At 37.2% G+C, this 115,343-nt stretch carries 114 protein-coding genes, 1 other RNA gene and 1 other annotated feature (2 of these 116 cut by a window edge); of the genes, 93 read left to right on the top strand and 22 right to left on the bottom strand.

The window, feature by feature from the left end; all coding sequences use genetic code 11:
* The 5 genes from IGJ03_RS04260 to pheT form a co-directional block, all read left to right on the top strand.
* A protein-coding gene (locus tag IGJ03_RS04260) for a PD-(D/E)XK nuclease family protein (RefSeq protein WP_010777530.1) crosses the window boundary here: on the top strand, positions 1–1,885 show its 3' portion. The gene continues 1,706 nt to the left of window position 1, outside the view; the window shows 1,885 of its 3,591 coding nt (coding positions 1,707–3,591); its start codon lies off the left edge, out of view; its stop codon occupies positions 1,883–1,885.
* On the top strand, positions 1,878–5,672 hold the full coding sequence (gene addA, locus IGJ03_RS04265; protein WP_375804675.1) for a helicase-exonuclease AddAB subunit AddA: 3,795 nt from the start codon (positions 1,878–1,880) through the stop codon (positions 5,670–5,672). The genes IGJ03_RS04260 and addA overlap by 8 nt, the downstream gene beginning before the upstream one ends.
* Positions 5,673–5,741: 69 nt before the next feature.
* Complete coding sequence (locus IGJ03_RS04270; RefSeq protein WP_002358035.1) at positions 5,742–6,086, top strand: winged helix-turn-helix transcriptional regulator; 345 nt, start codon at positions 5,742–5,744, stop codon at positions 6,084–6,086.
* Positions 6,087–6,129: 43 nt separating this feature from the next.
* Positions 6,130–6,348 (top strand) — a binding site (T-box leader).
* Positions 6,349–6,404: 56 nt separating this feature from the next.
* On the top strand, positions 6,405–7,451 hold the full coding sequence (gene pheS, locus IGJ03_RS04275; RefSeq protein WP_002358034.1) for a phenylalanine--tRNA ligase subunit alpha: 1,047 nt from the start codon (positions 6,405–6,407) through the stop codon (positions 7,449–7,451).
* A gap of 7 nt (positions 7,452–7,458) precedes the next feature.
* Positions 7,459–9,882 (top strand): phenylalanine--tRNA ligase subunit beta, encoded by a 2,424-nt coding sequence (pheT, locus tag IGJ03_RS04280; RefSeq protein WP_375804676.1) that lies wholly within the window; start codon positions 7,459–7,461, stop codon positions 9,880–9,882.
* 197 nt (positions 9,883–10,079) lie between these two features.
* On the opposite strand, the gene IGJ03_RS04285 is transcribed toward pheT, so the two are convergent.
* From IGJ03_RS04285 to IGJ03_RS04300, 4 genes are read right to left on the bottom strand one after another with little or no spacing between them, the layout of a single operon-like run.
* Entirely contained in the window at positions 10,080–10,745 is a 666-nt protein-coding gene (locus IGJ03_RS04285) for an amino acid ABC transporter permease (protein ID WP_002382114.1), read from the bottom strand.
* An 11-nt stretch (positions 10,746–10,756) separates the two neighbouring features.
* Positions 10,757–11,470 carry an amino acid ABC transporter permease gene (locus IGJ03_RS04290; protein WP_002363695.1) on the bottom strand — a complete coding sequence of 238 codons (714 nt, stop codon included), beginning with the start codon at positions 11,468–11,470 and terminating at the stop codon, positions 10,757–10,759.
* 45 nt (positions 11,471–11,515) lie between these two features.
* The gene (locus IGJ03_RS04295) at positions 11,516–12,343 is read right to left on the bottom strand and encodes a transporter substrate-binding domain-containing protein (RefSeq protein WP_002360586.1); all 828 of its coding nucleotides are present in this window, start codon (positions 12,341–12,343) and stop codon (positions 11,516–11,518) included.
* A gap of 34 nt (positions 12,344–12,377) precedes the next feature.
* On the bottom strand, positions 12,378–13,109 hold the full coding sequence (locus tag IGJ03_RS04300) for an amino acid ABC transporter ATP-binding protein (RefSeq protein ID WP_002360585.1): 732 nt from the start codon (positions 13,107–13,109) through the stop codon (positions 12,378–12,380).
* Positions 13,110–13,373: 264 nt separating this feature from the next.
* Here IGJ03_RS04300 and racE point away from each other — a divergent pair, with 264 nt between their 5' ends.
* Genes racE through IGJ03_RS04315 form a run of 3 tightly spaced genes read left to right on the top strand, consistent with a single transcriptional unit; the run spans position 13,374 to position 16,074 of the window.
* Positions 13,374–14,201, top strand: coding sequence for a glutamate racemase (racE, locus tag IGJ03_RS04305; RefSeq protein ID WP_002358027.1), 828 nt, complete (start codon positions 13,374–13,376; stop codon positions 14,199–14,201).
* The gene (gene rph, locus IGJ03_RS04310; RefSeq protein WP_375804677.1) at positions 14,194–15,549 is read left to right on the top strand and encodes a ribonuclease PH; all 1,356 of its coding nucleotides are present in this window, start codon (positions 14,194–14,196) and stop codon (positions 15,547–15,549) included. Before racE ends, rph begins: the two co-directional genes overlap by 8 nt.
* Positions 15,550–15,561: 12 nt before the next feature.
* Positions 15,562–16,074, top strand: coding sequence for a metallophosphoesterase (locus IGJ03_RS04315; RefSeq protein WP_010819914.1), 513 nt, complete (start codon positions 15,562–15,564; stop codon positions 16,072–16,074).
* Positions 16,075–16,167: 93 nt separating this feature from the next.
* Here IGJ03_RS04315 and IGJ03_RS04320 read toward each other — a convergent pair whose 3' ends face one another.
* Positions 16,168–16,932: a DeoR/GlpR family DNA-binding transcription regulator gene (locus IGJ03_RS04320; RefSeq protein WP_438711080.1), complete on the bottom strand. Its 765-nt coding sequence runs from the start codon at positions 16,930–16,932 to the stop codon at positions 16,168–16,170.
* 193 nt (positions 16,933–17,125) lie between these two features.
* Here IGJ03_RS04320 and ulaG point away from each other — a divergent pair, with 193 nt between their 5' ends.
* The 10 genes from ulaG (at position 17,126) to IGJ03_RS04370 (ending at position 25,434) form a co-directional block, all read left to right on the top strand.
* Positions 17,126–18,193, top strand: a complete 1,068-nt coding sequence (gene ulaG / locus IGJ03_RS04325; RefSeq protein WP_002360582.1) for an L-ascorbate 6-phosphate lactonase — start codon at positions 17,126–17,128, stop codon at positions 18,191–18,193.
* Between the two features lie 17 nt (positions 18,194–18,210).
* Complete coding sequence (locus IGJ03_RS04330) at positions 18,211–18,669, top strand: PTS sugar transporter subunit IIA (RefSeq protein ID WP_375804678.1); 459 nt, start codon at positions 18,211–18,213, stop codon at positions 18,667–18,669.
* 12 nt (positions 18,670–18,681) lie between these two features.
* Positions 18,682–20,169 (top strand): PTS ascorbate transporter subunit IIC, encoded by a 1,488-nt coding sequence (locus tag IGJ03_RS04335; protein ID WP_002366460.1) that lies wholly within the window; start codon positions 18,682–18,684, stop codon positions 20,167–20,169.
* Between the two features lie 14 nt (positions 20,170–20,183).
* Positions 20,184–20,483: a PTS sugar transporter subunit IIB gene (locus IGJ03_RS04340; protein WP_002358018.1), complete on the top strand. Its 300-nt coding sequence runs from the start codon at positions 20,184–20,186 to the stop codon at positions 20,481–20,483.
* A 13-nt stretch (positions 20,484–20,496) separates the two neighbouring features.
* Positions 20,497–21,135, top strand: a complete 639-nt coding sequence (locus IGJ03_RS04345; RefSeq protein ID WP_202242421.1) for a 3-keto-L-gulonate-6-phosphate decarboxylase UlaD — start codon at positions 20,497–20,499, stop codon at positions 21,133–21,135.
* 4 nt (positions 21,136–21,139) lie between these two features.
* Positions 21,140–22,000 carry an L-ribulose-5-phosphate 3-epimerase gene (locus IGJ03_RS04350; RefSeq protein ID WP_375804679.1) on the top strand — a complete coding sequence of 287 codons (861 nt, stop codon included), beginning with the start codon at positions 21,140–21,142 and terminating at the stop codon, positions 21,998–22,000.
* Positions 21,990–22,700, top strand: coding sequence for an L-ribulose-5-phosphate 4-epimerase (locus IGJ03_RS04355; RefSeq protein WP_202522445.1), 711 nt, complete (start codon positions 21,990–21,992; stop codon positions 22,698–22,700). Before IGJ03_RS04350 ends, IGJ03_RS04355 begins: the two co-directional genes overlap by 11 nt.
* 257 nt (positions 22,701–22,957) lie before the next feature.
* A complete protein-coding gene (gene cbpB / locus IGJ03_RS04360; RefSeq protein ID WP_002382126.1) occupies positions 22,958–23,446 on the top strand; it encodes a cyclic-di-AMP-binding protein CbpB in 489 nt (162 codons plus the stop codon).
* 80 nt (positions 23,447–23,526) lie between these two features.
* The gene (dapD, locus tag IGJ03_RS04365; protein ID WP_002358012.1) at positions 23,527–24,228 is read left to right on the top strand and encodes a 2,3,4,5-tetrahydropyridine-2,6-dicarboxylate N-acetyltransferase; all 702 of its coding nucleotides are present in this window, start codon (positions 23,527–23,529) and stop codon (positions 24,226–24,228) included.
* Between the two features lie 36 nt (positions 24,229–24,264).
* Positions 24,265–25,434, top strand: a complete 1,170-nt coding sequence (locus IGJ03_RS04370) for an N-acetyldiaminopimelate deacetylase (protein ID WP_002393436.1) — start codon at positions 24,265–24,267, stop codon at positions 25,432–25,434.
* Between the two features lie 44 nt (positions 25,435–25,478).
* Here IGJ03_RS04370 and IGJ03_RS04375 read toward each other — a convergent pair whose 3' ends face one another.
* Complete coding sequence (locus IGJ03_RS04375) at positions 25,479–26,399, bottom strand: mechanosensitive ion channel family protein (RefSeq protein WP_002382128.1); 921 nt, start codon at positions 26,397–26,399, stop codon at positions 25,479–25,481.
* Between the two features lie 169 nt (positions 26,400–26,568).
* On the opposite strand from IGJ03_RS04375, the gene IGJ03_RS04380 reads away from it, so the two are divergent.
* Positions 26,569–26,931: a hypothetical protein gene (locus IGJ03_RS04380; protein WP_002358008.1), complete on the top strand. Its 363-nt coding sequence runs from the start codon at positions 26,569–26,571 to the stop codon at positions 26,929–26,931.
* 28 nt (positions 26,932–26,959) lie between these two features.
* Entirely contained in the window at positions 26,960–27,832 is an 873-nt protein-coding gene (locus IGJ03_RS04385) for an aldo/keto reductase (RefSeq protein WP_375804680.1), read from the top strand.
* Between the two features lie 50 nt (positions 27,833–27,882).
* Here the strand turns inward: IGJ03_RS04385 and IGJ03_RS04390 are convergent, their stop codons facing one another.
* Positions 27,883–28,605, bottom strand: a complete 723-nt coding sequence (locus tag IGJ03_RS04390; protein ID WP_002358005.1) for a gamma-glutamyl-gamma-aminobutyrate hydrolase family protein — start codon at positions 28,603–28,605, stop codon at positions 27,883–27,885.
* Positions 28,606–28,747: 142 nt separating this feature from the next.
* Positions 28,748–29,122, bottom strand: coding sequence for a lactoylglutathione lyase (gloA, locus tag IGJ03_RS04395; protein ID WP_002358003.1), 375 nt, complete (start codon positions 29,120–29,122; stop codon positions 28,748–28,750).
* A 148-nt stretch (positions 29,123–29,270) separates the two neighbouring features.
* On the opposite strand from gloA, the gene IGJ03_RS04400 reads away from it, so the two are divergent.
* Positions 29,271–29,717 (top strand): NUDIX hydrolase, encoded by a 447-nt coding sequence (locus IGJ03_RS04400; protein ID WP_002397797.1) that lies wholly within the window; start codon positions 29,271–29,273, stop codon positions 29,715–29,717.
* A 63-nt stretch (positions 29,718–29,780) separates the two neighbouring features.
* On the opposite strand, the gene yidA is transcribed toward IGJ03_RS04400, so the two are convergent.
* Genes yidA through IGJ03_RS04415 form a run of 3 tightly spaced genes read right to left on the bottom strand, consistent with a single transcriptional unit; the run spans position 29,781 to position 32,794 of the window.
* A complete protein-coding gene (gene yidA, locus IGJ03_RS04405) occupies positions 29,781–30,593 on the bottom strand; it encodes a sugar-phosphatase (RefSeq protein ID WP_002358000.1) in 813 nt (270 codons plus the stop codon).
* An 18-nt stretch (positions 30,594–30,611) separates the two neighbouring features.
* The gene (locus tag IGJ03_RS04410; protein WP_002357999.1) at positions 30,612–31,982 is read right to left on the bottom strand and encodes a dNTPase; all 1,371 of its coding nucleotides are present in this window, start codon (positions 31,980–31,982) and stop codon (positions 30,612–30,614) included.
* Positions 31,979–32,794 carry a lipoate--protein ligase family protein gene (locus IGJ03_RS04415; RefSeq protein ID WP_375804723.1) on the bottom strand — a complete coding sequence of 272 codons (816 nt, stop codon included), beginning with the start codon at positions 32,792–32,794 and terminating at the stop codon, positions 31,979–31,981. The genes IGJ03_RS04410 and IGJ03_RS04415 overlap by 4 nt, the downstream gene beginning before the upstream one ends.
* A gap of 331 nt (positions 32,795–33,125) precedes the next feature.
* Here IGJ03_RS04415 and IGJ03_RS04420 point away from each other — a divergent pair, with 331 nt between their 5' ends.
* The 3 genes from IGJ03_RS04420 (at position 33,126) to IGJ03_RS04430 (ending at position 36,175) form a co-directional block, all read left to right on the top strand.
* A complete protein-coding gene (locus tag IGJ03_RS04420) occupies positions 33,126–33,563 on the top strand; it encodes a DUF1934 domain-containing protein (protein WP_002382132.1) in 438 nt (145 codons plus the stop codon).
* 76 nt (positions 33,564–33,639) lie between these two features.
* The gene (rpoE, locus tag IGJ03_RS04425; protein WP_002357996.1) at positions 33,640–34,257 is read left to right on the top strand and encodes a DNA-directed RNA polymerase subunit delta; all 618 of its coding nucleotides are present in this window, start codon (positions 33,640–33,642) and stop codon (positions 34,255–34,257) included.
* 307 nt (positions 34,258–34,564) lie between these two features.
* Positions 34,565–36,175 (top strand): CTP synthase, encoded by a 1,611-nt coding sequence (locus IGJ03_RS04430; protein ID WP_002357995.1) that lies wholly within the window; start codon positions 34,565–34,567, stop codon positions 36,173–36,175.
* Between the two features lie 84 nt (positions 36,176–36,259).
* Here the strand turns inward: IGJ03_RS04430 and IGJ03_RS04435 are convergent, their stop codons facing one another.
* Positions 36,260–38,596 carry a PBP1A family penicillin-binding protein gene (locus IGJ03_RS04435; RefSeq protein WP_010825146.1) on the bottom strand — a complete coding sequence of 779 codons (2,337 nt, stop codon included), beginning with the start codon at positions 38,594–38,596 and terminating at the stop codon, positions 36,260–36,262.
* A gap of 41 nt (positions 38,597–38,637) precedes the next feature.
* Positions 38,638–39,255: a Holliday junction resolvase RecU gene (recU, locus tag IGJ03_RS04440; protein ID WP_002388848.1), complete on the bottom strand. Its 618-nt coding sequence runs from the start codon at positions 39,253–39,255 to the stop codon at positions 38,638–38,640.
* Positions 39,256–39,317: 62 nt separating this feature from the next.
* On the opposite strand from recU, the gene IGJ03_RS04445 reads away from it, so the two are divergent.
* The 16 genes from IGJ03_RS04445 (at position 39,318) to IGJ03_RS04520 (ending at position 54,949) form a co-directional block, all read left to right on the top strand.
* Positions 39,318–39,860, top strand: a complete 543-nt coding sequence (locus tag IGJ03_RS04445) for a DUF1273 domain-containing protein (RefSeq protein ID WP_002369608.1) — start codon at positions 39,318–39,320, stop codon at positions 39,858–39,860.
* Between the two features lie 93 nt (positions 39,861–39,953).
* On the top strand, positions 39,954–40,364 hold the full coding sequence (gene gpsB, locus IGJ03_RS04450; protein ID WP_002363721.1) for a cell division regulator GpsB: 411 nt from the start codon (positions 39,954–39,956) through the stop codon (positions 40,362–40,364).
* A gap of 107 nt (positions 40,365–40,471) precedes the next feature.
* Positions 40,472–40,840, top strand: an RNA gene (rnpB, locus tag IGJ03_RS04455) — RNase P RNA component class B.
* Between the two features lie 237 nt (positions 40,841–41,077).
* Entirely contained in the window at positions 41,078–42,241 is a 1,164-nt protein-coding gene (locus IGJ03_RS04460) for a THUMP domain-containing class I SAM-dependent RNA methyltransferase (protein WP_002357989.1), read from the top strand.
* A gap of 18 nt (positions 42,242–42,259) precedes the next feature.
* Positions 42,260–43,756, top strand: coding sequence for a carboxypeptidase M32 (locus IGJ03_RS04465; protein WP_002360566.1), 1,497 nt, complete (start codon positions 42,260–42,262; stop codon positions 43,754–43,756).
* Positions 43,757–43,788: 32 nt separating this feature from the next.
* On the top strand, positions 43,789–44,505 hold the full coding sequence (locus IGJ03_RS04470; RefSeq protein WP_002357986.1) for a DnaD domain protein: 717 nt from the start codon (positions 43,789–43,791) through the stop codon (positions 44,503–44,505).
* Between the two features lie 14 nt (positions 44,506–44,519).
* Positions 44,520–45,167: an endonuclease III gene (nth, locus tag IGJ03_RS04475; protein WP_002357985.1), complete on the top strand. Its 648-nt coding sequence runs from the start codon at positions 44,520–44,522 to the stop codon at positions 45,165–45,167.
* A 174-nt stretch (positions 45,168–45,341) separates the two neighbouring features.
* Entirely contained in the window at positions 45,342–46,106 is a 765-nt protein-coding gene (locus tag IGJ03_RS04480; RefSeq protein ID WP_002361633.1) for a GntR family transcriptional regulator, LSA1692 subfamily, read from the top strand.
* Positions 46,103–47,401, top strand: coding sequence for a Sapep family Mn(2+)-dependent dipeptidase (locus tag IGJ03_RS04485; RefSeq protein ID WP_109537810.1), 1,299 nt, complete (start codon positions 46,103–46,105; stop codon positions 47,399–47,401). The genes IGJ03_RS04480 and IGJ03_RS04485 overlap by 4 nt, the downstream gene beginning before the upstream one ends.
* 169 nt (positions 47,402–47,570) lie before the next feature.
* Complete coding sequence (locus tag IGJ03_RS04490; RefSeq protein ID WP_375804682.1) at positions 47,571–48,524, top strand: N(4)-(beta-N-acetylglucosaminyl)-L-asparaginase; 954 nt, start codon at positions 47,571–47,573, stop codon at positions 48,522–48,524.
* Between the two features lie 19 nt (positions 48,525–48,543).
* Positions 48,544–48,873, top strand: a complete 330-nt coding sequence (locus IGJ03_RS04495; RefSeq protein WP_002357981.1) for a PTS sugar transporter subunit IIB — start codon at positions 48,544–48,546, stop codon at positions 48,871–48,873.
* A gap of 18 nt (positions 48,874–48,891) precedes the next feature.
* Positions 48,892–50,247 carry a PTS cellobiose transporter subunit IIC gene (gene celB / locus IGJ03_RS04500; RefSeq protein WP_002384702.1) on the top strand — a complete coding sequence of 452 codons (1,356 nt, stop codon included), beginning with the start codon at positions 48,892–48,894 and terminating at the stop codon, positions 50,245–50,247.
* A 17-nt stretch (positions 50,248–50,264) separates the two neighbouring features.
* Positions 50,265–50,783, top strand: coding sequence for a GrdB-related putative oxidoreductase (locus tag IGJ03_RS04505; protein ID WP_002360563.1), 519 nt, complete (start codon positions 50,265–50,267; stop codon positions 50,781–50,783).
* Between the two features lie 36 nt (positions 50,784–50,819).
* Positions 50,820–53,282: a helicase C-terminal domain-containing protein gene (locus IGJ03_RS04510; RefSeq protein WP_375804683.1), complete on the top strand. Its 2,463-nt coding sequence runs from the start codon at positions 50,820–50,822 to the stop codon at positions 53,280–53,282.
* A complete protein-coding gene (locus tag IGJ03_RS04515; RefSeq protein ID WP_002382144.1) occupies positions 53,279–54,244 on the top strand; it encodes an asparaginase in 966 nt (321 codons plus the stop codon). Before IGJ03_RS04510 ends, IGJ03_RS04515 begins: the two co-directional genes overlap by 4 nt.
* A gap of 21 nt (positions 54,245–54,265) precedes the next feature.
* Entirely contained in the window at positions 54,266–54,949 is a 684-nt protein-coding gene (locus IGJ03_RS04520) for an HD domain-containing protein (protein ID WP_375804684.1), read from the top strand.
* A gap of 16 nt (positions 54,950–54,965) precedes the next feature.
* Here IGJ03_RS04520 and IGJ03_RS04525 read toward each other — a convergent pair whose 3' ends face one another.
* Positions 54,966–55,460 carry a YajQ family cyclic di-GMP-binding protein gene (locus IGJ03_RS04525; RefSeq protein WP_002357974.1) on the bottom strand — a complete coding sequence of 165 codons (495 nt, stop codon included), beginning with the start codon at positions 55,458–55,460 and terminating at the stop codon, positions 54,966–54,968.
* Between the two features lie 232 nt (positions 55,461–55,692).
* Here IGJ03_RS04525 and IGJ03_RS04530 point away from each other — a divergent pair, with 232 nt between their 5' ends.
* From IGJ03_RS04530 to IGJ03_RS04590, 13 genes are all read left to right on the top strand, one after another.
* Positions 55,693–56,649, top strand: a complete 957-nt coding sequence (locus IGJ03_RS04530) for a YitT family protein (RefSeq protein ID WP_002381974.1) — start codon at positions 55,693–55,695, stop codon at positions 56,647–56,649.
* Positions 56,650–56,851: 202 nt separating this feature from the next.
* Positions 56,852–57,721, top strand: coding sequence for a class II fructose-bisphosphate aldolase (locus tag IGJ03_RS04535; RefSeq protein ID WP_002357972.1), 870 nt, complete (start codon positions 56,852–56,854; stop codon positions 57,719–57,721).
* A gap of 173 nt (positions 57,722–57,894) precedes the next feature.
* The gene (locus tag IGJ03_RS04540) at positions 57,895–59,187 is read left to right on the top strand and encodes a UDP-N-acetylglucosamine 1-carboxyvinyltransferase (RefSeq protein ID WP_002357969.1); all 1,293 of its coding nucleotides are present in this window, start codon (positions 57,895–57,897) and stop codon (positions 59,185–59,187) included.
* Positions 59,184–60,476, top strand: a complete 1,293-nt coding sequence (gene rho / locus IGJ03_RS04545) for a transcription termination factor Rho (protein WP_002357968.1) — start codon at positions 59,184–59,186, stop codon at positions 60,474–60,476. Before IGJ03_RS04540 ends, rho begins: the two co-directional genes overlap by 4 nt.
* A 100-nt stretch (positions 60,477–60,576) precedes the next feature.
* Positions 60,577–60,846, top strand: coding sequence for a type B 50S ribosomal protein L31 (locus IGJ03_RS04550; protein ID WP_002357967.1), 270 nt, complete (start codon positions 60,577–60,579; stop codon positions 60,844–60,846).
* 316 nt (positions 60,847–61,162) lie between these two features.
* Positions 61,163–62,275, top strand: coding sequence for a teichoic acid biosynthesis protein TagB (gene tagB, locus IGJ03_RS04555; RefSeq protein WP_425135820.1), 1,113 nt, complete (start codon positions 61,163–61,165; stop codon positions 62,273–62,275).
* Positions 62,265–63,011 carry a WecB/TagA/CpsF family glycosyltransferase gene (locus IGJ03_RS04560; RefSeq protein WP_375804685.1) on the top strand — a complete coding sequence of 249 codons (747 nt, stop codon included), beginning with the start codon at positions 62,265–62,267 and terminating at the stop codon, positions 63,009–63,011. Before tagB ends, IGJ03_RS04560 begins: the two co-directional genes overlap by 11 nt.
* A complete protein-coding gene (locus IGJ03_RS04565) occupies positions 63,012–63,605 on the top strand; it encodes a hypothetical protein (protein WP_002378200.1) in 594 nt (197 codons plus the stop codon). It abuts the gene before it with no gap.
* A 52-nt stretch (positions 63,606–63,657) separates the two neighbouring features.
* The gene (gene tagD, locus IGJ03_RS04570) at positions 63,658–64,068 is read left to right on the top strand and encodes a glycerol-3-phosphate cytidylyltransferase (protein ID WP_002384695.1); all 411 of its coding nucleotides are present in this window, start codon (positions 63,658–63,660) and stop codon (positions 64,066–64,068) included.
* Between the two features lie 138 nt (positions 64,069–64,206).
* On the top strand, positions 64,207–65,271 hold the full coding sequence (locus tag IGJ03_RS04575) for a DUF916 and DUF3324 domain-containing protein (protein WP_429861471.1): 1,065 nt from the start codon (positions 64,207–64,209) through the stop codon (positions 65,269–65,271).
* Positions 65,264–65,476 (top strand): hypothetical protein, encoded by a 213-nt coding sequence (locus IGJ03_RS04580; protein ID WP_002357965.1) that lies wholly within the window; start codon positions 65,264–65,266, stop codon positions 65,474–65,476. The genes IGJ03_RS04575 and IGJ03_RS04580 overlap by 8 nt, the downstream gene beginning before the upstream one ends.
* A 226-nt stretch (positions 65,477–65,702) precedes the next feature.
* Entirely contained in the window at positions 65,703–66,581 is an 879-nt protein-coding gene (gene scrK, locus IGJ03_RS04585; RefSeq protein ID WP_425135822.1) for a fructokinase ScrK, read from the top strand.
* A gap of 90 nt (positions 66,582–66,671) precedes the next feature.
* Positions 66,672–66,920 carry a YtxH domain-containing protein gene (locus IGJ03_RS04590; RefSeq protein ID WP_002357962.1) on the top strand — a complete coding sequence of 83 codons (249 nt, stop codon included), beginning with the start codon at positions 66,672–66,674 and terminating at the stop codon, positions 66,918–66,920.
* A gap of 57 nt (positions 66,921–66,977) precedes the next feature.
* Here IGJ03_RS04590 and nfsA read toward each other — a convergent pair whose 3' ends face one another.
* Together nfsA and IGJ03_RS04600 are read right to left on the bottom strand one after the other, a co-directional pair.
* Positions 66,978–67,712 carry an oxygen-insensitive NADPH nitroreductase gene (gene nfsA, locus IGJ03_RS04595; RefSeq protein ID WP_002360554.1) on the bottom strand — a complete coding sequence of 245 codons (735 nt, stop codon included), beginning with the start codon at positions 67,710–67,712 and terminating at the stop codon, positions 66,978–66,980.
* Positions 67,713–67,795: 83 nt separating this feature from the next.
* Positions 67,796–68,254, bottom strand: a complete 459-nt coding sequence (locus IGJ03_RS04600) for an S-ribosylhomocysteine lyase (protein ID WP_002357960.1) — start codon at positions 68,252–68,254, stop codon at positions 67,796–67,798.
* A gap of 206 nt (positions 68,255–68,460) precedes the next feature.
* Between IGJ03_RS04600 and IGJ03_RS04605 the strand changes: the two genes are divergently transcribed.
* The 17 genes from IGJ03_RS04605 (at position 68,461) to IGJ03_RS04685 (ending at position 85,856) form a co-directional block, all read left to right on the top strand.
* The gene (locus IGJ03_RS04605) at positions 68,461–69,528 is read left to right on the top strand and encodes an aspartate-semialdehyde dehydrogenase (protein WP_002381968.1); all 1,068 of its coding nucleotides are present in this window, start codon (positions 68,461–68,463) and stop codon (positions 69,526–69,528) included.
* A gap of 33 nt (positions 69,529–69,561) precedes the next feature.
* Positions 69,562–70,434 carry a 4-hydroxy-tetrahydrodipicolinate synthase gene (dapA, locus tag IGJ03_RS04610; RefSeq protein WP_002361644.1) on the top strand — a complete coding sequence of 291 codons (873 nt, stop codon included), beginning with the start codon at positions 69,562–69,564 and terminating at the stop codon, positions 70,432–70,434.
* 30 nt (positions 70,435–70,464) lie between these two features.
* Positions 70,465–72,153 carry a ribonuclease J gene (locus tag IGJ03_RS04615; protein ID WP_002357956.1) on the top strand — a complete coding sequence of 563 codons (1,689 nt, stop codon included), beginning with the start codon at positions 70,465–70,467 and terminating at the stop codon, positions 72,151–72,153.
* Positions 72,154–72,277: 124 nt separating this feature from the next.
* Positions 72,278–73,660, top strand: a complete 1,383-nt coding sequence (locus tag IGJ03_RS04620; protein ID WP_325817143.1) for a bifunctional metallophosphatase/5'-nucleotidase — start codon at positions 72,278–72,280, stop codon at positions 73,658–73,660.
* A gap of 34 nt (positions 73,661–73,694) precedes the next feature.
* The gene (locus tag IGJ03_RS04625; protein WP_002357954.1) at positions 73,695–74,324 is read left to right on the top strand and encodes a YutD family protein; all 630 of its coding nucleotides are present in this window, start codon (positions 73,695–73,697) and stop codon (positions 74,322–74,324) included.
* A gap of 5 nt (positions 74,325–74,329) precedes the next feature.
* Positions 74,330–75,100, top strand: a complete 771-nt coding sequence (locus IGJ03_RS04630; protein WP_002357953.1) for a TIGR01457 family HAD-type hydrolase — start codon at positions 74,330–74,332, stop codon at positions 75,098–75,100.
* A complete protein-coding gene (locus IGJ03_RS04635; RefSeq protein WP_002382167.1) occupies positions 75,088–75,741 on the top strand; it encodes a TIGR01906 family membrane protein in 654 nt (217 codons plus the stop codon). Before IGJ03_RS04630 ends, IGJ03_RS04635 begins: the two co-directional genes overlap by 13 nt.
* A gap of 126 nt (positions 75,742–75,867) precedes the next feature.
* Entirely contained in the window at positions 75,868–76,437 is a 570-nt protein-coding gene (locus IGJ03_RS04640) for a DUF1836 domain-containing protein (protein ID WP_002361647.1), read from the top strand.
* A complete protein-coding gene (locus tag IGJ03_RS04645) occupies positions 76,430–77,290 on the top strand; it encodes a DegV family protein (protein ID WP_202564617.1) in 861 nt (286 codons plus the stop codon). The genes IGJ03_RS04640 and IGJ03_RS04645 overlap by 8 nt, the downstream gene beginning before the upstream one ends.
* Before the next feature lie 117 nt (positions 77,291–77,407).
* Positions 77,408–78,109 carry an MIP/aquaporin family protein gene (locus IGJ03_RS04650; protein WP_002408099.1) on the top strand — a complete coding sequence of 234 codons (702 nt, stop codon included), beginning with the start codon at positions 77,408–77,410 and terminating at the stop codon, positions 78,107–78,109.
* A gap of 173 nt (positions 78,110–78,282) precedes the next feature.
* Entirely contained in the window at positions 78,283–78,987 is a 705-nt protein-coding gene (yycF, locus tag IGJ03_RS04655) for a response regulator YycF (protein ID WP_002357947.1), read from the top strand.
* A 6-nt stretch (positions 78,988–78,993) separates the two neighbouring features.
* Positions 78,994–80,823 carry a cell wall metabolism sensor histidine kinase WalK gene (gene walK, locus IGJ03_RS04660; protein ID WP_002357946.1) on the top strand — a complete coding sequence of 610 codons (1,830 nt, stop codon included), beginning with the start codon at positions 78,994–78,996 and terminating at the stop codon, positions 80,821–80,823.
* On the top strand, positions 80,820–82,130 hold the full coding sequence (locus IGJ03_RS04665; RefSeq protein WP_104866608.1) for a YycH family regulatory protein: 1,311 nt from the start codon (positions 80,820–80,822) through the stop codon (positions 82,128–82,130). Before walK ends, IGJ03_RS04665 begins: the two co-directional genes overlap by 4 nt.
* The gene (locus IGJ03_RS04670; RefSeq protein ID WP_002365516.1) at positions 82,130–82,984 is read left to right on the top strand and encodes a two-component system regulatory protein YycI; all 855 of its coding nucleotides are present in this window, start codon (positions 82,130–82,132) and stop codon (positions 82,982–82,984) included. Before IGJ03_RS04665 ends, IGJ03_RS04670 begins: the two co-directional genes overlap by 1 nt.
* Positions 82,985–83,040: 56 nt before the next feature.
* Positions 83,041–83,847 carry an MBL fold metallo-hydrolase gene (locus IGJ03_RS04675; protein WP_002357943.1) on the top strand — a complete coding sequence of 269 codons (807 nt, stop codon included), beginning with the start codon at positions 83,041–83,043 and terminating at the stop codon, positions 83,845–83,847.
* Positions 83,848–84,056: 209 nt separating this feature from the next.
* Complete coding sequence (locus IGJ03_RS04680; protein WP_425135824.1) at positions 84,057–84,971, top strand: permease; 915 nt, start codon at positions 84,057–84,059, stop codon at positions 84,969–84,971.
* An 18-nt stretch (positions 84,972–84,989) separates the two neighbouring features.
* A complete protein-coding gene (locus IGJ03_RS04685) occupies positions 84,990–85,856 on the top strand; it encodes a TIGR03943 family putative permease subunit (RefSeq protein ID WP_002357940.1) in 867 nt (288 codons plus the stop codon).
* 51 nt (positions 85,857–85,907) lie between these two features.
* On the opposite strand, the gene IGJ03_RS04690 is transcribed toward IGJ03_RS04685, so the two are convergent.
* Positions 85,908–86,408, bottom strand: coding sequence for a threonine/serine exporter family protein (locus IGJ03_RS04690; RefSeq protein WP_002382172.1), 501 nt, complete (start codon positions 86,406–86,408; stop codon positions 85,908–85,910).
* A gap of 5 nt (positions 86,409–86,413) precedes the next feature.
* Entirely contained in the window at positions 86,414–87,166 is a 753-nt protein-coding gene (locus IGJ03_RS04695; protein WP_002357938.1) for a threonine/serine exporter family protein, read from the bottom strand.
* A 435-nt stretch (positions 87,167–87,601) separates the two neighbouring features.
* On the opposite strand from IGJ03_RS04695, the gene ireB reads away from it, so the two are divergent.
* The 4 genes from ireB to IGJ03_RS04715 all read left to right on the top strand — a co-directional run bounded on the left by ireB (position 87,602) and on the right by IGJ03_RS04715 (position 89,982).
* Positions 87,602–87,871, top strand: a complete 270-nt coding sequence (gene ireB / locus IGJ03_RS04700; RefSeq protein WP_002357937.1) for a regulatory phosphoprotein IreB — start codon at positions 87,602–87,604, stop codon at positions 87,869–87,871.
* Positions 87,868–88,290: a Holliday junction resolvase RuvX gene (ruvX, locus tag IGJ03_RS04705; protein ID WP_002357936.1), complete on the top strand. Its 423-nt coding sequence runs from the start codon at positions 87,868–87,870 to the stop codon at positions 88,288–88,290. Before ireB ends, ruvX begins: the two co-directional genes overlap by 4 nt.
* 37 nt (positions 88,291–88,327) lie before the next feature.
* On the top strand, positions 88,328–88,633 hold the full coding sequence (locus tag IGJ03_RS04710) for a DUF1292 domain-containing protein (RefSeq protein ID WP_002357933.1): 306 nt from the start codon (positions 88,328–88,330) through the stop codon (positions 88,631–88,633).
* Between the two features lie 500 nt (positions 88,634–89,133).
* Complete coding sequence (locus IGJ03_RS04715; RefSeq protein WP_002382173.1) at positions 89,134–89,982, top strand: helix-turn-helix domain-containing protein; 849 nt, start codon at positions 89,134–89,136, stop codon at positions 89,980–89,982.
* A 73-nt stretch (positions 89,983–90,055) separates the two neighbouring features.
* Here IGJ03_RS04715 and IGJ03_RS04720 read toward each other — a convergent pair whose 3' ends face one another.
* Together IGJ03_RS04720 and IGJ03_RS04725 are read right to left on the bottom strand one after the other, a co-directional pair.
* A complete protein-coding gene (locus IGJ03_RS04720) occupies positions 90,056–91,225 on the bottom strand; it encodes an NAD(P)-dependent malic enzyme (protein ID WP_375804686.1) in 1,170 nt (389 codons plus the stop codon).
* 31 nt (positions 91,226–91,256) lie between these two features.
* Positions 91,257–92,582, bottom strand: a complete 1,326-nt coding sequence (locus tag IGJ03_RS04725; RefSeq protein WP_375804687.1) for a 2-hydroxycarboxylate transporter family protein — start codon at positions 92,580–92,582, stop codon at positions 91,257–91,259.
* A gap of 147 nt (positions 92,583–92,729) precedes the next feature.
* On the opposite strand from IGJ03_RS04725, the gene IGJ03_RS04730 reads away from it, so the two are divergent.
* The 10 genes from IGJ03_RS04730 (at position 92,730) to IGJ03_RS04775 (ending at position 104,353) form a co-directional block, all read left to right on the top strand.
* Complete coding sequence (locus tag IGJ03_RS04730; protein WP_375804688.1) at positions 92,730–94,280, top strand: Spo0B domain-containing protein; 1,551 nt, start codon at positions 92,730–92,732, stop codon at positions 94,278–94,280.
* Complete coding sequence (locus IGJ03_RS04735) at positions 94,261–94,953, top strand: response regulator (protein ID WP_104866610.1); 693 nt, start codon at positions 94,261–94,263, stop codon at positions 94,951–94,953. Before IGJ03_RS04730 ends, IGJ03_RS04735 begins: the two co-directional genes overlap by 20 nt.
* 184 nt (positions 94,954–95,137) lie before the next feature.
* Complete coding sequence (locus IGJ03_RS04740; RefSeq protein ID WP_438711082.1) at positions 95,138–96,481, top strand: NADH peroxidase; 1,344 nt, start codon at positions 95,138–95,140, stop codon at positions 96,479–96,481.
* A gap of 185 nt (positions 96,482–96,666) precedes the next feature.
* Positions 96,667–97,332 carry a WxL domain-containing protein gene (locus tag IGJ03_RS04745; protein ID WP_002366498.1) on the top strand — a complete coding sequence of 222 codons (666 nt, stop codon included), beginning with the start codon at positions 96,667–96,669 and terminating at the stop codon, positions 97,330–97,332.
* Positions 97,319–98,347, top strand: a complete 1,029-nt coding sequence (locus IGJ03_RS04750) for a DUF916 and DUF3324 domain-containing protein (RefSeq protein WP_002390112.1) — start codon at positions 97,319–97,321, stop codon at positions 98,345–98,347. The genes IGJ03_RS04745 and IGJ03_RS04750 overlap by 14 nt, the downstream gene beginning before the upstream one ends.
* A gap of 16 nt (positions 98,348–98,363) precedes the next feature.
* Positions 98,364–98,708 (top strand): LPXTG cell wall anchor domain-containing protein, encoded by a 345-nt coding sequence (locus IGJ03_RS04755; RefSeq protein ID WP_002366500.1) that lies wholly within the window; start codon positions 98,364–98,366, stop codon positions 98,706–98,708.
* Positions 98,701–100,812 carry a MucBP domain-containing protein gene (locus IGJ03_RS04760; RefSeq protein WP_375804689.1) on the top strand — a complete coding sequence of 704 codons (2,112 nt, stop codon included), beginning with the start codon at positions 98,701–98,703 and terminating at the stop codon, positions 100,810–100,812. The genes IGJ03_RS04755 and IGJ03_RS04760 overlap by 8 nt, the downstream gene beginning before the upstream one ends.
* Positions 100,813–100,999: 187 nt before the next feature.
* On the top strand, positions 101,000–102,463 hold the full coding sequence (locus tag IGJ03_RS04765; RefSeq protein ID WP_173950640.1) for a helix-turn-helix domain-containing protein: 1,464 nt from the start codon (positions 101,000–101,002) through the stop codon (positions 102,461–102,463).
* Positions 102,464–102,814: 351 nt separating this feature from the next.
* Complete coding sequence (locus tag IGJ03_RS04770; protein WP_104866614.1) at positions 102,815–103,648, top strand: ABC transporter ATP-binding protein; 834 nt, start codon at positions 102,815–102,817, stop codon at positions 103,646–103,648.
* 3 nt (positions 103,649–103,651) lie between these two features.
* A complete protein-coding gene (locus IGJ03_RS04775) occupies positions 103,652–104,353 on the top strand; it encodes a hypothetical protein (protein WP_002377775.1) in 702 nt (233 codons plus the stop codon).
* 72 nt (positions 104,354–104,425) lie between these two features.
* On the opposite strand, the gene IGJ03_RS04780 is transcribed toward IGJ03_RS04775, so the two are convergent.
* On the bottom strand, positions 104,426–105,334 hold the full coding sequence (locus IGJ03_RS04780; RefSeq protein WP_002390119.1) for an LCP family glycopolymer transferase: 909 nt from the start codon (positions 105,332–105,334) through the stop codon (positions 104,426–104,428).
* Between the two features lie 277 nt (positions 105,335–105,611).
* Here IGJ03_RS04780 and alsS point away from each other — a divergent pair, with 277 nt between their 5' ends.
* The 3 genes from alsS to IGJ03_RS04795 all read left to right on the top strand — a co-directional run bounded on the left by alsS (position 105,612) and on the right by IGJ03_RS04795 (position 109,220).
* Positions 105,612–107,264, top strand: coding sequence for an acetolactate synthase AlsS (alsS, locus tag IGJ03_RS04785; protein ID WP_002357923.1), 1,653 nt, complete (start codon positions 105,612–105,614; stop codon positions 107,262–107,264).
* A gap of 11 nt (positions 107,265–107,275) precedes the next feature.
* The gene (gene budA, locus IGJ03_RS04790) at positions 107,276–107,980 is read left to right on the top strand and encodes an acetolactate decarboxylase (protein WP_002357922.1); all 705 of its coding nucleotides are present in this window, start codon (positions 107,276–107,278) and stop codon (positions 107,978–107,980) included.
* Between the two features lie 157 nt (positions 107,981–108,137).
* Positions 108,138–109,220, top strand: a complete 1,083-nt coding sequence (locus IGJ03_RS04795; protein ID WP_141435581.1) for a PA2928 family protein — start codon at positions 108,138–108,140, stop codon at positions 109,218–109,220.
* A 113-nt stretch (positions 109,221–109,333) separates the two neighbouring features.
* Here IGJ03_RS04795 and IGJ03_RS04800 read toward each other — a convergent pair whose 3' ends face one another.
* Positions 109,334–110,095 (bottom strand): WxL domain-containing protein, encoded by a 762-nt coding sequence (locus tag IGJ03_RS04800; protein ID WP_016615732.1) that lies wholly within the window; start codon positions 110,093–110,095, stop codon positions 109,334–109,336.
* A gap of 206 nt (positions 110,096–110,301) precedes the next feature.
* On the opposite strand from IGJ03_RS04800, the gene IGJ03_RS04805 reads away from it, so the two are divergent.
* From IGJ03_RS04805 to IGJ03_RS04830, 6 genes are all read left to right on the top strand, one after another.
* Positions 110,302–110,706 carry a hypothetical protein gene (locus tag IGJ03_RS04805; protein WP_104866615.1) on the top strand — a complete coding sequence of 135 codons (405 nt, stop codon included), beginning with the start codon at positions 110,302–110,304 and terminating at the stop codon, positions 110,704–110,706.
* Positions 110,707–110,913: 207 nt separating this feature from the next.
* Positions 110,914–111,750, top strand: coding sequence for an ABC transporter permease (locus tag IGJ03_RS04810; RefSeq protein WP_002382189.1), 837 nt, complete (start codon positions 110,914–110,916; stop codon positions 111,748–111,750).
* Positions 111,743–112,522 (top strand): ABC transporter permease, encoded by a 780-nt coding sequence (locus IGJ03_RS04815; RefSeq protein ID WP_002357916.1) that lies wholly within the window; start codon positions 111,743–111,745, stop codon positions 112,520–112,522. Before IGJ03_RS04810 ends, IGJ03_RS04815 begins: the two co-directional genes overlap by 8 nt.
* Before the next feature lie 38 nt (positions 112,523–112,560).
* On the top strand, positions 112,561–113,601 hold the full coding sequence (locus tag IGJ03_RS04820; protein WP_002419164.1) for an ABC transporter ATP-binding protein: 1,041 nt from the start codon (positions 112,561–112,563) through the stop codon (positions 113,599–113,601).
* A gap of 26 nt (positions 113,602–113,627) precedes the next feature.
* Positions 113,628–114,692, top strand: a complete 1,065-nt coding sequence (locus IGJ03_RS04825) for an ABC transporter substrate-binding protein (protein WP_002357914.1) — start codon at positions 113,628–113,630, stop codon at positions 114,690–114,692.
* On the top strand, positions 114,668–115,343 hold the start of the coding sequence (locus tag IGJ03_RS04830; protein ID WP_162783962.1) for an adenine deaminase. The gene runs 1,109 nt beyond the window's last position; the window shows 676 of its 1,785 coding nt (coding positions 1–676); its start codon is at positions 114,668–114,670; its stop codon lies off the right edge, out of view. The genes IGJ03_RS04825 and IGJ03_RS04830 overlap by 25 nt, the downstream gene beginning before the upstream one ends.

Below are 115,343 nucleotides of genomic sequence, written 5' to 3' on the forward strand. Positions count from 1 at the left end.
ATACGTCACTGTTTACGGAGAAAGTTCGTTTGATTTTACAACGTTTCAAGAAATATTTGTTAGTGGCTTGGAAGGTTTGCACTATAGTAAAGTGCCGACAGCGATTGACCAAGTACAAGTTCGCGCAATGGATTTAACTCGACCTGGCGCTGCCAAGGTTACTTTTGCTATTGGGATGACGGAAGAAATTTTTCCACAAAAGATTGAAAATAAAACACTATTGTCTGATGAAGAACGTCAGACAATCAATGATACTTTAACGGAAAACCAATATTTACGTGGGACAACTGGGCGCAAAATTGCGCAAGAACCGTTTGTTGCGTATCTCGTCTTTTCTTCAGCGCGAGAACGGTTATATTTAACCTATCCAAGTGTTAAAGACACCGCTCAAGAAGTCAAACCGTCTCCTTATTTTAAAAATATCCAAAAAGATTTAAACTTGCCCGTTTTTGAAAAAAATGAAACAACCATTTTCGATGATGAAACGACCAGTTTAGCCCATATTAGTACGTATCGGACGTTAATCGGTGAATTAACGCGTTTGAAAAGACAACGGAAAGAAACACAAGAAGGATTGTTGCCTTTCTGGTTAAATATGGAAAAAGCGCTAATGAACCAATCAATTGCGCCGCTAGCCAAGCAAGTTTTCGAAAGTTTAACGCATCAAAATATTCCTGAAAAGATTGATGAGGTGTTAGCAGAACCTTTATATGGTAAAGATATTTATACATCCGTTTCTCGGATGGAGAGTTTTTATCGCTGTCAATATCAATACTTTTCTCGCTATGGCTTACGTTTGAAAGAAAGAGATGTCTTTGGGCTTTCGCCAGCAGCTACAGGGGAATTTTTCCATGAAGCATTGGATCAGTTCTTTAAATTATTGATTATGAATCAACGGAACTTATCTGAATTAACCGATCAGGAAGTCAATTTATTGGCGGAGGAAGTACTAAATAGTATTTTAGGGGATGCACGTTTTTCTGTATTAACGACCTCTAGTCGCATGAACTATATTCGCTATCAATTGAGTCAAACAATTAAAAAAGTCAGTTGGGCGCTGAAACGCCAAAGCCAACGAAGTGGCATGACGACTGTTCAAACAGAAGTGTTATTTGGCCAAATTGCCGCTAAAAAAGGAATTTCTGGTTTGGAATTACCATTAAAAAATCAAGGGAAAATTCATGTTCGGGGGAAAATCGACCGGATTGATCAATTGGTTACCCCCGAATCAACCTATTTAGGTGTGATTGATTATAAATCGAGTCACCGTAAATTTAATATGACAGAAGCGTATTACGGCTTAGCCATGCAAATGCTGACGTACTTGGATGTGGCTTTAATGGATGCTGTGCAATTAGTTGGTCAAGAAGCTAAACCTGCTGGCTCACTTTATCTGCATGTACACAATCCTACGTTATCTTATGAAGGCAAAGACGACATTGAACAACAAATGCTTAAAAAATATCAGTTTGATGGTCTTTTGATGAAAGACCCAGATTTATTGGATCATTTAGATACGAGTCTGCAAGCTAAACAAAGTTCGTTGCTGTTTCCGATTGAAGAATCAGCCAAAGAACAAATTAAACCTGGTCGTCGCCAAGAAGATAAATTTGTGACAGAACCAGAACTAGGCGCGTTGCTTTCCCATAACCGAAATAAATTTATTGAAGCGGGGAATCAAATTATTGGCGGCGAAGTTCAACTTAATCCCGCTTATCAAGGCAAGGAACGGATTGCTTGTCGCTATTGTCCGTTTCGAAGTGTCTGTGATTTTGATGTGATGTTAAAAGAAAATAATTATCATCGTATTGAGAATTTATCCAAAGAGGAAATCATGGCGCGCTTGTTAAACAAAGATGAGGAAGGAGCAACCGAAGATGAGTAAAACAATTCCACTACGTCCAGCCAATGAGCAATTCACCGACAGTCAATGGCAAGCGGTGTTTGATGGCGATGAAAATATCTTAGTTTCTGCTTCGGCTGGCTCAGGAAAAACCACTGTTTTAGTCCGCCGTGTCATTGAAAAAGTCAAAAGCGGCGTCGATATCGATCGTCTCTTGATTGTGACGTACACTGAAGCCGCCGCCCGTGAGATGAAAGAACGTATCCAAGTGGCTTTACAAAAGGCAATGAATGAAGAACAAGATCCAGAAAGAAGACGGCATTTTTCTCGTCAAATTGCTCTTTTGCCAACAGCCAATATCAGCACGTTACATGCCTTTTGTTTAACTGTTATTCGTCGTTTTTATTATTTAATTGACATAGATCCAGTTTTTCGGATGTTAACAGATGAAACAGAAACATTGTTATTAAAAGAAGATGTTTGGGATGCATTACGTGAACAATTTTATGCGGAAAATCAAGAAGAATTTTACCAATTAACAGCGAATTTTTCCAATGATCGTAGTGATGACGGACTCACTAACTTAATTTTTTCTTTTTATGAATTTGCCAAAGCCAATCCTGATCCAGAGGCGTGGATTAATGGCTTAACACAAGCCTACGAAGTAGGGGATCAGCTAGGCGAATCAACGTTATTTCAGACGTATTTAAAACCGCTAGCCGTTGAGACGTTACAACGAACTCTTCAGCGTTACGAAGAAATGGTGACCTTAACAGAGGGCGAAGAGAAACTTCAAAAGATTTGGTATTTAGCTCAAAATGAAAAGGAACAAACAAAACAATTTTTACAATTTTTAGAGAGAAATGATTTAGAAAGCGCCTATAATTTGACTGAATTGTTAAGCTTTGACCGCTACCCAATAGTTCGTGCCGAAGAGTTGAAACCGACCGCGGAACAAGCCAAACAGTTGCGAGAACAAAATAAAAAAGCGTTAAATGATTTGAAAAAGCAACTGTTTACACTTTCTCCAGATGCCATGAAACAAGTCTTGAAAGAGGCCACGCCCATTGTTCAAGAAATGGCTCACGTGGGGAAACAATTTATGGAGGCCTATGGCGCAGAAAAACGGCTTAAAAATTTAGTGGATTTTAACGATTTAGAACATTATACGTTAGCTATTTTAGCGAAAAATCAGGCAGATGGCTGGCATGCATCAGAAGCCTCGGTTTACTATCGCGAAAAATTTGATGAAGTGTTAGTCGATGAATACCAAGATATCAATCAATTACAAGAATCTATTTTGTATTGGTTGCGCCGCCCGCTTAGCGCAGAAGGAAACCTTTTTATGGTAGGAGATGTGAAACAGTCTATTTATTCTTTCCGCTTGGCAGATCCTACATTGTTTATTGAAAAATACAATCAGTATGGGCAAGGCAAAGAGGGCAAACGAATTATTCTAGCTGAAAATTTTCGTTCCCGCAAAGACGTTTTAGACTTTACGAATTTAGTATTTAGTCAATTAATGGATGAGCGAGTGGGCCAAATTGCTTACGATGAGTCAGCTGCTTTGGTTCATGGTTTTGATCAATTTTCGGAGGCGGCTGATTATTCAACTGAATTGCTAATTTATGAAAAAAAAGCAACAGAATCAGTTGAATTTCCAGAATTACAATCCCCTGAGTTGTTGATTGAAGATAAGACAGAAGGGGAACTTTACGTTACTGCTTTGAAAATTCGTGAATTAATTGACCAAAATTTCTTAATTTATGATAAAAAGCTGAAAACGGATCGACCGATTACGTATCAAGATATTGTCTTATTAACGCCTACGAAGAAAAATAATTTAACTATTTTAGATGTTTTTAAATCATTAGAAATTCCAGTTCAAGTCAATGATGCTCAAAATTATTTCCAAGCAACGGAAATTCGTACAATGATTGCCTTGCTTCAATTGATTGATAATCCTTATCAAGACATTCCTTTGGCAGCTGTGTTACGTTCACCAATTGTTGGATTAAAAGAAAACGAATTAGTGCTTATTCGTTTGGCTAATAAGGAAACCAGTTACTACGAAGCATTTTTAACGTTTAATCAAAAGATGGAACCAACCATGGAGGAAGCAGTTGTTCAGGAAAAAACTATACGTTTTGCTGAATCATTAGAAAAATGGCGGGAACAGGCTCGACGCAACCAGCTTAGCAACTTGCTGTGGACAATTTATCGGGAAACGGCCTATCTTGATTATGTTGGCGGGTTGCCTGTTGGCAAACAACGCCAAGCCAATTTATATGCGTTGGTCGACCGGGCCGCGGCGTATGAAAAAACAACCTTCCGCGGATTATTTCAATTTGTTCGCTTCATCGAAAAAATGCAAGAAAAAGACAAAGATTTAGCAGAACCAGTCGTTTTAAGTGAAGAGAATGCCGTACGCGTCATGACGATTCACGCTAGTAAAGGGTTAGAATTTCCGGTGGTATTCGTTTTAGATATGACCAAAGAATTTAATGTCAGTGATTTGAATGAACGCTATATCTTTGAAGAAAATTTAGGGGTAGGCATTCGTTATTTACAACCTGAAGAACGAGTTATGTACGATACTTTACCATTTTTGGCGATTAAACAAGTACGATTGAGAAAATTACTATCTGAAGAAATGCGGAAGTTATATGTGGCGTTGACACGTGCAGAACAGAAACTTTTTCTGGTGGGCTCCTATAAAGACCAAGCGGCGATGTGGAAAGAGTGGCTGAAAGTTGGCGATGTAGAAACACTGGTGCTACCAGCTGAAAATCGCTTGCAAAGTAAAAGTAGTTTAATGAATTGGGTTGGGATGACATTGGTACGCCATCAAAAAGCCGATGAATATCAGCAAGAAGTAGTAGTAAGTAACGTTCCGCAAGTCAAAAAGCACCCAGCTAACTTTCATATTCAGTGGTTCAACGAAGAACAACTACGAGCAGCCATTCAGCAATTACAATTGCCAGAAAGACAAGCAGAGGATTTAGCCGAAAAAGCGCAATTATCTGCTGACAAAATCAATCGTGGTCTTGCGCGGTTAAGTTTCAATTATCCGTTTGAAGTGGCTACTCGGACCACCAGTTATCAGTCTGTTTCTGAAATCAAGCGAGTATTTGATGACCCCGATAACAAAGAAATTGGTAAAATTGAGGTTCGGGAAGACAATACTATTCAAGCGCAACCGTTGATTGTCAATCGAATGATTGAAGGAGATTTAAGTAAGCCTAAATTTTTAGATACGGTTCAAGCGCCTTCAGCAGCTGAAATTGGGACAGCAACCCATTATTTATTACAACTAATTAATTTAAGTAAGCAACCTTCTTACGAGGAAGTGCGAGCTGTTCAAGAACGCTTAGTGGAAAATAAATTGATTTTACCAGCAATTGCTGAAAAAATGAATCTGGAACAAATCGTGGCCTTCTTTGACACCGCCTTAGGAAAACAATTGATTCAACACCATCAAACCGTTAGAAGGGAACAACCTTTTTCTATGCTGATTGAAGCAGAAGAGCTCATTCAAAATTATCCAGAAACGACACAAGATGATTTATTAATTCATGGGATTATTGATGGCTATATCGAATTAGACAATCAATGCATTTTGTATGACTATAAAACCGATCATGTAAAAAGCACCTCTCCCCAAGCGATTTCTGAAATTGTCGAACGGTATCGCGGACAGATGAATCTTTATCGTAGAGCGCTACAAGAGGCAACGCATAAAGAAGTGTCGCACGTCTATTTAATTTTATTAAATGGAGGAGTAATTATTGACATGCAGACAGGAAATGTTGTAGATTTTATAAAGTAGAAAAAATTAGAAGCAGAAACACTTACATTTTGTAAGGAATGTGCTATACTCATTGAAGAGGTGAGGAAGATGGAAAAAGTAAAAACAGAATCGTTTGTACTTTGTCCCAAATTTGAAAAATCATTTTCAATACTTGGTAAAAAATGGAATGGTTTAATTATTGATGTTTTATTAGAACGAGGTCCTCAACGTTTTGGCGAATTAAAAGAAAAAATTCCAATGTTAAGTGATCGTGTCTTAGTAGAGCGATTGAAGGAACTAGAAGCTGAAGGAATTATCACCAAAGCTGTTCGTTGCGGTGAAGGAAATCGCTTAGAATATTTCCTGACCGAAAAAGGCGAAGACTTGCAATTAGCAATGGAACAAATTCAACATTGGGCAGAAAAATGGGTAAAAGACGAAGAATGCAGTTGACCGCAAGCAAAACTTCTTGTAAACTAAACGTAATTAAATAACTAAAAAAACAGTGATGGAAACAAGTAGTTTGAATTGACGTGTTTTAGGGAGAGTCAGCCAGAGACTGGAAGCTGATTTACACAGTCACCAAGCGAAATTCACTTCCTGAGTTTGTTTGTTTTCAAGAAGAAAGCAAACCGGTAATTGCCGTTAAATGAAATGAGTGCATGACAACAATTTGTTATGAATTAGGATGGTAACACGATAGCTCGTTCCTTTGAAAGGAATGGGTTATCGTTTTTTTTAGTTTAAATAAAAGATAGAGGGGAACGCATAATGACATTACAAGCGCAATTAGAAGCTCTTAGAGACAATACGCTCAAAGAAATCGCACAAGTTGCTACTTTAAAAGAATTAAACCAAATTCGCGTAGAAACATTAGGGAAAAAAGGGCCAATCACCGAAGTATTAAGAGGCATGAAAAACCTTTCACCAGAAGAACGACCAGTGGTGGGGGGCTTTGCAAATGAAATTCGTGATTTATTAACCGAAGCAATTGAAGCGCGCAAAGTTGTTTTAGAAAACGAAGCGTTAAATGCGGCACTAAAAGAAGAAAGTTTAGATGTAACTTTACCTGGGAAACAAATGCCTCAAGGCACACGTCATATTTTGACACAAGTTATGGAAGAGATTGAAGATATTTTCTTAGGCATGGGTTATCAAGTAGTGGAAGGATACGAAGTAGAATCCGATCATTATAATTTCGAACGCATGAATCTACCAAAAGATCATCCGGCACGCGACATGCAAGATACGTTTTATATTTCAGATGAGATGTTAATTCGTACGCATACTTCACCAGTTCAAGCTCGAACAATGGAAAAACACGATTTTTCAAAAGGTGCATTACGAATGATTTCTCCTGGGAAAGTATTCCGTCGTGATACAGATGATGCGACACATAGTCACCAATTCCATCAGATTGAAGGCCTTGTTGTCGATAAAAATGTCACAATGGGTGATTTAAAAGGGACGTTAGAAGTCATGATGAAAAAAATGTTTGGTGAAGATCGTAAAATTCGTTTACGTCCTAGCTATTTCCCTTTTACAGAACCTTCAGTCGAAGTAGATGTTAGCTGTTTTAAATGTGGCGGCGCAGGTTGTAACGTCTGCAAACATACAGGTTGGATTGAAATTTTAGGTGCGGGGATGGTTCATCCAGATGTGTTACAAATGTCAGGGATTGATCCAACAGAGTACTCAGGCTTTGCCTTTGGCTTAGGACCAGATCGCGTTGCTATGTTACGTTATGGTGTAAATGATATCCGTAATTTTTATCAAAATGATTTACGTTTCTTAAATCAATTCAAGGTAAAGGAGTAGTTGAAAAATGTTAGTTTCTTATAAATGGTTAAATGAATATGTTAATCTTTCAAACGTTACTCCGCAAGAATTAGCGGACAAAATGTCTGTGACAGGTATCGAAGTTGAGGGCGTTGCTGTACCTGAAGAAGGATTAAAGAAAATTGTTGTCGGTGAAGTAAAAGAATGTGTTCCTCATCCAAACTCTGACCACTTATCAATTTGCCAAGTAGACATCGGTGAAGAAGAGTTGTCACAAATTGTTTGTGGAGCACCAAATGTGAAAGCCGGAATTAAAGTCATCGTGGCGTTACCTGGTTCAAGAATTGCAGGAAATCAAAAAATTAAAAAAGGTAAAATGCGTGGCGAAGTCTCTAACGGAATGATTTGTTCGTTAGAAGAGCTAGGATATTCAGATAATGTCGTACCAAAAGCCTACGCTGAAGGGATTTATTATTTACCTCAAGAAGCAGTGAATGGGACACCTGTTTTCCCTTATTTAGACATGGATGATGCGATTATTGAATTATCAATTACACCAAACCGTGCAGATGCATTAAGTATGAGAGGGGTAGCCTATGAAGTTGGCGCAATTTATCGTCAAACGCCTCAGTTTAATGATCCCAAACTCAAAGAAGATGCTTCAGATAACGTGGAAAATTACGTAACAGTGACTGTTGAAGATTCACAAGATGCACCAGCGTATCAAATTCGTGTCATTAAAGATGTGACGATTGCAGAAAGTCCTCAGTGGTTGCAAAATCGATTGATGAATGAAGGAATCCGTCCGATTAACAATGTGGTGGACGTGACAAATTATATTTTATTATTATTTGGTCAACCATTGCATGCATTTGATTATCAAAAATTAGATAGCAAAGAAATCTTGGTTCGTCGAGCAACAGCAGCAGAAAAACTAATTACATTAGATGGTGAAACACGTCAATTAACAGAAGAAAATATCGTCATTACGAATGGAAAAACGCCTGTCGGCTTAGCCGGTGTAATGGGTGGGGCTAATTCTGAAATCAGTCAAGAAACAACAACTGTGGCTTTAGAAGCGGCATTGTTCAATCCATTGTCTATTCGCAAAACGTCTAAACAATTCAATTTACGGAGTGAATCTTCAAGTAGATTTGAAAAAGGCATCAACCAAGCGACAGTTGGGCTAGCTTGTGATGTGGCAGCCGCGATGATTGCAGAGTTAGCCAACGGAACAGTGGTCTCAGGCACTGCAGTTGGTTCTGAAGTGGCCGTTAAAGAAGCGCAGGTAGCTGTGACTTTAGAGCGAATCAACCAATATTTAGGCACTGCATTAGATGAAGCAACGGTGAATGAAATTTTTGAAGCACTCGGTTTTGCTTATGAAGTAAATCAAGGCGCATATGAAATTACGATTCCACCAAGACGTTGGGATATTGCGATTGAAGCAGATATTATTGAAGAAGTGGCGCGCATTTATGGATATGATCATTTACCTTCAACATTGCCAAGTGGAGAAACAGTTGCTGGAAGTCTAACCAAAGCACAACATGTTACGCGCCAATTAAAGAGCTTACTGGAAGGTCATGGTACGAGTGAAGCCATCAGCTATGCGTTGACAACAGAAGAAAAATCCCGTCAATTTATGATGAAAGAAAGTCAAACAACACGTTTGCAATGGCCAATGAGTGAAGAGCGTTCTGTGTTACGTATGAACTTAATTTCTGGTTTATTAGATGATGTCGCATACAATGTGGCACGTAAAAATAATAATATCGCCTTCTACGAAGTAGGACGCGTTTTCTACCAAACAGAAGATCCAACAAAAAAATTACCTACAGAAGAAAATCACTTAGCACTTGCTTTAACTGGTAATACAATGGTTAAAGATTGGCAAACAAAAGCAACAGCCGTTGATTTTTATACAGTAAAAGGCTTAGTGGAAAGTATTGTAGCTGTTTTAGGATTAACAGAAAAAATCAGTTATCAAGCGACAACGGCGATTCCAGAAATGCATCCAGGCCGGACAGCATGGATTTATTTAGAAGATGAAGTGGTTGGTTTTGTCGGACAAGTTCACCCAACGACAGCAAAAGCGTACGATATTCCTGAAACATATGTTGCTGAATTAAACTTGCAACAATTAGTAGCTACAGAAGCAGGCGGGGTTACTTATGAAGCAGTTTCTAAATTCCCAGCAGTTTCTCGAGATATTGCTTTATTAGTCGATGAAACAGTTACTAATCAAGAACTAGTTAAAACTATTTCAGATAACGCAGGTAAATATTTGAAAGAGATTCATTTATTTGATGTATATCAAGGTCAAAAACTAGGCGCTGACAAAAAATCAATGGCGTATAGTTTAACTTTCGTTAATGCAGAAGCGACATTAGTGGATGAAGAAATTAACCGTTCAATGGAAAAAGTTGAAAAAGCGCTAATTGAAAAACATCAAGTAGAAGTAAGATAAAATAAAAACAGGAAAGTGGGGCATAAGTCGAAATGACTTATGCCCCACTTTCTAAATCTTAAGATAATCAGCTGAACAAAAGCAGCTCCTTCGGAAATAAGCCGAAATTCTCCAAAAATTAAAGAACAATTTTCGGAAATTCCTTCTTATTTCTTGGAGCTAAACACTTTTGTCTCAGCCTCCTGTTTTTAACTACATTAATAACTTTTCGCCCAATTTCGTGAAAGCCAACGTGAAAATTGTGAGATACTAAAGTTAATAATGAAATAAATAAGGGCGACGATTCCGTAAATAGTGAATACTTGTCCTGTTTGTGCGTAGCGCCCCATTAAGATATAAGATTTGCCAAAGAGTTCTTGTAAAGCAATCACGGAATACAAGAAACTTGTATCCTTGATGACAGTAACAAACTGAGAAACGATCGCTGGTAAAACATTGCGAATGGCTTGAGGCAAAACAATATGATAAAGAATTTGCCAATTTGAAAACCCTTGAGAACGCGCCGCTTCAATTTGTCCTTTATCAACACCATTTAAACCACCACGAATAATTTCCGCTAAAGCAGCGGTGGTAAACACAGTAAAACTCACAATTCCAGCAGGAGTGGATTTGATTTTGAAAATCAAAAAAATAACATAAATCCACAATAAGTTTGGAATATTGCGCACCACTTCTACATAAATACTGGCAAGTAACTTCAGTGGTCCATGGGTTTGATTTCGCAAAACGGCTAGAATGGTGCCAAAAATCGTACTCAAAATAATTGAGACGAAGGAAATATAGAGCGTCAATTTTAAGCCGTTAAATAGAAATTGAAAATTATTTGCTGTCAGTAATTGACGCATTTCTTCTGAAAAAGGCATCTGTTTTCCTCCTATCTACTATATGCTTTCTTATTTTTTTCTTCCATTTTTCTAGCCAAATTCGCTAATGGGAAGCAAAGAATGAAATATAAGAAACCAGCAAGCGCAAAGGCGGGAATATAGTTCAAGTTGACAGACGACCAACTATTGGCAGCAAACATTACGTCAGCGCCAGAAATAATGGCAACTGTTGACGTATTTTTAATTAGATTCACGACTTGATTGGTTAAAGGCGGTAACATAATCCGCCATGCTTGTGGTAGAATCACATACCGCATCGTTTGACCATACGTTAATCCTTGGGAGTAAGCCGCTTCAAATTGCCCTCTTGGGACAGCTCCGATTCCTGAGCGAACCACTTCAGAAATGTAGGCGCCATGATAGAGGCCTACACACAGAATGGCAATCGTAGTAATAGAAAATGAAAGCAGCGGGCTTAGCAGAGGAAAGCCATAATAGACTACGATAAATTGAATCAACAAAGGTGTGTTTTGAAAAAATTCTACATAGACACGACTAATTGCGTGTAAAAGTTTACTTTTGGTCGCTGATAAACTGCCAAAGAAAATGCCTAAAGCAAAGGCGACTAAGATTGCTCCTAAAGAAAGCAGAATAGTATAGAGAAAAGCCTGACCAAAAATTCGCCAATCTTGAAATAAAGCTTCCCAACGATATAAGGCAAATGGCCCTTCTTCAAGCCAGGAAATATTGGCTAACAAAAACATAAAAATCCCTCCTAAAATTTTTGATTCTTCAAGTCTTAGGAATGATTAATTTTTTAAGCCCCAGTCTTGATAAATTTTTTCTAGTGTGCCGTCTTTTTCCCATTTTTCAATTAAACCATTTAGATAATCATTTAATTCAGTATTTGCTTTCTTTGTGGTAATTCCATATTCTTGTGGCGAAAAACCATCTTTTAAAATTTCTGTCTTGCCATCCACATAGCCAGATAGGATTGATTTATCCACTGAAAATGCATCAATTCGTTTAGAAGTTAACGCTGTTTTTAATTCAGGATAGGAACCTAATTCTTGATAAGTAAATTTGATTCCTTCCTCTTGCGCTTTTTTCTCTAAGTTTTCTTTTGTCGTAGCAGATTGTGCAACGCCGATTGTTTTTCCGTCTAAATCTTTCATGCTTGAGAAGTTATCCTCTTTGCGCACAAGGAAACCAATCTCATCTGTATAATAAGGAGTTGTAAAATTATAAGTCTTTTTACGTTCATCAGTAATTGTAAATGTAGCAATTACCATATCTAGTTCACCATTGTCTAAAAGGGGACCGCGCGTTTTCGCTGTCACGCCCACAAATTCCACATTCTCTTCGCTGCCGGTAATTTCTTTCGCAATCAAGCGTGCAATATCTGGTTCCATTCCTTCATTTTTGTTTGTATCAGGATTCATATAGCCAAAATTAGGAATGTCTTCTTTGACACCTACTTTAATTTTCCCTGCTTTTTTTAATTGTTCTACTGTGACCGTTTTGTTTGATGAAGCACTTTTGGAAGTTGAGTCATTGTTGCCGCTACCACAGCCCACAATGATGCCTGCTAATACAAGTAGGGAGAGTCCAGCCAGCCATTTATTTTGTTTTTTCATTCCTTCATTCCTCCAATTTTTTGTTTTTTATTCATTACCCGTTATGAATAATTTTACTTAGAAATTCTTTTGCACGAGGGTTTTCAGTGCTTGTAAAGAAATGTTCAGGCGTTCCTTGTTCAATAATCTGTCCTTGGTCCATGAAGATTACACGGTCAGCCACTTGACGAGCAAAGCCCATCTCATGTGTGACACAAACCATGGTAATATTTTGTTTGGAAAGATCGACCATTACATCTAAAACTTCTTGAATCATTTCTGGATCAAGTGCCGAAGTCGGTTCATCAAAAAGGATAATCTCAGGATGCATATTTAAGGCACGAGCAATAGCGACCCGTTGTTGCTGCCCGCCAGAAAGCTGCGAAGGATAAGCAGACGCTTTATCAGCTAAGCCGACCCGTTCTAAATACTCCATGCCAGTACGAACCGCTTCGTCTTTAGAAACGCCCATCACTTTAATCGGTGCTAACGTTAAATTATCAATAATCGTTTTGTGAGCATATAAGTTAAAATTTTGAAAGACCATGGCAACTTTCTGGCGAACCTTTTGAATGGGTGCCTTCGGTTTGGTGATGTCAATGTTATCAATTACGACGGAACCATCATTGACTTTTTCCAATTGGTTCATACACCGAATTAATGTACTTTTGCCAGAGCCGGAGGGTCCGATAATGACAATTTTTTCTCCTTGCTCTACATTCAAAGTAATATCTTTTAAAACGTGATGCTCCCCAAAATACTTATTTACATGTTCTAAAGAAATCATAGGCAGTCTCCTTTGCAATCATTTGGTAGAAAAGATAACAGAGGATTCGGTGAGAAACATGTTATTTAAATTAAATTAACCAAATGTATTTCTAATTGTATTCTTAATGTTAGGAATTATAACATACAAAAAAATGAATTACTAGTTTTTTAATCGAAAAAGATTTCCTTCAAAAAAAGAAATAAATGAGAGCAAAACAGGAAAAATTGACAATAGTCCTTAAAAAGTAGAAAATAAAGGCAGTGAATAAAAGGCAAAGGTAGGATGAGAATGAGCAATCAAGAAGCCATTGGATTAATTGATTCTGGCGTTGGTGGATTAACTGTTTTAAAGGAAGCGCTAAAACAATTACCAAATGAACGATTAATTTATTTAGGAGATACAGCCCGTTGCCCATATGGCCCACGACCAGCCGAACAAGTCGTTCAGTTTACTTGGGAAATGGCCGATTTTTTATTGAAAAAACGAATAAAAATGCTAGTAATCGCATGTAATACCGCGACGGCTGTCGCATTAGAAGAAATTAAAGCTGCCTTGCCAATTCCAGTTGTCGGTGTTATTTTACCTGGTGCACGAGCAGCCGTTAAAGTCACAAAAAATAACAAAATTGGTGTCATAGGTACGTTAGGGACAATCAAAAGTGCTTCCTATGAAATCGCCATTAAAAGTAAGGCGCCAGCAATTGAGGTGACTAGTTTAGCTTGCCCTAAATTTGTCCCCATTGTTGAAAGTAATCAATATCGTTCTTCCGTAGCAAAAAAAATTGTGGCAGAAACACTTCAAGCACTACAATTAAAAGGACTTGATACGTTGATTTTAGGTTGTACCCATTACCCGTTGTTACGTCCGGTGATTCAAAATGTGATGGGGAGTCATGTGACATTAATTGACTCAGGAGCCGAAACAGTTGGCGAAGTTAGCATGCTTCTCGATTATTTTGACATTGCCCACACGCCTGAAGCGCCTACACAGCCCCATGAATTTTATACAACTGGTTCTGCAAAAATGTTTGAAGAGATTGCAAGCAGTTGGCTTGGTATAGAGAACTTAAAAGCACAACAGATTCACTTAGGAGGAAACGAAAATGATTAGACATGATAGTCGTGCACCAAAAGAATTGCGAAAGATCACTATTGAAACCAATGTTTTTAAACATCCAGAAGGTTCGGTGGTTATTTCGTTTGGCGATACAAAAGTAATTTGCTCAGCCACTGTCGAAGAAAAGGTTCCCCCATTTTTACGAGGCGGGGGAACAGGTTGGGTAGCAGCTGAATATAGCATGCTCCCTCGCGCGACGAACACAAGAAATATTCGGGAAAGTGCGAAAGGAAAATTAACAGGGCGAACAATGGAGATTCAACGCTTGATTGGGCGGTCATTGCGAGCTGTTGTTGACTTAGAAAAGTTAGGGGAACGGAGCATTGTTGTCGATTGTGATGTGATTCAAGCAGATGGGGGAACCCGTACAGCTAGTATTACAGGCGCTTTTGTTGCTCTACGCTTAGCAGTCAATCATTTATTGATGACTGGTGTGCTAGCGGAAGACCCAATTAAAGAGCATTTAGCAGCTGTCAGCGTGGGTATTTTACCCGATGGTTATTGTGTGCTGGACTTAGATTACGCAGAGGACTCGAATGCTGCAGTGGATATGAACATCGTGATGACCGAGTCTGGTGAATTTGTGGAAATTCAAGGAACGGGTGAAGAAGCTACCTTCTCAGGAGATGAGTTAAATGCCATGCTCTTTTATGGAAAAACAGGGATTGAGGAATTAATTGCGTATCAGAAAGAAGCGCTTTATGCTTTAGCCTCTGAAGAAGTCCCTTCGCAAGATTCAGAAGAGAAAGTGATTGTCATTGCAACTAGAAATCCTGGTAAAGCGAAAGAGTTTAGTTCAATTTTTGGTGAAAAAGGATATACGGTTAAGACGTTATTAGATTATCCGAATTTGCCAGATGTAGAAGAAACTGGTCGAACATTTGAAGAAAATGCTCGTCTAAAAGCTGAAACAATTGCAGAAATTTTACAGAAACCAGTATTAGCAGATGATTCAGGATTAATTGTTGATGCGTTAGGGGGAATGCCGGGAATCTATTCTGCTCGTTTTGCTGGTGAACCAACTAACGATGCTTCAAATAATGCGAAACTATTGCACGAGTTAACGGGCGTGCCAAAAGAAAAAAGACAAGCGCGTTTCCATTGTACATTGGTTTTTGCTGAACCAAAGAAAGAAAGTCTGGTGGTCGAAGCTGAATGGCCAGGAGAAGTCGGTACGATTCCTCGTGGTGAAGGAGGCTTTGGGTACGATTCACTTTTCTATGTTCCAGAGCTTGGTAAGACGGCAGCTGAATTGTCTGGAGAAGAGAAAAATAAAGTTAGTCATCGTGGACAAGCAGTGGCAAAATTAAAAGAACAATGGGAAGAATGGCTAAAAAAATAGGAGTTGAAACGTATGAAAATCTTGGTAGTAAGCGATAATCATGGCGACCGTGACTGTTTAGTTGACTTAGTGAATCATTATGAAGGACAAGTCGATGCACTCTTTCACTGTGGTGATTCTGAATTAGAACCGACAGATGAACTTTGGCAAAAATTCATTGTAGTCCAAGGAAATTGTGATTTTTATGATGAATTTCCCAAAACTGTGACTAAAAAAGTGGGAGATCAAGTTATTTATATGACACATGGTCATTTGGCCAATGTTAGAATGGGGCTCACGACACTTGCTTTACAGGCGGAAGAAGCAGGAGCGACAATTGCCTTATTTGGTCACACTCATGTACTCGGTGCAGAGCGACACAATAACATTCTCTTTGTTAATCCGGGAAGTATTCGTTTACCTCGTGGACCAGTTCAAGAGAAAACATATACCATAATTGAAAGTACACCTGAACAATATCTCGTTCAGTATTATAACAAAGAGCACCAACCGTTGGAACGATTAAAGGCAACATTTACGAAGTAAGTGAATGTTAAGAAATAAGTGCTACTTTTTTATTTATCAGATTTTGAGCGTAGGACAAAAATCCAAAAGAGATTTTTGTCCTACGCTCTTTTTTTAGTCGACTTGGATAACCTTTAAGCCGGTCTTACGAAGTTCTGTAATTAAAGTTGATGAGCAATGTTTGTCTGTAATCAAACAATCAAAAGCGGTAATATCAGCAATTTTAAATTTAGATGTCAAGCCGATTTTTCGATGGTCCGCGACCAGAATTTTTACTTTTGTTGTTTGTTTTATCATAAGCTCATTAATTTTTGCTTCATTGAAAATTTTTGTAGTGACGCCATGTTCTAAACTGACCCCGCTACAGCCAATTACGCAAACATCGGCATGCGTTGCGGTGATTGTGTTAATGGCAATATCTCCTACCAGAACTTCTTTAGGAAAACGTAATTCGCCTCCGGTCAAAATATAATTGTATTGAGAAACATGAGGCTTGGTGGCAATTTTTAAATTATTCGTTACGATGGTCAGATGATCGGCCTTTAAATAATGGAGAATATTCAAAGCAGTGGAACTTGAATTAATGAAAACGGTATCATAATCGCTTAGATAGCTACAAGCAACACGAGCAATGGCTTGTTTTAATAACTCCGGTCCTGATTGATCAAAGTCTTTCTGATTTTGGTCGTTGTAAATACAATACCCATATTTTCGAATGATGTCATTCTTAGTTTCTAAGACATTTAAATCACGACGATTTGTGCTTAAGGAAACATTTAAAGCATCTGCTAATTTATAGGTAGTCATTTGTTTGTTTTTTTGCAGCAGTGCGAGAATGTTTTGTTGCCTTTTTTCAATGGTTTCTAATGAACTTTTCAAGTAATACAACCTCCTTTAGTTATTTTTTTGGACATGGTCCCCCATGAAATAGTATAACTCATAGGAAAACAAAACACGTAAAAGAATCATTAAAAGTGCAAACAATCATATAAAAGGGTTTTCATTGTGATTTTTTGCGGCTATGATTTTCTTATAAAGCATAACACAATCATTTGAGAAGAGGAGTGGTAGCATGAGCAAATCGATTCATGAAATTACAAAAGAAAGTTGGTTGAAGGCGACATTTCCAGAATGGGGCACTTATTTAAACGAAGAAATTAATCAGACAAATGTGCTTCAAGGAACGGTTGCACTTTGGTGGCTTGGTTGTACAGGCATTTGGCTGAAAACGCATGAGAACACGAATATTTTATGTGATTTATGGTGTGGAACAGGAAAACAAACGCACGGGAACGGCTTAATGAAAAATGGCCATCAAATGATGCGCATGAGTGGTTGCCAAAAAATGCAACCTAATTTAAGAACACAACCTTTTGTGATTGATCCTTTTGAAATAAAAGAGGTAGATGCTTTAGTTGTCACACATATTCATTCAGACCATTTGGATATTCACACAGCTGCTGCTGTTCATCAAAATTGTCCTAAGGCTCTATTTATTGGTCCAAAAGAAGTAGTGAAAACATGGCAGCGTTGGGGTGTTCCGGCAGAAAAAACACGGGTTATAGAGCCTGGTCAAGAAATAAAAGTGAATGATGTGAATGTAGTGGCCTTGGAAGCTTTTGATCGAACCGCGCTAATTACTTCTGATGATCCTGAAAATACATTTAAAGGTAAAATGCCTCAGGACATGAATGAACTAGCTGTCAATTATCTATTTGAAACCTCAGGTGGTACGGTATATCACGCCGGAGACTCTCATTATTCTAACTTGTTTGCGAAACATGGTAATCAATATGCAATTGATGTTTGCTTAGGAGCATATGGCGAAAATCCTCGCGGTATCACAGATAAAATAACTTCTGTTGATATGTTGAGAATGGCCGAATCTTTAAATGCGAAAGTAGTCATTCCCGTTCATTATGATATTTGGTCTAATTTTATGGCGGATCCAAAAGAAATCATGGAAATTTGGAAATTTAAAAAAGATCGTTTACATTATCAATTTAAACCATATATTTGGCAAGTGGGTGGCAAATTTGTTTATCCAGATGACAAAGATAACTTAGAATTTAACTTTGATCGTGGCTTTGATGATGTTTTTGTTAAAGAAAATGATACACCATTTCCTTCATTCTTGTAAGAAAGGCTGGATGTACAATGTTAACTTATTTTTGGGAGCAAGAGCTTATTCATTACCCTGATAAAGAACCGGTTAGTTGGCAAGAGGCGATTCAGGAAAGTTGTTTGATTTTACTCCAAAAACACATCATTGATCAGAGTTACGTCGATGAGATTATTCAGTGTGTCGAAACGTTTGGACCTTATATCATCATTGCTCCTGAAGTAGCCATGCCACATTCATCAGAGGAAAGCGCAGGTGTTTTTGGAACGGCCATTTCTTTTACAAAATTTAAGCAAGCAGTCACTTTTGCTGGCGATCAAGAAGCAAAAACAGCAACATTATTTTTTACATTGGCAGCCCAAAATCCTGTCGAACATATTGAAAATATTCAGCAATTGATGGATTTATTGATGACGGATGGCGTGATTGCTGACTTGTTAGAAACAAACACGCCAATGGATTTTAAAGAAGTTATGGAGAAATATCAATTATAGGGGGAAAAATCAATGGGGGAGTTCTTGTTAAATAGTTGGACTTATTTTGCTACGAACGTTTTAACACAGCCAGCATATTTGATTGGTTTCATCGTGTTATTAGGTTATCTCTTGTTACGGAGGCCCTTTTATGAATGTTTAGCAGGTTTTCTGAAAGCGACAGTTGGTTATTTTATTTTGAGTGTTGGTTCTGGTGGTTTGGTTAATAATTTTCGCCCTATTCTAGTAGGCTTGAAAGAGCGATTTAATTTACAGGCAATGGTTACCGATCCATATTTTGGGCAAAATGCAGTCGATGCCGGATTGATGAAAACCTTTGGACGAACCTTTGGTGATGTGATGATTTTGTTATTGATCGCATTTATTATGAATATTTTGTTGGTTCGTTTTCAAAAATATACAAAATTGAGAGCCGTTTTTACAACAGGGAATGTTCAGATTCAACAAGCAGCTACCGCTTTCTGGATTTTACTCTTTTGTTTTCCTAACTTAGGTAGAATCGAAGTACTAATTTTTATGGGCTTAATTCTTGGGTGTTATTGGGCAGTTGCTTCAAATTTAACGGTAGGGATTACGCAGGAATTAACAGAAGGTGCTGGTTTTGCGGTAGCCCATCAACAAATGTTTGGCATATTTATTTTTGCAAAATTAGCAGAATGGTTGAAAAAACGTGATCAAAAGAAACATCGTTCAGAGAAGGTCGATAAAAAATTGGAAGATATTGAATTACCAGGATTTCTATCCATTTTTAATGAAAATATGGTTGCTACGTCCATTTTGATGCTCTTTTTCTTTGGCATTATCTTGCTTGTTTTGGGACAAGATTATTTAATTCAAGCTAAATTTATGCAAGAAGGGCAGAGTTTCTTCTTTTATATCATGACCACTTCATTAAATTTTGCTGTCTATTTAGCTATCTTACAATTAGGCGTTAGAACCTTTGTCGACGAGTTGACGCAGTCATTCCAAGGGATTTCAAATACCATTTTACCAGGCGCTGTTCCTGGGATTGATGTAGCAGCGACTTTCGGATTTGGCTCGCCCAACGCAGTAACAATTGGGTTTCTCTTTGGCGCATTAGGCCAGTTTTTAATGATTGGCTTACTGATTCTATTAAAGTCTCCGACAATCGTTATTGCGGGTTTTATCCCATTGTTTTTTGATAACGCTGTCATAGCTGTTTATGCAAATAATCGTGGCGGAGTAAAAGCTGCTTGTTTATTCCCATTCCTTTCAGGTTTAATCCAAGTAGGTGGCTCAGCTTTATTTGCTACATGGATTGGATTATCTCAATATGGCGGTTATTTGGGCATGTTCGATTGGGCAACAGCTTGGCCGTTATTTACAATCATTATGAAAGTTCTAGGCTATGTTGGCGTAGCAGTGGTGGTGATTGGGTTACTAATAATTCCGCAACTTCAGTATCGGAAAAATCCAGAAGGTTACTTTATGATTGTCAATGATTATGAACAATATGCTAAAAAATTTCAAGAGAATTAAAGGAGGAATTTAAAATGAGAATACTTGTTTCCTGTGCCAATGGTTCTGGCACGAGTCTAATGATGATGCGGAGTGTTGAAAAAGCAATGAAAGAACTAGGCGTACCGATTACAAAAATTCATCATTGCGCCATTTCAGAAGGAAAAAGCTCTGCTAGCCAATACGACGTTGTTTTTACTCCAGTCAATTTTTTACAAATGTTTCAGCAAGCAGAAAAACGTGGAGTCACAGTGATTGGCATTAAAAATGTAATGTCTGCAAAAGAAATTCAAGAAAAATATATGGCTTCAGATCGTTATCAAAAATCTGAATAAAAGGGTGGGAAAGATGAAAAGACCAAACTTACAAATCGCTTTAGATCATAATAGCTTAGAAGACGCTTTAGCAGATTGTATGAAAGTCGGAGAAATTGTCGATATTATCGAAGTTGGCACTATTTTGTGTTTACAAGAAGGCCAAAAAGCAATTCGTTGTTTAAGACGCATGTTTCCTAATAAGACAATTGTTGCTGATACAAAATGTGCTGATGCGGGCGGTACAGTTGCTCGTAATGTCGCACAAGCAGGCGCTGATTTCATGACGGTCATTTGTTGCGCCACCTTGCCAACGATGGCTGCAGCTCAAAAAGAAGTCCGAGAATTACAAGTAGAACTATATGGAAATTGGACAATGCAACAAGCTCGACAATGGCGAGAATTAGGGATTAATCAGGTGATTTATCATCAAAGTAGAGATGCTCTTTTAGCTGGCGGCAGTTGGGGAGAGAAAGATTTGAATAAAGTTCAAGAACTAATTGACTTAGGCTTTGAAGTGTCCGTCACAGGTGGTTTAACTGTCGAAACGCTTGAATTGTTTCGAACAATGGCAGTTGCAACATTTATTGCGGGCCGTGGGATTACTGAATCAAAAAATCCTGAACAAGCAGCCAAAGATTTTCAAAAAAAAATCGATCAGATTTGGAAGTGATAAAATGGCACGAATTGGACTGTATGAAAAAGCACTCCCGCAAAATTTAACTTGGGCAGAACGATTAACATGGGCCAAAAAGTTAGGGTTTGATTTTTTAGAAATGTCAATTGATGAATCCGATGAACGTTTAGCACGATTGGCTTGGACACCAAGCCAGTTACAAGAACTTTATCAATTAATGGTGAAAGAAGATTTTTTTATCCATTCTTTGTGTTTAAGTGGTCATCGGCGGTTTCCTTTAGGCTCTTTAAATAAAGAAATACGTGAAAAAGGGCGGAAAATTTTATCTCAAGCGATTCGTTTGGCTCATCAATTAAACATACGGGTAATTCAAATAGCTGGCTATGACGTCTTTTACGAAGAAAAAACTGCCGAAACAAGGGAATTTTTTCTTCAAGGTCTGAAAAAGGGCGTTGAGGAAGCTGCACAATACGGTGTCATTCTGGCTGTTGAGATTATGGATGACCCTTTTATGAATAGCATACAAAAATTTCTAGAAATTAAGGAACAAATTCCGTCTCCTTTTTTGCATGTTTATCCTGATTTAGGTAATTTGTCTGCTTGGCCGGAAAATAATCCGGCGGTTGAGCTTGAAAAGGGAATTGCTGAAATCGCTGCTATTCACTTAAAAGATACCTTCGCTGTAACAGACACATTTGAAGGGAAGTTTCGGGAAGTTACTTTTGGAGAAGGCTGTGTTGATTTTACAGGCTTATTGAAAACACTCAAGCGGTTAAACTATAGTGGTCCTTTTTTAATTGAAATGTGGAATGAAACGGATTTGAATTTTCAAGAAAAAATTCAAGCCGCGCAGCAGTATCTCTATCCCAAATTAGCAGAGGTGGGTTATTATGAACAATAAAGCGATCATCCAAGCAATGAAACAACGTGTTTATGAAGCGAATCTGGCTTTGCCAAAACTGGGCTTAGTCAAATTAACGTGGGGCAATGTTAGTGAAATCAATCGGTCATTAGGGATTATCGTAATTAAACCAAGCGGCGTCAAGTATCAAGAAATGACCAAGGAACAGATGGTAGTGACTGATTTAAACGGACAACTATTGGAAACCAATGCATTAAAGCCGTCTTCTGATTTACCCACGCATCTTTATCTTTATCAAAAAATGCCAGAAATTGGAGCGATTGCGCACACGCACTCCCTGAATAGTGTTACATGGGCTCAAGCAGGGCGAGCCTTACCTCCTTACGGTACCACCCATGCGGATGCTTTTTATGGCGCTGTACCTTGCACAAGAGCGCTCTCTGAAAGTGAAATTAAAGAAAACTATGAAGAAGAGACTGGCAAAGTCATTGTTGAAACATTTCATGAACAAGAACTAGATCCTTTAGCAATTCCAGGAGTGCTAGTTTATGGACATGGCCCATTTACTTGGGGAATGACTCCGGAAAAAGCAGTTGAAAACAGCTTGATTTTAGATGAAATCTGTTCAATGGCACGTTTGACGGAAATAATTAACCCAGCTGTTGAACCAATTGATCATTTTTTATTGGATAAACACTATCTTAGAAAACATGGGATTTACGCTTATTATGGTCAGTAATGGCTGTGATGAAACGTGTGAAAAAGAAGGATAATTGACTGATTAATTGGTCTTTTATAAAAACTTAGTTGTCTGTTATGGGACAACTAAGTTTTTGTTTTTTTAAGAAAGCGTTCTCTTATTTTGGGGGAGAATAGAACAAAACGTTAATTTTCGTTTGTTAAGTTATGAAGAATTTGCGAATTCCAAGACTTTTTCCGCAGAATTAGGTACAATAAGTTACGTGTTAAAGAATTAGAAATGGAGGCAACCCAATCATGATAGGGACTGCTGTAAAAGAATTATTATTAGAAAAACAAGAAACGTTTTTAGTACCTGCCGAAAATGTCGCCAATGTAATGTGTTTAAATCCTTTAAGTCACGCGGCATTAGTCTTATCGAAAGTTCGCTATTCCAAGATTCCTGTGTTAGATAAGGGAGATCGCTTTGTTGGCTTAATCGGCTTGACAGACGTTGTAGATAAAATGTTTGATTTGACTTCAGTGGATTTTGAAAAATTGAATGAATTTACTGTGGCCGATGTAATGGAAGTCAATGTTCCTGTAATTGGTGAATCGTGGGATTTAGAAGAAGTGTTACATTTATTAGTAGATGCTTCTTTTTTACCAGTGGTTGATGATAATCAACGCTTTAAAGGTATCATTACACGCAAAGAAATTTTAAAAGCGGTCAATCATATGGCGCATGAATTAGAAAAACATCATCTTGTTCTGCCTAAATCAGAAGAAGAAATGAAAGTAATTTAAATAAAACGCAAGAAACTCTTTACTTTTTTCTCATAAATGCGTTATTCTGTATGATAACACGAAGTAAAGGAGTGCTGTGATTGGACGCATATGAGATTATTCAGTATATTGGCGATGCCAAAAAGCAAACACCTGTTAAAGTAACACTGAAAGGGCAATTAAAAGAAGTCACGTTTCCGGAAACAATTAAGGTCTTTAATAATTGTAAAACTGGGACATTGTTTGGCGATTGGGCTGACGTAAAACCTTTTTTAGAAGCAAACAAAGAAAAAATTGAGGATTATGTTGTAGAAAACGATGCACGTAACTCAGCAATTCCTTTTCTTGATCTGAAAGACATTAATGCTCGGATTGAACCAGGTGCTTTGATTCGCGAAAAAGTTGAAATTGGCGATCAAGCGGTGATTATGATGGGGGCTATTCTAAATATTGGCGCCGTCGTTGGTGCAGGGACTATGATTGATATGGGCGCTGTTTTAGGCGGTCGTGCAACTGTAGGGAAGCATTGTCATATTGGCGCAGGAACGGTTTTAGCTGGTGTCATTGAACCACCAAGTGCCGCACCTGTGGTTATTGAAAACGAGGTTGTCATTGGAGCGAATGCGGTCGTACTAGAAGGGGTTCGTGTTGGTGAAGGTGCCGTTGTGGCTGCTGGGGCAGTAGTTGTGGAAGACGTTCCAGCGCATACCGTTGTCGCAGGAGTGCCAGCAAAAGTAATTAAACAAATTGATGATAAAACCAAGAGTAAAACAGAGATTTTAGAAGAATTACGTAAACTCTAAAAATAAATTAGTCAGTCGCGATGAAGAAACTTCTTCATGGCGGCTTTCGATTACCCCAAAAATGAAGGAGTGGCTTTTGTGGAGCAAGAAGAATTAATTGCGATTAGACGGCAACTACATCAAATACCTGAAATCGGTTTAGAAGAAAAGGAAACACAAGCCTTTTTACTTAATGAAATTGATAAAATGAAGCAACCTTATCTGCAAGTTCGAACATGGCAAACGGGGATTTTAGTCTTCATAGAAGGCAAAAATCCTCAGAAAACCATCGGCTGGCGTGCTGATATTGATGGTTTGCCTATTCAAGAGGAAGTGGTTTCTGCTTTTCAATCAAAACGACCAGGGTTTATGCATGCCTGTGGGCACGATTTTCACATGACAATCGGCTTAGGGGTTTTGAAAGAATTAAGTCAACAGCAACCAGACAATAACTTTTTATTTTTGTTTCAACCTGCTGAAGAAAATGAAGCAGGGGGGATGTTGATGTATGAAGACCACGCGTTTGGTGAGTGGTTACCTGATGAATTTTATGCGCTTCATGTTAATCCTGATTTGCCAGTCGGAACTATTAGTACCAGAGTAGGGACATTGTTTGCTGCCACTTGTGAAGTGAACATTACCTTAAAAGGAAAAGGTGGACATGCGGCTTTTCCGCATCAAGCAAATGATATGGTCTTGGCGGCTACCAATTTAATTCAGCAAGCGCAAACGATCGTTAGTCGAAATGTTGACCCTGTGGTCGGGGCAGTCGTTACTTTTGGGACTTTTCATGCAGGGACTGCCTGCAATGTGATTGCCGAAGAAGCAACTTTATCTGGTACAATTCGCACATTGACAGCAGAAACTAATGAACAAACGCAGCGAAGAATTCGCGAAATTAGTGAAGGTATTGCGCAATCTTTTCAATGTGAAGTAACTGTTCATCTTGATCAGAAAGGGTATTTACCTGTAGTGAATGAGCCCGCATGTACCACGAATTTTATTGAATATATAAGCAAACAAGCAACAGTTCAATTTCAACAAGCACCGGTTGCAATGACAGGTGAAGATTTTGGCTATCTATTGTCTAAAGTCCCAGGCACGATGTTTTGGTTAGGCGTGGCAAGTCCCTACAGCCTTCATTCTGCTAAGTTTGAACCCAACGAAGAGGCGTTATTGTTTGGAGTGGAGGCAGTTAGTGGGTTTTTAAAATCATTGGACAATTAGAAAAACAGCCACCAGATAACTAATAAATATCTGGTGGCTGTTTTTTATTTTGCAATAATGGGCGTATTGGGAATCGTAAAGCCGGCCTCTGTTAATGCTTTGATATATTGGGCTAGAAATTCTTCTTTGACCGCAAATTGTTTGCCGTTTAGTACATACATGGTCGTTCGCACCGCAAAGTTGCCATTGCCTAAATCGACCATACCAAAAATATCTGGCCCAGTTTGAATACTTTCGATATACTTTTCTTTTAACGTTTCATTGACTTCTGTAATCACTTCACAAATTTTTTCATAACCTTCTTCAGGATTGATGCGGACATCAATTAACACTTGCATATTGGCACGAGACAGGTTACTGATTGTGGTGATGTTTCGGTTTGGAATAAAATGAACAGTTCCATCAACCGCTTTAATTTGAGTGGTTCGTAATCCGACAGAAGTAACAGTTCCTTCAATATTTAACGCCAATAAGCGAATATAATCGCCTACATCCATTTGTTGTTCTAAAATAATGAAAAATCCGGTAATTAAGTCATTCATGAATCCTTGAGCCCCTAAACCAATGGCAACACCGGCAATTCCCGCTCCGGCTAATAATGAGCCAACAGGCACACCGACAATGGTCAAAAGAGAATAGATGAAGAAAAAGAACAGCGTATATTGAAATGCATTAATAATTAAAGTGTGTAACGTTTTTAAACGGCTTTCACTAAAATGTTGCTTTTTACTATAATTTGCATAGGTGCGATCAATTAAATATTTCCCGATTCGCTGAATGATAAAAAATAGAAAAATTAAAAATAAAATTGATAAACTTTTTTCAATTAAGGTAGCGACAATGGCATCCCAATTAATATTGTTCCAAAAGCGTTGTAGCGCGCTCACTTTTTTTACGGTCGCTTCTGCTAAATCAGGAGCAGAAGAATCGACTGTTTCAGTACTGGCTAAACCAAGTATCAACATAAAAATCCAACTTTCTCTAAAATTTCTTCTTTTAGTATACTAAATCTCTCGGCGAAAGGGGAAGAAAATAGAAAGTTTTTTTTAAGACTTAACATGTTTTTTTAGGAATGTTATAATTTTGTAAATAAATAATATATTTTATAATTTTGTTAAAGGTTGTGAGTGCTGCGTGAAAGTTTCAATTGAATGGGCAAAAAATGATTTACTTTCTAAATTACCTGTAACAATTTTTATTGATGAGCGATGTGCTACTCGCTTAACGGCTGACAAGCGACGAACATTCATCTTCCATAATCCAGTCGCTTTACGATTAGGGAGTCGTTTTTTTAGTAGTCAGATAATCGAAATTGCGGAATCATGTACATTGAAAGTTTCCTTTAATTGGTCCTGTGTTTATCTCTTTTGTATCTGGTTACTTGCAGTTAAACTGTGGATTGGAAGCGTTAGCGGTCGAACAATTGTAGTTGTGGCACTAATCGGAGTGCTGACCTATTGGCGTCGTTATTTATTGAAAATAAAGAAAATGACCTGACGAGTCGTGATTGTTTCGTGAAAGAAGAATGCGTAGTATACTAAAAGTAATGAAAATGAAGGGACTGAAGAAACACATGACTTTGGATAAAACAAAAAAATTAGCAAACAGCAATGAAATGCCACGCCTAGGTTTAGGTGTTTGGCGTGTAGAAGATGGCTCAGAAGCAACAAATTCAGTAAAATGGGCTTTAGAAGCGGGTTATCGCTTGATTGATACGGCAGCCGTTTATAAAAACGAAGCAGGGGTGGGCGAAGGCATTCGTCAATCGGGTATTCCCCGCGAAGAAATTTTCGTGACGACGAAATTATGGAATGAAGATCAAGGCTATGAAAATGCGATTAAAGCGTTTGATAAAAGCTTAGAAAAATTAGGGTTAGACTATGTTGATTTATATTTAATTCACTGGCCTGTTGCTGGTAAATATAAAGAATCATGGAAAGCATTAGAAGAAATTTACGCAAGTGGTCGTGCCAAAGCAATTGGCGTTTCCAATTTTCATCAACATCATTTGGAAGATTTATTAACAGAAGCAAATGTTGTGCCAATGGTGGATCAAATTGAATTACATCCTACGTTAACACAAGAACCGCTACGAAAATATTTAGCCGAAAATAAGATTGCCGTGGAGGCTTGGTCTCCTCTAGGACAAGGTAATTTATTATCTGAACCAGTACTAGTGAAAATTGGTGAAAAATATGGTAAATCAGCGGCCCAAGTGATTATTCGTTGGCACTTACAAAATGATATTATCGTGATTCCTAAATCTGTTCACGAAAAAAGAATTCAGGAAAATTTTGCTGTCTTTGATTTTGAATTAACACCAGAAGAAATAACCGCAATTAATCAGTTAAATAAGGATCATCGTTTTGGTGCAGATCCAGATAATTTTGATTTTTAAGTATGATAGCAAGTAAAAACGGAGGGGCGAAAGACGTCCCTCCGTTTTTACTATAATTTTTGAACAAAGTAGTTAAAGAGTGCTTGGGATTTGGCATCACGTGCGTACATTAGTTCAGGATGCCATTGAACAGCTAATAAAGGCTGCTGTTCATTTGTTGATTCCACTGCTTCTGCAAGGCCATCAGAGGACCAAGCAGTAACGCGTAAATCTTTTCCTAAAGTATGTAGTGCTTGGTGATGGTACGAGTTGACTTGACCAGTTGTACCATATATGTTTGATAATTGACTGTCTGGTTCAACATCAATACGATGCGTCGCAAAGATTGGTTGAGTGGGTTGTTGTCCGTGCTTAACTGACCATTGAGGATACATCGATAAATCTTGATATAATGTGCCACCTAAAGCAACATTGACTAATTGCATTCCACGGCAAACCGCAAAAATAGGTTTGTTTTGTTTTAAGGCTTCTTCAATTAGGGCTAACTCAAACTCGTCACGATCACGATTCGTTTCTTCTAATTTTATATGGGGTTCTTGTCCGTAAAATTCAGGGGCAACATCTTGACCGCCTGCTAAAAGTAGTTTATCAATTTGTTGTATATACGTAGCGGCTAATTCTTTGGGGCCAATTGGCAAAACGAGAGGAACGCCACCTGCGGCTTGAACAGCGCTAACAAAACCTTGTGGGGTGTAAGTCACTTGGTTACCGTGAAACACTTCAGCTGCCTGCAAAAGTTGATTGCCAGCGATTCCAATAATTTTTTTTGTCATAATAACATCACATCCTCAATAAATTCATACGTTCTATTGTAGCACTTTTTTTGAAAAAAGTGTTTGAGAAGAAGTCGAGACAAGTTTTGTCTCGGACAGCTCTCAAACACAAAAAGCTCAGTAAGTGAACAAGTGAAACTTTTTAACGTTCACGAATGACTTCGATTTTATAACCATCTGGGTCGACAACAAAGTAATAAGATGGTGCAGTTCCAGGTAAGCCTTTTAAGTCAGTAACAGTTAAGCCAGCCGCTTGATGTTTTTCGTGTAATCCTTCTAAATCATCTGTACTGATGGCGATATGACCATAACCGTTTCCTAAATCGTATGCTTCATGATCATAATTATAAGTTAGTTCTAGTTCGTAGTCGTCTCCTGGTAAAGTTAAATAAACCAAAGTAAATTTATTTTCTGGAAAATCACGACGGCGACTTTCTTCAAAATTGAAGGCTTTTTGATAGAAATCTAATGATGCCTCTAAATCTTTTACACGCACACATGTATGAGCCATTTTCATAGTTAAAAACTCCCTTTCAAACTTAATTATATTTCCAACGTTAATAGTAGCATAGATAAACGTGAAATGTAGAGAAAAACGCTTGGTTTCTGACTTGTTCTAAAGGAATTTCTCAGGTAAAATAGATGAAAAGAGAAGAGGTGCGCCAATGAAAACGCCAACGTTTGGAAAAAGAGAAGAGACATTGACCTATCAAACAAGATATGCTGCATACATTATTGTTTCAAAGCCAGAAAATAACACAATGGTTCTGGTACAAGCGCCAAATGGAGCTTATTTTTTACCAGGAGGCGAAATTGAAGGCACCGAAACGAAAGAAGAAGCGATCCATCGAGAAGTGCTAGAAGAATTGGGAATTAGTGTAGAAATTGGCCGTTATTTAGGGGAAGCTGATGAATATTTTTATTCGAACCATCGCCAAACTGCCTATTATAATCCTGGATATTTTTATGTAGCGAATACTTGGCGGCAACTTAGCGAACCCCTAGAAAGGACCAATACTTTACATTGGGTTGCACCAGAAGAAGCAGTCCGTTTATTAAAAAGAGGAAGCCACCGCTGGGCCGTTGAAAAATGGCTAGCGGCATCATCATAAAATAACGAATAACCCTCAATCTATGTTGATTAGATTGAGGGTTATTGTTATTGAAAAGAATGTTTAAATTAAAACCATTTTTTCAATAATTTGAGCGACACCATCTTCGTCATTACTAGTGGTATGCACATCGGCAATTGTTTTAACATTTTCTGTCGCATTGCCCATCGCAACACCAATCCCAGCGTAATCAATCATGGATAAGTCATTTTCATTGTCACCAATGGCCATCACTTCGTCTTTATTTAAGCCTAAATGGTCTGCCAATTTTGCTAGAGCATTGCCTTTGCTAGCATTTTTATTCATGATTTCATAGTAAAAAGGCGTACTTTTAACAGTCGTATATTTTTCGGTAAAATGTAATGGTAATTTTGCAATGGCAGGATCTAAAACTTCCGGCTCATCAATCATCATCATTTTAATAATGTTCATCTCTGGTGTCATTTCATCCACCGTACGATATTTCAAAGGCATGTTCACTAAAGATGCTTCGTGAATCGTATATTTACCAATATTGCGATTGGCAGTGTAAATAGCGGAATCATCAATTGTGTGCAAGTGAGCGCCGACTTTACGAGAATACATTTCAATTTCTAAAAAATCCTCATAACTTAAGGTATAGCGTGAAATAATCGCATTATCTTTGGTTGCTTGGACAAGCGAACCGTTGTAGGTAATCACGAAATCATTTTCACCATATAAGGCTAATTCATCCAATTGTTCTTTCACGCCTGGCAAAGGACGGCCTGTACATAAAACAATACGAACGCCTTGCTCATTTGCTTTTTGGAGCGCTTCTTTGACCCGTGGGGTAATCTTGTGTTGTGAATTTAGCAATGTTCCGTCGATATCAATAGCAACTAACTTAATTGACATAGAATCCTCCTAGAAAACCTATTTTTTTAAAACTAACGCACCATTATGAATGTAACTTGAAAACTCACGATACGTCTCATCAAATAAATCGTAATGTTTTTTATTTCCTTGGTCAAGCATTTCTTTAGGGAAATAGAAACGTTCATCTCCTTGACTTTGACCAGCAAGTGCTGCAACTAGGGGACTGACCGTTGCCAATTCCACTAATGAGCCATCTTTTTGCATTAATTCAATTTGTGTACGATGACGGTCTTTATTTGGACGATAAAAATCGTAAGGTAAATCATAGCTTGAATTAATGGCAGTATAATATTTAGGGTTGAAACCAACTTTTTCAATCAATTCCCTTAAATAAGCAATCGTTGCTGCGCTCTCTTTTTCGTTCGTAAAGGTGGCTGACTTCAGAGGCTTACGCATAAGGAAACGTTTGGCTAAATCACCTAGAATTGAATCAGGCACATCCATCCATTGTGTAAAGTACGTAGAGAGGACGCCATCATCCAATTTTAAATATTCTTGTAAGGTGAAGTCCCCTTTAAAGAATGGTACAAGCAGAGAGGCTTGTAAATCATAGTCAAATTCAGGGTTTTCAAATAATTCTTTCGCCCGATGCAATAAATGATCAAGAATCACTTCCATCCCACGAGAAACAGGGTGGAAATAGACTTGGACATACATTTGGTAACGACTAACGATATAGTCTTCCACCGCATGCATCCCATTCATAGCAAAGGCAATGCCTCCTTTGTATGGTCGAATCACACGTAAGATTCTAGTTAAATCGAAAGTTCCGTATTCCGTCCCTGTAAAGTAAGCATCACGTAACAGATAGTCCATGCGATCGGCATCAATTTGACTAGAAATCATTTGCACCACTTGAGGATTTGGGTATTGTTTAGTAATAACGCTGGCGACTTTTTCAGGAAAATCTGCCGAAACACGATTTAAAATTTGATAGACTTCCGTTTCTGGTGAGGTGATGATTTGGACCGTGATTGCTTCATGGTTTGTATCAAAAATATGCTCGAATGTATGTGAATAAGGACCATGACCGACATCATGTAATAAAGCTGCGCAAAGTGTAATCAGGCGCTCGTCATCATTCCAGCCGTTTTCACCTAATCGTTCCACAGAGTAGTTACGTTGGAAAATCTCACAGATCCGACGTGTAATTTCGTAAACCCCCAAAGAATGGGAAAAACGACTATGTTCGGCACCGTGAAACGTAAAAGAAGAAGTGCCTAGTTGCTTAATGCGACGTAATCGTTGCACTTCAGCAGAATTAATAAGGTCTAAAATCACTTGATGTTGGACATGAATATAATTATGGACGGGATCACGAAAAACTTTTTCGATTGGTAATCGTTGCTCTTTATACGGAATCGTCATACGATCTCTCCTTTAATTAAGGCGTTTCGTTGCGCCATTTTTTCCAGCTGGACAGTTAAATTTGTTTGGAACCATTCTGAGGTTATAATTGGTTCGGTTAAGTTTGGATCAATAGATTTTTCAAATTGTTGAGGTAATGCTTCGATTAAACGGGTTTTTACGGCGTCTATTGTTAATGGAGTCTCAATCAGGGTTTCTAAATTTGCCATCACTGCTGGATCAACGGGTGGATAGCCATTTTCACCAAATTGTTCTTGTAAACCAGCAAGGTAAAAGTCTCGAACCACTTCTCCACGAGCAAGTTGATTGCCGTTAATACTGATGTAAATCATGACAGCAATGCCGTCTTTGACGCGTCGTTGGGCAATCCCAGCAAACTTTTGACCGCCAATACTTAAATCATAAGTACCGGGACAATAGGATGTGGTAATTTCAAAGGCGTCAATCTCTTTCTCCGGAAAACTCTGACGGAGCCAAGCCCACATTAATTCATAAGCCGCATCGATACTTAATTTGTGTTCAGAATTATTTGGTAAAATAAGTGAAACATTTAAAATACCCGAATCGGCAATCACCCCTAAACCGCCGGCATTGCGAACGACTACAGAATAATTGTTTTCTTGCAGAGAAGCGATGCCTTCTTTTAGATGTGGTACACGGGTATCTTTCATGCCAAGAATCATTGCTTGATCCAATTGCCAGAAATGAATGATTGGTTGGTGCTGCATTCCTGAAAAAGTGGTTAAAACATCGGTCAAGGCAAAAGGTAAAAAATAGTCACTGTTTGTTAAACAACCTGAATCAAGGAGCATAAAGGATTCAGTGTGAAGGGGAAAAGTTGTGCTCATAAAAAACGTCCTGTCTATTTATAATTACGTCATTTAATACGTTTATTTTCTTACTCTCTCTTATATTATATACAAAAAATGCAAAAAAGCATGTTATATAAACGAATTCTGAAGGAATTCTCTAAAATAGTAAACGGTTTTCTTATTAAATAGATGAAACAAATGCTTGCAACCCGTGAAAAGAGCTTATACAATAAGAAAAGGTACATAAACAAGGAAAAATTGACTTTAGTTGACAAATATATTGAAAAAGTCAACAATAAGAAAGTTATATTTTGGAAAAGGAGTGACCATTATGGATTTATCAACAGGCGTTCCTGTATCGATTCAACTAAAAACGATTGTCCAACAAGGCAACGAACAAAAAGATTTTTTCTTTGACTTAGAAGGTCAATTAGTAAAAATGGGTGATACATTATACATTCGTTACAAAGAAGAATTATTAGAGGATACAGAGCCAACCCCCGTAACCATTAAAATTGAACCAGACGGGCATGTTCAGCTGATTCGTGCCGGTGAATTACGGATGCGTTTAAGATTTGGCTATCAGGAAAAATTAGATACAAGTTATCGAACCCCTTATGGCTTGCTACAGATTAGTACGTTTACCCATAATTTGCGTGTTAGTTTAAAAGATCAACCAATGTCTGGTAAGATTTTAGTTGATTATGATTTATACTCTCAAACAGAGCGAATCGGAGAATATCATTTAGAATTAGAATTTACTGCATAAATATTGCAGAATAGAATTGATTTTTTTTCAATGTTTTTGTATGATAAGGAGTAGACTGTGAAAGGACGTGTACCTCTTGGAAATTAATGTATTTGAAGGGTTAAACAAAAAAGAATTATCCATGATTGAAGTAGCACACGCTATTTTAGAACAACATGCAGATGTAATGGATTTTTCTGATTTAGTTAACCAAATCCAAAATTATCTTGGCAAGTCTGATAGTGAAATTCGTGACCAATTAGCACAATTTTATACAGATTTAAACATCGACGGTAGCTTTATCTCATTGGGAGACAATCGTTGGGGCTTACGTTCATGGTATCCAATCGATTCAATCGATGAAGAAGTTACACATGGCTTGGAAGAAGACGAAGAAGATGCACCACGTCGTAGAAAACGTAAAAAAGTAAATGCCTTCATCACTAATCCAAACGATGAAGATGTAATTGACTATAACGATGACGATCCAGAAGATGCTGAATTAACAAATGATGATGAAGAAGACATCTTGTACGATGATGAAGAAGATGAAGATGAAGAAATCAAAGCATACAACTCTGACTTACAAGAGATTGGTGCAGATTCAGACGATGATGAAGAAGACATTCCACAAATCGAAGAAGATTTAACAATCATTGATGACGATGATGTTGAAGATGAAGACGATTTTGATGACGAATATTCTGAAGAGTAAGAAACCAAAAAGCTTGATTCCTAAGAAGGAGTCAAGCTTTTTAGTTGAATGCTTAAGAAAAATGAGAAAATAGAAAAAATTATTTTCTTGAATAGAAGTACTTGACCTGATGTCCGTTTGCTTGTATTATACTACTTGGGCACCTTTAAGAAGGTCAGAAGTTTGAACGAACTTACAAGCTCCCTATTCGTAATGGATAGGGAGCTTTTCTATTTTTGTTTCTTTTTTATTTGGAGAAACGTAAGAGTCTCAAAGTTGTTTTACTTCTCTCTACAAAATATTATCAAAGAAAGGGTTTTTAACTATTATGACAAAATACATCTTTGTTACAGGTGGCGTGGTTTCTTCTATCGGAAAAGGGATTGTCGCAGCATCTTTAGGACGATTATTAAAAAATCGTGGATTAAAAGTAACGATTCAAAAATTCGATCCATATATTAATGTGGATCCGGGGACAATGAGTCCTTACCAACATGGAGAGGTTTTTGTCACAGATGATGGTGCCGAAACAGATTTGGACTTAGGTCACTATGAACGTTTTATTGATATTAACTTAAATAAATACTCAAACGTAACCACTGGGAAAATTTATTCAGAAGTCTTACGTAAAGAACGTAAAGGGGAATACTTAGGTGCAACAGTGCAAGTTATTCCACACATTACCAATGAAATCAAAGAAAAAATCATGCGTGCAGCGAAAATGACAGATGCCGATGTGATTATCACAGAAGTAGGTGGTACTGTCGGCGACATCGAATCATTACCTTTCCTAGAAGCATTGCGTCAAATGAAAGCTGATATGGGTAGTGACAACGTAATGTACATCCATACAACCTTGATTCCTTACTTAAAAGCGGCTGGCGAAATGAAAACTAAACCAACACAACATAGTGTCAAAGAATTAAGAAGTTTAGGGATTCAACCAAATATTTTAGTGGTCCGTACGGAATTACCTGTTTCTCAAAACACTAAAAACAAATTAGCACAATTCTGTGATGTTAATCCGGAAGCGGTAATTGAATCTCGTGATGTTGAAACGTTATACTCCATTCCATTAGCACTTCAAGCACAAAACATGGATCAAATTGTTTGTGATCATTTAAAATTGGACGCACCGGCTGCAGATATGACTGAGTGGCGTGCATTAGAAGAAAAAGTTCTTAACTTGAAAAAGAAAACAAAAATTGCGCTGGTTGGTAAATATGTTGAATTACCAGATGCCTATATTTCTGTTGTAGAAGCATTAAAACATGCTGGGTTTGATTTTGATTCAGATATCGAAATTGATTGGGTTGATTCACAAGAATTAACTGCTGAAAATGTCGCTGAAAGAATTGGTTCAGCAGATGGTATTTTGGTTCCTGGTGGTTTTGGTGATCGTGGAATTGAAGGAAAAATTGAAGCGATTCGTTTTGCTCGCGAAAATGACGTACCATTCCTTGGTATTTGTTTAGGTATGCAAATGGCCTGTGTAGAATTTGGTCGTAACGTTGTTGGCTTAGAAGATGCTGGTTCTGCAGAAACTAACCCTGACGTGACAAATAACATTATTGATTTAATGGCAGATCAAGAAAACATTGAGAATTTAGGTGGCACACTACGTTTAGGTTTATATCCATGTAAATTGAAAAAAGGAACGAAAACTGCGGCAGCATACGGAAATGAAGATGTTGTCCAAGAACGTCACCGTCATCGTTATGAATTTAACAATAAATATCGTCAATTATTTGAAGAAAATGGCTTAGTTTTCTCTGGAGTTTCACCAGATAATCGTTTAGTTGAGATTGTTGAAATTCCTGAAAAACAATTCTTTGTGGCTTGTCAATTCCACCCAGAATTAATTTCTCGTCCAAATCGCCCACAACGCTTAATCAAAGGATTTGTTGGTGCAGCTTTGGCAAATAAAGAAAGTAAATAAGCAAAAATGGACGAAGTGATTCAGTTCACTTCGTCCATTTTTACTCTAAAAAAGGTACGGGGCTCATCATGAGCCCCGTACTTTTTATGCAGCTTTATTTTCATCTGGTTTAGAACTACTTTCAGGTGGTTGCGGTGGTTCTTGTGAACTAGAACTTGAAGGTTCAGGTGGTTGTTCCGATGTTGCCGGTTGCTCTGCTGAGGAAGAGCTTGCCGGTTGTTCGGTTGATGGTGGCGCTTCAGAGGAAGAAGGCGCACTTTCTGAACTAGAACTTGATGAACTTTCCGCTTCTTTTGTGGAAGAGGATTCCACCGTACTGCTAGATTCCGGCTGTGGTGCTGAAGAGGTAGTACTTGGTAAAACTTGTACATTTGGTACCTCATAGGCATCTTTCACGTATAATTCATTACCTACCCGCACAACACTGTCTGGCTGCACCCAGTCATCGTTTGAAACATTTTGAGACAAGTAACTCATTATTTCACGATAAACATCCGAGGCAATCCCATAGTATTCTTGATAGATTGGTGTATTTCGATCATTGTATCCAGTCCAAACAGAAACGGCATAGTGTGTTGTATAACCAACAAAGGTACTATCCGGGGCAATTCCTTTTTCTGTTGTGCCCATTCGCGCTAAATCTTCATCAGTATAGTTAGAAGTCCCTGTTTTGGCCGCTTGGATTAAGCCTGGAATGGCGCCGTTAAATCCTGTTCCGCCGTTTAAAACATCTTTTAACATATCCGTCATCATATAGGCGGTAGAGTCTTTCATTGCACGTTTGCCATCAGGTTGATAATCAACGCTAGTTCCATCATTGAAAACGACTTTGTTTACGTAATACGGTTTGTTATAAATCCCGTTATTGGCGAAAGCCGCATAAGCTGCTGCTAACTTCAATGAGGAAATCCCGTATTTATCGCCATCTACATCGCTTGTGTTACTTGAAATGGCATTTGACGCTTCTAAGTTTTTATAGTCAATTCCTAGTCCTTTAATGAAAGGCATGATGTTTTCTTTACCAACTTCATCAAACGTCTGGACCGCGGTTGTGTTACGAGAACCCATAATCGCACGGCGCATAGTAATGACGCCTTGATATGTTAAATCAGAGTTGAAGACATCAATGTCGGTACCAGGATATTTCGTTGGTTTATCCACCATGAGGCGACCTGTCGAATAATTTAAATTCTCAATTGCGGGACCATAATCCATGATTGGTTTCACGGTTGAACCAACATCACGTTGGGTGTTAACAGCTAAATTGTTTCCTAATTGCACATCATCAGGAATGTGACGACCACCAATTTGTGCTCGGACTTGTCCAGAGGCAACATCAATAACGGTTGAAGCCACTTGCATTTTATCATCTGGAAACGCAACGTATTGATCACTGTTGACAATATCGTAAAGTTGTTTTTGGGCATTCATATCTAAGTTTGTGTAGATATCTAGTCCGTCTGTGTAAACATTTTTACCAGTTTTTGCTTTCACTTCATTGATTACTTCTTTGACGTAATTATCTACGACTTTTCGATTGTCATCACTGGCTTTTAATGGCACTAAGCCTTCATCGATTGGGGTAGCTTTGGCTTTTTCGTACTCTGCTTTCGAGATTTTTTTATTGTCGTACATTGTGTAGAGTACAACATCCCGGCGTTCTTTAGCAGTATCTGGTTTTGTATAGGGATCGTATGAGTTTGGCGCTTGTGGCATTCCTGCCAGTAGGGCCGTTTGTGGTAAATCAAGTTCAGATAAATGTTTACCATAATAATTTTCAGCCGCTGTTTCCATTCCATAAAAACCATTCGCCATGTAGACTTTGTTAATGTAGTAAGTTAAAATTTCTTCTTTTGATTTTTCACGTTCTAAACGAACAGCCATCCATGCTTCTTGTGCTTTCCGTTTCAAGGTTTGGTCAGATTCTTTTGTAGAGAAGTAGGACAATTTAATTAATTGTTGGGTTAAGGTACTTCCGCCTTGTAATCCACCATTTTTGACATTTGAAAGGGCAGAACCGATAATCCGAATCGGATCCACACCAATGTGTTTATAGAAACGACGGTCTTCGACAGAAACAATGGCATCTTTTAATAATTGAGGCACATCATTTGGTTGAATTAATTCACGCTTTTCTGCGCCTAAATCCTCAAAAATTTCATTATTAATATCGTAAAGCTTCGATGAAACTGTCGCATTCAGTTTGTCATCTTCTAATTTTGGGGCTTGTCGTGCATAGAACCAAAAAAGACCAACGCCTGCTAAAAAAGCGACCATCCCAGCGATAAGTAAGCCAAGAAAGATTTTTAAAACAAGCCGTTTTTTCTTTTTCGGCGGTTGTGTCTTTTTCTTGTAACTCGACTTCGATGAGGTGTTGGATGCATGTCTAGCAGCTCGCGAGCCTGAATTTGAGGTTGGCATAAATAGCAACTCCTTTGTTATACTTTCAAAACTTTATGAATCTAGTGTGTCTGAATATATTGTTCCACTGCGTCGAGATAAGGGATTCGCGGTGCGATTCCAAAAGATAATTCAATTCCTTCTTTCTCGATGAGTGCAAGCGGCATAGATTTTTTTCCAGTAACTGCTTGGTTTTTCCAATGCGTTATTAGATTTTCACCACTAAAAAAGAAGCAGCGTTTTAAGCTTGAAAACCATAATAGCACAAAACAAATCCCTTGTTGTGCTATACATTGTTCCATATGATCAATTTGATGTTGATGAAAATTTTTAAAGGGAAAGGACGTGGTGTTTTTCGTTTCTTTCGCTTCAAAATCTATGTAACGGCCTTGATATACACCGTTATAATCAGTCGTTGAAGCTTGTCTAAAGTAGGCCTCCTTAATAACAGCCGCACTTCGTTTGGGATAATCTACTTTAACAATTTGAACAGGAGTGGGTTTCTTATGAACGACTGCTTGCTTATTCAATAGATAATATTGATTGCTTTGATTGATCGCTTCTTCGAAATCCATCCCACGATTACCAAATTCAACGGGGCGTTTCTTTTTTACTTGTTTTTTTGGTGATTGTGCTTCATGATGATTATAAGGTATTCCGTTAGGATAATGGAACGTCACGTTTATCACACTCCTAGCCTGTATTATACCAAAAAAAAGACCTGAAAGAAAAGGGATGACTTATGGAAATGATAAAAACCCTCTATGTCACCGGTTATCGCAGCTTTGAATTGGGGATATTTCAAGGAAAAGACCCGAAAATCACAGTTATTAAAAATGTCTTAAAAAAAGAGTTAGCCAGTTATATTGAAACGGGAGTAGAATGGATTTTGATTTCTGGCAATTTAGGTGTTGAACTTTGGACAGCTGAAGTAGTTGGGGAATTAAAAACGGAATATCCAGAAGTTCAGCTAGGTTTACTTTATCCGTTTAAAGACTTTGGCAATAATTGGAATGAACAAAATCGAGAACTGTTAACGAAAGCGGAAAGTTTGGCTGATTATATCAACTCAGTAAGTCACCAGCCCTATCAATCGCCAGCACAATTAAAAATGCATACAAAATTTCTTTTGGAACATTCTGGGGGCAGCTTACTTATTTATGACAAAGAGTACCCTGGCAAAACGGAGTATTTTTTAAAGGACGCACAACATTTTTCGGAACGAGAACCCTATGATATTCGCTTAATTACAATGGATGATTTACAAAACTCGGTGATTGATTAGAGAATCTGTTTGATTTTCTAGCTATTTTTCGTTACAATAGTATTTGTGGAACTATGAAATTTTCTATCGTAAATAAACAAATGAGGTGTAAACATGGCAAATTTAGTATATAGTCCTAAAGACATTTTACAAAAAGAATTTAAAACGAAAATGATGAACGGGTATGACCCAATTGAAGTAGACGAATTTTTAGACAATGTCATTAAAGACTACGAAGCTTATAATAAAGAATTATTAAGCTTGCAAGAAGAAAACAGCCGCTTAATGGCAAAATTAGACCAATTATCAAAAGCCCAACCAACGCCTCGTGTTGCTCAAGAAGTACCAAAAAGTGCAGCAGTGACCAACTTTGATATTTTAAAACGTTTATCAAACTTAGAGCGTGAAGTTTTTGGTAAAAAGTTAGATGAAACACCTTCAACACCTGTAACGCCTTCTGCACCGTCAATGCCTGCAGAACCAGCGAATCATGATGTTGATAATGCACAAACACGTCAATTTTAACAAGACAATTTAAGTCAAGTTTTCACGAGGAACAGAAAGCATTTGTTAGAATAGCGGACACTTGTTTTAGTGTATAAATTTTTGCTGTTCGTTTAAACAGATTTGTAATTTTCGGGTGATCGCGGTTTGCTTTTGCAAGCTGAGGAAAGTCCATGCTCGCACAAGCTGAGATGCTTGTAGTGTTCGTGCTTAGCGAAATCATAAGCTAAGGTACTCTTTTAGAGTAACGGCAGGAAAAATGACTAAGGTTTCGACTATGTCAAAGTATCCTTGAAAGTGCCACAGTGACGAAGCGATGTGGGAAACTCCATCGGTGGAACGCGGTAAACCCCTCGAGCGAGCAACCCAAACAATGGTAGGGGCGCTCTTCTAAAGGAAATGAACGAGTAGAAGAGGCAGAGTTTACTCTGCAGATAGATGATGACCGTCACCAATTTTTCCTGAAGAATTGGTGATACAGAACATGGCTTATAGAAAATTACAAGTAATTCAGGAAGACCTTCCAACGTAGTTGTGAAGGCTTTTTTTACGAAAAGAATAAAAAAATGTTAAAATAAAGAAACTGAGATAAAAGTAGTAAGCTGTCTGTTCTAAAGAGGCCGGGACAGGACCGTTTAGTTCAGAGAAAGCGGACAATTATAAAAAACAAGCGGAGCAGTAGTCGGCAGGACTGTTAGCTCCAGACAATAAAAAAGAGTCAAGAAGGAGTTTTTATGACGAAAGAAAAAACATTCAAACTTGTTGCAACGGCTGCTAGTGGCTTAGAAGCATTAGTTGGAAAAGAATTGCGTGATTTAGGTATTCCCTGTGAAGTAGAAAATGGCCGGGCCGTCTTTGAAGGCACTGTTGAAACAATTGCTACTGCCAATTTATGGCTACGGACAGCAGATCGGATTAAAATCGTCGTTGGCGAATTTAACGCCTATAGTTTTGATGAATTATTTGAAAAAGTTAAAGCACTTCCTTGGGAAGATTATTTGCCTTTAGATGCAGAATTTCCAGTTGCAGGTAAATCAATTAAGTCAAAATTGTATAGTGTTCCTGATTGCCAAGCCATCACCAAAAAAGCCATTGTTAACCGTTTAAGAGAAGTTTACCATCGTCCAGCGACGGTGCCCTTAACTGAAACAGGAGCTTTGTTTAAATTAGAAGTGGCTCTGCTAAAAGATAAAGTGACGTTGACGTTGGACACGACTGGGCCAAGTTTATTTAAACGAGGCTATCGCATTGAAAAGGGGGGCGCACCTCTTAAGGAAAACATGGCAGCTGCTTTAGTGATGTTGACCAATTGGCGCAAAGATCGTCCTTTTTATGATCCAGTTTGTGGTTCTGGAACGATTTGTATTGAAGCAGCGTTAATTGGCCATAACATTGCCCCTGGCTTTAATCGTAGTTTCACTTGTGAAACATGGGATTGGGTTGATCCAGCAATTTTTGAAAAAGTACGTAACGAAGCCGAGGCAAAGGCAGACTACGATGTTGAATTAGATATCTGTGGTTCAGATGTTGATGGACGAATGATTGAAGTCGCACGGGCGAATGCTGAGGAAGTTGGTTTAGGTGATTCAATTACCTTTAAACAATTGGCCTTAAAAGATTTTACAACCGAGAAGGAATATGGTGTAATGGTAGCTAACCCGCCTTATGGTGAGCGTTTAGGAGAAGAGGAAAGTGTTCGTCGTTTGTATAAAGAAATGGGCCATGTTTTCCGTCCGTTAACTACTTGGAGCAAGTATATACTGACGAGTGATCTTGCTTTTGAAGAATATTATGGTGCCAAAGCTACTAAAAAACGGAAGCTTTACAACGGAGCCTTACGAACAGATTTATTCCAATACTGGGGAACACGTCCACCAAGAAAACCACGGGAAGACTAAGAAAGCTGGTGTAAAAAAATGAAGGAAGCTGTATTTTTACAAGAAGTGAAAGAAATTCAATTACTAAAAAATGCCTTGACATTATTAGACTGGGATTCATCAACTGGGATGCCAGAAAAAAGTAGTCCTTTTCGAGGAGAAGTAGAAGGGTATTTAACCGGATTATATTTTGAACGAAGTATTGGCCCAGTTATTCAAGAAGCATTGGCCTATTTTGAGACACGCCCTGAAGAATTATCTGAATTAGGGAAACTGGTTTTTGAAAAAGTAAAAGAAGAATATGCTTTGAATAAAAATGTTCCAGCTGAACGTATGCAAGAATATGTTAAAGTATTAAACCAAGCACATACAGATTGGCTAAAAGCACGCGCTGCACAAGATTTCGGCTTGTTAGAAGAAACCTTAACGAAGGTCGTTGCGTTCCAAAAAGAGTTCATTCCTTATTGGCAAAAAGAAGAAAAAACTCCGTATGATGTGTTATTAAATCAATTTGAACCAGGGATGACGGTTGAGAAACTAGACCAAGTATTCGACCAAGTAAAACAAGGGATTCAAGAGATTCGGACCGTTTTAGCAGAAAAAGGTACGCCGCCTAGAACTGACTTTTTATCTAGAAAAATGACCAAAGAACAACAACGCCGTTTTGTGATTGGTGTGGTTGAGCAATTAGGCTATGATTTTTCAAAAGGCCGATTAGATGATACAGTTCATCCATTTATGACAGCTCTAAATCGAAATGATGCGCGGATTACTACGCGCTGGGAAGAAAATAATTTCTCAATGGCAACATTTGGTGTGATTCATGAAGCGGGTCATGGGATGTACGAACAAAATTTTGATCCTAAATTTGACTTTACGCCGCTAAGCGAAGGTGCCTCTATGGGGATTCACGAATCACAATCGCTCTTTAATGAAATTATCATTGGTAGCAACCGGGCTTTTTGGCAAAAACAATACCCGTTTTTCCAAGAATGCGCAGAAGGTACTTTTGATGATATTGCTTTTGAAGATTTCTATGCTTCTTTAAAAGAAACGAAAGCAAGTTTGATTCGGATTGATTCCGATAGTCTCACCTATCCTTTGCATATCATTATTCGTTATGAAATTGAGAAAATGTTGTTTAATGGTTCTTTGGAAGTCGCTGATTTGCCAAAAGTGTGGAACGAAAAATACCAAGAGTACTTAGGCGTATCACCTGAAAATGATTTAGAAGGTGTCCTTCAAGATGTTCATTGGTCTGGAGGTAGCTTTGGTTATTTCCCATCTTATGCCTTGGGTTATATGTACGCCGCGCAACTATTTCACGCAATGAAACAAGAATTATCTGTTGATGAAATTTTAGCTTCGGAGGATTATTCTGATATCCGTAAATGGTTAACACAACATATTCATCAGTACGGCGCTTCACGTAAACCAAATCAATTAATTTATGATGCAACGGGAGAAGAATTGAATCCTAGTTATTTAATTGATTATATGAAAGCTATTTATTTTGATGTTTATCATGTGCAATAAGTGAAACAAGCAAGGGGAAGTGGACAACAACAATGTTATCAATTCGTGAATATTTAGAAGCTGGTGAAACAACAATCTCAAACTTACTATTTGATCATTACCAAAAAATTGGTTTGAAAGATGATGAATTTCTCTTTTTACTGCAACTTTTTCGTTCGCAAAATGCAGGCGATTTATTTCCAGACTTAATGGCGATTGCAGAGACGATGGGTAAAACGCCAGATACGATTTATAAGTTGTTAAATCAATTGGTTTCTCGCGGATTTATTCGAATTGAAACACAACAAAACCAAAAAGGTCAAATGATGGATACGTATGATTTACTGCCTGTTTTTCAAAAGATTCAATTATTTTTACAAACGAGCAAAGAAAAACAAGTTGTCGCAAACCACGAAGATGAAATTAAACAGCTTTACCAAGGCTTTGAAAAAGAATTCGGACGTCCACTTTCACCAATTGAATTAGAAATGATTGGTCAGTGGTTGAACACGGACCATTATTCCCCTGAATTAATCCGGTTAGCGTTGCGAGAAGCCGTTTTAAATCAGGCCTATAGTTTGAAATATATTGATCGTATTTTACTTGCGTGGGAGCGTAAAAATATTACCACCAAAGAACAAGTGGCTGCTGATCAGAAAAAACGAAAAGATTCTATGATTCAAAATGAGATTGAACAACAAGGTCAGACACAAGAATCGTTGCCAAAGGTTACATTACACAATTGGTTAAATCCAGAAGACAGTGAATAAAAAGGAGGTGGGCCATGCTATCAAAAGAGAAAACGATGGAAGCTATTGAAATTATGTATGAGATGTTTCCAAATGCAGAATGTGAATTAAAACATAAGAATCCTTTTGAATTATTAATTGCTGTGATTTTAAGTGCGCAAGCAACCGATGTATCGGTAAATAAAGCGACTCCTGGTTTATTCGCAGCTTTTCCAACACCAGAAGCTTTAGCAGCTGCGCCGGTGGAGGAGATTATTGCTAAAATAAAAACCATTGGCTTATATCGCAATAAAGCAAAAAATATTAAAGCATGTGCACAACAACTTTTAGAACGTTTCAATGGAGAAGTTCCGCAAACCAGAGATGAACTGGTCAGTTTACCTGGCGTGGGGAGAAAAACAGCCAATGTAGTAATGGGAGATGCTTTCGGCGAACCGGCTTTTGCAGTAGATACACACGTGGAACGAGTGTCCAAGCGCCTTAGAATTTGTAAGCTAAATGCGAATGTTACTGAAGTTGAGCAGACCTTAATGCGTAAAGTTCCGAAAGAACTCTGGGTGAAAACGCACCATACCATGATTTTCTTTGGACGTTATCACTGCCTAGCAAGAGCGCCTAAATGTGAAGCCTGTCCGCTACTCTATATGTGTCAAGAAGGCAAAGAACGGATGAAAGGGAAATAACACATTTTTTCCTAAAAAAGCGAGCCACAAGTCCAACCGACTTGTGGCTCGCTTTCTTTTTTTTGATTTTTAAGAAACGCAACAAATGATTGCGGTTTCTTAAAAATTGATTTAGTATAGACAGTGTGGTATATACTAGAAAATTTATTTTTTTGAAGAAAGATAGGCGATGAAATGACAGAAAATGCACCCAAATTTAAGCAAATTTCTGCAGAAATTGAAAAGAAGATTCGAGACGGTCTGTATGTAAGTGCACAAAAATTACCTTCAGAATATGATTTAGCTAAAGAATATAACTGCAGTCGCTTGACCATCCGTAAAGCGATTGATGATTTGATCCGCAAAAATATTTTGGTAAAACGACATGGTAAAGGTAGTTATGTGATGTCGCAAGCGAAAATTCAAAGTGGTCGCGCTGGCTTACAAGGTTTTACTGAGGCAGCCAAAGCTTACGGGAAAAAAAGTCAGACAGAAGTCATTTCCTTTGAAGAAGTAGTACATCCCGATGAGAAAATTCGGGAGGCGCTCCAAGTAGGCAAAAATGAGGCGATTTATGAACTGATTCGCCGCCGAATGTTAGACGGCGAGCCAATGACAGTTGAAAAAATTTATTTGCCACAGGCATACGTACAAGGCCATACGAAGCAAGACTTCGAGGGCTCTCTTTTCTGCTTAATCGAGAAGAACGTCGAGATTGCTTATTCGCATCAAGAAATTGAAGCAATCTTAGTTGAAGCGGAAATTTCAGAATTATTGAATGTTCCTGTGGGCCAACCACTTTTACAAGTCCACTCTATCACCTATGCGCTTGATGCAACTCCTATTTTATATGATGTCTCTTTATATCGAGCAGATCGGTACACGTTTAAAAACACACTGACCCGCTATAGCCCGTCTGAAAACAACCAAGTGGAGCTAGGAGGTTCTTGGAACGAATGAAGATAAAAGAAGAAATAGCCGCTCAAAAAGATTTATTTTATGAAGACTTAAACAAAATTATGGCGATTCGAAGTGTGAAAGGGTCGCCTAAAAAAGAGGCGCCTTTTGGCGAAGAACCGAAAAGAGCCTTGGAAGAAACGCTGAAACTGGCAGAGCGTTATGGCTTTCAAACTGAGATTGTCAATGACGCAGTTGGCTATGCGCAATGGGGAACAGCGGAAGAATATCTGGGAATTATTGGTCATTTAGACGTAGTACCAGAAGGGTCTGGCTGGTCAGTGCCGCCCTTTCAATTAACGAAAAAAAATCAACGTTTGTATGGTAGAGGAATTCTAGATAATAAAGGTCCTATCTTGGCTTGCCTGTATGGAATGAAATTACTGAAAGAACTTGGTTACCAACCAAAGAAAACCATTCGCTTAATGTTTGGCACGGATGAAGAAAGTGGGAGTGGAGATATCCCCTTATATTTAGAGAAGGAAAACGCACCCGTTTTTGGATTTACTCCAGATTGTAAATATCCAGTAGTTTATGGGGAGCGAGGGATTGTTAATTATGAAATCACAACGACCATCCCAGATGATTCAAGTGAACAAATTGGTCAGATTATGGGTGATCAAGCAAAAGACCACGTACCTGATCAATTAAGTGTGGTGATTGCGGGAAAAACAACAGCAATCATGGGAAAACGCGCCCCTTCCAATGCGCCAGAACTAGGCAAGAACGCGATTACTTTATTGGCACAGAAAATTAGCGAGGAACAGTTAGTCAAAGGAAATTTATTACAGTATTTCGACTGGTTAACCGCTAGTTTTCACGAAAAGCACTATGGCGAAGGAGTAGCTCTAGACTTTAAGGATCAGGATAGTGGGCAATTGATTTTAACGCCCTATGCGTTGGAAAAACGAGGACAGCAATTGGTGTTATCATTGGCCGTGCGTTATCCTGTTTCTATTACAGAAAACGAAGTAACCACGCAGCTAACGAAGGCACTATTTCCAGAAAGTGAAGTGACCGTCATCCGCCGCCTCCCTAGTACGCTGTTTCCAAAAGATGAGCGCAATGTTCAAAAATTAACCAAGGTTTATGAACAAATTACTGGCTTAGATGGGACGCCAGTCACAACTACAGGTGCTACGTATGCTCGTTTTATGCCGAATATCGTTGCTTTTGGTCCATCATTTCCTGGTCAAAAAGGCATTGCGCATAACCAAGATGAATATATGGATGAAAAAGATTTACTGCTTAATCTGGAAATCTATATGCAAGCGATGATTGCATTAACAGAAGCGTAAAACCAATAGAAGATACACGTATGAGAAGAAGCCAATGTGTTTCGTAGAGGTCGCATACGTGTATCTTCTATTTTTCTGTATAAAATTTCATTTTCAGTATATACAAAACAGTATATACTAGTTTATAATGGTGGAGAAATGTAAGCGTTAACGAAAGGGCGGATGGAAAATGACTTGGGGTGCAATTGCGACATGGCGGATGGCACATGATGGGTTACTAAAAGCTACAGAAGAATTACAACAAGGAGGTGCTGCAGGCACGGCCGTGGAACAATTAATTAAAGAAGTAGAAGACTATCCTTTTTATAAGTCAGTGGGCTACGGCGGTTTACCTAATGAGGAAGGGATTTTAGAAATGGATGCTGCCTATATGGATGGAGACACATTTGCAATTGGTGCTGTGGCAGGAATTACAGATGTTAAAAATCCGATTTCAGTGGCTAAAGCATTAAGTAAAGAGAAGTTTAATAGTTTTCGTGTTGGCACAGGTGCAACGAAATATTCAATGTTGCACGGTTTTGAAAGAAAGAATATGTTGACAGAACGCGCTAATCAATGGTGGCAAAAGCGTTTAAAAGAAATTCAGGAAAATCAGTTGAACCCCTATGATGGGCATGATACCGTCGGCGCTATTACGTTAGACCAAACAGGATCAATGGCAGCTGGCACTTCCAGTTCGGGACTCTTCATGAAAAAAGCAGGACGTGTTGGTGATTCACCACTGTCAGGTTCTGGTTTTTATGTTGATAGCGAAATTGGTGGTGCTGCGGCTACAGGCTTAGGTGAAGATTTAATGAAAGGCTGTCTTTCTTATGAAATCGTTCGTTTAATGGGGGAAGGGAGCTCGCCACAACAAGCATGTGATCAAGCCGTCTATGCTTTTCACGAAAAATTGACCCAACGTTATGGGAAAGCAGGAGCTTTTTCACTGGTGGCCATGAACAAACAGGGAGACTGGGGCGTAGCTACGAATGTGGAATTTACTTTTACGGTTGGTACTGATATGCAGCAACCAGAAATCTATATTGCAAATCCAGGCAAGAATCATACCACAGAGATTCAGCCGATTTCACAAGAATGGTTAGCGGCCTATGAAAAAAGAATCAAAGCACCAATTGAATAAATGAGGAGAGTGAAGGAACATGAGTAAAAAACAAATTTATCTTTTTTGTGATGCAGGGATGTCTACAAGTATTATGGTGAATAAAATGATGGAAGTGGTGGAAAAACATCAAATGCCTTTAATGATTACTGCTTTTCCTATTGCAAGAGCACAAGAAGTGGTTGAAGCAGAGAAGCCTGTTGCTATTTTATTAGGACCACAAGTCCGTTTTTTATTAGAAAAAACAAAAGAACAATTTGCTCCTCAAGGGATTCCTGTCGCTGCAATTGCGCCAGAAATTTATGGCATGATGGATGGCGAAAAAGCATTGAAAGAAGCGCTGCGGTTAATTAAGCAAAATAAAAAATAATAGATAGGAGTGACGACCGTGCAAAAATTTTTGGATTGGTTAGAGCGCGTATTGACCCCTTTGGCAAAAGTGATAGGAGAAAATAAGTATTTAGTAGCGATTCGTGATGGCTTCCTTTTATCAACGCCCTTGTTGATTGTTGGTTCGGTCTTCTTATTAATTGCTAATTTTCCTTTGCCACAATGGGATACTTGGATGTCTCATTTGCTTGGTAAAGACTGGGCGACAATGATGTCTGTTCCAGCTAGTGCTAGTTTTGATGTAATGACTATTCTGGCCGTTGTCGGTATTGCCTATAGTTTAGGGAAACAATTCAATGTGGATGCAATGCAAGCAGGAATTATCGCATTGGTTTCATTTTTTATTGTAACGCCTTATCAAACATTATTTACACCGGAAAATAGTTCAAAGGTTTATGAAGTTACTAGTTTACCTTTAAAATGGATGGGTTCCAGTGGCTTGTTTTTAGGAATGATTGTCGCATTAATTGCGACTCGTTTATTTGTGGCCATTGTTCGTAAAGGGTGGACAATAAAAATGCCAGAAGGAGTGCCACCAACAGTGGTTAAGTCTTTTGAGGCCCTGATCCCGAGCTTTTTAGTTGTTACTCTCATGTTTTTAGTCAATTGGCTGGCTGCTTTAACTCCTTATGGTAATTTACAAGATGTTATTTTTGAATTTCTACAAACGCCCTTATTGAGTCTTGGTAATACCTTAGGTGCAATGAGCATTGCTTATTTATTTTTACACTTCTTTTGGTTCTTTGGCATTAACGGAGGTAGTGTGGTTGGCGCAGTCTTTAATCCTGTTTTGCGGGCATTATCTGTTGAAAATTTACAAGCATTTAAAGACGGTCATGAAATTCCCAACATCATCACTGGACAATTTCAAGATATGTTTGCAACATTTGGTGGCGCCGGTTCCACACTCTCATTAATCATTGTGATGGTCTTATTCTGTAAAAGTCAACGAATTAAAAAGCTTTCGCAACTTTCACTAATTCCTGGTGTTTTTGGGATTAACGAACCAATCATTTTTGGGTTACCAATTGTTTTAAATCCAATCCTTTTAATTCCATTTGTATTAGTACCTGCGATTAATATTATTATTGCCTATTTTGCTATGGATTGGGGCTTAGTTCCATTGACGAACGGTATTCAATTGCCGTGGACGACCCCGCCAATTATCTCAGGATTTTTAGTCAGCGGTTGGCAAGGATCAATTCTGCAAGCTCTCTTATTGGTACTAGGAATGTTCATTTATTATCCTTTTATTCGAGTTATGGATGACCAATATTTACGTGAAGAATGGAAAGCACAAGAAGAAGAGAGTGAAGAAATTGATTTTGATTCCTTTGACTTCGATGATTTATAAAAAAGGAGGAAATAGGCGTGAAAAAAATCCTTTTAGTCTTAAACCACAGTTTAGCAGGATTTGGCAGTGATGAACAAGCTCAGCTGAAACCAAGTGGTAAAAAAGCTCCCTTAGGTCCAGGGGTAACATTGCTACCATTTTTACAGAAGCAAGGAGCGGAAATTGTTGCGACACTTTATTGTGGTGACCAATATTATTTGGAAAACGAGGAAGAGGTAGCAAAGAAATTTATTGGCTTTGCAAAAAAGTTTCATGCCGATGCGGTTCTTTGCGGACCTGCCATGCATTATCCTAATTTTGGAGAAATGGCCGCTCATCTAGCTTGTAAGTTTAATGCTGCAGGCATTCCTGCAATTGCAGCGATGGCAGAAGAAAATCCAGCAGTTAGTCACTATTATCAGCAAGTACCGATTGTGAAGATGCCCAAAAAGGGCGGCATTGGTTTAAATAATTCGTTTAAACAAATGGCGCAATTGGTCGTGGCAAAAGCAAATGGAAAAGAAACCAAACAGTTAGAAGAAACAAGTTGTTTTTAATTGTTGATAATCTAAAGAGAAATCCAGAATGAACACATGATTGTGTTCGTTTTGGATTTTTTGCTTTTGTTTAGCGAATGTATGTTCTATAATAGGGAGGCAGATAGGTGGGATTACGTGAAATCAACGAGAAAAATTGCGGTTCGTCAAGTGGTCGAATTTATTTTAAGGCGGGGAAGTATCGATTCTCGCCATGTGAGTGAACATACACCACAAGAAGGTAGTCGCCTTCATCGAATGTTGCAAAAGGAAGCGGGGAGCCTTTATCAAAAGGAAGTATCTTTAAAAATTGAGGTGCCTTTAAATGGCCATAATTATTGTGTAGAAGGTCGTGCAGACGGCATTTTTGTGAAAGAAACTGGGCAAGTGGTCATTGATGAAATTAAAACATCCGAGCCAGCGTTTGAAGAATTGCCGCCAGAAAAGGTCGAATTGTTTTGGTATCAAGCGATGTGTTATGGTCACATGTATTGCCAGCAAGAACAACTTTCTGAAATAATGCTGCAACTCACTTATTATCAGACCACCACAAAACAAATCACACGACAAGAACGCCATTTTACAGAAGCTGCATTAGCGGAGTTTTTTACTGATTTGATGAAGCGCTATGAACAGTGGGTAATTTTTAAAGAAGAGTGGCGTATTTTGAGAAATAAATCATTAAAAAATCTTAGTTTTCCTTACGGGGAGTATCGCAAAGGGCAACGAGAATTGGCGGTAGCCGTTTATAAAACAATTCTTAGTAAACAGCGGCTCTTCGTGGAAGCACCAACTGGAACAGGTAAGACAATGTCCACTCTTTTTCCAGCGATGAAAGCAATTGGTGAAGAAGAAGGTGAACGGATTTTTTATTTAACAGCTAAGACCATTACGCGGCAAGTGGCTGAAGATGCTGTCAAAGCGCTGTCCGAAAAACAAGCGCAAACTAAGAGTATTACGTTAACAGCAAAAGATAAAATTTGTTTTTTAACTGAACGAAATTGTACACCAGAATATTGCCCGTTTGCTGACGGCTATTATGATCGTTTAAATGAGGGACTGTGGGATTTATTGCAACATGAAAATCATTTAACGAGAGAGGTTATTGAACGGTATGCACAAAAGCACCAATTGTGTCCATTCGAGTTGTCGCTAGATGCAAGTCTTTGGTGTGATTTAATTATTGGCGATTACAATTATCTATTTGATCCAACGGTTTATTTACGGCGCTTCTTTGAAGAACCCCAAAGTGCAGAAGAGAATATTTTTTTAGTGGATGAAACCCATAATTTGGTTAATCGTTCACGGGAGATGTATTCGGCTGCTATTTCTAGGAATGCGGTTTTGCAAATTCAAAAAAGATTGCAAAAAGAATCTGTTCAATTAAAAAGAGCTTGTCAAAAAGTCTTAACTACGTTTGATGATATTGAAGCAATCTGTGAAGAAAAAGACACGGATTTTTTTGCCCAACGCGCGCCAATTGATTCATTAGTTAAACAGATACATCGATTAACAGAAGTAATTGCAGAATGGTTGCCAGAAAATCAACACATTGAGGAATTGGCGTCGATTCTCAGTTTTTATTTTGATTGTTTAAGTTATCTTCGAATCAGCGAGTATTACGACAACGGCTTTTATACGTCTATTTCTTTGCGAAACTATGACTGCGTTGTGAAACAATTTTGTGTCGATCCTGCTTATTTATTGTCACAACGATTAGATAAAGGGAAAGCGAGTATCTTATTTTCGGCAAGTTTAACACCTCTGAATTATTATCAAGAAGTGCTTGGTGGAGGTGAAGAAAGCCTACGTTATAGGATTCCGTATCCTTTTCCAGAAGAAAATCAATTGTTGATGATTGGTAGTCATCTTCAAACAACCTATAAAAACCGTGAAAAAAGTTATCCACAGATTAGTGAACTTTTAGGGAAGTTAAGTGAAACAAAAACAGGTAATTATTTAATTTTCTTCCCTTCTTATGCCTATATGGATGATGTCTATCAAGTATTTAGCCAACGCTACCCGCAAGTAAAAACTCAAATTCAGGGAACGGACTTAAACGAAAAAGAGCGAGAAGCATTTTTAGCTGAATTTAAAGAGAATCCTCAAGAAACTTTCATCGGTTTTTGTGTTTTAGGTGGTATATTTTCAGAAGGAATTGACTTGAAAGGTACCCGATTGATTGGTACGATAATTGTTAGTGTCGGGCTACCACAAATGAATCCGGAGCAAGAACTGATTCGCACTTTTTATCAAGAAGAGCGAGGGCAAGGGTTTCAATTTGCGTATCAAATTCCTGGCATGAATAAAGTCTTGCAAGCGGCTGGACGTGTCATTCGAGATGCGCAAGATAAAGGCTTTGTGTTGTTATTAGACGAACGATTTGAATTACCAAGTGTCCAGCGTTTCTTTCCGCCGCATTGGTTGGCGCATCGAAAGGCAAACACCAATGAACAACTCATTCAACAAGTGAAACAATTTTGGTTAAAAAATAAAGAAAACAAAGGAGGAAACAAATGAAGACCATTTTAGTCCTTCATACAGGTGGGACCATTTCCATGTCGAAAGTAGCAGGAGGAAGTGTTGCCCCGAATGAAAAAAATCCGTTGATGGAACAAGAAGCATTATTTTCTGGCAAGGTTCATTTAGTTGTCGAAGATATTTTTAATATTCCCTCACCACACATGACCTTAGAACGGATGTTTCAATTAAAAGAACGGATTCAAAAAGCTTATTCTGAACCAATTGATGGCGTGGTTATTACGCATGGAACAGATACATTAGAAGAAACAGCTTATTTTTTAGATATAACCTTAGAGAAAAAAATCCCCATTGTTTTAACAGGAGCAATGCGGTCAAGTAACGAAATCGGTAGTGATGGCTTGTATAATTTCATCAGTGCTATTTGGACTGCTTGTTCAGACGAATCGTACGATAAAGGTGTTTTAGTCGTGATGAATGATGAAATTCATACGGCGCGTTATGTGACAAAAACACATACAACGAACGTAGCAACGTTTCGGACGCCAACTTTTGGACCAATTGGAACCATTGCGAAAGAACGTGCTTTTTTTGCGAAAGAGGTCTTACCGCAAGAAGTTTGCGATGTTTCTTCTGTGAAAGGAAATGTTCACGTAGTGAAGGCCTATGCGGGGATGGGTGAACGAATGTTTGAATTATTAAACACCCCAGAAACGGATGGGTTAGTAATTGAAGCGCTAGGCGCGGGTAATTTACCGCCAGAAACGCTCCCAGCATTACAAAAAATGCTAGACAACGGGATTCCAGTCGTTTTAGTTTCTCGTTGTTCCAATGGCATTGCTGAAGATATCTATGATTATGCTGGTGGTGGCGTTGGCTTGAAAAAAATGGGGGTCGTTTTTGCCCGTGGTTTAAACGGACCGAAAGCGCGGATTCGTTTAATTGTTGGTTTAAACAGCGAAAAAAATCCTACAGAGTTAAAAGAATTTTTGGAACAGTAACTAATTTTAAGGAGAAAATAAATGAAGCTGTTTGAACGCATTCATCAAGAGACTGAAATTCGACAAATTTATGATGCAATTGGTCAAATGGAAGATGAAGAAGCTGGGTGGGCATACCATAATTGGCTTCATGTAAACAATGTCGTAGCCATGACGGAAATGATTTTGAAACAACTTGCTGTTTCAGAGGAGTATTTAGAAGCGGCAAAAATTGCGGCACTGCTCCATGATGTGGGTGCGCTACAAGGAAAAGCAGGACATGCACTTCGTGGGAAACAATTTGCAGAAGCATATTTTCGTAAGCAAAAGATTTGTTTGCCTTATCAAGAAGAAATTTTATCTTCTATAGAAAATCATAGTAACGGCTTTGATTCGGAAGAGTTAATGACGCTAGCGCTAATCATTAGTGATAAATTAGATATTACAACCTCTCGTGTTGCAAAGGCTGGTTATTTCGTACCGGGAATGCGGCAATTTCAATTTTTAAAGAAAATTGAAATTATGCTTTCAGAACAAGAGGTTTGTGTCTCGTTTACGGCAGAAGAAGAACTGGATTTAGAAGAATTAAATGCGTTTTATTTTATGCCAAAGGTTTTTAAAGCAATTACCGCTTTTTCAGAAAAAATCCAACGCCGACCAATCGTTTTATTGAATAAACAAGAATGGCCGGTACCAAAACAAAAAAATCCTTCAACTGTTCATTAACAGTTGAAGGATTTTTTTAGCGATAATTATTAAACTCAAGAGCCATTGGTAAATCTAATTCTCGTAAAAGAGCCATGACTTTTTGTAAATCATCCCGACTTTTTCCAGTTACCCGAATTTTGTCTTCTTGGATTTGTGACTTAACTTTAATCCCAGAGTTTTTGATAGCTGTGTTGATTTTTTTCGCATTTTCTTTATCAATACCACTGATTAAATCACCATATTGGCGAGCGGTACCGCCTAAGGCTTTTTCACTTTCTGAGAAATGAATATTTTTAATCGGAACATTGCGTTTGACTAATTTTCCAAATAAAATATCCTTCACTTGCTCGACTTTATAATCATCTTCAGCTACGACTACTAGTTTATCGTTTTCCAATTTAATATCAGCAATTGACCCTTTAAAGTCAAAACGATTTTTCAATTCTTTCAAGGCAATTTGAATTGCGTTTTTGACTTCCTCCATATTGACCTCTGAAACTACATCAAAACTTGCTTCTTTTGCAGCCATGTAAAAACCTCCTAAAATATTCTTTGCTTCATCATATCATGAAATAGTAAAAAAGGTTAGGTTAGAATCATTTTGAATAGAGAAATAAGAAGATCAATTTTTAGGGATATCTTCCCGCATTCTTTCATGGAAACGTTGCAAAAAAAATTTTCAATGTTCGCTTTTAGCCCCTTTTCTTTTAGGATAGAACCTGTTATTCTAAGTCAGAAGAATAGCGAAGGAGCGAAGAAAAATGAGTCGATTGGTTAGTACTTACCAAAGAAATGAATCGATAAAAAAAATAGCAGTGATGGCGATAACCGCTTTGACTTCTGCGGTCGGTTTGAATTTCTTTTTGATTCCGGCAAAAGTTTTTTCGGCAGGGATGAACGGAATTGCGCAAATCATTGCTACATTATTATATACAAATTTAGGAATCCATATTAATACAGGGATCTTCATTTTATTTTTAAACATTCCCGTCTTCATTCTAGGGTTTGTAAAATTAGGGAAACAATCAACGATTCTTAGTTTCATCAATGTTATTGGTATTTCCGTTGTCACTATGTTTGTGCCAATCGTAACAGTCACAACGAATCCTTTGATGAACGCAATTATGGGTGGTGTCTTAGTCGGCGTTGGCGCAGGGCTTTCATTGAAAATGGGCTTTAACACTGGCGGCATGGATATTATTTCACTGATTCTTTCAAAAACAACAGGGAAAACCGTTGGTAATTTTATGTTCTTATTAAATGGTATTATTGTGCTGTTGGCTGGTTTTGTATTTAACTGGGAAAGTGCGTTGTATACTATTATTTCTATTTACTGTTTGAGTCAGGTGGTCGACATGATTCATACCAGTCACCAAAAGGTCACAGCAATGATTGTCACCACGAGACCAGAAGCTGTTGCCTTAGAAGTTTCTCAACAAATCGCTCGTGGCATGACCTTGTTGCCTTCAATCGGCGGCTATTCAGGTGCAGAAGGTCGGATGATTATGATGGTCATTACTCGTTACGAACTCTATGATTTAGAACAAGCAGTTTACAGTATCGATGAGAATGCCTTTGTAAATATTTTACCAACACAATCGGTTTTAGGGCGTTTTGCCAATGAAGATGAACAACGGATTTTTCATAGTACAGGGACATTTCCTGAGCTTCAATCTTACAAGGTGAAACGTTATCCGCCAAAGAAAAAATTAAAATAGCAAGTCGGCCTTCAGGTCCCAAAGTCTTAACGGGAAAACTGGAGGTTTTTTTATAAAAATGAAGGTTATGTGAAAGAATAGACAAAAATTTTCTGAAAAAGGGAATTTTACTAGAAAAGTGTCAGGAATTCTGCTAAAATAGAACCGTTGGTTAGGGAACACCTAACAAATAAAGTTTTTAAAAACTTAGGAGGAATTTTTTATGCCAGTAGTATCAGGAGCAGAATTCTTAAAAGCAGCACGTAAAGGCGGCTATGCAGTAGGTGGCTATAACACAAATAACTTAGAATGGACACAAGCGATTTTAGAAGCAGCAGAAGCTAAAAAAGCACCAGTTCTAATCCAAACATCAATGGGCGCTGCTAAATACATGGGCGGCTACAAAGTAGCTAAAGACATGATTACTAATTTAGTAGACTCAATGAATATCACAGTTCCAGTAGCAATTCACTTAGACCACGGTGACTACGAAGCTGCTTTAGAATGTATCGAAGTTGGCTATACTTCAATCATGTTTGATGGTTCTCACTTACCATTCGAAGAAAACTTAAAATTAGCGAAAGATGTAGTTGAAAAAGCGCACGCTAAAGGTATTTCTGTCGAATGTGAAGTTGGTTCAATCGGTGGTGAAGAAGACGGAATCATCGGTACTGGCGAATTAGCTGATATCGAAGAATGTAAACAAATGGTTGCTACAGGTATTGACTACTTAGCATGTGGTATCGGTAACATCCATGGTCAATATCCAGAAAACTGGAAAGGTTTAGCATTTGATCACTTACAAGCGATTGCTGAAGCTGTCGGTTCTGATGTACCTCTAGTATTACACGGAGGTTCTGGTATTCCTCAAGAACAAATTGAAAAAGCAATTTCAATGGGTATCTCAAAAGTTAACGTAAATACAGAATTCCAATTATCATTCGCTAAAGCAACGCGCGAATATATTGAAGCTGGTAAAGATTTAGAAGGTAAAGGATTTGACCCTCGTAAATTATTAGCACCAGGTAAAGCTGCAATCATCAAAGATGCAGAAGAACACATTGATTGGTTCGGTTCAGCTAACAAAGCTTAATCAACTAGTTACGTTAAAGACAGCCACAGCACGTGGCTGTCTTTTTTATTTTTTGTTATTTTTTCATTCTATTAAAATACCTGAGAAGTTTTCTTTTTTCTTAAGCTTGATTATGATAGAATGATTGGGTAGTTTATTTAGAAAACGTATATTACAGATAGGTGAGAATATAAATGAAAAAAATCGTAATCAATGGGAATCGTCCATTAAAAGGCGAAGTAACCATTAGCGGCGCCAAAAATAGTGTGGTCGCTTTAATTCCAGCTGCTATTTTAGCAGATTCGCCCGTGACTTTAGATGGCGTTCCTGACATTCAGGATGTTCACTCATTAATTGAAATTTTAGAAATTATGGGTGCTAAAATTACTTTTGAAAATAATACATTAATTATTGACCCAACAGAAGTTGTTTCTGTGCCTATGCCAAAAGGAAAAATCAATAGCTTACGTGCATCCTATTATTTTATGGGCTCACTTCTTGGTCGATTTGGGGAAGGCGTTGTCGGCTTACCTGGCGGTTGTTACTTAGGCCCTCGTCCAATTGATTTACATATCAAAGGATTTGAAGCATTAGGCGCTCATGTAACCAACGAACATGGGGCGATGTACTTGAGAACAGACGAAGCTGGCTTACAAGGAACACGAATTTTTATGGATATGGTATCTATTGGCGCTACAATCAATGTCATGTTAGCCGCAGTTAAAGCCAAAGGCAAAACGATTATTGAAAATGCTGCGCGTGAGCCAGAAATTATTGATATTGCTACATTATTAAATAACATGGGTGCAAAAGTTCGAGGAGCTGGAACGGACGTTATTCGGATTGAAGGTGTCGAAGAATTACATGGTTGTCGTCACTCGATTATTCCAGATCGAATTGAAGCTGGGACTTATTTAGCTATGGCAGCAGCTATGGGTGAAGGAATCAAAGTTCGAAATGTTATTTATGAGCATTTAGAAAGCTTCATTGCGAAATTGCAAGAAATGGGCGTTAAGATGACAATTGAAGAAGACATGATTGAAGTTCATCCGTCACATGATCTGAAAATGACAACGGTGAAAACCTATCCGTATCCTGGGTTTGCCACAGACTTGCAACAACCGTTAACGCCATTACTTTTAAAAGCGCAAGGAACTGGTGAAATTATTGATACGATTTATGCTCAACGAAATAAGCATATCCCTGAGTTGGTGAGGATGGGGGCCGATGCTTCGGTTGAAGGCAATATGATTATTTTAAATGGTCCAAATCAATTGCACGGTGCAGAAGTAGTCGCCTCTGATTTACGGGCAGGCGCGTGCCTAGTCACTGCCGGCTTGATGGCTGAAGGTACGACAACTATTTATAATGTAGAATATATTTTACGTGGGTACGACCACATTATCGAAAAGTTAACTGCTTTGGGCGCTGATATTCAAATGCTAGAAACCGAAGAACAAGAAGGTCCGTTTGAGGTGGATCAATGAGCGACTATTTAACAATGGCTGAATTGGAAAACAGTACGTTAAAAGATATTTATGCGTACGCGAAAGAGTTTAAAATTCCTTATTATAGCCAAATGAACAAAAAAGAATTGTCTTTAGCTGTGATTCGTGCACAAGCTGAGAAGCAAGGTTTTTTCTTCATGGAAGGAATTTTAGATATTGTTTCTCAGGATGGTTATGGCTTTTTGCGACCAATTAATTATGGACCAAGTGCAGAAGACATTTATATTTCTTCTTCTCAAATTCGTCGTTTCGGATTGAGAAATGGGGACAAAGTAGCTGGCAAGGCGCGTCCGCCAAAGGAATCAGAACGTTACTATGGACTCATGCATGTTGAAAGTGTCAATGGGAAAGATCCTGAAGAAGCGAAAGAGCGGCCACATTTTCCAGCGCTAACACCGTTGTATCCTGAAAAACAATTAACGTTAGAAACAACGGCTGGCAGATTATCAACACGAATGATTGATGTATTTGCCCCAATTGGTTTTGGGCAACGTGGTTTAATTGTAGCGCCGCCAAAAGCGGGAAAAACAAGTGTTTTAAAGGAAATTGCTAATGGGATTACAGAAAATCATCCTGATGTGGAATTGATTCTGTTGTTAATTGACGAGCGTCCTGAAGAAGTGACTGATTTAGAGCGAAGCGTTAAAGGAGATGTGGTTTCTTCAACTTTTGATCAACAACCACAAAATCATACGCGAGTTGCTGAATTGGTTCTGGATCGAGCAATGCGCTTAGTTGAAGACAAACGGGACGTAGTTATTTTAATGGACAGCATCACTCGTTTAGCAAGGGCCTATAATTTAGTGGTCCCGCCTAGTGGTCGAACCTTAAGTGGCGGAATAGATCCAGCTGCGTTTTTCAAACCTAAACGATTTTTTGGTGCTGCCAGAAATATCGAAGAAGGGGGCAGTTTAACTATTTTAGCCACGGCATTGGTGGATACAGGTAGCCGAATGGATGATGTCATCTATGAAGAATTCAAAGGCACAGGCAACATGGAGCTCCATTTATCTCGTGAATTAGCAGAGCGCCGTATTTTCCCAGCAATTGATATTAAAAAATCAAGTACGCGAAAAGAAGAGTTGTTAATGACACCAGAACAACTAGAAGAAACGTGGAAATTGAGAAATAATATGTCAGGAGACTCGCTGGAATATACGGATCAATTCATAAAAATGTTGAAACGGACCCAAAATAATCAACAATTATTTGAAGTTTTCCATGATGTTTCGTTTGGCAAACAAATTAAAAGAAATCCAAAAAGATAATTGCATACCAACTGAAAACATGGTAAGATAGCATTGTTGTATACCGACAAAATAACTCTGATACAGCAAATGGATCAGGGCAAAGGAGCGAAAAAAACGTATGAAACAAGATATCCATCCAAATTACCAACCAGTAGTATTCATGGATTCAACAACAGGTTTCAAATTCCTTTCAGGTTCAACTAAAGGATCTTCAGAAACTGTTGAATGGGAAGATGGCAACACTTATCCATTATTACGTGTTGAGGTTACTTCAGACTCACACCCATTCTACACTGGTCGTCAAAAATTCACACAAGCCGACGGACGTGTGGACCGTTTCAACAAAAAATACGGTCTCAAAGACGAAAACGCAAATCCAGACGCATAGTCTTTCAAAACATTGTTATGACAAGGTTTATAGAGGTTTTCCACTGTGGTGGGAAACCTCTTTTTTTGTTGGATAGGCAGTTTTAAATTCAGAGAAATTATTTAAATATTATTTTATTTAACTGAAAGTATAGCTAGTCCGTATACCGTATAATTTAAATTATTTGGATAGTATACATATTGTAAAGTGCAATTGTCTTTTTAGAATCTTTAAGGTATAATTTGTTTTAATGAGTTTATATGTAAGCTTTTTCTTTTTAAAGACTTTGATCATATCTTTTTTATAAGAAAACTATTGTTTGTGAAAGGATATAAAAGTGCTAAAACAATTGTACTTAACAGTATTAAGATGGAGACCGTACAAGCATAAAAAAGTAAAAATTGTGTACATAATGAGTTTCCCAAGAAATGATGGACATTTAATTGAACAATTAGAACAACAATATCACGGAATGATAATAGTACTTTATACAAAAAATTGTCAATCATACGCAGCATCCTTAAATCAAAAAGGCATAAAGACGATACTTTTTGATAAGAAAACTTTGTTGATTACAACGGCGATTTCATACTTGAAGTCAGCGCCGTTAATTTTTGTAGATAATTATTTTCCAGAATTGGCAATTTTAAAAAAAAAGCAAGTAGTTATCCAATTATGGCATGCTAATGGGGCTTTAAAACAGTTTGGCTGGGGTGCTTATTACACGAAACATAGAAGTAGCAAGGATCAAATCAGGTTTCAAAAAGTTTACGATAAAATGAATTATTTTATCGTTAATTCACTAAAAATGGAAGCAATTTTTAGAAACAATTATCGTCTCGAGAATGCTCAATTTTGTCATTTTGGTTCGCCGCGTCTTGCTTATCTTGAAAAATTAGAGGTAGGAGAAACAAATCAGAATAATAAAGTTTTATATGCACCAACTTACCGAGAGGGAATGAATGAAATGATGCTTGTGATAAATCAAGCAATAAAGGCTTTTTCTACTATGCCAAATTTTCATTTTTATATGAAATTACATCCATCAATCCAGTTAGATGCCATTGAACTACCGAGAAATGTTTCTATTTGGGAAAAGCATATTTTTGAAAGCTTTAGTGAAATAGGCTACTTGATTACTGATTATTCGAGTGTGGTCTTTGAATACATGCATGTTAAAGAGCAACCGAACATTTTATTTTTTTGTCCAGATTTAGAAAAATACGCATTAAATCCTGGAATTGAGCCTGATTTTTTTGAATATTTACCAGGACCGTTAGTTGAAAATGAAAAACAGTTGATTGTGGCATTGTCAAACTTTTCAATAAATAGTTATAAAGATAATATTGCTAGAATTAACGAAGAATGGAATCAATATCAGTCAAAAGAGACCATTAATAAAATAGTAGAGTTGGTAGAGAGAATCTTGGGGGGATTTTGTGAAAAGTAAGGTACGCACTGAATATATTGGGGGATTACCAGTTGACGTATTAACACATCAAGAAATTATGGATGACTTAGAAAGTTATTTCAAAGCTAAAGAGAAAATGATTGTAACTAGCGTTAATCCGCAGATTTCATTGTTAGCATTTGAACATCCAGAAGTTAAGTTATATTTGAAAAGAGCAACTCATCGGATTGCAGATGGGATAGGTGTGGTCAAGGCATCGAAGCTAATGGGTGGGTCTATTCGTGAAAGAGTTACAGGAATTGATGTCATGGATAATTTTTTAGAGTATGCAAATCAACATAAGGAACGAATCTTCTTGTATGGTGCAAAGCAAGAAGTAGTTGAAGCAGCAGCTAAAAATATTCAACGACAATATCCAGGGATTGTTATTAGCGGTATTTTACATGGCTATACAAAGAAAAAACAGCAAGAAATTGTGGAACAAATTAACAAAGCTGAACCAAGGTTTGTCTTTGTAGCATTAGGTTCACCGAAACAAGAGATTTTTTTGGAACAAACAATTGATCACCTGACAGCTAATGTATTTTTAGACGTAGGCGGTACTTTTGACGTATTAGCTGGATCAGTAAAAAGAGCGCCAGAATTTTATATAAATCACAATTTGGAATGGTTATATCGTTGTTTGACAATGAAGAGATACGATCGGTTAATGCAAATTCCTAAATATATTTATTTGACTATTAAGTATCGGAACAACAAGTCTAGGGGGCAGTAAATGATTATTTTGTTTATTTGGGAAAATGACGTAGACACAACTTTTTATATCGTGAAAATAGAGAAAGATGAGAAGTTCATTTTACGAGTACCACCTATTCACAAACTAAGTAAATTTGTTCAAAATAATCAATGGAATAGTTTGATAGAAGAATTAAGAAAATTGTCTTCATATGAAGTAACTGAGTACATAATTATAAAAAAAGCAATGCTTTTTTCGTATCTTTTTGAAGACGATAAAGAAATTGTTATTTCAAATCAAAGCGAGCGGCATCTAATAGATCAAAATGGCAAAGAATGGTTTTTACCAAAAGGAAAAGTTGCTGTAAATCAAGAGGTGCTTTCAGAATATCTTCGTTTTAGTCATTCAGATGCTGAACGTTCATTTGAGCATCAGGAACACATTTTTCGTTTAACGAAAATCAAATTATTAAAAGATAAAAATCCGTTAAAATTGCAAAAGCAGTTAAAGCAATTAAAAAAAGCTACAACAACGTCTTTCTCTATAAAATCTCTGAGTAAGTTATTACTAATTTATACTGCTACAGAAAATAAAAAATTTGATCGAAAAACCATCAAAGTCAATCAAGAGTAGCCTTTTTTCTATTCACAAAAATTGATAATTAACGAAGAAATATCAAAGTACAATGGAGGTTTTTATGAAAAAAATACTTACTTACGGCACATTTGACCTCCTGCACTATGGTCATATTAATTTGTTGAAAAAAGCGAAACAACAAGGGGACTACCTGATTGTTGGACTTTCAACAGATGCTTTTAATTTAGAAAAAAAGAAACAAAGTTATTTTTCATATGAAAAACGTAAACAATTATTAGAGGCAATTCGTTATGTTGATTTAGTTATTCCTGAAACTAGTTGGAAACAAAAAGTTTCCGATATTGCTGAATTTAAAATTGATACTTTAGTCATGGGCGACGATTGGCAAGGGGCTTTTGATTTTCTAGAAGTTGAAACAACCGCAAAGGTTCTTTATTTGCCACGAACGCCAGAAGTATCAACCACACAGATAAAAAAAGAATTATATTATAGTGAATAATAAAAAGTCTCCTTGGTATTTTTCAAGGAGACTTTTTTCAAGATTATCCTTCCCAAAGGTCAAAGATTGATCATCATTGTTTCGCTGATTTGTTAGACTAGTAAGTACATTCAGCTTTATAAAGGAGATCTTGAAGAAATGAGTAGAAAAAAAGTCGCTGTTTTCTGTCTATTTCTGTTTTTCACATTTTTTATTATTGTTCCAAAAGTAGAAGCTACAGAAGAAATGAAGACTAAATTTACAGTAACGCCTGTTTTACCAGAAAATCAAGTGTCAGGAACATCTAGTTATTATGATTTAATTCTGGCACCAAAGCAATCTTCCACTATTGTCTTAGACATAAAAAATAAGACAGACGAAAAATTGTCCATCGTATTGACTCTAGCAAATGCATCAACAAATGATAATGGGTTGATTGTGTACAATGATTTTGATAAACCACTTGATTCATCGTTAAAGGTTCCGCTGACAGACTTGGTTACTTTAGAAAATGAGGAAGTGAGTGTGCCGCCTCATCAAACAGTATCAGCAAAGATGAAGGTGAAGGGACTTGATCAGCCTATCAAAGGAGTTGTTTTAGGCGGGGTTTATGCGCATCTCAAAGATGAAAAAACAGAGGGAGAGAACCAAACAACGGGATTAACCAGTCGCTATGGGTTTAATGTTGCGATTGCCATGAGGAGTGCTGAGAATGCTCCTTTAACAGAGGTGAACCAACTGAAATTAGCGAAAGTAACACCTACAATTGCTTTAGGGGCCAAATCGCTAAAGGCGGTCATTCAAAATCCGTATGCTGCTATTTTTCCAGAAGTTCGTTTAGAAGGTCAAGTGATAAAAAAAGGATCCTCTAAAAAAATTGCACAACGGACACTAAAAAATGTTCGCTTTGCCCCAAATAGTTCCATGAATTTTCATCTTGATTTGGGCAAACAGCCGCTAGATGCTGGGACTTATATATTTACAGGACGTGCTATTTTACAACAAGATGAACAACAGTCTTGGCCTTTTCAACAAGAATTTACGATTAACACTCGTGAAGCAAAAAAATTAAATCAAGAAGCTACGGTCAAATGGGTCCTACCCACATGGTGGTTACCGACTTTCTACACGTTGTTAGTAATCACAATTGGGGCAATCTATAGTGTCATTTGGCGCAATAATTATCAAAAAACAAGCGAAAAGGAGAGTGAGAATAATGGCTAGTTGGTTTTGGTTGTCTGGCGGTTTAGCGGTTATTTGTTTTATGTTTTTCCTCTTTTCTTTGCTGACTAGTATGAGTTTTATTCAGCATGCAAAAGAACCCAGAAGTATTCTAAAAGAAACGCTTTTGAGTTGGTTAATGCTTTTACTTAGTGGTGGGTGGATTACAATCGGACTATTGTTATATTTTTCGCTAAAGAATCAATAAACAAAAAACGAGCATTCATTGTTAGATAACCGTGAATGCTCGTTTTTTTGTTTTAGGAAAATGCTCTTTAGCAACTTGCCAGATTTCATTGGGCAACCTGACTGAAATTGTTAAATTGTTCTGTCGAAACGGAAAAAAAGTGGTAAACTAAACGTGTATGTTAGTTATTTAATCAAAAGTAATGTATCCGCTTACTTATGAAATGGAAACGAAGGAGCATATTGCAATGACAGAAAAACTTTTAGGAAGTATCGAAGCCGGTGGCACAAAATTTGTATGTGGCGTTGGGACAGATGATTTGACCATCGTAGAACGTGTCAGTTTTCCCACAACAACCCCAGAAGAAACAATGAAAAAAGTAATAGAATTTTTCCAACAATATCCTTTAAAAGCGATTGGGATTGGTTCGTTTGGTCCGATTGATATTCACGTTGATTCTCCTACGTATGGTTATATCACTTCTACACCAAAATTAGCTTGGCGTAACTTTGACTTGTTAGGAACTATGAAACAACATTTTGATGTGCCACTGGCTTGGACAACGGATGTGAATGCTGCGGCATATGGTGAGTATGTTGCTGGAAATGGGCAACATACATCTAGTTGTGTATATTATACAATTGGAACTGGTGTTGGCGCTGGAGCGATTCAAAACGGTGAGTTTATTGAAGGCTTTAGCCACCCAGAAATGGGGCATGCGTTAGTCCGTCGTCATCCTGAAGATACGTATGCAGGAAATTGTCCTTATCATGGAGATTGTTTAGAAGGGATTGCAGCAGGACCAGCAGTTGAAGGTCGTTCTGGTAAAAAAGGTCATTTATTGGAAGAGGATCATAAAACTTGGGAACTAGAAGCTTATTATTTAGCGCAAGCAGCGTACAATACGACTTTATTATTAGCGCCAGAAGTGATCATCTTAGGTGGCGGCGTCATGAAACAACGCCATTTGATGCCGAAAGTTCGTGAAAAATTTGCTGAATTAGTCAATGGATATGTGGAAACACCGCCTTTAGAAAAATACTTGGTGACGCCTCTTTTAGAAGATAATCCAGGAACAATCGGTTGCTTTGCCTTGGCAAAAAAAGCTTTAATGGCTCAAAAATAACCATTTATTCGCAGTTCATGCATTATATTTGAAGGAAATGGCTAAGAATGATACTCTTATTATGTAATTAATTATTTAGGAGGGATTAGCATGGCAGATTTAAAAGGACGTTTTGACGATGCAAAAGATAAAGTAGAAGGTACTGCAAAAGAAGCGCAAGGCAAAGTTACGGATGATAAAGGCAAAGAACTTGAAGGAAAAGCTCAATCAACCTTTGCTGACGTAAAAGACAAAGCACGTGATGCCGGCGACGACCTTAAAGAAGGCGCTGAAAAATTAACTGATAAAGTTAAAGAAGGCTTTGAAGACTTAAAAGACAAATTTAGTAAAGATAAATAAAAATTAACAAAAGAGCGTGGGCTTACGTTATTTCAACGTAAGCCCACGCTCTTTTGTTTAGACATCAAATCCTTGTTTTTGCAAGAAAATTTTTACTTCTGGGCGACGATTATAAGAAAAATAGGACAAAGATTTCTGTGACCAATCCGCTGTTTGGGCGTTACTTGAGCGGCTGGCATAATAATCTTTTAATAATTCATCATATGTGTGCATATCTGTCAATTTGTCTGATTGGTAGTGATTTTCGCTTAAAATATTTTCAAAAGGCATCCGTGGTTTTACACCATTTAACGTTTCTGGTACACCGATTGTTAATCCGAAAAGTGGTACAGTTAATTCAGGCAAAGATAAGCGTTTGGCTACTGTGTCTAAGTCATTTCGAATGCCGCCAATATAACAAATCCCTAAATCCATAGATTCAGCCGCAATGGCCATGTTTTGCGCAGCAATCGTTGTATCAACGGCAGCTACTAATAATGATTCTGGTGTCTTTAAGGGTTCTAATGATTGCCCCTCTTTTGACAAAATCGTTGCATGACGATACAAATCAGCAACAAAAACATAGAACACACCAGTGTTAACGACATAGTCTTCACAATTCGCTAAACGTCCCAATTCTCTGCGTAGCTCAGGATCTTTGATTTCTATAATTGTATAAGCTTGTAAAAAATTGGAGCTTGATCCTGCTTGAGCTGCAGTAATTAACTGTTGTTTCTGCTTGTCCGTTAACGCTTGCTTTTTAAAATGACGAACGGAACGGTGACTTAGTAATTGTTCGATTGTTTGATTCATAAAAAACCTCCGTTTAAATTAAGAAAGAGAACAGAAAAACCCACAGCTTAATAGTGGGTTTCTCTGTCGTTAATTGCTAAAGATTACAGAATACGTTCAAATGGATCTAAACTAATTCCTTGGTCTAAGACGATTTTTGCGTATTCTTTCGCTGCAAATAAAGAATGATCTTTGTAGTTTCCACACTCTTTTGCAGAGACTGCTGGAACAACTTCTGTATTAATTACTTTGTTTAAAACGTTGACTAATGCATCACGGATTTCTTGTGGTGAATGTTGATCCCACATAATCATATAAAAACCAGTGCGGCAACCCATTGGCGAAATGTCAATGATTCCTTTTAATTCATCACGCATGTTAACTGCTAATAAATGTTCCAACGTGTGTAATGCGCCTGTTGGTAGGGCATCTTTGTTTGGTTGTAAGAAACGTAAGTCATATTTTTCGACTAACGCATCACCATTTTGTTCTGTGCCAGCAAGGCGAACATATGGTGCTTTTACTGTGTTGTGATCTAATTCAAAACTTTCTACGCGTGCCATGAAATTTCGCTCCCTTTATAATTAAATTCGTTTTAACTATAACAAATTTAAGTCAAAAGTCAATGGATAGTCCTTTGATGGGTAATAGTTTTAAAATATCATGGGAAAATAAAAAAATCATTTTTTTGACTATGTAGGTTTTTTCAATACTATGGTAAAATAGGACAAGTAGCTTTTACAAGAAGGTAAGAGGGGAGTATGAAAATATGGGAAAAGAATATCATGTTGCCGTGGTAGGAGCAACAGGTGCTGTCGGGACAAGAATGATTGAATTGTTAGCAGAAACAAGTTTGCCAATTGCCAGTGTGAGGTTATTGGCGTCTAAGCGTTCTGCCGGACAAGAGATTCAGTTTAAAGGGCAACCTCTTATCGTGGAAGAATTAGTCCCAGAATCATTTGAAGGAATCGATTTAGCATTATTTAGTGCTGGTGGGAGTATTTCCGAAAAGTTTGCACCAGAAGCAGTTAAGCGAGGAGCTGTTGTTGTTGACAACACTAGCCATTTTAGAATGGCAAAAGATGTTCCTTTAGTTGTTCCAGAAGTAAACCCGGAAGCCTTGAAAAATCATCAGGGAATCATCGCAAATCCCAATTGTTCTACGATTCAAATGATGGTGGCCTTGGAACCAATTCGGCAAGCGTTTGGCTTAGAACGAATCATCGTTTCAACGTATCAAGCTGTGAGTGGCGCAGGTATCCGTGCAATTAATGAGCTAAAAGAACAAGCCGAAGATTTTTTAGAGGGAAAACCTGTCAGCGAATGGTCAGCTGAAATTTTACCAGCTGGCAGTGACGAAAAACATTATCCAATTGCTTTTAATGCGTTGCCTCAAATTGATGTTTTTTCAGAAGCAGGGTATACCTACGAAGAATGGAAAATGATGAATGAAACAAAAAAAATCATGGGAGACAACAAGTTAAAAGTTGTTGCCACCTGTGTCCGTATTCCGGTAATTTCAGGACATTCTGAATCTGTTTATATAGAAGTGAAACAAGCAGATGCATCGGTCTCAGCCATCCAAGAATTAATGGCGCAAGCTCCAGGTGTAATTTTGCAAGATGAGCCAAGTGAACAACTATATCCACAAGCGCTAAATAGCGTCAACCAGAAAGAAACATTTGTCGGCCGTATTCGTCAAGACGTTGACGTGAAGAACGGTTTCCATTTATGGATTGTGTCAGACAACCTATTAAAAGGAGCTGCTTGGAACTCGGTCCAAATTGCTGAAACGCTACACGAAATGAATTTGCTTCGTGTACCTGAAAACGACTAGAAGGTTTGTATTGTATACTCGGGAGGGAATAGGATGGATTTAACGAATGCAACAATTATTACGGCAATGGTTACGCCGTTTCAAGAATCGGGAGAAATAGATTTTGATAAACTACCGCAATTGGTAGACTATTTATTGGCCAATCATACAGAAGGCGTTATTTTAGCAGGAACAACTGGTGAATCACCCACGTTAACTCATGAAGAAGAATTACAATTATTCCAGCGAATTATTGAACTGATCGATGGACGTATTCCGATTATTTGTGGTGTAGGTACGAATGATACACGTGACTCAGTCGCTTTTGTGAAAGAGTTAGCGACAATCGCTGGTATCGATGCTGTTTTGGCGGTTGTTCCTTATTATAATAAACCAAATCAAGAAGGTATGTATCAACATTTTAAAACCATCGCAGAAGCAAGTGAACTGCCAATTATTTTGTACAATGTTCCTGGTAGAACGGCTGCATGCCTAGAAGTGGAAACTACTTTGCGCTTAGCACAATTGGAAAAAATTGTGGCAATTAAAGAATGTGCAGGGTTAGATGCAATTACTGAGTTGATTGAAAGAGCGCCAAAAGACTTTCTAGTGTATACTGGAGAAGACGGGTTGGCTTTTGCCACCAAGGCACTTGGCGGACAAGGGGTTATTTCGGTAGCCAGTCATGTCTTCGGTTCGTCAATGTATGAGATGTATCAAGCGCTGGAGCAGGGGAACTTGCCGGAAGCGGCTAAAATTCAACGACAGTTATTACCAAAAATGAACGCATTGTTTTCAGTGCCTTCGCCGGCACCCGTGAAAGCGGCCTTAAATCATTTAGGTATTCCTGTTGGAAATTTACGTTTACCTCTAGTTGCTTGTACACCAGAAGAAGAGCAAAGAATTATTCGCACGTTAGAGATTTAAAGAACGTGTAATCATAGAGAGGTGAAAAGAGTGAGTACAATAAAAATCGTTCCATTAGGCGGCGTTCGTGAAAATGGAAAAAATATGTACGTTGCTGAAGTGGAAGATGAAATTTTTGTACTGGATTGTGGATTACAATATCCAGAGAACGAACTTTTAGGAATTGACGTTGTCATTCCGGATTTTACGTATTTAGAAGAAAATAGTGAACGAATTGCAGGGGTCTTTTTAACACATGGCCATGCAGATGCAATTGGGGCCTTACCGTATTTGCTTTCAAAAATTCAAGTGCCTGTTTTTGGGACAGAATTAACGATTGAACTAGCAAAACTAAGTGTCAACAGTCATGCGGAAACGAAGAAATTTAAAGATTTCCATGTGATTGACCCGCATACAGAAATTGATTTTGGTCAAGCAACGGTGAGCTTCTTTAAAACAACGCACACCATTCCAGATTCGATTGGTGTTAGCATCAAAACAAAAGAAGGTAACATTGTTTATACTGGTGATTTTAAATTTGATCAAAGTGCGATTGAGATGTATCAAACCGATTATGGCCGCTTGGCTGAAATTGGGAAAGAAGGCGTCTTGGCGCTACTTAGTGATTCATCAAATGCTGAAAACCCAGCCCAAGTTGCATCGGAAGCCCAAATCGCTGATGAGGTGTTCGACACGATTCGCTATTGGGAAGGACGAATCATCGTGGCATGTGTGGCAAGTAATTTGCAACGGGTCCAACAAGTATTGAATGCAGCGGATCGTTCTGGTCGTAAAGTCGTTTTGACAGGCCAAGATTTTGAACGGATTATTCGGACGGCGATGAAATTGGAAAAATTACAATTGCCAAGCGAAGATCTATTAGTGAAACCAAAAGAAATGAAAAAATATGCACCCGAACAGTTATTAATTTTAGAAACAGGCCGAATGGGAGAACCGATTAAGTCACTTCAAAAAATGGCTAATAATACACATGGTGTCGTTCGAATTGAAGAAGGCGATTTAGTTTATATTACGACAACGCCAACAACGGCCATGGAAACAACGGTTGCCAAAACAGAGGATATTGTCTATCGGGCCGGTGCTACGGTGAAGCAAATTTCCGACAATTTACGTGTGTCTGGTCACGCTAATCCGAATGACTTGCAATTGATGTTGAACTTAATGAAACCAAAATATTTCATTCCTGTCCAAGGTGAATACCGCCAGTTAGCTGCGCATGCGGACTTAGCACACGAAATTGGCATGCCTTATAAAGATATCTTTATTACAGGTCGTGGGGACATTCTAGAGTATACAAAAGGTAGAATGTCGGTAGCTGGCAGCACAACGGCCGAAAATATTATGATTGACGGGATTGGTGTCGGCGATATTGGTAATATCGTTTTACGGGATCGTCGTATTCTTTCCGAAGATGGTATTTTTGTGGCTGTTGTGACAATTAATCGTCGAGAAAAACGAATTGTTTCACCAGCTAAAATTACTTCTAGAGGTTTTGTTTACGTTAAAACAAGTAAAGACCTAATGAAAGAAAGTAGCAATATTGTTACAGAAATTGTTGAAAAACATTTAGAAAGTGACGATTTTGAATGGAGCAAACTGAAACAAGAAATCCGCGAAAACTTAAGCCGTTATTTATTTGAACAAACCAAACGTCGTCCTGTGATCTTACCAGTTATCATGGAAGCGACGCAACGCAAGCGTCCCAAAAATAACGCATAGTTCGTCCCGATAAAAGCAGGTGATTTTAGGAGAAATTCTTCTAAAGTCATCTGTTCTTTTTTGTAACTTTCTTCTATAAATATGGTACTATTAATCAGAGCGCTGAATAAAGGAGGCGATTTTAGTGGAAGAGATTGTGTTGTTCCATACCAATGATCTTCATTCTCACTTTGAAAATTGGCCCAAAATACGGCGTCTGGTTAAAGCCAAACGTTCGCTGTACCAAAAAGAGGGCAAAACAGTCGTAACCATTGATTTAGGTGACTTTTCAGATCGGTGTCATCCTTTGACCGAAGCAACAGATGGTCGAGCAAATGTAGCTATAATGAATACATTAGCGTATGATCTGGTTACAATTGGAAATAATGAAGGAATCGGCAATTCAAAGAAACAATTAGAGCATTTATATGATCAGGCAACATTTGAAGTGGTCTTAGCTAATTTAGAAGATCCAAAAACCCAAACGTTACCAGATTTTTGTCAAGCATATAAAATTATGACAACTAAAGAAGGCACAAAGTTAGGGTTTATTGGCTTAACCGCACCATTTCCGTTAACGTATAATCCCAATGGCTGGACAATCAAACAAGTGGAAGCAGTCCTTCCTCAACTGATTACAGAAGTTGCGCCTCAATGTGATGTTCTCATTTTGCTTAGTCACTTGGGGATAGATACTGATTTTATGATTGCGGCGAATTATCCTGAAATTCAAGTGATTTTAAGTTCCCATACACATCATTTATTTAAAGATGGGGAAAAAATTAATCATGTGCAACTAGCAGCTGCTGGCAAATATGGACAGTATATTGGTGAAGTGCATCTGTTTGTGGATGCCGACACGAAGCAAGTCACAAGTTATGCAAAAACGATTGAAACAGCAAGTTTAGAAGAGCAAGCAACTGATGCCAAGGAAATTGCGGGTTACTTAACGGAAGGTCATCGACTATTGCAAGCGCAGCAAATTGCACAAATCCCTGAAACCTTGTCAACGGACTTACGGCAACCGCATGCCTTTATAACTGTTGCCTTGAAGGCGTTAAAAGAAGCGGGGCAGACCGAAGCGGCTGTGTTGAACAACGGGTTATTTTTAGCAGATTTACCAGAAGGAATAATCAATGCAGACCAATTACATGAGGCCTTGCCTCATCCAATGCATTTAATCAAGGTTACCTTGAAAGGGTCAGACATGAGCCGTTTGATTCGTGAAATGGAAAAAAGTCGTCAATTTCTGCGGAAATTTCCGATTCGCGGGATGGGCTTCCGCGGGAAAATTTTTGGCGAATTATGTTATGATGGGATTCGTTTTGAGCGAAATAGCCAGACCGTTTTTTGGCAAGGGAAACCTATTCAGCCAGAGCAGAAGTATACGCTGACAACAGTGGATCACTTTCAATTTGTTCCGTTTTTCCCAACGATTGAGTTAGTTGGAGAAGTCGAATTTTTATTTCCAGACGTTTTAAGAACTGTCGTGGCGAACTATCTGCATGCCCACTATCCAATCAAATAAAAACAAGGTATAATAAAAACTAGGTGGTGAAAAAATGACAGACAAAAAGACAACCGAAAAAAAAGAAACAGAAACTGCTGCAACCTTTACAGAAGAACTAACAGCAGTTCTTGAAGAAATAAAAGAAGAACCTGTAAAAGAAAAGAAAAAAGGGGAAATTGTCACCATTGTGAATGAAACAGATATTCAAATTGGTGAAAGAGAGTACCGAATTGTTAAAAATCATCGTGATGCCTTTGATCCTGAACGCTTAGGTGAACGGTTTAGTGAAGTATTAGCGCGTTATGATTATATCGTAGGAGACTGGGGCTATGAACAGTTACGCTTGCGTGGCTTTTTTGATACTTCTAATCGTCGGGCAGCGCCGGATCAACGCATTGATACACTAGAAGACTATTTGTATGAATATTGTAATTTTGGCTGTGCCTATTTTGTAATTGAACGAACAGGGGAACGTAAAGAAAAAACAACGCATCGTCGTCGTCGCCATAAAAAGAATAATCGTTCTAACGCGTTTGTCGAGGAAAAGAGTGCGCCCGCTAATAAAAATAGCAAGCCAGTGATTCGTACGCGAAAAGAAGAAAATAAAAAAACGACTACACCCAAACAGCCTAGTCCCAAAAAATCTGGCAAAGGCTTTACGATTCGTCAACGTGAGGAGTAAACAGAGTGAAAAAAGACTATCAAGGATATTTAATTGATTTAGATGGAACGATTTATTTAGGAAAAGAACCAATTCCAGCTGGAAAACGTTTTGTCGAGCAGTTACAGGAAAAAGATTTGCCTTTTTTATTTGTAACGAATAATACCACTAAATCTCCTGAAACAGTGGCACAACGTTTAGCAAATGAATTTGATATTCATGTCCCAGCATCCCTTGTTTATACAGCGACTTTAGCGACGATTGATTACATGAAAGAAACCAATCGGGGCAAGAAAGTCTTTGTCATCGGCGAGGCTGGTTTAATTGACTTAATTTTAGAAGCAGGTTTTGAATGGGATGAAACAAATCCTGATTATGTTGTCGTGGGACTTGATACAGAATTATCTTACGAAAAAGTGGTTTTAGCTACCTTAGCCATTCAAAAAGGGGCGTTGTTTATTGGGACCAATCCAGATAAGAACATTCCGACAGAAAGAGGCTTATTACCTGGTGCAGGTTCAGTTGTGACGTTTGTGGAGACAGCTACTCAAACAAAACCAGTTTATATTGGCAAACCAAAAGCGATTATCATGGAACGAGCGATTGCGCATTTAGGCGTGGAAAAAGAGCAAGTGATTATGGTTGGAGATAATTATGAAACCGATATTCAATCAGGGATTCAAAATGGTATTGATAGCTTGTTAGTTACATCAGGTTTTACCCCTAAGTCAGCTGTTCCAACTTTACCAACGCCACCAACCTATGTTGTTGATTCCTTAGATGAATGGACTTTTTGAGTATGATGAGGTCGAAATTGCGTTTAAGGGAAACGCTTGGACTCATTTGTTTGTTTTTAACGATTGTGGCTTTAAGTATCACGATCACGATTAATTTTCGTCCATTGTATCTTTTTGATATCCAACACTTAAATATTTTAAAAGACGTAGAGGTTGATCGTGTGACCTTGATTAAAAATTACGATCATTTAATGATGTACTTAAACAATCCTTTTGAAAAAACATTAGTATTTCCTGATTTCCCAATGTCTGATAGCGCGGCTTTTCATTTTTATGAAGTGAAAAAATTGTTTTTATTGTGCTATGGCGTATTACTAGTTACGTTGTTGCCTAGTGTCCTTTATTTAAAATATTTGGTAAAAAATCAGCGTTTATGGACATTGATACGGCCATTTCAGTGGGGAATGTTTTTGCCTGTGCTTTTTGGCTTTTTCATGCTGATTGGCTTTGATCAATTTTTTATTGCGTTTCATGGATTATTTTTTAACAACGATGCTTGGTTATTTAATCCGCTGACTGATCCGATTATCAATGCCTTACCTGAAGCCTACTTTATGCATTGTTTTATCTTGTTTTTTGTTTTATTAGAAGGCCTGTTTTTGATAGGTATTTTAATCGGAAAACGTTCTTTAAAAAAATAAAGAGAGAAAAGTGAACAATTCCAAAATTGCTCGCTTTTCTTTTTTATTCAATCTAGTTTTAAAAACTAGATTGAATAATTGTCAAAAGTATGATATTCTTTTTTAGAAATGGTTAGGAGGGTTTTTATGGACGAGATAGAAAAATCACTACAAGATTGGGGCCAACAATTGGAAAACGTTCATTTGCCAAGATGGCATGAGTTACCAGACATTGAATTATATATGGATCAAGTGATTACTCTGATAGAAAAATACTTATCCCCATTGATTACACTGGAAAAACATACTTTGTTAACGTCCTCAATGGTTAATAATTATGTCAAACACGGGTTAATCCCGGCCCCAGTGAAAAAGCGCTACAATCAAAAGCATTTAGCGTTTTTAATTGCGATTACGTTGTTGAAACAAGTGTTAACATTGCCAGAAATTAAGCAAGGCATTTTATTCCAAGGAGCCACGGTTGGTATTCGTGAAGCGTACAATTTATTTTGTCAAGAACAGGAACGAGCGATTTATGTGATTGCTGCTCAAGCGCAAGAAAAAGAAGTTCAGGCCAAATCACAAGAACCTATGGGGATTGAATATTTGGCTGTAAAAGCAGCGACAATGTCTTTTGCTACTAAAATGTTTAGTGAAAAAGTGATTGAATTGGAACAAGAATACTTAAAAGAAATGGATGAGATGACACATGAATAAAGAAAAGATCGCACTACTGGTTGATTCTGGAACAGATGTTCCAGAGGCATTAGTCAAACAATACGGCATGTATGTCTTGCCTTTACAGATTATTTATCCTGAAAAAACCTATACAGATAAGGTAGATATTACACCAGAAGAAGTGTATCAACGTTTAGAGAAAGAAATCCCTAGTACTTCATTACCTGATGGTGCAACAATCCAAGCTATTTTTGACAAAATTAAAGAAGCGGGTTACGAAAAAGTCTTAGCGGTGACCATTTCTAGTGGTTTAAGTGGAACGTATAATGTGGTTCGCTTGCTTGGAGAACAAACCGAAGGACTAGATGTATTTGTTTTAGATACAAAGAACATTGGTATCGGGGCTGGTATTCAGGCGATACGAGCAGCAGAATTAATTGAAACAGGATTAGAATGGCAAGAATTACAACAAAAATTAACAGAAGAAGTAGCCAACGCAAAAGTATTTTTTAATGTAGCCACTTTAGAATATCTACAAAAAGGTGGACGAATTGGTTTAGTCACTTCTATTTTAGGGAATGCGCTAAAATTAAACCCCATTATTTCTTGTAATGAAGAAGGCATTTACTATACGGTGGCTAAGTCTCGCGGCCGTAAAAAAAGTCTTGATAAAACGTTTGAGTTGGTGACGAACTTTATAGGTGAGGCACCCCGTTTCCGTTTGGCAGTCGCTCACGGTGCGGCAGAGGAAGAAGCAAAAGCAATGATGGAACGCTTGAAAGCAGCTTTTCCACAAGCAGAAGAAATTTACTTTGGAACAATTAGTCCGGCATTAGTTGTTCATACAGGACCAGGACTTTTAGGTGTTGGCATACAGTTATTAAATGATTAATTAAATGAAAAATCCCCTCAAATTTTTTTGAGGGGATTTTTCATTTAAGATTTCTCTTTTTCATAGAAATATCATTTTGCTGGAAAAACAACGAAAATTATATTGAAAATTTCACGAATGTGTTACAATTTGTCTACAAAGGGGGAATTTTTTGTGAAAAAAGCAATAGCAGAATGTTTAGGAACATTTATTCTTGTCTTTTTTGGGACAGGAACAGCCGTTCTAGGAAATGGTATGGAAGGGATTGGAACAACGGGGATTGCCTTAGCATTTGGGTTAACAATCGTTGCTGCTGCCTATAGTATTGGCACAATTTCAGGTGCACATCTAAATCCAGCTGTTTCTATAGGAATGTGGCTTAATAAACGAATGACAACAATGGAACTAATCTACTATGTAGTGGGACAAATTGTTGGCGGCTTGATTGCCTCATTTGCATTATTAAGCATTCTAAAAGGTGCTGGTAAAAGTATTGAGAACTTAGGTCAAAATGGCGTAGGGGAATTAAGTGTTGCTGGTGCATTGACAGTCGAAATTATTTTAACATTTATTTTTGTTTTAGTTGTCATGACAGTTACAAGTGCTAAGAAAGGCAATGCTTCATTAGCGGGAATCGTAATTGGGTTAACATTAACAATGATTCACTTAGTCGGTATTCCTTTGACAGGAACTTCTGTCAACCCAGCTCGTAGCATCGCGCCAGCCGTTTTTGCGGGTGGTTCAGCGTTATCTGAGTTGTGGATTTTTATCGTTGCGCCATTAATTGGTGGATTATTAGCCGCTCTTGTAGCAAAATTCGTCTTAGATACGGAAGAATAGATTAGCGAAAGAAGAATCTTTGATAACAAGCGTCAATTGTTGTCAGAGATTCTTTTTTTGTTATACTAGGAGAACCTAAAGGCGCATTTTTAACCAAAGATGAAAACATCATCAAAATAAGGTATAATAGGAAAGTATCAAATAAGATTAGAAGGAAAAAGAGGTGTCTCTTTGTGAAGAAAATTTTAGTAGTTGATGACGAGAAGCCAATTTCAGAGATCGTTAAATATAATTTGGTTAAAGAAGGATATGAAGTATTTACTGCTTATGATGGAGAAGAAGCACTTGAAAAAGTGGAAGAAGTGGAACCAGACTTAATTATTTTAGACTTAATGCTCCCTAAAATGGATGGCTTAGAAGTCGCGCGAGAAGTGCGCAAAACACATGATATGCCAATCATTATGGTGACTGCCAAAGATTCTGAAATTGATAAGGTTTTAGGATTAGAATTAGGAGCCGATGACTATGTAACGAAACCATTTTCAAATCGTGAATTAGTTGCTCGTGTAAAAGCCAATTTACGGCGAGGTGCAACCAATGCGAAAGAAGCCGAGGTGACAACGCAATCTGAATTAACGATTGGTGATTTAACCATTCATCCTGATGCATACATGGTCTCAAAACGGGGTGAAAAAATTGAATTAACCCACCGTGAATTTGAGTTACTTTATTACTTAGCAAAACATATCGGACAAGTGATGACTCGTGAACATTTATTACAAACCGTTTGGGGTTATGATTATTTTGGTGATGTGCGGACAGTGGACGTAACCGTACGTCGTTTAAGAGAAAAAATTGAAGATAGTCCAAGTCATCCAACGTATTTAGTTACTCGTCGTGGGGTTGGTTATTATCTAAGAAATCCTGAACAGGAGTAATCAGGTATGAAGAAAAAAGTTCACTTTTTTCAATCTGTTAATTTTAAGATTGCTTTATCATTTATTCTGCTGTTACTAATCGCGATTCAAATCATTGGTGGCTATTTCATTCGTGAATTGGAAGCCACTACAATTTCCGATTTTAAGAAAAATATGGATTCCCAGGTTGTCCAATTGTCAAATACGTTAAGCACGCAGATGAGCAACAAAGATCTCGAACGTAGTGACGTTGATGCAAATTTGAAAAAAGCGTTATCTGATTTTTCAAATGCAGACATTTCTGAAGCGAGAATTGTCGATGATAAAGGGATTATTCGGGCAACCAATGATTTAAATCAACAAAATATTATTGGGAAAAAGAATGATTATCGTGATTTAAATGACTTTACGAGTAAAAAATATCAAGCTTTAGATAATGATAAACGCGTGTATGTGAATGTTCAGCCGATTCAATCGCCTACTGGAGAAACAGTGATTGGTGTCCTTTATGTGAAAAGTAATTTAGAAAATAAATACCAAGAAATTACCAACACAGCAAGTATCTTTTTCACTGCTTCTATTATTGCCGCAGCAATCTCGATTATTGTGACCTTACTGATTGCACGATCAATCACGAAGCCGATTGGGGAAATGCGCGAGCAAGCCATTCGAATCGCTCGTGGTGATTACGCTGGAAAAGTAGAAGTCCATGGAAAAGATGAATTAGGCCAATTAGCAGAAACATTTAATCAATTATCAGAACGGATTGAAGAAGCACAAGAAACAATGGAAGCAGAAAGAAATCGTTTAGATAGTGTCTTAACGCATATGACAGATGGTGTCATTGCGACGGATCGCCGCGGAAAGGTGATTACGATTAATGAGATGGCCCTTTCATTATTAAATGTAAAAAATGAAAATGTGATTGGGACCTCGTTATTAGAGTTGTTAGATATTGAAGAAGATTACACATTGCGGAAGCTGTTAGAAGAGCCAGATGAACTGCTGATTGATCGCTCAACGTCTGATCGTGAAGAAGACCAAATGATTATCCGGGTAGACTTTACAATGATTCGTCGGGAATCAGGATTTATTACTGGCTTAGTTTGCGTACTTCATGACGTCACAGAACAGGAAAAAAACGAACGGGAAAGACGGGAATTTGTTTCCAATGTTTCTCATGAGTTGCGAACGCCTTTGACAAGTATGCGTAGTTATATAGAGGCTTTGAGTGAAGGAGCTTGGGAAAACCCTGAGATTGCGCCGAATTTCTTAAAAGTCACGTTAGAAGAAACCGACCGGATGATTCGTATGATTAATGATTTGTTAAATTTATCTCGGATGGACTCTGGGAATACACATCTTCAATTAGAGTATGTGAATTTTAACGAATTGATTAATTTTGTCTTGGATCGCTTTGATATGATGATTGAAAATGAGCAAAAAAATTACAAAATTCGCCGTGAATTTACTAAACGCGATTTATGGGTAGAGTTAGATACAGACAAAGTAATTCAGGTTTTAGACAACATTTTGAACAATGCGATTAAGTATTCGCCAGATGGCGGCGTCATTACCTGCCGACTAGTTGAAACACATAATAATGTCGTTTTTAGTATCTCGGACCAAGGTTTGGGCATCCCTAAAAAAGATCTCGGGAAAGTCTTCGAGCGTTTTTATCGTGTGGATAAAGCACGTGCGCGAGCACAAGGTGGGACTGGTTTAGGTTTAGCAATTTCTAAAGAAGTAATTCGGGCCCATAACGGGAGTATTTGGGTGGAAAGTACAGAAGGTGAAGGATCGACTTTCTATATTTCACTACCATATGAACCTTATGAAGAGGATTGGTGGGAATGATGAAATTATCAGAATGGATTACAAGAATTGGCTTGATTTTAATGGTCATTTTAAGTATATATTTTTCAGTCAATATCTGGCTGAATTCTGCCAAAAAAATACCAGAAATGAAGTCGGGAAGCCAAGTCACAACAGCTGTCAATGAAAAAGCCATTGGCGATGTCTATTTACCTTTGCAATTGATTCGAATAACTGATGGAAAAGCGATGCAAAGTAATCGTGAAACATTAATTAGTAATGTTCAAAATGATATTAAAATGGCTACGTTTGGTAAATTGACACAAGTTGTGACAAAAAATGCAGAGCAACTTAAGCGCTACAACCAAATGGAACAAGGCATTGAACTTCTTTATCAAGGTCCCTTTTTAATCTCGGACTATGCTTCGATTTATAATCTATCCATTAATTTTACTAACTTTAATGAGTTGACGGACCAGTATTTTACGAAAATTCAATTGGATTTTAACGAAAATAAGATACGTTTTTTAGATTATGACCAAGCCAACGTCTATGAAGCGCCCATGACTGTCAATAAGGCGCGCTTAATCGGAATTATCAATAAAGAGGGATTACAATATCAAGACGTTTCCGAAAATACGCTAACCAAACAAGGGCAATGTTATTTAACCAATGATATGAAGTTGAAAAAGTACAGTTATATCTTAGCTTCGCAACCAGTTACTCGTTTTAGGAATGCTTTTTTCAATGAAACGGAAGATATCCAAACCAATGAAGACAGTCAAGACTTAACCTACACGAGTAAAGAAGAACGATTGTTTGCAGAAGAAAAACTGGGAAAAATCGATTTTAAAGGGACCTTGCCAGAAGAGAATAAACGGGATTCAATCTATAATCAAAGCTTTTCTTATGTAAAACGTTTAGGAACCAATATGGGGAATTTACGTTACTTTGATCGAACGAAAGATAGTGTCAATTATCGGACTTTTGTGGAAGGTTTCCCAGTGTTCAGTAATGATTTAAAAGGCCAAGTGGATATTCGCATCACGAACAATGATGGTGCTGCGCCAAGCGTAACCATTAACACAAGTGTGAATACGATCCAAGTGCCGATCCCTTCAGAAGAAGAAGTGACGCTGGAAAGCACGGAAAAATTGATTAAGCGTTTAGAAACAGCTGGTGCTAAAAAGGAAAAAATCCAATCGGCTGTTATCGGTTATACGTGGCAGACAATTGAAGAAGTCAAACAAGTCGTTGATTTAAGTCCGGAATGGTATGTCCTTTATAACAACAATTGGTACACTGCAACGGACTTGGTAAAACAATTACCAAGCTTGGAGGTGGGCTAATGGATTTTAAACGAATTGAGTGGATTTTCTTCTTAGCATTTTTAGGATTAAATATTTTTTTATTTGGAATTTATCGGGAAGGTCAACAAGAGGAGAGCAACGTCTCTTCTTCCAGCCAAACAGAATCGATTGAAAGTCGGTTGGAAAAAGATAACATCTCGTATAAAGGGACACTTTCTTCAGAACGATTGGAAGGCTATTATTTAAGTGGCGAACAAACCAATTTTTCTGCTGCTTTAAAAATCCAACGTGAAAAGAATAAAAACTTTTTGAGAAATGGGCTGCAAATTGCGGATAATACTTTAACGAGTGTACCTAGTAAAAACTATTTTATTGATCCTAAGAAAATTGATAAAGATTTAAGTACCTTTTTAAATGAAAAAAATGCTTTATTATTCGGAGACGAATATCAATACTTACCAGAATTTTCTCATTTAAAAGAGCCGACGGCAGAAATTGTGGCTGCACAATCGTATAAAGGAATTCCTTTTAGAGACGACACGGCAAAATTAAGTATTTTAGCAGATACGTCAGGTGAATTATGGAAAATTAGTAAATATTCGCAAACGCACATTGAAAATATTGAAGAGTTACGGGACAAAACGGATTTATATTCCAATCGTGATGCGATAGACACGCTCTATATGAATAACCGGATTCCTAGTAATTCCAAAATAACATTCATTAAATTGGCCTATTCAAGAATTTATAAAATTCGTGAGAAAAATGTATACGTTCCAGTCTGGTTTGTAGGAATTTCTACTGGTGAAGATTCAGTTGAAATTGAACAGGTGAATGCCGTAAGTAATACCATCATCACAAATAATACTGTGCCAAAGGTGGAAAAACATTAAGGTCCGTTGTATAATGAAACACGTTAATGTTGTAATGTAGAAGGGAAGAGTTTTAAATGGATTCAGAGTTTGCTTTTAATATCAGTGTTCTTGCCAGTGGCAGTACAGGCAATTCCCTTTTTATTGAAACCAACCAAAAGAAAGTATTAGTAGATGCGGGTTTAAGTGGCAAAAAAATCACTTCACTGTTAGCAGAAGTCAATCGCAAACCAGAAGATTTAGATGCGATTTTAGTTACACATGAACATCGGGATCACATTCACGGCGTTGGCGTGTTAGCGCGAAAATATAAGTTAGATGTCTATGCTAATGAAAAAACGTGGCAAGCGATGGATCCCATGATTGGCAAAGTCGATGTCGCTCAAAAACATATTTTTGAAATGGGCAAAGTTTTGACCTTGGGAGATATGGACATTGAAAGTTTTGGTGTCTCACATGATGCGATTGCGCCTCAATTTTATCGTTTTCATCGCAATAATCGTTCCTTTGTTGTTCTAACGGATACAGGTTATTGTAGCGATCATATTCGTGGTACGATTGAAAATGCAGATGCTTATTTAGTCGAAAGCAATCATGAAATTGAAATTTTGCGAGCAGGACCTTATCCATGGAGTCTTAAACAACGGATTTTAGGAGATAAAGGCCATTTATCCAATGATGATGGTGCTCTTGTGATGGCGGATGTATTAGGTGATAAAACAAAACGCATTTATTTAGGTCATCTTAGCAAAGAAAATAATACGAAACTTCATGCGCGAATGGCCATGGAGTCTACTTTGAAGCAAAAGGATTTAGGCGTCGGTGAAGCATTTAAGGTATATGATACAGACCCCGATTCAGCCTCAGAGTTATTTCAAATTTAGAATAATGGTGGTTTATCAGTTTTTGAGCGTGGAGCAAAAATCCAAAGTGATTTTTGTCCCATGCTCATTTTTTTTCTTTTATCCAGCTGGTTTGACAGAGACATCGGTGATAATACTTTTAAACTCTTAGTTAATTTTTTGACAAATACTTGTGTTTGTCTGGTGTTAGGAGTATAGTTAACTAGATTTTTACTAGTGGGAGGTCTATAATGTTTCAATTTTTACCAAACTCTGTTTTACAGATGAGCACTATTTTTCTTTCGATTATTATCGAAGCATTGCCTTTTGTCATGTTAGGTTGCTTGATTTCAGGCGCTTTACATGTTTTTTTAACACCAGAACGAGTAAAAAAAGTGTTACCTAAAAATAAATTTTTATCAATTTGTGTAGGGAGTTTCCTAGGGTTTTTCTTCCCTTCTTGTGAATGCGGGATCGTCCCAATTGTGCATCAATTTGTTAAAAAAGATGTACCAACACATACCGCTTTTGCTTTTATGTTAACGGCACCAATCATTAATCCAATTGTGCTATTTTCAACATACGTAGCCTTTAGTGGCGCAACAAAATTTGTGATTTGGCGAGTTTTAGGTAGTATGGTTGTCGCGTGGGTTATCGGCATTTGGTTAGCTTATTTTCGAAAAGAATCAATTTTAACAGAAAAAGAGTTGGCGCAGATTAAAGAAGAGCAGGTTGCTCATACGCATGAACACGTTGATGAAGCTCGTTCATTTTGGAAAAACGGCTGGTCAGCGTTAACCCATAGTATTGATGAATTTTTTGATACGGGTCGTTATTTAATTTTTGGTTCTTTGTTAGCAGCAATCATGCAAACCTATATCCCAACTGGTGCGCTTATGCAATTAGGCCATTCAAAGATTTTAGCGATTCTAGTCATGCTAGTCATCGCTGCCACTCTATCACTTTGTTCAGAAGCAGATGCATTTATTGGTTCTTCTCTTTTGAGTTTATTTGGCACAGGACCAATTGTCGCCTTCTTAGTTTTTGGTCCAATGGTAGATATTAAAAATTTATTGATGATGAAACGTTATTTTAAAATGTCATTCATTGTACAATTTGTTTTGATAGTGGCGCTTGTCGTAACTATTTATGCGGCAGTAGTTTAGAAAGGAGGCCTACAATCGATGATACGATTTATTATTTTAATTGGATATATGGGGTTGATGATGTATCTTCAAATTTCAGGTGAACTGAACCAATATATCAATATTCATTATAATTACTTAGCTGTTTTATCAATGGTTTTAGCTTTTATTATGGCGATTGTCCAATTGATTTTGTGGAACCAAGCAGATCCATCAATGCAAAAAAAACATGAAGACATGCACCAACATGGGGGACATGAACATCATGGCCATCAGCATAATTTGGAAAAACCCAGCCAAAGAGGGCTTGCCTATTTACTACTTTCTTTACCGTTGATTGTTGGCTTATTATTTCCGACAGTTAGTTTAGACACAACAATTGTTGAAGCAAAAGGATTTAACTTTCCAGTAAGTAAAGAATCAGTAGGGGATCCTGATATGCAAACGCAATATTTGAAACCTGATACAAGTATGTATTTCAATAAGACGGATTATGACAAGCAGATGGCAAAAGCCATGAAACAATATGATGGCCAATCTGTGATTTCAATTACGGATGAAAACTATTTGGAAATTATGGAACTAATCTATAATTATCCAAGTCAATTTGCAGGGAAAAGGATTTCTTATAAAGGCTTTGTCTATAATTCAAAACGAGAAGAAAGTGTTGACCAGTTTGTCTTCCGTTTTGGGATTATTCATTGTGTCGCTGATTCTGGCGTTTTTGGCTTGTTGGTTCATTTTCCTGAACATACTCAATTTCAAAACAATGATTGGGTAACGATTACCGGAACGGTTGAGTTATCCTATTATCCACCGTTTAAACGGCAAATACCAACTGTGCAAGTGGAGAAAGTCAAAGCAGATCAAGCACCAAAAAATCAATATGTCTATCGTTCCTTTTAAAAAAAGTTGGTTGCTTCCTTATCGAATGGAAGCAACCAACTTTTTTGCTATCTATTTTTTAATTTTGTTGCGCTTACGACGAATAAAACCCAAAGATTCTCTTTTTTCTCGAAAGCTGCGGATATTCTGATTGAAAACCTCAGAAGCGACTAAGCCTAACGCAATTGCCCCAGCAATCATTACAGCTTGCACGGTAAAATAGGCACCTTTTTCATAATTGCCAATTACGATATTCCGAACAGCTTGATAAGCTAAGCCACCAGGTACCAATGGAACAATACCAGGAATATTAAAAATCGTGACAGGCATTTTCAATATTTTTGAGAATAGGTAGCTTACTGCCGCAACACCGACAGCACCGATAAGGGAACCTAATGCTGCATTTCCACTAAAAACTTCAACGATTACCCAATAAAGCATCCAGCTTACACTACCAGTTAGACCACAAGCCACCAGTGATCGTCGAGGAACATTAATAATAATTGCAAACGCCGCAGAAGCTAAAAAACTAAAGATAAATTGTACCAAAACGATTCCTAGCAAGTAAGTCACTCCTTTTAATAGAAAAGTTGAAAGACAAAAGCAATGCCAAAACCAATCATTCCTGAAGTCATTAATGCTTCAGTCCCACGAGAAACACCCGATAAGTAGTGTCCAGCTAGCAAATCGCGAAGAGCATTGGTAATTTGCACACCAGGCACTAAAGGCATGACACAACCAATGATGATTAAATCTTGTGATTGTCCCAGTCCCAATTTGACTGAAAGAATAGCGGCTGCACCAATGAACAGCGAAGCTAAAAATTCAGATAAAAATTTAATCTTGAGAAACTTTAAACTAAAATAATAAAGACTATAGCCGCAACCACCAATCAGAAAAGTCAAGAATAAATCGGACCAGACGCCACCAAAAAGAATCATAATTGTAGCGCTGACAACGGCCGCACTAACAATGCGTGCGCTAATTGGAAAATGTCGGTGTTCACTATCAATCACTTTTAGTTTATTCAGTAATTCCTCTAAAGAAAAATCACCAGCCACATAAGCACGAGACAGCTGATTCACACGAGAGATTTTTTCTAAATCAATGCCACGTTTCATTACTTGAACCATACGAATCGTGGAGGTTCCATCTATGCCAACAAATAACCCGGTTTGTGTCACATAGCTAACCATTCGATAGTTGCCAGAAGCAAGCGCAATTCGGCTCATTGTATCTTCAACACGGTACATTTCTGCATCGCTTTCTATCATAATTTTACCAGCTAACAAACAGGTTTCTAAAAGTAAATCCAAATGAGCAGGAGTCATTGAGCAAGCCTCACTTTATGTATTTTCTTCTAGTGTACTACAAACGAACCAAAAAGAGGAAATAAATAACAGCTGCAATAGAAAATTTACATCGTAAACAGATTGTTAGCGAATTGTAACATTAAAAGGCTGATATTATTTAATCATAGATATTTAAAAGTTTTTAAAAGAAAAACGTCGATTTTTTCGCAAAATGAATTGGAGGGAAAGGTGATATTCTGGCGATTTAGCAGAGTTTTATTCTTGTTTTATAAAGTTGTGTATTTGTTTTTATAATTTTAAAATTATCGATGGCTGTCATTTTTTTACGAAGCCTTTATTAATAAAAGACTAAGAAATAACAAAAAAGAGAGAAGGAGAAGAAATTTTGTTTGTAGTTTCGGTTCTTTTCTAGTAAAATGAAATTGTATAAAAGTAGAAGTGAGGTGTAGTAAAATGGGTTTTACAGACGAAACAGTACGCTTTGATTTTGATGATAATCGAAAAAAAGCAATCAGTGAAACGTTAGAAACCGTATATCGGGCATTAGAAGAAAAGGGATACAATCCTATTAACCAAATAGTAGGGTATTTACTTTCTGGGGACCCGGCTTACATTCCTCGTTATCAAGATGCTCGAAACTTAATTCGTCGTCATGAACGTGATGAAATCATGGAAGAATTAACCAAATATTACTTAGCAAACCACGGAATCGATATCAAATGAGGATCATGGGGCTAGATGTAGGTTCACGGACAGTCGGTGTGGCTGTTAGTGATTTATTAGGTTGGACAGCGCAAGGCATCGAAATTATTCGCATCAATGAAGAGGAAGAGAACTTCGGCTTTGAGCGATTAGGTGAATTGGTGAAAGAATACGAAGTCACGAAATTTGTCGTAGGTTTACCGAAAAACATGAATAATTCCATCGGTCCTAGAGCTGAAGCATCCATGGCATATGGTGATAAGATTCAAGAATTATTTCAATTACCTGTGGACTATCAAGATGAACGATTAACAACTGTCCAAGCAGAGCGTTTCTTGGTGGAGCAAGCAGATGCTTCAAGAGCCAAAAGAAAAAAAGTCATTGATAAACTAGCGGCAGTAATGATTCTACAAAATTATTTAGATGCACATAGCCGATAATTATCGAGCTTTGAATACATCAAGGGAGAGAAGAAGAATGACAGAACACAACCACGATCATGATCACGAAGGACATGAACACATTACTTTAGTAGACGAACAAGGAAATGAAACATTATACGAGATCTTACTAACTGTTGACGGTCAAGAAGAATTCGGTAAAAATTATGTTTTATTATATCCAGCAGGAATTCCTGAGGATGAAGATGTTGAATTGCAAGCTTACTCATATGTGGAAAACGCAGAAGGTACAGAAGGCGATTTACAGCAAATCGAAACAGATGCTGAATGGGATATGATTGAAGAAGTTTTCAATACATTCATGGCTGAAGAAGAAGAGTAAAACTGTAACGAGAGAAGCGCTACTTCTCCTATTGAGAAGTAGCTTTCTTAATAATAATTGTTATAATGTACATGTTGTTTCTATCATAAGATACTATCACTATCATTGAGTGTGATGGATAAAGAAGGACAGCATTGTCTAGTTTTACAAGATGTTGTAAAAACGTAACATCCTTGTAATGACGTTAATTTGGTAACTATCTAGCATAATTTATAATTTGTGTTATACTAAGTGTGAGGTTTCAGAAATACTGTTAATTTTATAATATTAAATAAAAAAATGGCTCCACCTACTGGCATAGGTAGAGCCGTCAGAAATTCAGTTAAACAAACACGTAATTATTGGTGTGGTGCATTGCCACGAACTGAAATTCCAGTTAATAAAGCAAGTAAATCAAACATATATTTCACCTCCTTTATTATGATAGCTTCATTATAACATTATCTGTAAAATGATGGTATGTTTAATACAAAAAAAATAGAAAGATTGGAGTTTTGACTGTGAGAGTAGCGGGAGAAAAAATCAAAACAGCGCGTAAAAAGAAAAAATTATCGCAAGCTGAATTGGCAAAAGGAATTTGTACACAAGCAACAATTAGTAACATTGAAAACAAAAATGTGTGTGACAGTTTAGACATTTTCTCATCTGTATGTCTACGTTTAGACTTACAAGTGGAAGAATGTATCGAAGGTTCTAGTGAGAAAAAACTCGAAAGCTTATTAAATAAAGTAGAAGAATTATGCTTTTACTTTAAGCACGATGAAGCCTATGATTTGTTGAAAGACTATCCAGATGATATCGAAAGTTCAAACAGAATTTTAGAAACAAAATTTTTCTATTATAAAGGAATTACGAGTTTATTAGGTAAGAAAAATAATAGCGAAGCATTGTTCTATTTACATCGTGGTTCTGAAATTAGTCGTGATATTAATATTTATAATATTTTGAGCATGAATGCGATTGGTATTTTATATGAATTAGAAGATGATATTGAAAAAGCAAAAGTTTATTACGATAAATCTTTACAATTGCTAAGCGAATTCAAATTAGATTATCCATTAGAGCAATGTCGTATTTATTATAATACCGCAAAATTCTATTCATTAATTAAAGACTATGCAAAGAGTATTGAATTAAGTGATAAAGGAATCGAAATTAATCGGACACACAGTTCTATTTATTCTTTAGATTGCTTATTATACGAAAAAGCGTTTAATAAACAAATGCTAGGACTAGATGCTGTTGAAGATTATCGTATTGCGTACTACTTTACACGTTTCTTTGAAAATAAAAAATTACTTGCTTATATTGAAAAAGATATGCAAGAGTTTAATATCAGTTTTAAATAATAGATTAGCGTTTCAGATTTAAAAAAGGAACAACCTAACTCCTCTTGAGTTAAGTTGTTCCTTTTTTCTCTTTTTAATTTGTTTCTTTGACAGCGTTACGGACGCTTTCGGCGACGACTTTTGCGACTCCTTCTTGGAATGGATCGGGAATAATATTGGTCGGCGTGAGTTCATTATCGGGTATCAATTTTGCAATACCTTTGGCAGCGGCAATTTGCATTTCAATCGTAATCTTTTTCGCCCGAGCATCTAAGGCACCACGGAAGATACCAGGGAAAGCTAACACATTATTAATTTGATTCGGAAAGTCACTACGACCAGTTCCGACAATATAAGCGCCTGCCGCTAAAGCTTCATCAGGAAAAATTTCAGGAACTGGGTTAGCCATTGCAAAAATAACTGGCTGCTCATTCATCTGTTGAATCCACTCAGGTTTTAAAACGCCTGGTGTCGAAACACCAACAAAGACATCAGCGCCTTCAAGAGCAGTAGCTAAATCACCGGTACGGTGTTCCCGATTGGTTAGCTTCGCAATTTCTGCGTGGTGTGGTGGCAGAGCTGTATCTGTTTCGCTCAGAATCCCTGCACGGTCAACAATGATAATATGTTTTACGCCAGCAGCTAAAAATTTTCTTGTGATCGAAAGACCAGCGGAGCCACCGCCGTTGATTACCACATGAATGTCCTCTATTTTCTTGTTGATTAATTTTAAGCTGTTGTACAAAGCCGCTAGAACAACAATCGCTGTCCCGTGTTGATCATCATGGAAAACGGGAATATCTAGTTCATCGATTAAACGCTGTTCAATTTCAAAACAACGAGGAGCGCTGATATCTTCCAAGTTAATCCCTCCAAAGGTTGGAGCCAAAAACTTCACTGTTTGGATGATTTCTTCAGTATCTTGTGTATCTAAAACAAGGGGAATCGAATCCACACCAGCAAAGCGTTTAAACAATGCAGCTTTTCCTTCCATGACAGGCATCGCTGCTTCAGGACCAATGTTACCTAAACCTAAAACTGCTGAACCATCACTGATAACGGCGACGGTGTTTTTCTTTGTTGTTAATTCGTAGGCGCGTTCTTTTTTTTCATGTATGGCAGAAGAAACAGCCGCAACACCTGGTGTGTAGGCAATTCCTAAATCTGCTTTTGTTTCAATCGGAACTTTAGGGCAGACTTCTAATTTCCCCCCAAATTTTTTTGCTTGCTCAATCGCTAATTCTTTTACATCTTTTGTTGACATATCATTTTCCTCCTAAATAATTCACTTATGGTTAAAAAAGCATTCTAAAAATAGCAGTCATTGTTATTACTGTAATGGCACCGCCTAAACGTGTCGCAACTTGTGCAAACGGCATTAAGTTCATTCGATTGGCTGTACTTAAAATAGCCACATCGCCAGTCCCACCCATACCACTCTGACAAGCGGAGACAATGGCAGCCTCGACGGGATTCATATTCATGAAGCGTGAAACGAAAAATCCTGTAGCAATAACAGTGAAAACGACACTAATTACCACAACAAAATATTGCCAGCTAAGCATTCCTACGACATCTTTTAAAGGAATATATAACATACCTAAGCCGACCATTAACGGGAACGTAAAATTGCCAGAGATAAATTTATAAAGCTGTTTTGATCCGCGTTGGGTTTCTTTCGGTACTACATTTAAGTATTTTAAAAAGGCTGCGACAACAATCATCAAAACAGGACCAGGAAAGCCTGTTAAGTGTTGCAATAAACCGCCTGTAATAAATAAGGTACATGCAATTAAAACACCAGCGCCCATTAATTTTACATCAATTGGTGCTTTGTCTTCTTCTAAAGCATCACTTAAATCATCTGAATTGGTAATTTTAATCAACTGACCTTGTCCAGAAAGTTCAGGGCGTTTTTCTCCTAAACGACTAAGTAAACCTGAACACATAATAGCAAAAAAATTACCAATAATGGTTGCGGGAATTAATTGCCCCACTAATTGTTCACTTGGCAATCCAGTAATGGCACTATAACCAAGGGATAAAGGAAGAATGCCTTCACCGATTCCACCAGCTAAAACAGGAGTGACAATATAGAAAAGGCTATGTTTCCAACCGAGACCTAACAGCGTTCCAACAAGGGTCCCAACACCCATTGCTAAAATCATTCCTAATGCCATCGGGACAATCATGCGCATTAAACCTTGGACTAAAATTTTGCGGTTCATTCCAAGGATACTTCCACAAACTAAACAAGCAATATAGAAATAGAGAAAGTTTGCTTGTTTCATTAAAATATCTGTTGAGTCTAAGACATTCTGGTTGAGTAAATTGAAAAAGACCATAATTGATGGTACTAATAAAGATAAAATTGCAGGACCGCCAAAATGTTTCAAAATAGGAATATTTCCACCAATTGTTCCAAGTAACCAACCCAGTGTTAAAATTACGGCAAAACCACCTAACATATTGACTGGTAGTTGTTCTAATAGAGCCGTAACAAGAATAATGCTAGCTGTTACAAGATAAACAGGTAACGTAACCGAACCAATCCTCGTTTTGGTTAATTTGTTGCGCCAATCTGTTTCGTTAGCAGCTGTTGCGTGCAATTTCTTTTCCATGCTATTTCCTCCTATAACTTTAATCTATATTCATCATAATGTAAACGTTTTCTGTAGAGTAGATTATTTAATTAATTTAACTAAAGAAAAGTTTTTTAACCAAATCTTCCTATGCTATACTTTATTTGAAGAGAAAAGAGGGATGGAATGAAGCGTGGCGGGAAATTATGGTGCTTCTTATCAGTGATTTTTATTGCAACATTAATTATTATGATTACTTTCTTTTACGGAGTAACGACGGTCCAAACAATTAAAGAAGTTCGTAAAAACCAAGAGCAAGCACTTTTAGCCGTCGGGGAACAGTTGGCTATTGAACCGAATGTTATTGAAGCCTTAAAGAATGATCACTATTCAGATGAATTGGAAGCGTATACGGTTCGTTTAGGGGAAATCCATCAGTTGGATTTTATCGTGATTATGAATATGCAAGGGATTCGTTTAACACATCCTGATCGCCAAAAAATAGGTAAGCATTTTGAAGGTGGCGATGAAGTGCGAGCATTAAAAGGGGAAGAACATTTATCTGTTAGTCAAGGGAGTTTAGGAGAATCATTACGAGGTTTTGTCCCAGTCTATGATCAAGGAAAACAAATTGGGGTTGTGGCAATGGGCATTAAAATGACCTCGCTTTCACAATTGATTGAACGAACAAAAAATGATTACACAGTGAGTGTCCTTTTAAGTGTTGGTTTTGGCTTTATATTAGCCATCGTGGTTTCTTATTATTTAAAAAAACAACTTCACGATTTAGAGCCAAGAGAAATTGCTCGTCTATTAGAAGAGCGAAACGCCATGCTTGAGGAAACGAAAGACGCAATCCTTGTGATTGATACCGATAAAAATATTTTATTAGCAAATATTGAAGCAACTAAAATGTATCATAATATAACAAATAGTGAAGAAAATTTACTAGGAAAGAAACTTTCAGCATTGGTTTTATCTCCTGAAAAATTAATCGTACATTCAAAAACAGAGCAATTCTATCGTCAAAATGGCCAGGATTATTTCGTCTCAATCGCCCCGATTAATGTCCGTAAAAAAACAATTGGGCATGTTATCTTTCTGAAAAATGCGACGGAAACGTTTATTGTCGCAGAACAGCTTGTCAGCACAACAACATATGCTTCGGCATTACAAAGTCAATCACACGAATTTATGAATAAGATGCATGTCATTTATGGCTTAGTCGATTTAGAAGATTATGAGGCGCTAAAACATTATCTAGCCGATTTATTGAAACCAGAAAAGGAATTTGCACAGCGCTTAGCTATTTTGGTCAGAAATCCTATTCTAGCAGGTTTTTTAAGTGGGGAAAGAATCAAGTTTGCAGAAATTAAAACACAATTAGCTATTGAAATTTATCCAGAAATTCCACCAAATAAACGAGATGAAGATACACAAAATTTGATTGCTATCTACCGTTATATTCATCGTTTCCTGATGGAGCAAACGTTACCAGAAGAGATCATTGAAACCATTGATTATCAGCCAGGAAGTTTGACGACGACTTATTCGTTTGCTTATCCAAAAGAACAACTGGAACGCTTTGAGCAAGAGTTTTTCACTTCTTATTTGGCAAGATTATTAGAGAATGCGGAAGCGACATTGACTTGGGAAAACCAACAAAACAATTGGCTTGTCATTCGCATAAATGTTCATTACGAAGGAGCAGAGGAAAATGAACCTATTGATTATTGAAGACGATCCTATGGTTGCATATATACATCAAAAATATCTTGAAAAATTAATTCACCAACCGACTATTTTTGCGGCGGCAACAATTGCTGAAGGTCTACAACTAACGAAAGAAAAACAACCAGCACTTGTTTTATTAGATGTTCATTTGAAAGATGGCAACGGCTTGACCTATCTGGCAACAATTAGAGATGAAAAAATTGATACAGAAGTCATCCTGATTACGGCTGCCAACGAGTTGGAAAACGTTAAACGAAGCTTACATTTAGGCGTTTTAGACTATTTAGTTAAACCCTTCTCTTTTGAACGATTTCAACAAAGTATCGAAAACTATCAGAAAAAAGCTGCTCAATTCACGCTGGAAACGGAGGAGCTTTCGCAAACAAAAGTGGACCAATTGTTTCATTCTTCACAGACAAACGCACGTAAAAATGAACAAGCTCTTCAAAACATGTCCTTAGAAAAAGGACTAACACAAGCAACATTACAATTATTGTTAAAAAAAATAGACGAATTTACCGACTATTTTACGATTCAAGAATTATCAGAAGCGAGTCAGCTTTCACATGTTTCTGTTCGTAAATATGTGTTGTTTCTAGAAAAAAATAACCTTTTAGAAAGTAAAAATAGCTATTTAAAAGTGGGGCGTCCCTATCAATCGTATCGGAGAATTTAGTATTTTTTATTTTTTAGTAAATAAAAAAAGTAATTGAAAGTGGCGAAATACAGAGGATACTCCTTTTTATTCTCATTTAAAGAACTTAATTGAGAATGGAAAAGAGGATATTATTTGTTATTTTTTGAGAATATATGATATTCTTTATTATGTAAGAAATAATATTATATGGGAGGAACGAGCGATGAAAGTTATTGTTTTAGGATCATCACATGGAGGTTATGAAGCGGTAGAGGAATTACTAAATCTTCATCCTGATGCAGAAATTCAATGGTATGAGAAAGGTGATTTTATCTCATTCTTGTCTTGTGGCATGCAGTTGTACCTAGAAGGAAAAGTGAAAGATGTTAATTCTGTTCGCTATATGACTGGCGAAAAAATGGAGAGTCGTGGTGTGAATGTCTTTTCTAATACTGAAATTACAGCGATTCAACCAAAAGAACATCAAGTGACAGTGAAAGATTTAGTGTCAGGTGAAGAACGTGTTGAAAATTATGATAAATTAATCATCAGTCCCGGAGCTGTCCCATTTGAATTAGATATTCCAGGTAAAGATTTGAATAATATTTACTTGATGCGTGGTCGTCAATGGGCCATTAAATTAAAACAAAAAACAGTAGATCCAGAAGTCAATAATGTGGTTGTGATTGGTAGTGGTTATATTGGGATTGAAGCTACCGAAGCATTTGCAAAAGCCGGTAAAAAGGTTACCGTTATTGATATTTTAGATCGTCCATTAGGGGTGTATCTAGATAAAGAATTTACAGATGTTTTAACAGAAGAGATGGAAGCCAATAACATTACCATTGCAACTGGTGAAACAGTTGAACGTTACGAAGGCGACGGTCGTGTGCAAAAAGTCGTTACAGATAAAAATGCGTACAATGCTGATTTGGTCGTTGTAGCGGTTGGTGTCCGTCCAAACACTGCTTGGTTAAAAGGTACCTTAGAATTACATCCGAATGGCCTAATCAAGACGGATGAATACATGCGGACAAGTGAGCCTGATGTATTTGCAGTAGGGGATGCTACGTTAATTAAATACAATCCTGCAGACACAGAAGTAAATATTGCCTTAGCAACGAATGCTCGTAAACAAGGTCGCTTTGCTGTGAAAAACCTAGAGGAACCAGTTAAACCTTTCCCTGGTGTTCAAGGATCTTCTGGCTTGGCCGTCTTTGATTATAAATTTGCTTCAACAGGGATTAACGAAGTCATGGCTCAAAAATTAGGAAAAGAAACAAAAGCGGTGACAGTAGTAGAAGACTACTTGATGGACTTTAATCCAGACAAACAAAAAGCTTGGTTTAAATTAGTGTATGATCCTGAAACAACACAAATTTTAGGCGCTCAATTAATGTCGAAAGCAGATTTAACTGCAAACATTAATGCTATTTCATTAGCGATTCAAGCCAAAATGACGATTGAAGACTTAGCCTATGCGGACTTCTTCTTCCAACCAGCGTTTGACAAACCTTGGAACATTATTAATACAGCGGCTTTAGAAGCGGTGAAACAAGAACGTTAATAAAAACAGACAAGAACGATGCTGAAAAATAGTATCGTTCTTTTTGTATATTTTCAAAAAAATAACAACGCACTTTTACTTTTTTTCTAAAACAAAGAATTTTTTTACTCTTACTAAAATTTCAAAATGATGTAAAAATAAAAGCAGGTCGCAAGTGACCAAGAAATTTTAGGAGGAATTTTAGAATGAAAAAACAAATTTTAGCAAGTGTTGCATTAAGTGCATTAACATTAAGTATTGCAGGACAAGCAGTTTATGCAAATGAAGCAAACTTACAAGACACGCAAGCTGATGTAACTTTAAAAGCAGGTTCTGGGAAAGATGTCAAACCTGTCGTTGATCCAACAGGCGATACAGATGAAGATCCAGCTACGGGCGCAGAAGGCGCGTTATCAATCCCATACGCTTCAAGTATTAGCTTTGGTGAACAAGAAATCCAACAAGGGGATGCCACTTACTTTGCACAAAATGAAAAACCATTTGTCCAAGTTAATGATACTCGTGGAGGTGCAGAAGGCTGGGCTTTATCCGCATCCATATCAGAATTTAAAGGTGTAACAAATCAAAACGTCTTAAAAGGTGCACAATTAACCTTGGCAAATGGTCAAGTAACTACAGAAAGTAACCAATCAGAAGCACCAACAATTGCATCAAATAGTTTAACACTAAATGATTCACTACAACCAGTAATGTCAGCTGAAAAAGGCAAAGGTGCAGGCGCCTGGGCTGCCTTATTCCAAGGGGAAAAAGGTAAAAATGAAAATGTAAAACTTTTTGTACCACGTGCAGGTGTTGAAGCACAAGCCTACACAGCAACGATTACATGGGGTTTATCTGATGCGCCAGCGTAAGACTTTAAAAAGATGGGGAACTTTTATTCCCATCTTTTTTCTTAGTTTAGTTAGCTGGTTGGTTCTGTGGTCTGCACCGGCTTCTGCTGAGGAAAATCAGATTAATTTTGAAGCAGAAGCTATTTTACCAGAAAACCAGCAATCTTCCGTCAGTTATTACGATTTGAAAGTCTCCCCTGGAAGCACACAAGAGTTTAAATTACGCTTGAAAAATGTAAGTGATCAACCGATTAAAGTGCGTGTCGATGCAAATAATGGGCTGACCAATAAAAATGGCGCTTTAGACTATTCGCAACATGGAAAAAAATTATTAGGTAGTCCTACATTTGAAGAATTGATTTCGCCGTCACAAACAGTCGAATTACAAGGAAAAGAAACAAAAGAAGTTTCATTTCAATTAAATGTCCCTAAAAATGGTTTTGAAGGAACGATTTTAGGTGGATTTTATTGTTATGAATTAACAGATGGAAAAGAGAAGGAAATAAAAGGATTTAGTTTAACGAATAAATTTGCTTACACAATCGGAGCAAAACTTGTTGTTGAAAATAAAAAAATGGAACCAGCATTTCAGTTAACAAAGGTGAAACCAGGTTTAGAAAATGGTTATTTAACACTGTTCGCGACAATTGAAAATCCAGAACCAGTTTTAATGAGCCAATTGAAAATGAACGCCTTTGTTACTAAAAAAGGAAAAAGTGAGAAAATTCGTGAGTTATCAAAACAAATTTCTGTGGCACCACGTAGTCAATTTGAACTTCCAATTAGTTGGAATGATGAAGCCTTAAAAAAAGGTTTATATGAGTTGACGATTCAGTTGGAAGATCAAAACAGTAAAAAGTGGACATTGAAAAAAGCGTTTGAAATTAAAGGTGAAGATGAAAAATTGAATGAGGAGGCAGTCAAAATCACCCGACCTGCTTCGAATATTCTTCTGTATTTTGTGATAGGAAGCTGTATCTTAATTATTTTGGCGTTATTTATTTATATTTTAAAACTACGCCAAAATAAATCATAAATAGGGAGGCTTTAAAATGAAAAAAAGAAGTGGGTATCTTGTGTTCATGCTAGCACTCTTTTTTTTAGCAAGTGCTAATAGTGTACATGCGCAGCAAGTAGATTCCGAAGTAGGCATAACATTTTATCAGAAAAATTATAAGGATCAGGTAGTGCCTTTTGAAAAAATAACCCCAGTTAATGAAGCCAAACAACCCAATCGAGAAACGATTAACTCTGATAAAGGATTAATCAATCAACTTTTACCCAATACGGGAGAAAAACAGCAATTGGAATTACTAACTATCGGTTTACTTCTTATAAGCATCATCCTGTTTGTAGTGGCTCGAAGACGAAAGAAAGGATGGAAAGCAGATGAATAAGATTGCTAAAACCTCATTCGTTTTTATAATCACGTTGATTGGGTTTGCTTTAGGACCGCAAATTGGTGAAGCAACTGAGTTAGTCAAGAAAATTTCAAATAACACAAAATTGTCTGATTATGGTTACTTTAAGGCCTTGCCAGGTGTCTATACACCGACTTCCCATACTTTTGTTATGCAATCAGGGGCAGAAACAGAAGTTATTCCACTTGAAGGCAATGCGAACAGTAGTCAATTGACAGTTGATGAAAATTCTCCTATAGGTAGTGCCATGATTCGTAATGTGGGGTGGTATCAAGGCAAAAAAGTCAGCGTTAAAGTTTCAATATTGAAAAATTTACCAAGTCGTGCGGGGGGAACAATCTTTTTTGAAAAAGAGCGTTTCTTAACACTATCTCTCCTTGGAGATGTAAAAGTGACGTATGAATTTTTTGACGAAGAAAACCAACCAATACAATTAAAAACCTCTTTTAATACGTATGATTTAAGTAAAAAATACTATTTTGGTATATATTTCCCTTTGGAATTACTATATGCGAGCAAACCGACGAATAACTTTTCTAGAACATGGAATGATGAAAGTGGTGGTTATTGGGTAACTTATCATAACGAAACGGAAACCGATGCCATCAATAGTCAAAAGCAACAGCTACAAATTTTAACTCGACCAAAAGAAAAATTAACCTTTATTTATCGAAATTGGAATAACAATCAGCCATTAGAAATTCCTTATCGTACAGACTTTGTGGCAAAACCTGAGTTTGGCGGGGCCTTAGCAAATTCTTTAACGTTAGAGAAGCCGCAACCTGTTAGTGAATTAAAGGCCCAACAAATCATGCCGAATGTTGCAGAGGATCGTAAATTAAGTAATTTAGAAGTACGTTTTAACTTAACAAATCTCTTGCAATCACAGCAATACGAGCCAGGTAATATCAACATTCAAAACTTTAATGGTGAAGATGTAACGGCTTTGTTCTCACAAGAGATGCAAGGCGAAGAATTAGTATTGACTGCCTTACAACCACAAGATAGCCGGTTAACTGCCACGACTTTACTTTATACAGTCGCCGTGAAATGGCGTGAAGATGCCCCAGCAGTCGATAATCGTTTCATTGATACAGAAGGAAATCTGACATTACCTTATACAATCCAAACAAAGGCCACCAATAGAGATAAAGTGTTTAATCAAGCGACCGAAGGCATGTTGAAAGTGAATTATAACAGCAAAGTGAATCTTCTTTTTGTCGACGAAAATAATCAACCATTGAAAGAGCCAATGAGTCAGCCAGGTATTTTAACACAAGCATTTGATGTATCATCTGAGTATCCTGAAATCCCTGGATATTATCCAGTTAAAAATCCAGTGGAACAAGATCAAGGAACGTTTAAACAAGAAGAACAAACAATCGTTCATCGGTATCGTAAAAATTTGGAATTTCAATTGAAAAATTCAGGAGAGGTAATACCGGTTTCTCGCTTTACTAAAGAAGCTGAGGTGGCGTATTCTTTAAAACACGAAGCAGGAAAAACGATTCGCGTAATGGCACGTTTCGGTGGAGAGGAACAATTAGTAAAAGAGTATCCAACAGCACCAGAGACTGTTGACGATCAAGTGAAAATGAAGATACCAGATAATTGGCTTGACCAAGAAGTTGAATTTTACGCAATGAATGAAACTGGACAAGTTTCAAATAATGAAAAAAAGATAGTCAGTCTGGAAAAGGGGCCGCAATTAAAATTACCTGACTTTCTTTCTTTTGGACAACTAGAAATCCCTGTAAAAGATAGCTATGTCAAGTTGCCACAAGAAGCAGAACTGGCTATCACTGATGAAAGCCAGTTGGATAAAAGTCAATGGAAAGTCAAAGTTAAAATGCAACAAATGATGAAAAATCAAAATAATCAAACATTGTCAAAAGGTTTAAGCTTTATTAAAGAGGGCAAACGGACACCGATTAATGACGTCGAACAAACTATTGCTAGTGGCAGTGGAAGTCAAATGTTGAATTTAGCAAATACACTTGAATTAACTTTAGTTCCAAGCGATGTCGCGGGTAGCTATCAAGGTCAATTAGTTTGGAACTTAGAAGATGCCCCTATTTAAAGCTAGATAAAATTTCCGTTAAACATGACTTAATAATTGAATCAATTGAAATCAAGCACAGGTGCTAAGGAACTTCTTTAGCACCTGTTTTTTTGGGGGCAAAAATTTACCTCTTGCAAAAAGAAAGTCGTATAATTAATATGACTAAGTTATTTATAAAAATTTAGAAATACAGGAGGTTGATAAAGTGCATACATTTTTAACGAAATCTTCTCAAAAGAAAATTCGTCTATTTAACTATCTCTTAGAAAAAAACAAGTGGCGAACCATTGCAGATTTAAAAGACTTACTGAATGTTTCTTCAAAATCTATTCTATTGTATGTAGAAGAATTATCAGACATTTTTAAACAATTTAATGGGAAAATTGTACTGAAAAATGAAAATAATCAACGATTTTATATGTATAAAGATGCTAATTTTCCTATCTATAATGTTTACTTGCATTACTATCGTCAATCTTATAATTTCAATTTGATTGATTATATGTACAAATACCCAGACAGAAATTTAGAAGACTATGCAGATGCGCAATTTACAAGTGTTTCGACTGTTTTTCGGTATGCCAAATTATTAGTAAAATATTTTAAAAGATATCAAATGACCTTTCATACGTTCTCTTTAGAACTAGAGAATCAAGAAAGCATGAGTCGTTCTTTTTATTATTATTTTTATTGGCAATCTTCACGTACAGGTGACTGGCCATTCACGATTTCTGAAAAGTTGATTGAACAATATATTGAACAATTTGAAGAGGTATACGATATTGAATTGTTACGTTTGCCGAAACGAATTTTTTCTTACTGGCTAGCAATTGTATTAGAACGTGCACCACAAAAAAGAGTGGAACTTTTAGATGAAATTAAACAGGTAGCTGATTCTGATAAAGCTTTTCCTTTAGTAAAAATGTGGCTGAAGAAGTGTAACTTATCGCTGCCTGAAGAAGAGATCTATTTTATATATCGAATTATCTACTCGTTTGGAGTGATTGATGGTAATCCTCGCTATGAAGTTAGTCATGCATTAGCACATAAATTGCATCATACTACGTCTTACCAAGCTGTATTGCTATTAAATAACCTCACGCAAAAAGACTATCAATTTCAATTGGATTTGTCAGATTCTGAATTAATTTTTAACTTTGTGGCATTCCACGAGCGAAGTCAATTCTTTTTCGGTAATACTGATTTATTTTTTAATCAGTCTTATATTAATGAAATTAAAAGACAAAATACGGAAATAGCCCAACTGATGGAGAACTTTCATCGAGATTTGCAAGAGCAGGCAACAAAAGAGGTCAAAGAAATTTTAAAAAATTGGGAACAACTTTTCTTAAACTATTACTATGTTTTAGATTATTATGATTTGTTGTTAAAGAAATTGACGCCCCTTAAGATTTTAATTGCAGACGATTTACATCATACTCATCGATTATGGTTGATGAATAAAATAAAAAATTATTTTGGTAAAGCTTATCCCTTGGCTTTTTATGATTATGAAGTAGATGCATCTGAAGTCGATTTAGTGATTTCTAACTATTATTTTGATACAAAAGGAACGACTTTATTACTGATGAAAAATATACCAACAGAACGCAACTGGCGGAATTTAGAGAAAATTCTTTATAAAATAACCCATTGCAATGATAAATAAAGCTACTTTTTTGCGAGCTTTACATTTTAAATTAATAACATATCGACTACTATTAATTTTGTTTACTTACAAAAGCAACATTGGCTAACAGACAATTTTAGTCAGTTTAGAAACAGCGCTGAAGGATAATTGCCGGCGCTGTTTCTTTTATTTTTTTTCCAAATAGCGGATTTTTTTACACTAAAAAATGATTATTTTTCTTGCTATGCTAGTAATTGAAAGTATAGAAAGGAGCGGGTAGTAATGGTTGCATTTGGTATGGTAGTAATTAGTGTTAAATTAATAGGGATTGGCTTGTTTTGCTATTACGAACTAAAGGCTGAAAAAAATTGTAGTTAAGGAGTGTTGCTAATGCAATTAGAAAATATTTCAAAAACCATTGATAAAAAAGAAATTCTAACAAATATTTCAATTACTGTAGAACCAGGTGAAATTGTAGGTTTAATTGGTCCAAATGGTGCAGGTAAAACGACTACAATGAAAATCATGAGTGGGTTAATTGTTAATTTTCAAGGTAAAGTCGTTGGACAAGAACGGATTGGTGTTTTAATTGATGGACCTAAATATTTTCCAAATAGAACAGCAAGAGAAAATCTTAATTATTTTCGTGCTCTTTCAAAAGAGAGTTATTCAGTTGATTACGTGGAATCACTATTTGATATGAAAGATTATGGGAAAAAGAAAGTCAAAGATTTTTCTTTAGGTATGAAGCAGCGCTTAGGAATGGCGTTAGCTTTAATTAACAAAAATGAGCTGCTTATTTTAGATGAACCAATGAACGGTTTAGATCCAGATGGCGTACAAGCGACCATTCAGACACTAAAGCACTTAGCAAAAGAGTTACATATAGGGATTGTCATTTCCAGTCATATTTTAGGGGATCTAGATAAGTTGTGCGATCGAGCGTATTTTATTAAAAATGGAGCAATTATTCAAACAGTCACTTTAGGAAAAGAAGTATCAGTCTATCAATTTACCTTTGATGAAGAAAACGAAGACAAAGTGAGTGAAATTAGTGCTCTTTTTGATGGCGTAGAACAAAGACATCCTCTTTGGTTAATTTCGGAAGCAGATTATCCGTTGTTCTTGAAAGAGTTGGTTTTAAACGACATCATTCCATTAGAAATGAAAAAACATGCACTAAATTTAGAAGATGTTTATTTTTCATTAGTAGAAGGGGAGTAAGAGATGAAAGTAAAAGCTGTGTTAAAACAAGATATTCAGCGCAGAATTTTTTGGTTTTCTGGAAGCTATCTCATTATGTTTGCCATTTTAGGGTTAGTTCCACCATTTTTAAATTATTTTTTTGGCGATATGTTTGATGTAAATGATTATATCAGTGCGATGAATTTTATTAACAGCTTGCTATTACCGATTTTAGTAGTGTCCTTTGTTGTTGACGATCAAGGCTCACGAATTAGTGATTATTATTTTAAAACGAGGCAAGGTCGCCATCTTTATTTGTTCTCGCTGTTGATTTGTGGACTATGTTTGGGCTTGTTAGCAGGATTTTTATTAATCGGTGTTTGTGCTCTTTTAAGCATGGTTCTTTCAGTAGCTGTTTCATGGAAAGTGTTGACTGTCCTATTAGCTTCTTATATATTGTTGCCGTTATTCTACTTAGTTTTAGGTATAACAATGTATTTATTCTTTCATATACAGGGAGTGACTTTAACGATCTTTAATTTAGTTTTTGTGATGATTGTTCCTATTTTAATAAATATTGGAGCATCAACTATCGGATGGGTCGTTCTTTTGCAGTCTCCTTTTTACATTTTAACATTTTTAGGGATGGGTTCAGGAACGATGGATGAATTATTTTATTGTTTAGTAAGCATACTAGTGTTATACGGAATAAATCATTGGAAAATACTACGAATTGATTTTTGAGTAAGGATAGTTCGATTTAAGATTTTAAAAGCATGTATCAGACGTATTTTATTGTCTGGTACATGCTTTTACTTAGTTATTCAATTGATTTTTCAACTCTTGTTGGACACGATTTAATTCTTGTTCATCCACACGTTGGTAGGAAACTCCATCTTGCATAAAACCAGTACCTTGAAGTTGGTCTTGTTTCACTTTACCAAAGGCACTACGATAATCTAAGGCAATTTTTTTCATGTCATCAAAACTTAAATCTGTCTTCATATTATCAGAAACAGCTGTTAAAATTTCTTGATAGTTGCTCACGCTATTAAGACTTAAGACTTTTTGGACGATGCCTTCAATCACTTTTCTTTGACGTTCTTGGCGGCCGTAGTCACCATTAGGATCTTCGTAACGCATTCTTGAATAGGAGAGTGCTTGTTCACCATCCAATGAAATTTTACCAATCGTAAAATCATATCCGTCTTGAGAAAAAGTCAGATTATTGTTCACTTCGATTCCGCCAACCGCGTTGACTAATTCTTTTAAACCAGCCATATTAATTGAAACATAATGATTAATAGGTATATTTAAATAGTTTTCAACTGTGTCCATTGCTAAAGATGCGCCACCAAAAGCATAGGCGTGATTCAATTTATCTTGTTTTCCTTGACCTGGAATATCAACATAGGTATCGCGAGCAAGACTGACTAAGGTTGTTTGCTTGTCACGAGGATTAACTGTTGCAACAATTGTTGTATCCGAACGACCTTGCTCGACACGCCCATCATCGCCTGTATCAATCCCTAATAATAAAACAGAAAAAGGCTCCTTATTGTTTAAATTGACCTGACTTTTTTTAGATCGTTCTACTGTTTCATAGGTTTTATCCATTGATTTAGAAACATCCCAATAAAGTTTTGCTCCCATTCCAACAACTGCAAGAAATAGAACCAAGATAATTCCAAAGATAATGGCAAAAATTTTCTTCCCTTTTGACATATTTTTCCTCCAATAATTTATCACAGGTTGTGATTTTTTTCTTATAGGTTAATCTTACTAATTTTTAGTGAAGAAGTATATAATAATTGTTGAAAGACTATAAAACTTTAAGGTATTTTGCATTATTTTTGCTTAATCTTTTGAAATATCTCAATTCTATTAAAATATGCGAATTAGTATATTACACGTTTTCAAGGTGTTTCATTGTTGATTAATTAGAATTTTAGTGGTATTTTTGTATTTGTAATTAGTACAGATTTTAATTGGAGGTATAACAGTGAGTAAAAAAGGATCAGATATCATAGTAGAAAGTTTAATCAATCACGAAGTGCCCTATATTTTTGGGATTCCCGGTGCAAAAATTGATGGAGTTTTTGATGCATTAGTTGACAAAGGTCCAGAATTAATTTTAGCTCGACATGAACAAAATGCAGCCTTTATGGCACAAGGGATTGGTCGTTTGACGGGAGAGCCTGGCTTAGTTATTGCAACTAGTGGACCTGGTGCCAGCAATTTAGCAACTGGGTTAGTAACTGCGACTGCAGAAGGGGACCCTGTTTTAGCATTGGCTGGACAGGTGAAACGGTCCGATTTGTCAAAATTAACTCACCAAAGCATGAATAATGCTGCATTATTTAGTCCAATAACAAAATTCAGTACAGAAATTCAAGATCCAGAAACATTATCTGAAAATATTGCCAATGCTTACCGTATCGCCAAAACAGCGAAAAAAGGTGCAACATTCTTATCGATCCCACAAGATGTCACAGATAGTCCGGTGACAGGCGAAGCAATTAAGCCTTTGTCGGCTCCGAAACTGGGCCATGCATCAGCAGAAACAATCGCAGCTTTAGCTGAACGAATCAAGCAAGCGAAGTTACCTGTTTTACTTTTAGGAATGCGGGCCTCTGCACGAAAAGTTACCGCAGCCATTCGTGAATTGGTTGCTATAACTGGTTTGCCAGTCGTGGAAACGTTCCAAGGAGCAGGAATTATTTCAAAAGAATTAGAAGAACATTTCTTTGGGCGTGTTGGTTTATTTCGAAACCAACCTGGGGATCGTTTGTTAAAAAGAAGTGATTTAGTGATTGCGATTGGTTATGATCCAATTGAATATGAAGCACGTAATTGGAACGCAGAAAAAGATGCGCGCGTTATTGTCATTGATGAAGTTCAAATGGAAATTGACCAATATATGCAACCGGAAGAAGAGCTAATTGGTGATATGTCTAAAAATATTTTGAAATTATCAGAAGCATTTAGTGAACCAATACTAACAGAAGATGCGCAAGATTATTTAGAAACGCTTCAAGAAAAATTAACGATTAAAGAAGTAAAAACAAGTACAATTGAAAATCGATTACATCCATTAGAAATTGTTCAAACGCTTCAAGAAAAAACTACGAATGAAATGACAGTTACTGTTGACGTAGGGAGTCACTACATTTGGATGGCTCGCCACTTTAGAAGTTATGAACCGCGTCATTTATTATTTAGTAACGGTATGCAAACATTAGGTGTCGCTTTGCCTTGGGCAATCTCGGCTGCGCTGGTTCGTCCGAATACACAAATTATCTCTGTTTCTGGGGACGGCGGTTTCCTATTTTCAGCGCAAGAATTAGAAACAGCGGTTCGTTTAAAGCAAAATATCGTGCATATTATTTGGAATGATGGTAGTTATGATATGGTTAAATTCCAAGAAGAAATGAAATATAATCGATCCTCTGGCGTAGATTTTGGTCCAGTTGATTTTGTGAAGTATGCTGAAGCTTTTGGAGCCAAAGGGGTTCGAGTTCATTCACAAGCAGAATTTGCCGCAGCTTTAGAAGAAGGAATGCAAACAGAAGGCCCAGTGATTATTGATGTTCCTGTGGATTATTCAGATAATCAAGAATTAGGTAAAACATTGTTACCAGATCAACTTTATTAGGAGATGGAAAAATGAGCGAACAATATGTTTATCAACATGGTACGCTAGGCGGTTTAATGGAAAGTTTGATGGCAGGAACGGCAGAAATTGGTACGTTACTCACGCAAGGTGATTTTGGAATTGGGACATTAGAAGGCTCAAATGGCGAAATTATTTTATTGGACGGTACATTGTATCATGCAAATCAAACTGGCGAAATTACTATTCTAGAAGGCGAAGAATTAACGCCATATGCCGCAGTTACTCGTTTTCAAGAAGATGGCGCATTCCCTGTATCAACGGAAACCGATGAAAATATTAAAGCACAAATTTTAGAAAAAATTAGTCCTAATTTTTTTGCGGCAATTAAAATTAGCGGTCTTTTTGCGAAGATGCATGTCCGTGTGGCACCTAAACAAGAAAAACCGTATCCGCCATTTGTAGAAGCCGCACGCAATCAACCTGAATTTACAGCGGAGAATATTCAGGGAACAGTTGTAGGGTTCTTTACACCTAAATTATTTCATGGTGCCTCTGCCGCAGGGTTTCATTTGCACTTTATCAGTGAGGATCACCAATTTGGTGGGCACATTCTTGATTTTGGCATTAAACAAGGGACTGTTTCGTGGATGGAAACAGCAGAATTGCGGCAGCATTTTCCAGTTCATGATGCTGATTATCGGAATAAAGAAATTGATATTGCAAAAGCTTTGTCCGCAATTGAAGAAGCGGAATAACTGAATAACAAGGCACATTTCTCCACGCCCATTCAAGTTGACCTAGTTAGTCAACTTGAATGGGCTTATTGCTGATCGTCGCTTTTTGTTGTTATTTTTCAAAAAAAAATAGTATCCTTTTTATAATAAGTAAATAACAATTGGAAAGGATGGCCTAATGGACACACTTTATAGAAGTTGGCAATTATCTGGTTGGCTCTATCATGACATTTTTGTCATCATTGTAGCAATTATTTTTATAGTAATTAGTGGTATTTTGGTTATTTCCTTAATAAGAAGGCGGAGTACAAGGAGACTGGTTCCCTATGCGTTAATTTTGTTGGTTTATCTTGCAGTGGTACATTTTGCTGGTTTAATCTTTTTCGGAATGTTTCGTTCAGTAACGATTGAAGAGAAAAGTGCGACGTTTTATTCTGAAAAAACGAAAGGCTTAACTTCAATCGAGCGAATGATTATTCCAAATGGACGAACGAATGGCATTAGCACCAGTAACTCATTGTTCCAAGTGATTTCTGTTAATAGTCAGACGGGCGAACGAATGTGGAGTAAACGTTTAGGTTGGCGTGATTATTTAATTGGTCAAACAGATCAATATGTGGTTTTGAATAATGCTGATAACGAGGCCATTTACTTACTAGATACAAAAACAGGGAAAAAACAGTTTTCTGAAGGGGATTTAGTGAAGAAATTCCCTGAATTAAAAGACTGTTTAAGCTCTGATTTCGTTGATTATCGTTTTATGGATAATCGCTATCTCTATATTTATGGATTAAACAATCGATATTATCAATTAGATTTGAAAAATTGGCAGTTAAAACAAGACCGAACTTTCAAAGAAGTCTTTCAAACACAAGAAGCGCCTAAATGGACGGTAGATTCAAATGAGAGTCAAATTGGTCAAGAGCTGTCATCGGAAGAACGTGCAACAGTGCAAGGAAAACTAGAAGAGCAACTAATAGCACCAGTCTTATTAGGCAAGAAAGATGAAGCAAATTATTATGTTCTGTCATACAAGAAAAGACAAAGTAATCAAGCGATAGTTGGCTTATACAATTGGCAGAAAAAAACATACGAGTGGCAAACACCGTTGCTTTTAACTAAAGAAAATGTACCTATTGAAGCTTTTCAAGTAGAGGATGCGTTATTCATTAAAGTCCCGCGTTATTTATACAAAATTAACCTGAATAATGGTAATCAAGAGTATCAGTTTGATTACCGTTGGGGCCAAGTGATTCGTTAAACGAAAAGCGGTAAAGCATGCTTAGACAAATAGAAGGAGCAAATAGTCCTTATGATATAAAAAAACGCTTAGAAGAGTAGTGATTCCGCTAGTTTTCTAAGCGCTTTTTTATTTTATGCAGGTCCAGAGATTAAATTCCAGATAATCGAACCTGTATATGCGCCAGGAAATAATTGTGAAACAGGGGTTTGGATTGCAAGAGAAATATCGGTCATGCGGCCGCTCCACATTCCTTGTCCTTTTCTATCACCAGCGTTACTCATTAAAGTGGCACCGTTACCGATAATAATTGGGTTGGTCGGGAAGTCGGGTGCAGCAGGATCTTCTGAAAAATCCAGTCCATACATTGTATTTGTCATAAAGAAACGCCTTAACGTTTTGTCATAGCGAGCATAGCCGCCTGTTAATTGAAACGTAATGATGCCTAGTAAAGAATGAGCTTCGTTTCGCATGTGTGGGATTTCAGCAGTGACATGCCAACCAGTTAAGGCTCCGCGAACATCCCCCATCCCGAAGTGTCTCATTGTATGAGTATTGCCTTCAGAAGGTCGTATAGGAACTGCCGTTAAATCACCAGAAATCGCTTGGGTTTCAAAAGTAAATTCTTTCGGAATAAAGAGCAAGTCAAAACTAGTGTTAGGATTTTCTAAATCAGGATAAATGGCATCGTCAACCGATTCATCACCAGGCAGCCCTCCAATTTCTAGTTCAACTGAAACAGGCGTTTTTCCAGAACGGGTGGCAAAAGAAACCGATGGGTCAAAACTAAAGAGACTGAATACTAGCAACAAGGCTGCAAGTGATTGATAAGTGAGTAGATTTTTTTGCTTCAAGAAAGTTCCTCCTTTAGGTGCTGATAATATAAGTATACGCAAAAGGAGCTGTTTTTATTTATCAGTAATTTACAGGAAATTCGAAAATATTGAGACAGATAGTTTTTAATATTAGTTGAGAAAGGTGAGTCGACAATTTTTACTTGTTGATTCTGTCTTTTTTGAGCACCATTCGTTATATCAAGCATGCTAAAATATAAAAGAAATCATCAGGTATCACTAATGAAAAGGGAGAGGGGGAGAAAACTTTGAGTAAGTGTTTGGGGTTGTTGGTGATTTTATTTGTATTAACTGGCTGTTCAGGAAGTAGGAATTCGCAACAGGAAGTCGTTATAGAAAAGTCTGCTAATAATGACAAAGCAAGACAAGTTGTTGATCAAAAAAATCCGCATTTAGGAACGCAATTAGAAGCAGAATCTTATACTAAACAGGAAGCGATTGAATTTTTACAAAATGGTTTAGGGATACCAACGAATGACTCGGCGTTTCATTATACGTTTAAGCAGTCAAATAAAGGAAGTTATGTTGTTCAAATTATATCTGAAAAGAATAGTGTCTCAAAAGAGAATGAATTGTTCGGATATTATCAGGTGTATCAAGATGGTATTATAGTGAAAATGATGGAAAAGGATCAAACGTTCCAAGAAAATTAAGTGATAAATAAAAAAGTTGACAAAAAACACAAACAGTCTTGTTTGTGTTTTTTTGTTTAATGTTCGTGTTTTATTTTTTAATAACCTTTTTCGAAAAAATATACGAACGTTCGGGTTTAAAAACGAACAAAAAGATGAAAATGTGTTGAAATATACGCTTTCCTTGCGTATACTGATGAAGTGAAAAAACGAACGAGGAGTGTACGAATGAACAAGAAAGTTCCTTATTTAATTGTGGCACCGGGGCTAGTACTATTATTATTTTTCTTAATGATTCCATTAATTACTAGCATTTTGCCAACCATTTTTACTGATCATGGCTTGACACTAAATCAGTATGTTACTTTTTTTAAAGATGACTATAATGTTTCAATTTTCTGGCGAACGATAAGAGTTTCGTTAATAGTGACGGGTATTTCAATTGTGTTGGGCATTCCAACGGCATACTTTATTGCTGGAGTTTCCAAAAAATGGCGTGGCTTTTTAATGGCTATGACCTTGTTTCCATTATTAACCAATTCAGTTATTCGAAGTTTTGCTTGGATTAACATTTTAGGAAAAAACGGTGTAGTGAATACGTTGTTATTAAAAACAGGCTTAATTGAGCAACCGCTGAATTTATTGTATACAGAATTTGCAATTATTATCGGTTCAGTGTATTTATTTTTACCAACAATGATTATGACCTTAGTTGGGGTTATGGAAAACATTGAAGGAGAAATGCTAGAAGCGGCTGAGACGCTAGGCGCCAATCCAATGACGGCTTTTCGGAAAATTGTTTTACCTTTATCAATTCCAGGCACCATTGTAGGAAGTATATTAGTGTTTACAGGAACTTTAACGGCTTATACGACGCCACAGCTATTAGGTGGTAACCAAAAAATGATGATGTCGACCTTCTTATATCAAAAGGCTAATACTTTAGGTGATTGGCAATCGGCGAGTGTTCTTGCATTTATTATGATTTTAACGACATTAATTGTGATGAAAGGCCTAGACATGGTCGCTAAGAAAGTAGATCGGAGAGAAGCAAATCATGCGTAAGCAAAAAGGACTATCTGTTATTGCAATTCTAGTTTTTCTGTTTTTATTTTTACCATTATGTTTGATTGTGGTGACTTCTTTTGGAACAGCCGCAGCGATTCAATTTCCGATTAAAGGATTTACTTTAGATTGGTACGCCAAAGCCTTACAATCGGAAACGTTTATGGACAGTTTTAAGTTAAGTTTGTTGATTGGGGTATTAGCGACTGTTTTAGCATTAATAGTAGGGATTCCGGCTTCCTATGCGCTGGCACGTTATTCCGTTCGCGGGCGCAACTTTATTAAAAGCTTTTTCTTATCCCCAACTGTGATTCCAGGAATTGTGGTCGGGTATACGTTATTTCAATATATTGTTATTAAATTAGGTTTGCCTGTCTTTCAAGGATTGTTAATGGGGCATTTTTTAATTAGTTTGCCTTATATTATTCGAGTGGTTGGATCAAGTATGGAACAACTAGATTATTCAATGGAAGAAGTAGCTTGGACATTAGGTTGTACAAGATTGCGAGCTTTTATTCAAATTGTTTTACCCAATGTGTCTTCAGGAATTTTTGCAGCCTTTATGTTAGCATTTGTCAATTCGTTTAACAATGTTCCTGTATCGATGTTTTTATCAGGTCCCGGTGTGACGATGCTGCCTACTTCTTTATTAAGTTATATGGAATACAATTATGATCCAACTGTTTCAGCAATTTCTGTATTGTTGATGCTACTAACAATGGGCTTAATGTTTTTAATTGAAAAAACGTTGGGACTAGCTTCCATTGCCTAAAACATGGAAGAAGCACGAGATAGAAAGAGGAGAAAATTTTGACTTTTGTAGATTTAAAAGATATTCGCGTCAGCTATGACGGAAAACAAGATATTTTAAAAGATTTAAATATTTCAATGGAAAAAGGAGAGTTAGTTTCTTTATTAGGACCGAGTGGTTGTGGTAAAACGACTACGCTAAGAGTGATTGCTGGATTAATTAAGCCAAACGACGGACAGTTTTTCGTTGACCAAGAAGAACTAACAAAGGTTCCTGTCCATAAAAGAAACTTCGGGATGGTTTTTCAAAGCTATGCGTTATTTCCCCATTTAACGATTGCAGAAAATGTCGCTTTTGGGCTGAAATTACGCAAAGAAAATAAACAAACCATGAACCAAAAAGTCACAGAAATGCTAAAAGTATGTGGTTTAGAAAGCTTGGGCGACCGTTATCCAAAACAATTATCTGGTGGTCAAAGACAGCGGGTTGCGCTAGCACGTGCTCTGATTATTGAACCTAAACTATTACTACTAGATGAACCGTTGAGTAATTTAGATGCAAAATTGCGAGTGGCAATGCGGATTGAAATCAAACGGATTCAACAACAATTAGGCATTACGACAGTTTTTGTCACACATGACCAAGAAGAATGTTTTTCTATTTCAGATAAAGTGGCCATTATGAATAATGGCGTGATTGAACAATATGATTCACCAGAAACGATTTATCGTTTGCCTCGTACTAAGTTTGTCGCTGAATTTATCGGTTTTGAAAACTTTTTCTCTGTCGAAAAAATGGAAGCTGGTCATTATCGGACACAAACAAATCAAATAGTGAAAACGACTAATCCTGAACCAAATGTTACAACGACGGTGGCAACGATTCGTCCAGAGGACATTGAGATTGTTTCAGAAGCTGCTACTAATACTGTCGCAGGTACTGTCGCTGTCCGAACATTTTTAGGGAAAAGCTATCAATATGAAGTGGAAACAGCGTTAGGTACATTGCTGGTTAATGGAACAAGTGAACAGTTATATGAAACAAACGAAACCATTCACTTGGCTTTTCCAGCTGAGAAATTAGTTATTTTAGAAAAATAAAAACCATTTTGGAGGAAGATTTAAAAATGAAAAAACGCGTAATTTTAGGGACATTAGTCGCTGCAACGTTATTAATGACTGCTTGTGGAAACAGCGAAGCAACTACGAAAAGCGAGAGCAAAGGTGGAAGTAATGCTTTAGTCGTTTCAACTTTCGGATTAAGTGAAGATATTGTCAAAAAAGACATTATCGCTCCGTTTGAAAAAGAAAATGAAGCGAAAGTTACCTTAGAAGTAGGCAATAGCGCAGACCGCTTTACGAAATTAAAAAATAATCCCAATGCGGGAATTGATGTTATTGAATTAGCACAAGCAAATGCAGCACAAGGTGGAAAAGAAGGGTTATTTGAAAAAATTACAGAAAAAGAAGTACCTAATTTAAGTCAGTTAACGCCGGGAGCAAAAGAGGTTTTTGAAAGTGGTGCTGGCGTACCAATCGCTGTAAACAGTATCGGGATTGTTTACAACAAAGAAAAATTAGGCAAAGAAATTAAGAACTGGGATGACTTATGGTCAGCTGATTTGAAAGGTAAAATTTCTGTTCCAGACGTTGCCACGACGGCAGGTCCTTTAATGTTATACGTTGCCAGTGAACATGCTGGTCAAGATATTACAAAAGATAACGGGAAGGCCGCTTTTGAAGCGATGAAAGAATTAAAACCAAACGTTGTTAAAACGTATTCAAAATCGTCAGACTTAGCTAATATGTTCCAATCTGGTGAAATTGAAGCAGCTGTGGTTGCTGATTTTGCGGTTGATATTATTCAAGGCGCAGCAGAAAACGTGACGTATGTCGTCCCAGAAAGCGGCACGTATGCCAACTATAATACAGTCAATATTCCTAAAAAAGCACAAAACAAAGAAACCGCCTTTAAATTTGTTAACGCACGGATTAGTGAAGAATCACAAAAGGCCAAAGCGATTTCGTTAAATGAAGGACCTACAAATCAACAAGTAACGCTAAGCGAAAAAGAAGCGAAAAATAAAACATATGGTGCCATTGCCGAACGTGCCAAAACAGTCGATTTTAATTTTATTAATAGTCAACTAGCGGATTGGATTGATCAATGGAATCGGACGATGAATCAATAGTTTTAGAAAAGAGGGACAAAATGAACGTCGATGTACTACTAAAAAATGTGTGGCTGTATCAAACAGTCACTCAAACATTCGTTCAACGAAATGTTGCAATTAAAAATGATAAATTTTATTACATTTATGAAGAAGAGAACGTCAATTTGCAGCCCAAAAAAACAATTAATGCCGAGAATCAATGGATGATTCCCGGCTTAATTGATGCACACATGCATATTGAAAGTTCCATGACGACACCTACTATTTTTTCCAAAGCAGTAGTGCGTTACGGTGTGACAACGGTGATTGCCGATGCCCATGAAATGGCTAACGTATTTGGCTTAGAAGGCTTAAAAGCTTTTATGGCCGCTGAAACAGAACTAGATATCTTTCACGCAATTCCTTCCTCGGTTCCTTCGACCACTCCCGAATTAGAAACAACTGGTGGGATTATCGGCTTAGCAGAAGTAGCAGAATTACTCAAAGAGCCAAAAGTGATTTGTTTAGGGGAAGCCATGAATTTTAAAGGGATTTCCTATGAGCCAGATTCTTTAATTCGTCAAATTATCGATTTGTGCCAAAAACAACGACCAACCATGCCTTTAGAAGGCCACTGTCCTAAAATCGAAGATCAAGAGTTAGCAGATTTTCTATATAGTGGTATCACTT

Origin of the sequence: Enterococcus sp. DIV1315a (assembly GCF_051712325.1) — a bacterium.
Lineage (GTDB): Bacteria > Bacillota > Bacilli > Lactobacillales > Enterococcaceae > Enterococcus > Enterococcus faecalis.

Coding starts and splice junctions, on each gene's coding strand:
- addA (WP_375804675.1), top strand. CDS start 1,878: ATGAGTAAAACAATTCCACTACGTCCAGCCAATGAGCAATTCACCGAC.
- IGJ03_RS04270 (WP_002358035.1), top strand. CDS start 5,742: ATGGAAAAAGTAAAAACAGAATCGTTTGTACTTTGTCCCAAATTTGAA.
- pheS (WP_002358034.1), top strand. CDS start 6,405: ATGACATTACAAGCGCAATTAGAAGCTCTTAGAGACAATACGCTCAAA.
- pheT (WP_375804676.1), top strand. CDS start 7,459: ATGTTAGTTTCTTATAAATGGTTAAATGAATATGTTAATCTTTCAAAC.
- IGJ03_RS04285 (WP_002382114.1), bottom strand. CDS start 10,745: ATGCCTTTTTCAGAAGAAATGCGTCAATTACTGACAGCAAATAATTTT.
- IGJ03_RS04290 (WP_002363695.1), bottom strand. CDS start 11,470: ATGTTTTTGTTAGCCAATATTTCCTGGCTTGAAGAAGGGCCATTTGCC.
- IGJ03_RS04295 (WP_002360586.1), bottom strand. CDS start 12,343: ATGAAAAAACAAAATAAATGGCTGGCTGGACTCTCCCTACTTGTATTA.
- IGJ03_RS04300 (WP_002360585.1), bottom strand. CDS start 13,109: ATGATTTCTTTAGAACATGTAAATAAGTATTTTGGGGAGCATCACGTT.
- racE (WP_002358027.1), top strand. CDS start 13,374: ATGAGAATGAGCAATCAAGAAGCCATTGGATTAATTGATTCTGGCGTT.
- rph (WP_375804677.1), top strand. CDS start 14,194: ATGATTAGACATGATAGTCGTGCACCAAAAGAATTGCGAAAGATCACT.
- IGJ03_RS04315 (WP_010819914.1), top strand. CDS start 15,562: ATGAAAATCTTGGTAGTAAGCGATAATCATGGCGACCGTGACTGTTTA.
- ulaG (WP_002360582.1), top strand. CDS start 17,126: ATGAGCAAATCGATTCATGAAATTACAAAAGAAAGTTGGTTGAAGGCG.
- IGJ03_RS04330 (WP_375804678.1), top strand. CDS start 18,211: ATGTTAACTTATTTTTGGGAGCAAGAGCTTATTCATTACCCTGATAAA.
- IGJ03_RS04335 (WP_002366460.1), top strand. CDS start 18,682: ATGGGGGAGTTCTTGTTAAATAGTTGGACTTATTTTGCTACGAACGTT.
- IGJ03_RS04340 (WP_002358018.1), top strand. CDS start 20,184: ATGAGAATACTTGTTTCCTGTGCCAATGGTTCTGGCACGAGTCTAATG.
- IGJ03_RS04345 (WP_202242421.1), top strand. CDS start 20,497: ATGAAAAGACCAAACTTACAAATCGCTTTAGATCATAATAGCTTAGAA.
- IGJ03_RS04350 (WP_375804679.1), top strand. CDS start 21,140: ATGGCACGAATTGGACTGTATGAAAAAGCACTCCCGCAAAATTTAACT.
- IGJ03_RS04355 (WP_202522445.1), top strand. CDS start 21,990: ATGAACAATAAAGCGATCATCCAAGCAATGAAACAACGTGTTTATGAA.
- cbpB (WP_002382126.1), top strand. CDS start 22,958: ATGATAGGGACTGCTGTAAAAGAATTATTATTAGAAAAACAAGAAACG.
- IGJ03_RS04370 (WP_002393436.1), top strand. CDS start 24,265: ATGGCGGCTTTCGATTACCCCAAAAATGAAGGAGTGGCTTTTGTGGAG.
- IGJ03_RS04375 (WP_002382128.1), bottom strand. CDS start 26,399: ATGTTGATACTTGGTTTAGCCAGTACTGAAACAGTCGATTCTTCTGCT.
- IGJ03_RS04385 (WP_375804680.1), top strand. CDS start 26,960: ATGCGTAGTATACTAAAAGTAATGAAAATGAAGGGACTGAAGAAACAC.
- IGJ03_RS04390 (WP_002358005.1), bottom strand. CDS start 28,605: ATGACAAAAAAAATTATTGGAATCGCTGGCAATCAACTTTTGCAGGCA.
- gloA (WP_002358003.1), bottom strand. CDS start 29,122: ATGAAAATGGCTCATACATGTGTGCGTGTAAAAGATTTAGAGGCATCA.
- IGJ03_RS04400 (WP_002397797.1), top strand. CDS start 29,271: ATGAAAACGCCAACGTTTGGAAAAAGAGAAGAGACATTGACCTATCAA.
- yidA (WP_002358000.1), bottom strand. CDS start 30,593: ATGTCAATTAAGTTAGTTGCTATTGATATCGACGGAACATTGCTAAAT.
- IGJ03_RS04410 (WP_002357999.1), bottom strand. CDS start 31,982: ATGACGATTCCGTATAAAGAGCAACGATTACCAATCGAAAAAGTTTTT.
- IGJ03_RS04415 (WP_375804723.1), bottom strand. CDS start 32,794: ATGCTCCTTGATTCAGGTTGTTTAACAAACAGTGACTATTTTTTACCT.
- IGJ03_RS04420 (WP_002382132.1), top strand. CDS start 33,126: ATGGATTTATCAACAGGCGTTCCTGTATCGATTCAACTAAAAACGATT.
- IGJ03_RS04430 (WP_002357995.1), top strand. CDS start 34,565: ATGACAAAATACATCTTTGTTACAGGTGGCGTGGTTTCTTCTATCGGA.
- IGJ03_RS04435 (WP_010825146.1), bottom strand. CDS start 38,596: ATGCCAACCTCAAATTCAGGCTCGCGAGCTGCTAGACATGCATCCAAC.
- IGJ03_RS04445 (WP_002369608.1), top strand. CDS start 39,318: ATGGAAATGATAAAAACCCTCTATGTCACCGGTTATCGCAGCTTTGAA.
- gpsB (WP_002363721.1), top strand. CDS start 39,954: ATGGCAAATTTAGTATATAGTCCTAAAGACATTTTACAAAAAGAATTT.
- IGJ03_RS04460 (WP_002357989.1), top strand. CDS start 41,078: ATGACGAAAGAAAAAACATTCAAACTTGTTGCAACGGCTGCTAGTGGC.
- IGJ03_RS04465 (WP_002360566.1), top strand. CDS start 42,260: ATGAAGGAAGCTGTATTTTTACAAGAAGTGAAAGAAATTCAATTACTA.
- IGJ03_RS04470 (WP_002357986.1), top strand. CDS start 43,789: ATGTTATCAATTCGTGAATATTTAGAAGCTGGTGAAACAACAATCTCA.
- nth (WP_002357985.1), top strand. CDS start 44,520: ATGCTATCAAAAGAGAAAACGATGGAAGCTATTGAAATTATGTATGAG.
- IGJ03_RS04480 (WP_002361633.1), top strand. CDS start 45,342: ATGACAGAAAATGCACCCAAATTTAAGCAAATTTCTGCAGAAATTGAA.
- IGJ03_RS04485 (WP_109537810.1), top strand. CDS start 46,103: ATGAAGATAAAAGAAGAAATAGCCGCTCAAAAAGATTTATTTTATGAA.
- IGJ03_RS04490 (WP_375804682.1), top strand. CDS start 47,571: ATGACTTGGGGTGCAATTGCGACATGGCGGATGGCACATGATGGGTTA.
- IGJ03_RS04495 (WP_002357981.1), top strand. CDS start 48,544: ATGAGTAAAAAACAAATTTATCTTTTTTGTGATGCAGGGATGTCTACA.
- IGJ03_RS04510 (WP_375804683.1), top strand. CDS start 50,820: ATGATTGTGTTCGTTTTGGATTTTTTGCTTTTGTTTAGCGAATGTATG.
- IGJ03_RS04515 (WP_002382144.1), top strand. CDS start 53,279: ATGAAGACCATTTTAGTCCTTCATACAGGTGGGACCATTTCCATGTCG.
- IGJ03_RS04520 (WP_375804684.1), top strand. CDS start 54,266: ATGAAGCTGTTTGAACGCATTCATCAAGAGACTGAAATTCGACAAATT.
- IGJ03_RS04525 (WP_002357974.1), bottom strand. CDS start 55,460: ATGGCTGCAAAAGAAGCAAGTTTTGATGTAGTTTCAGAGGTCAATATG.
- IGJ03_RS04530 (WP_002381974.1), top strand. CDS start 55,693: ATGAGTCGATTGGTTAGTACTTACCAAAGAAATGAATCGATAAAAAAA.
- IGJ03_RS04535 (WP_002357972.1), top strand. CDS start 56,852: ATGCCAGTAGTATCAGGAGCAGAATTCTTAAAAGCAGCACGTAAAGGC.
- IGJ03_RS04540 (WP_002357969.1), top strand. CDS start 57,895: ATGAAAAAAATCGTAATCAATGGGAATCGTCCATTAAAAGGCGAAGTA.
- rho (WP_002357968.1), top strand. CDS start 59,184: ATGAGCGACTATTTAACAATGGCTGAATTGGAAAACAGTACGTTAAAA.
- IGJ03_RS04550 (WP_002357967.1), top strand. CDS start 60,577: ATGAAACAAGATATCCATCCAAATTACCAACCAGTAGTATTCATGGAT.
- IGJ03_RS04565 (WP_002378200.1), top strand. CDS start 63,012: ATGATTATTTTGTTTATTTGGGAAAATGACGTAGACACAACTTTTTAT.
- tagD (WP_002384695.1), top strand. CDS start 63,658: ATGGAGGTTTTTATGAAAAAAATACTTACTTACGGCACATTTGACCTC.
- IGJ03_RS04575 (WP_429861471.1), top strand. CDS start 64,207: ATGAGTAGAAAAAAAGTCGCTGTTTTCTGTCTATTTCTGTTTTTCACA.
- IGJ03_RS04580 (WP_002357965.1), top strand. CDS start 65,264: ATGGCTAGTTGGTTTTGGTTGTCTGGCGGTTTAGCGGTTATTTGTTTT.
- scrK (WP_425135822.1), top strand. CDS start 65,703: ATGACAGAAAAACTTTTAGGAAGTATCGAAGCCGGTGGCACAAAATTT.
- IGJ03_RS04590 (WP_002357962.1), top strand. CDS start 66,672: ATGGCAGATTTAAAAGGACGTTTTGACGATGCAAAAGATAAAGTAGAA.
- nfsA (WP_002360554.1), bottom strand. CDS start 67,712: ATGAATCAAACAATCGAACAATTACTAAGTCACCGTTCCGTTCGTCAT.
- IGJ03_RS04600 (WP_002357960.1), bottom strand. CDS start 68,254: ATGGCACGCGTAGAAAGTTTTGAATTAGATCACAACACAGTAAAAGCA.
- IGJ03_RS04605 (WP_002381968.1), top strand. CDS start 68,461: ATGGGAAAAGAATATCATGTTGCCGTGGTAGGAGCAACAGGTGCTGTC.
- dapA (WP_002361644.1), top strand. CDS start 69,562: ATGGATTTAACGAATGCAACAATTATTACGGCAATGGTTACGCCGTTT.
- IGJ03_RS04625 (WP_002357954.1), top strand. CDS start 73,695: ATGACAGACAAAAAGACAACCGAAAAAAAAGAAACAGAAACTGCTGCA.
- IGJ03_RS04635 (WP_002382167.1), top strand. CDS start 75,088: ATGGACTTTTTGAGTATGATGAGGTCGAAATTGCGTTTAAGGGAAACG.
- IGJ03_RS04640 (WP_002361647.1), top strand. CDS start 75,868: ATGGACGAGATAGAAAAATCACTACAAGATTGGGGCCAACAATTGGAA.
- IGJ03_RS04645 (WP_202564617.1), top strand. CDS start 76,430: ATGAATAAAGAAAAGATCGCACTACTGGTTGATTCTGGAACAGATGTT.
- IGJ03_RS04650 (WP_002408099.1), top strand. CDS start 77,408: ATGTGTTACAATTTGTCTACAAAGGGGGAATTTTTTGTGAAAAAAGCA.
- walK (WP_002357946.1), top strand. CDS start 78,994: ATGAAGAAAAAAGTTCACTTTTTTCAATCTGTTAATTTTAAGATTGCT.
- IGJ03_RS04665 (WP_104866608.1), top strand. CDS start 80,820: ATGATGAAATTATCAGAATGGATTACAAGAATTGGCTTGATTTTAATG.
- IGJ03_RS04670 (WP_002365516.1), top strand. CDS start 82,130: ATGGATTTTAAACGAATTGAGTGGATTTTCTTCTTAGCATTTTTAGGA.
- IGJ03_RS04675 (WP_002357943.1), top strand. CDS start 83,041: ATGGATTCAGAGTTTGCTTTTAATATCAGTGTTCTTGCCAGTGGCAGT.
- IGJ03_RS04680 (WP_425135824.1), top strand. CDS start 84,057: ATGTTTCAATTTTTACCAAACTCTGTTTTACAGATGAGCACTATTTTT.
- IGJ03_RS04685 (WP_002357940.1), top strand. CDS start 84,990: ATGATACGATTTATTATTTTAATTGGATATATGGGGTTGATGATGTAT.
- IGJ03_RS04695 (WP_002357938.1), bottom strand. CDS start 87,166: ATGACTCCTGCTCATTTGGATTTACTTTTAGAAACCTGTTTGTTAGCT.
- ireB (WP_002357937.1), top strand. CDS start 87,602: ATGGGTTTTACAGACGAAACAGTACGCTTTGATTTTGATGATAATCGA.
- ruvX (WP_002357936.1), top strand. CDS start 87,868: ATGAGGATCATGGGGCTAGATGTAGGTTCACGGACAGTCGGTGTGGCT.
- IGJ03_RS04710 (WP_002357933.1), top strand. CDS start 88,328: ATGACAGAACACAACCACGATCATGATCACGAAGGACATGAACACATT.
- IGJ03_RS04720 (WP_375804686.1), bottom strand. CDS start 91,225: ATGTCAACAAAAGATGTAAAAGAATTAGCGATTGAGCAAGCAAAAAAA.
- IGJ03_RS04725 (WP_375804687.1), bottom strand. CDS start 92,582: ATGGAAAAGAAATTGCACGCAACAGCTGCTAACGAAACAGATTGGCGC.
- IGJ03_RS04730 (WP_375804688.1), top strand. CDS start 92,730: ATGAAGCGTGGCGGGAAATTATGGTGCTTCTTATCAGTGATTTTTATT.
- IGJ03_RS04735 (WP_104866610.1), top strand. CDS start 94,261: ATGAACCTATTGATTATTGAAGACGATCCTATGGTTGCATATATACAT.
- IGJ03_RS04740 (WP_438711082.1), top strand. CDS start 95,138: ATGAAAGTTATTGTTTTAGGATCATCACATGGAGGTTATGAAGCGGTA.
- IGJ03_RS04745 (WP_002366498.1), top strand. CDS start 96,667: ATGAAAAAACAAATTTTAGCAAGTGTTGCATTAAGTGCATTAACATTA.
- IGJ03_RS04750 (WP_002390112.1), top strand. CDS start 97,319: ATGCGCCAGCGTAAGACTTTAAAAAGATGGGGAACTTTTATTCCCATC.
- IGJ03_RS04755 (WP_002366500.1), top strand. CDS start 98,364: ATGAAAAAAAGAAGTGGGTATCTTGTGTTCATGCTAGCACTCTTTTTT.
- IGJ03_RS04760 (WP_375804689.1), top strand. CDS start 98,701: ATGAATAAGATTGCTAAAACCTCATTCGTTTTTATAATCACGTTGATT.
- IGJ03_RS04770 (WP_104866614.1), top strand. CDS start 102,815: ATGCAATTAGAAAATATTTCAAAAACCATTGATAAAAAAGAAATTCTA.
- IGJ03_RS04775 (WP_002377775.1), top strand. CDS start 103,652: ATGAAAGTAAAAGCTGTGTTAAAACAAGATATTCAGCGCAGAATTTTT.
- IGJ03_RS04780 (WP_002390119.1), bottom strand. CDS start 105,334: ATGTCAAAAGGGAAGAAAATTTTTGCCATTATCTTTGGAATTATCTTG.
- budA (WP_002357922.1), top strand. CDS start 107,276: ATGAGCGAACAATATGTTTATCAACATGGTACGCTAGGCGGTTTAATG.
- IGJ03_RS04795 (WP_141435581.1), top strand. CDS start 108,138: ATGGACACACTTTATAGAAGTTGGCAATTATCTGGTTGGCTCTATCAT.
- IGJ03_RS04810 (WP_002382189.1), top strand. CDS start 110,914: ATGAACAAGAAAGTTCCTTATTTAATTGTGGCACCGGGGCTAGTACTA.
- IGJ03_RS04815 (WP_002357916.1), top strand. CDS start 111,743: ATGCGTAAGCAAAAAGGACTATCTGTTATTGCAATTCTAGTTTTTCTG.
- IGJ03_RS04825 (WP_002357914.1), top strand. CDS start 113,628: ATGAAAAAACGCGTAATTTTAGGGACATTAGTCGCTGCAACGTTATTA.